Genomic DNA, 106,682 nt, shown 5'->3' with positions numbered 1-106,682 from the left:
TTGTCACGCCAGTGGCATCGCAGAGTAGCTACGTTTGGAAGGGATAAGCGCTGAAAGCATATAAGCGCGAAACCCACCACAAGATGAGATTTCTTTTAAGGGTCGTGGGAGATGACCACGTTGATAGGCTATAGATGTAAAGGCAGTAATGTCATAGTCGAGTAGTACTAATAACCCGTAAGCTTATGTACGCTTTTCCTGCCGAGCAATCGGCAGGAAGAAACTTTCTTTTATCCTGAATTTATTTCAGGAACTTTAATACTTTTTTCTTTATCTCAGTATGTTAAGATATTATGTAATTGATGTTTATAAAACAATAAACAACATTACAGTAATTGCCCAAAGCAATTATAACCTCTTAAGGTGGTTATTGCGGCGGGGCTCACCTCTTCCCATCCCGAACAGAGTAGTTAAGCCCGCCTGCGCAGATGGTACTGCAGTTATGTGGGAGAGTATGTCGTCGCCTTTCTTTGAAAAGCCTATCTGAAAAGATAGGCTTTTTTTTTTTGTATCCAAAACTGGAAATTCGCTGTTCTGAATTAAATTTTTTTTAAATTTCAATGGATCAGTCCTAGAACCTATGTAGTGATAAAAATTAAAATATGTAAGAATTACTTAATTATTATGCATCTATATTTATTGAGAGTTTGTTAAAATTGTATGTATCGCTTTTGTTAATTTGTAAATGGATTCATGCATATAATTTCTTAAAATGATTTATTTTTTGAAATTTCTTAAGATTTTACTTAGTGATTTTGATCTTTATTTGTTTTAATATTTGTACTTAATATACTTTTGATTACATAAAACTAATGAACAAAAAAAGCAACAAAATATTTTGTTGCTTTTTTTAATAAAAAAATAAATATACTATTCCGTCAAAATTGATTCTGCTGTTAGAATGTCTAATTCCATCATACATTTCTTCATCATCTGATACGTTCTCTCAATGTCATTATCTAAACCTATAGAAAACCGAATCAAACCATCAGTTAATCCCATTTCTATTTGTTCTTCCATCGGAATCTCACTTGAAGTTGAAGTTCCCGGAGCGCTGAATAAGGTTTTATAAAACCCTAAACTTACAGCAAGATACCCAAGATTTTTTGCTTGCATCAGTTCCATTAAAGCATTAGCTTTCTCCAAAGTTCCCACGTCTAAAGTCATCATTCCGCCAAAACCATATTCAGGATTGATCATCGTTTTATAGATTTCGTGGCTTGGATGGCTTTTTAAACCTGGATAAACTGTTTTTAGACCGTCTTTTTCAAAACGTTCCGCCAGATACATCGCGTTGTAACTGTGTTGTTTCATTCTGATGTGTAGCGTGCGCAAGTTTTTCATCACACTCGCCGAACGCAAACTGTCCATTGTTGGACCCAATAACATACTAGCACCGCTGTTCACATTTTTTAAACTGTCGATAAATTCTTGTGATGCACAAGTTACACCACCCACAGTATCACTACTTCCATTAATGTATTTTGTCAAACTATGAATCACAATGTCAGCTCCTAATTTTGCTGGAGAAACAGATAATGGAGAGAAAGTATTATCAACCACAAGAGTTAATTTATATCGTTTTGCAATTTTTGCCAAACCTTCAATATCAGCAACTTCCAGCAAAGGATTACTCACCGTTTCACAGTACAAAACTCTAGTTTCTGGAGTAATTGCTGCTTCTACAACGTCTAATTTTGTGATGTCGACAAATGTAGTTTTGATGCCGAATCTTGGTGTGAAATTCTTCAAAAAAGCATACGTTCCGCCATAAATAGTTCTACTTGAAACGATGTGATCACCCGTTCCGCACAATTGCAATAGCGTAGGCGTAATCGCTCCCATTCCTGAAGCCGAAACATTTGCTGATTCTGTTCCTTCCATCGCTGCCATGGCTTTGTCTAAGTATAAATTACTTGGTGAAGAGTGACGGGAGTACAAGTAGCATCCTTCCATATTACCTTCAAATGTATCGAACATGGTTTTCGCCGAAAGAAAAGTGTAAGTTGAGGAGTCTGAAATTGATGGATTTACACCACCAAATTCACCAAAGTACTGTAAATCCTGAATATTGTCTGCGGGATTGAAATTTTTCATAATTTATATTTAATAGTTTATTTAGGAGCTATTTCCAGCTATTCGTTTCAATCTTTTCTTTTTTAAAGAAAAAAAGAAAAGGATTTTCACTGCTATCTGGGCTAGAAATCCCGGATAAATCAAGAAATCTATTTCAAAATAAAATCATTCTAGATTAATAATCAATCATATTGCTAAATATTAGATTTTAAAACTATTAAAAAATAAATATCTAATTTAATTTTCTAAATTAGCTTTCTAAATAGGATTTATATAGATTTTATTTCACTTCAAATACTTCATCGGAATGATATTAGACGCTACAGATAAAAAGCTACTTTTTTTATTACAATCAGATAGTAAGAAAACAACTAAGGAACTTTCCTTAAAACTCAATCTTTCGGTTACTGCCGTTTATGAGCGCATTAAAAAACTGGAAAGAGAAGGTGTTATCGATAAATATGTCGTCTTAATTAATCGTTCGAAAGTCGAAAAAGGTTTTGTGGTTTTCTGTCATCTTAAATTAATACAACACACTAAAGAGTTTATCGCTAAATTCGAAAGTGAAGTGATACAACTAAAAGAAGTGATTGAATGCCATCATGTGAGCGGTGATTACGATTATATTTTAAAAATAGTTGTAAAAGATATGGAAGCGTACCGGGAATTTTTGGTTACAAAACTGACTACATTACAACATATAGGAAGTACGCACAGTACATTCATGATTAGTGAAGTAAAAAACACGACCGTTGTTGATGTTTAGAAGAAATGTGAATTTAAAGCAGCATTTAAGCATAATTAAATGTTAATTACTAAAAATTCGTACCAAAAAACCTTCTGAATTAAACTTTAAACAAAACTTAATTCCTTAATTTTGTACAACATTTTATAAAAACACAATAAAAAAATATACTATGAGTTCATTTGACGTAGTCATTATAGGTTCTGGACCAGGCGGATATGTATCAGCAATTCGTTGTGCACAATTGGGTTTCAAAACAGCAATTATCGAAAAATATTCCACGCTTGGAGGAACTTGCTTAAATGTAGGTTGCATTCCTTCAAAAGCATTGCTTGCTTCTTCTCATCATTACAGTGAAATTGCTCATTTTGCAGATCACGGTATTGAAGTTTCTGGTGAAGTAAAAGTAAACCTTGAAAAAATGATTGCACGTAAACAGGCTGTTGTCGATCAAACTTCAGGTGGTGTGAAATTTTTAATGGACAAAAATAAAATTACAGTTCTAGAAGGATTAGGTTCATTTGTTGATGCGACACATGTTGCTGTTGCTAAAGCGGATGGAACTTCTGAAACTGTCGAAGCTAAAAATATCATTATTGCTACAGGTTCAAAACCTTCTTCTTTACCTTTTATCAAAATCGACAAAGAAAGAATCATCACTTCTACCGAAGCTTTAAAACTTAAAGAAGTACCAAAACATTTGGTAATTATTGGTGGTGGAGTTATCGGAATCGAATTAGGTCAAGTGTATTTACGATTAGGAGCACAAGTTTCTGTTGTAGAATATTTAGACCGAATCATTCCTGGGATGGACGCTTCATTGTCTAAAGAATTGACTAAAGTATTAAAAAAGCAAGGCATGAAATTCTACGTTTCACACAAAGTGAAATCCGTAGAAAGAAATGGAGAAGGAGTTGTAGTTCAAGCTGAAAATGCAAAAGGAGAAACAATTACGCTGCAAGGAGATTATTCATTGATTTCTGTAGGTCGTCGTCCGTACACTGATGGATTGAATGCTGATAAAGCAGGAGTGAAAATCTCAGATAGAGGAATGGTTGAAGTAAATGATCATTTGCAAACTAATATTCCTAATATCTATGCCATTGGTGATGTAGTTCGTGGAGCAATGTTAGCACATAAAGCAGAAGAAGAAGGAGCTATGGTTGCCGAAATATTAGCAGGTCAAAAACCACATATTGATTATAACTTGATTCCTGGAGTTGTCTATACTTGGCCAGAGGTGGCTGCTGTTGGACAAACAGAAGAACAATTAAAAGCAGCTGGTGTAGATTTTAAATCAGGAAGTTTTCCTTTCAAAGCTTTAGGTCGCGCAAGAGCTGGTGGAGATTTAGACGGATTTGTAAAAATTCTTGCTGATGCAAAAACAGATGAAGTATTGGGCGTTCACATGATTGGTGCTCGTTGTGCGGATTTAATTGCTGAAGCGGTTACTGCAATGGAATTCAAAGCATCTGCTGAAGATATTTCAAGAATGTCTCATGCGCACCCAACATTTGCGGAAGCAATAAAAGAAGCAGCTTTAGCAGCAACTGAAAATAGAGCTTTACATGTGTAATTAGTTAATTACATTTTCTATAAAATAAAGAAACCCGTTCAAACTAAATTGAGCGGGTTTCTTAGTTTATAGTATTTTTTTTTTTAGCCTTTTGCTATAAACAGACCTTTATAATTTTCCCAATGGCTGTAAATTAAAAATAGATTGCCTAAAAAGAGAAATACAGCAATCGGTATTCCTTGAGGGGATAAGAAAAAATTAATAAATAATATGTTTAAGGTTATAGGTAAGATTAAGAGATTAGCTAATGTTACATAACGTCCGGTAAGAAACGATAGTCCACAGAGGAATTCCATTGATTTTGCTAATGGCAATATATAAGTAGAGGCGACTAAACCTATATTAAAAGCTTTGAAATTCCCAGTAACTTCTGGTTCTGGTGCTAGTTTTAGAAAAAAACTAACGGACGCATAAAGTAATATAAGTCCAATTAAAGTTCGGATAATAATAATTGCAATTTTCATAGTATATTGTGTTAGAGGTTACATATTTGAAAACTATTATTGTGGAATTGCATTTTCATCCATAAACATAATTTCCCACTGATGCCCGTCTAAATCGGCAAAACTATGTCCATACATCCATCCATGATCTTGCGGCTCCATATAAATTGAACCACCGGCATCTTCTGCAGTGTTTACCATTTCATCTACTTTTTCTCTACTATCAACATCTATTGCAATTAATACTTCAGTATTTTTATGGGCGTTGCAAATTTCTTTTTTGGTAAAGTCTTTAAATCGTTGCTCAGTAACTAGCATTACAAAAATATTTTCTCCAATAATCATACAAGTGGCATGCTCATCAGTAAATTGTGGGTTGAAAGAAAATCCAAGTGTAGTAAAAAAATCAATCGATTTTTTAAGGTCTTTAATAGCTAAATTGAGGAAAATTTTGGAAGCCATAACGGGAAAGATTTAATGATTTGAAAAATCTAAAACGGATCAAGCACTATCAAATTTACAAAAAAATAAGCTAATTTTAGTAAAATCGGTTATTGAAGGTTTATTTTTTGTTGTAATTTTGAATTTTAAATACCAATGCTTTTTGAGAACTTCTATTTACAAGTCTATTTCTGATCCAAAACTGTTTAAAGAACAGCTTTTATTTTGGTCTCAACATTTTCGAGAAATCATTTATTTGGACAGCAATGATTATCCACAAAATTATTCCAGTTATGATTGTGTTCTTGCAATCGATGCATTTACTTCAATAAAAACAGATTATCACAATGCTTTTGAGGATTTAAAACAATACCAGCAAAATACCAAAGATTGGCTTTTTGGATATTTATCCTATGATGTAAAAAATGATATTGAACAGTTACAATCTCAGAATTTTGACGGATTAGAATTTCCGGATTTGTATTTCTTCCAACCTAAAAAGTTGTTTTTATTGAAAGGAAATCAACTTGAAATTCAATACCTCAATATGTGTGACAATGAAGTGGAGGAAGATTTTGAAGAAATTGTCGAAAGTCTAAAAACAAAAGTCGAAATAGAAGCATTAGTAACAATTCGACAACGCATTCCGAAAGAAAGTTATCTTGAGAAGGTTTCAAAAGTTTTGGAACACATTCATCAAGGCGATATTTATGAAGCTAATTTTTGTATGGAATTTTTTGCTGAAAATGCAACGATTGATCCAATAGAAAAATTTATCAAACTCAACGAAATTTCTCAGCCTCCGTTCGCCGTTTTTTTTAAAAATAATAAACACTTTTTACTTTCGGCGACGCCGGAACGTTATTTAAGGAAAGAAGGAGAACGTATTATTTCGCAACCCATTAAAGGAACTGCGAAACGATTTTCAGACCCAATCGAAGATGAAAAATCAAAAATACAATTGGCTTTAGACCCAAAAGAACGAGCCGAAAATATTATGATAACGGATTTGGTGCGGAATGATTTGTCTCGAACGGCACAAAAAGGATCAGTTGAAGTACAAGAGTTATGTAAAATTTATTCTTTTTTGCAAGTACATCAAATGATTTCTACTGTAACGTCAAAATTAGATGCGCAATATTCGGTTGTTGATGTATTAAAAACCACTTTCCCGATGGGAAGTATGACTGGAGCACCAAAGATTTCGGTAATGAAAATCATTGAGCAGTTGGAAGAAACAAAACGCGGGTTGTATAGCGGTGCCGTGGGGTATTTTACGTCAAACGGTGATTTTGATTTCAATGTAGTTATCCGAAGCATTTTGTATAATCAAGAAAAACAATACGTTTCTTTTTCAGTTGGAAGTGCCATCACTTCGCAATCAATCCCTGAAAATGAATATGAGGAATGTTTGCTTAAAGCAAAAGCGATGCGAGAAGTTTTAAGTTAAATCCAAACGAATTAATTAAATTTGAATATGCTAAAGAAATTCCAAAACCACCTTCTTCATAATTTCCAGTTATTAAACGGAAAAAAAATACTTCTTGCCACAAGCGGCGGGAAAGATAGCATGGTAATGGTGCATTTGTTTCAGCAATTGGATTATGAAATAGGAATCGCACATTGTAATTTTCAGTTGCGTGCAATGGAAAGTTTTGAGGACCAAAATTTTGTGCAGGAATATGCTGCCGCAAATGATATTCCGGTATTTATAACACAATTTGATACCAAAGCTTTCGCAGAAGATTATAAAGTTTCTACGCAAGTTGCCGCGCGTGAGTTGCGATATAACTGGTTTTATGAATTATTAGAGACTGAAAATTTCGATTATATTCTTACGGCACATCATGCCGATGATAATCTGGAAACTTTTTTAATCAATTTGAGTCGAGGAACAGGATTAGAAGGTTTAACTGGAATTCCGGAACAAAACGAGAGGGTTATTCGTCCGCTTTTGGCATTTAGCCAAGAAGAAATGGAAGAATATGCCAAATTAAATAACATTCAATGGCGCGAAGACAGCAGTAATGCCTCTGATAAATACCTTCGGAATAAAATTCGCCATCAGCTAGTTCCGATGTTAAAGGAATTGAATCCCAATTTTCTTTCGTCGTTTCATAAGACGCAAACGTATTTGCAAGAAGCGCAAGTTTTGGTTGAAGATGCATCAATTATGATTTATCAACAAGTGGCTAAACAAGAGGAGGATACTATTTATTTTGACTTAAAAAAATTAAAAAAATTACCCAATTATAAATCGTATTTGCATCAATGGCTGAAAGAATTTGGATTTTCGGCTTGGGATGATATTTATGATTTGGTCGAAAGCCAATCTGGTAAACACGTGTTTTCGCCCGAATATAGATTATTGAAAGACAGAGATTCTTTAATCCTAAGTCCGATAAATTTTGTAAATGAAAAGGAGGAATATTTTATTACTGAAAATCAAAAAGACGTTAATTTTCCCTTAAAACTTTCATTTTGTAAGGTAACCGACATTAGTATCGCTTCAAATAAAACTATATTTGTTGATACTGATAAATTGCAATTTCCTTTAGTTTTACGCCATTGGAATGAGGGCGATAGTTTTCAACCTTTTGGGATGAATGGTAAATCTAAGAAAGTGAGCAAGCTTTTTAAAGATGAAAAATTATCCTTGCTGGAAAAAGAAAATTCGTGGCTTTTATTTTCGAATGAAGACATAGTTTGGATTGTTGGACTTCGTCAGGATGAACGTTTTAGAATAGAGAATACAACAAAGAATATACTTAAAATACAATTAGAATAATGAAGAAACTACTATTTATACTTATTGCTTTTTTGACTTTTGCCAATGGTGACGCTCAAATTCTTGATCCTGCAAAATGGACTACCAACATAGAAAAAAAATCAGAAACAAATTACATCCTTACTTTCAATGTTGTCATAGAAAATGATTGGCATTTGTATTCTCAATTTACTCCGGATGGTGGTCCGTTGCCTTTGGAAATCATTTTCAAAAATCAAAAAGGGAACTTTACTTTAGTTGGAAAAGCCAAAGAAAGCAAGACGAGAACTGCTTTTAATGATATATTTGAAGTTAACGAAACATTCTTCGAGAAAAAAGGTCAAATTCAGCAAGAAATTACAATAACAAATCCAAAGCTGACTGAAATTAAAGTTGATTTTAATTATCAGGTGTGCAAAGAGGTTTGTATCAATATAGAGAAGAATTTCACGTTTGCGATTCCTGCGGCTTCAAAAACAGCTGAAACAGCTCCAATAGCAACTGATTTAACGTCATTAGATTCGGCTAAAGTTGATACTGCGGTTGTAAATTCGGATGTAAATAAAGAACAAACCGTAACTCCTGAAAAAGTGCCGGTATTAGATTCTAAGTCTGACAAACAAAGAGGATTATGGTCTATTTTCTTCATTGCTTTTTTATCTGGATTTGCCGCATTGCTTACACCTTGTGTCTTCCCGATGATTCCTATGACGGTAAGTTTCTTTACAAAACAAAGTAAAACAAAGGCAAAAGGAATTAGAAATGCCATTATTTACGGAATTGCAATCATCTTCATTTATGTAGTTTTAGGATTCTTAGTGACTTGGATTTTTGGTGCCGATGCACTGAATGCGTTGTCTACGAATGTTTGGTTTAATATTATTTTCTTTGTTTTGTTAGTCACATTTGCAGCTTCATTTTTGGGTGCTTTTGAAATAATGTTACCTAATTCGTGGGCTAACAAAGTAGATAATCAAGCGGATAGAGGCGGAATAATTGGAATTTTATTCATGGCTTTGGCATTAGCGATTGTATCGTTTTCTTGTACTGGACCTATTGTAGGAACTCTTTTAGTTGAAGCTGCGTCTAAAGGCGGAATTGCGCCAATTGTTGGAATGTTTGGATTTTCATTGGCTTTAGCCTTACCATTTATGTTATTTGCGATGTTTCCGGGTTGGTTGAATTCTTTACCAAAATCCGGTGGATGGTTGAATACGGTTAAAGTAGTTTTAGGATTTTTAGAATTAGCTTTGGCATTCAAATTTTTGTCGAATGCGGATTTGGTTTTACAATTACATTTCTTGGAAAGAGAAGTGTTCTTGGCAATATGGATTGCTATTTTTGGAACATTGGCCTTTTATTTATTTGGGAAAATTACGCTTCCGCATGATAGTCCGATGAGTCATATATCAGTAGGGAGATTGTCTTTTGGATTAATGGTTTTGGCCTTTACCATCTATTTGATTCCTGGAATTTGGGGAGCACCATTAAAATTAATTTCTGGTTTCCCGCCTCCAATGACGTATAGTGAAAGTCCGTACGGAGTAGGAAATTCAAAAGGTGGTTCGAGCACATCAGCTCAAATTTTGCCGGAAGGTGCACATTTAGGACCGCATGATCTTATCGCTTTTGAGGATTATGAAAAGGGATTGGCTTATGCCAAATCAGTAAACAAACCCATTTTACTTGACTTTACAGGATATGCTTGTGTGAATTGCAGAAAAATGGAAGATTATGTTTGGTCAGATCCTGCAATTTTAAAAATATTACAGGATGAAGTGGTATTAATTTCTTTGTATGTGGATGACAAGAGAGAATTGCCAAAAAGTGAGCAATATGTTTCTAAAGAAACGGGTAAGGAAATTGTAAGTGTGGGGAATAAATGGAGTGATTTCCAAATCACGAGATACAAAGCCAATGCGCAACCGTATTACATTGTTTTGGATACCGAAGAAAATATGTTATCTGACAAACCAGAAAGTTATAATTCGGATATTAATGCTTATAAAGGCTGGTTGAGAGAAGGAATTGATCGCTTTGAAAAGGCTAAATAAAGCGAAGCATCTGGACAAAATAGCAAACGTAAATTGCACTAATTTCTAAGAAGCAATCTTTGGAAATTAGTGCAATTTGAGTTTAAACTTGGCACATATTGGTATATGAAATCATTGTTAAATCCGTTAAAATATTTCATTAGCAAAAAAATATTAATGTGTTTTATTCTATTGTTTTTTCGATGTAATCAGAATTTAAAAGATATAAAGCTCCCATATATCGTATTTGAAAAGCGACTAAGTCTCCAATTTTATACGTCTTTTTAGAATTAGAAATATCGATAACCAACATATCAGAACTGGCATCTACAATCGTAATATCGGTATCATCAGATTCGATATATTGTGGCTGCATATCTAGCAATCCAATATCTAGAATGGCTCGTAGCGAAGTAATTCCTAAATCCGTGACATCGTCTATCGAAAACGAATTTCCGGCCACGTTCTCGCCTAATTCACCTGTTGGTGTATTCGGTTTTTCGGTAATTTCGATGATTTCAGCATACAATTTGAAAACATCATGGTGCATTCCTTCAATGGTATTTCCGGTAAACAAATCTTTCCCGAAGAATAGCGCTTCTCCTATTCGAAAATGATTCACAGCCATTGGTCGGGCGTTTTTGAGAAGTAACGGTACCGTAACAGAAGTTCCTCCGGAAACAAATGGAATACTGATGTCAAATTTGGCTTCAATTAATTGTTTATATAAACTTAATTGAATCAATTTATCCTGTGTTGGCATCACACCGCTGAGGCAATTAAAATTGGTTCCAATACCAGATATTTCAACATTAGGCATTTTTAAGATAGCACCATAAAATTCTATTAATTCTTCGCCCATAACACCTTCACGAAGGTCGCCCATCTCAATCATTATGATGATTTTGTGTGTCTTATTCTGCTTCACTGCTTCATCTGAAAGTAATTGTATGGTGTAGATTTCAGTATTAAAACTGATATCAGCATACTTAACAATGCTTTCAATGCTTCGTTTTGCCGGTGGCTTAATGTAAACGGTTTGAATTTCGGAATCCAACTCTTTAATTTTTTTCAAATTACTTACTCTGGAATCATGAATTTCCCGAACTCCTAAAGCAATGATTTCTTTAAGATAAATTGTATTTCCACATAAGAGTTTTGAAACTACGCCCCATTCAATATTTCTGGATTTAAATGTTTCATCCAAAAAATGATAGTTTTCCTGTAATTTTTTTTGATATAATTTTATAAAAGCCATTTCTGATAATTTAAAACAAGTTTTTTGAAGATAGAACTATTTAATTAGCCTCATTTCCAAGTATTTATTAGTAAAACCTAAACTTTCGTATAATTTTTTGGCAGGGTTGTTAGGTTCTACATGCAATGCAATATTTCCTTCGGTAATGGATATGGCTTTTTGCATCAATTGTTTTCCAAAACCTTTACCGCGCTGACTATTATCCACAGCGATATAAACCAAAATATTTTCTGGAATGTAATCTTTCATTCCAGTGTTATTTAAAATAATAACACCTACCATTTTTTGATCGTCTATTCCTACTACAATATTTCCTCCTTTGCTTGGATTCATGACGTAATCAATACATTTTTGAATGTCTTCAATGGTATCGCCGTACTGCTCTAAATGGGTATGAAGGAATAGTGTTATAATTTGATTGGTGTAGATTGTATCTTCGCCGGTTCTGTTATTAATTTGTTTAAATATCATTTTTAAAGTAATTTATTATTAAATAGAAGTAATAATTAAGTTATTGATTTTTCTAAATAGAAAATCAAAAAGTATTATTTTTCGGTTATTTATTAGCCTGTAAATGGAATTCTTCCAAAAGACAAAAGATGCAGAAAACTGCAAAAAAAAGATGATTTTTTCAGAATGATTTCTGAAATAAAGGAATCATATTTTGGATTAAAAGTTCGTAAAAAGAAACTTTAAGAACCACAAAAAATAATTTGGTATTTACAAATATAAGGTGAATTATCTGAAAAGAGCTCTTAAAATGGGAAAAACGCCGTTTTTGTAAGTAAAAACTATCTTTTTAGGAGTAGCTTTTGTAAATAATTCAAGGTAAAGATAAAATATTAATTAGTAAAAAAAGTACTAATTTTAATAGTTAAGTGAATAATTGGTATTGAATATTTAAATAATTCAAGAACTACAAATAGTGAGTATTTCTACATTATTTTATCAGCAAAGATGATATGCAAATTTAAAAATATTTAAAATAAGGATATTATATTCAAAAGAGATTTTTTACCTTTAAAAACTATTTTTAACTTAAAAAAATTCATGAAAAAACTACTCAGTATTTCGCTTTTTTTTATTGGAGCTCTGTTATTTGCCCAAGACAATAAAGCCAATTATGTTTCGGAAAATTACACTAAAAAAGAAGTGCATATCAAGATGCGCGATGGTGCCGAATTATTTACAGCAATTTACACTCCCAAAGACGTTTCTAAAAAATACCCGATTATAATGCAAAGAACGCCTTATAATTCCGGTCCTTATGGAGAAGGTCAGCTCAAAAGAAGTATTTCTCCAAGTGAAACGATGATGAAAGAAGGATATATCGTGGTTTATCAGGATGTTCGCGGCAGGTTCATGAGTGATGGATTATACGATAATATGCGCGGTTTTATTCCAAATAAAAAAGGGAAAAAAGATATCGATGAAGCTTCGGATACCTATGATACTATAGATTGGTTGGTGAAAAATGTTGCTAATAATAACGGAAATGTAGGTACTTGGGGAATTTCATATCCTGGTTTTTACGCAACCTATTCTTTGTTGAGCAATCATCCAGCTTTGAAAGCGGTTTCGCCTCAAGCATGTATTGCTGATTTCTTTTTTGATGATTTTCATCATAATGGAGCATACTTATTGAGCTATTGGAAAGTGACGCCATTATTCGGTCCACAAAAAACAAAGCGAACTACAGAACCTTGGTATAAATTCACGAATACAGGAACAAATGATGATTATCAGTTTTTCTTAGATGCAGGACCATTATCGAATCTGGATAAATATTATGGTAAAGACAACGAGTTTTGGCAACAGCTGAAAGACCATTCCAGTTATGATGATTTTTGGCAAAAACGTGGTATTTTACAGCATTTAAAAAATATTAAACCAGCGGTAATGACAGTAGGAGGTTGGTTTGATGCAGAAGATTTGTATGGGCCATTAAACACTTATTCTACCATTGAAAAGAGTAGTAAAAACTACAATACAATCGTTATGGGGCCATGGAGTCACGGGGATTGGGCTAGAAATTCAGCAAAACAAGTGATTGGTAATATTAATTTTGGAGACAGTATTTCGGGTTATTATCAAAAAAATATCGAAGCTAACTTCTTCCGTCATTTTCTAAAAAACAATGGTAAAGGTGAAAATAAATTACCTGAAGCCTATGTTTTTGATACTGGAAGAAAAGAGTGGAAAACCTATGAAACCTGGCCTCCACAAAATTCCGCTAAACAAGATTTCTTTTTGCAAGGAAATCAATTGGCAAAAATGGCGAAGAAAAATATTTCTTTTGAAGAATTCATCAGCGATCCAAAAAAACCCGTTCCCCATTCTGAGGATATCAAACAAGCAGGGCTTACGCCAAGGAAATACATGACGGATGACCAGCGTTTTGCTGCAAGACGTCCGGATGTGATTGTTTTTGAAACAGAAGTATTGAACGATGATACTACTTTAGCTGGAGAAATATTGGCTAAATTGCAAGTTTCCACTACTGGAACTGATGCGGATTGGATTGTAAAAGTAATTGATGTTTTCCCAAATGATGAACCGGAAACGAAAGAAATTGCTCCTCATTTAAAGATGAGTAACTATCATATGATGGTTCGAAGTGAAGTAATGCGAGGCCGTTTCAGAAACAGTTTTTCAAAGCCGGAACCTTTTGTTGCCAATGAGAAAACGGCAGTAAACATCAAATTGCAAGATGTTTTTCATACATTTAAAAAAGGACATAAAATCCAGATTCAGGTTCAAAGTACTTGGTTTCCATTTATTGATTTGAATCCACAGACGTTTGTCGATAATATTTTTTATGCTAAACCAGAAGATTTTCAAAAACAAACTCACAGAATTTATAATGATTCAAAAATTGAGTTTACAGTTTTGAAATAAAAAATCGGAAACGAAATAATTCGATTTTAAAATCCCAATCTATTTTTTAGATTGGGATTTTTTTGTGTTCGATTTTGAAAATTAAAAAAAGTTCTGCTAAGAAAGAAGTAGCCGGAATATAAGAGATTTTTCAGATTTTCATGCGGCTTAAAAGACAGTTTTTTGATCCATTAAAAATATATGCATGGTACATCTTATGTTTAAACACTATTGAATTTTTTGTGGTAAAAATTAGAGAAATTCACTTTTATTCGTTGAAATAAAACAACTTTTTTTATTGTCTACTCCTTATTATTTGATCGGTTTAAAACCGAAAAATGGGGTTCAGCTGTGGCAATAATTTTAGTTTTCCAGTTTTAATTAACTAAAAAACAATCTATTGTGCAGTTGATAGTTGTTTTTAATCCTTTCATCGAAAATATTAAATAAATGTTAAAGGAGTTATAAAATTAATATAATTTAGTGTTTAAGTATTTGGAAATTACATGATCGAAGCACGTTTTTTATTTTAAAAAGCGCTTTTATTTTGTTTAAAAAATCCCTCTAAATTGATCAAAAAATTGCGATAGAAACTTCATTCTATCGGGTTTGCATTTTAAAGTTGAGCATACAGTATCCGTTATTTTATCATTTTAATTTAAGAAATATGAAAACATTTTTACTCAAATCAGGATTTTTAACTTCTTTATTTTTAATTGCCAATTTGTTTTTTACCAGTGTTGCTTTCGGGCAGGCTGTAGTCACAACTGACAAAATAGACTATCAGCCTGGCGAGTATGTAATTATAACTGGCTGGGGCTGGACTCCAGGCGAAACGGTTGATTTTCATTTCGATGAAACTCCCATACCTGCGACTTGCCTGCTCCCCCATGACCGCACTGTGATTGCGGATTCAAACGGAAATATTTATTATGATCAATTTCTAATTAAAGAAAATCACCTCGGGGTTTCTTTTGTACTCACAACAACGGGCCTAACCTCCGGGTTAGTGGCTAAGGCTGAATTTACTGATGGTTCAATATCCATATCCCCTAATCCTTCTTGTGGAATCGGAGGTTCTGCTACTATAACATTATATACAACTGGAGGTGGTAATATTGACGTTACTAAGCCAATGCTCCTGTATAAAGGATCAGCCACGGGTACTCCAATTTATACTTTTACGGAAACAAATCTTGTTTATACTATTCCTAACGTTTCAATTGCAGATGCGGGACTATATACTTACACTGCTACTAAAACTAATAACCAGTCAGAAACAGGAACAGCAACACTTACTATTAATACAGTATCAAACAATACAATTTCTGCCAACCAAACAATTTGCTCAGGAAATTCCACAGCTTCATTAACCGGATCAGTAGCTAGTGCTAGTACAGGAACTATCAGTTATAGGTGGAGCAACAGCACAGACGGTATCAATTTTTCTGATATTGGAAATGGTTCAGGAGGGAATAACCAAAATTTTATTCCTGGCTCTCTCACGGTAACTACATGGTACCAACGAAAGGCAACCTCATCTGCAGCTGGAAGTTGTTCAACATTATCCAACATTATCAAGATTACAGTAAATCCAACACCAACAGCTACTTTAACTTCACCAGGCATTTCCGGTATTTGCCCGGGCGAAACTGTTACATTAAATATCGCATTAACTGGCTCAGGGATTGTATTCGGAGTTTTAAGTGATGGCACTACATTTAGCGGTACAGGAGGAAGCACAGTTTCCATAGTCAAAACTCCAACTGTTGATATAACTTATTCAATATCATCTTTAACTGATGGAATTTGCCCCGGAACCTTCACTGGTTCAAAAGTCGTTACAATAAAAGGAAAATATACTGCAGATGCAGGACTGGATGAAAAGATATGTCCAGGAACAACGCTCACATTAAGTGGTGTAGCAACAGGAACAAGTCCTACTTATTTATGGTCGAGTTCTGGTTCTGGAAGCTTTTCAAGTACATCTACTCTTGTAACGGTTTATACGCCATCAGCTGCCGATATTAGTACAGGATCAGCAACAATAAGCTTTGCAGTCAGTGGAACAGGGGCTTGTGACGCAACAGATGAGATGATTTTGACTATTGGAGATATCATCAATCCAACGATAACAGCACCGGCAGCAGTTAGTGCTTTTACCAATACCACATGTACGGCTTCAGGAGTTGCTTTAGGAACACCAGCAACAGCTGATAATTGTTCTGTTGTCAGCGTAACCAATAATGCACCAACAGCATTTCCTCTTGGAAACACAACCGTAACTTGGACAGTAACGGATGGCAGCGGAAACATTTCTACCGCCACACAAATAGTAACGGTAACAGACAATCAAAATCCAACCATTACCGCACCAATAGCAGTAAGCGTAAGTTCAGATTCAGGATTATGTACTGCTTCAGGAGTTGATTTAGGAACACCRGTAACAGATGATAATTGTTCTGTTGCAAGTGTAAGCAATAATGCCGTTCAACCATTTGCTTTAGGAAATACAACCGTAACTTGGACAGCAACTGATGGAAGTGGAAACATTGCCACAGCTACTCAAATAGTAACGGTAACAGACAATCAAAATCCAACCATTACCGCACCAATAGCAGTAAGCGTAAGTTCAGATTCAGGATTATGTACTGCTTCAGGAGTTGATTTAGGAACACCGGTAACAGATGATAATTGTTCTGTTGCAAGTGTAAGCAATAATGCCGTTCAACCATTTGCTTTAGGAAACACAACCGTAACTTGGACAGYAACTGATGGAAGTGGAAACATTGCCACAGCTACTCAAATAGTAACGGTAACAGACAATCAAAATCCAACCATTACCGCACCAATAGCAGTAAGCGTAAGTTCAGATTCAGGATTATGTACTGCTTCAGRAGTTGATTTAGGAACACCGGTAACAGATGATAATTGTTCTGTTGCAAGTGTAAGCAATAATGCCGTTCAACCATTTGCTTTAGGAAACACAACCGTAACTTGGACAGTAACTGATGGAAGTGGAAACATTGCCACAGCTACTCAAATAGTAACGGTAACCGATGATCAAGACCCAATATGGACAACCTCTGCTTCTGCTTTAAACACTAGTGTTTATTGTGGCAACGCAACAGCATTGGCTGCAGCACAAGCTCTTGCTCCAGCAGCTAATGACAATTGTTCAGGAGATGTTACCTACAAAAAAACATCAGGAGAATTAATTGGAAATACTTATAGAAATATTTGGACTGCAACAGATGTAGCTGCAAATGAATCAGTGATCTTTACGCAAATAATAACAATATTAGCGGTATCAATAGACGCAAGTGCCAGTAGTGCTCCTGTAGCCATAAATACAGCTGCGACATTAAGCGCTAAGGTTACAATTCCAGACACAACTACGCCAATTGCTGGAGTCACAGTTACTTTCTATCTTGATGGTGCGTTAAAAGGAACTGGCGTTACGGATGGATCAGGTATAGCTACATTTCCAGTAAGTGGATTGCCTGCTGAAGTGTACAGTGTAAAAGCTGTTGCGGGTGATGGATGTTCAGAGTCCGATGCTTATCTGGCAGTATACGACCCAAATGGTGGTTTTGTAACAGGCGGTGGCTGGATCAATTCTCCTCTAGGGGCACTTACAGGTTCATCTCTTGTAGGAAAAGCCAACTTTGGATTTGTTGCCAAATACAAAAAAGGAAACAATGAGGTGGATGGAAATACGGAGTTTCAATTTCAGACTGGAAGTCTAAATTTTAAAAGCAGCTCTCATGAAGCTATGTCATTGGTGATTGCTGGAGCGCAAGCCACATACAAAGGCAAAGGAACAATAAACGGTGTGTCGGGCTATAACTTTATGGTTTCTGCTATAGATGGTGATAAGAAATCAATTCGTGTCGCAGATAAATTTAGAATCAAAATTTGGAATGGATCAGGTGTTGTATATGATAACCAAAAAGAATCACTTGATAACGCAGATGCAACAACAGTGCTTGGAGGAGGATCCATCGTGATACACGAGGTGAAGAAAACAAATAGCAAAACTGCTGAAGTTGTTGAAGTCCCTACAGAACCAATAACTTTCAATGTTATAGCATACCCCAACCCGTCAAACCAATATTTTAATTTAGAGATGAAAGGCGGCAGCACAGGAAAAGTGGACATAATGGTGTATGATGTTCTGGGAAGAACCATAAAACACATAGAAAGTAGCGATGGTCAATTTATTAGGTTTGGCGACGACCTGCCAACTGGTGCTTATTTCGCTAGAATAAGTCAGGGAATAAACCAAAAAACGGTAAAATTGATAAAACAGTAAACAACATTCAAAATAATTAGAATCAAATCCATCCCATTTAAAATTGGGGTGGCTTTTGTATTTAGCAGTAGTTCGATAATTATTTACTTCTCATTGATGCCCCTGAGTTTGCGTACAAATTTTGAGAATCGTCAGCACCCAACTTTAGTATCATCTTGATGATAAAAAATAAAGATGTATATCTTTTACAAAAGTGCTGTATATCTTTACTATAAAAGATGTATGGAATTTCGACGGTTTCTGTAGATCTTTTTGTAAATTTATCAAGACAAAATTATTATCTAATCCTGAACTATCTTTTTTTATGTCAATATCCTTCAAAATGGTACCCAAGAAAAACAATTTGGTGTCTCCGCCACAAATAAAATATTATCCTTGCGCGATACATGAGGGTGAAGATGATTTAGAAAGTCTGGCCGACATAGTGTCTTCCCAGTCTACTATCAGTAAAGCAGATTGTTATGGTGTAATTATGGCGCTTACCAAAGTTATAGGCGAGTCATTGGCCGATGGGCGCATCGTACGAATTGACAGTCTGGGTTCGTTTCAAATTACGGTACGGGGATTACCGGGTGAAAGTCCCGATGAATTAGGTAAGGCCACTATTAAGGGAGCTAATATAATTTATAAGCCGTCAAAAAATATGAAAAAGATGTTAAATGGATTAACTTATAAAAGGATAAGATAAAAATTATAGTTGTAACCAATAACGAAAAAGTAATCCCGAATTAAAAAAAAACTAAAAGCGTTCTGAAATTGATTTCAGAACGCTTTTTACTTTTGGTTTATAAAATTGATTTATAGAAATTCACCATGTTGTGAAATATCCAAACCTAATTCTTCTTTTTCTTCACTCACACGAAGCGGAGTAATTTTATTTACAACAAAGAAAAGGAAATAGGAAGCTGTAAAAGCGAATATTGAAACGATTACTAAAGCAGTTAATTGGTTTAAGAATAATGTGGCATCGCCAAAGATTAGTCCTTGATTATCACCTACTACTGAGTTAATTGATTTTGAAGCAAAAACTCCGGTTAAAAGCATTCCGACCATTCCACCTACACCGTGACAAGCAAATACGTCTAAAGCATCATCAATTTTTCCTTTGTGGAAACTTCTAACCACTAAATTACTGACGATACTTGCAAAAGCTCCTATGAACATTGCATGCGGTATACTCACAAATCCTGCAGCAGGAGTAATTGCCACTAAACCTACAACCACACCAATACAAGCTCCCATTGCAGAAAGTTTGTGTCCAAGAATTTTGTCAAGAAATACCCAAGCCATTCCTGCAGCAGCAGCAGCTATAGTTGTAGTGCCTAGCGCTTGAACTGCCAAGCCGTTAGAGCCTAAAGCCGATCCGGCATTGAAACCAAACCAACCAAACCATAGTAAACCAGTTCCTAATAATACATAAGTGATACGGGCAGGATTAGGTTTTTGTGCTTTTCTTTTTCCTAAAAAAATGGCTCCGGCTAATGCAGCCCATCCAGCACTCATGTGAACAACCGTTCCACCGGCGAAATCCAGTACTCCCATTTTAAAGAAGATACCATCTGGATGCCAAGTCATGTGCGCTAGAGGTGTATAAACAAGTAATATGAATAAAACCATAAATAATAAGTATGCCCAAAAACGGATTCTTTCTGCAAATGCTCCAGTAATTAACGCCGGGGTAATGATGGCGAATTTTGCTTGAAATAAAGCAAATAACATAAAAGGGATTGTAGGAGCAAGACTCCATGCTATATTTGTATCTACACCTTGAAAAAATAAATTCGGGATAGGATTTCCTATAACACCTCCAATTGTTGGACCAAAAGATAGTCCAAAAGCAATAACAACCCATAAAACGGTTACAATTATCATGGCCATAAAACTTTGAAGCATGGTACTGATAACATTTTTTTTGCCTACCATTCCACCATAAAAGAAACCTAAACCAGGAGTCATTATTAATACAAGTGCTGTAGCAACAATCATCCAAGCGGTATCGCCAGTGTCAAATTTTACAGCTTCTGCTGGAGCAGGGCTATCTGTTAGAAAATAATTTGAAAAAAGGGTTAATACCAAGACTGTGATTAATATCACACTTAAAATAATTTTTCTCATTGTTTTTAGTTTTAAATTTCGATAAAAATATAAAAATCATCAATAACCCCCTTTAAAAAAGCTATTGAATGTTTAATTTTTATAATTTAAACAATGCGAACCCCTTTTTATTATGGGTATAGTATAATTTTAAGTAAAAATTTATAATTTGTTAAAGTTAGGTTAAAGGAATGTTATGTTTTGATGCCTAAAATTGCCCATTGTCCAAAAAATTACAAATACGATTCTGATTTTCGCTGTCTTTTTGCAGTGATAAAAGAGATTAAACTAAAAAAGGCACTAATTGCATGGATTGCAATTAGTGCCTTTAAATTATAAATGTTATGGTTATTTCAAAGTGTGCATGCTTAAAATTTTGTAAACTTCATTGATGTTGTTTCCACCTTTGCCAAATTGTTTCACAATGGGATTGTTATCATTGTTTAACCAAATTTTTAATTCGGCATCCAAATCTAATATTCCGGCGCTTTCTTTAGAAAATTTCTTGATACTCGAATACGGTATTGACATATAATCAACTTTGCTTCCAACCAATTGCTTTTCGACCAAAATCAGTCTTTTGTTGGTGAAAATAAACATATCCCGAATAAGTTTATACGCTTTTTCAATTTTTTCTCCATCAATTAAGATTGGCTCAAATTCATTCGAAACATTTTCAATATTTACTTCAGATGCATTGCCTAAAATGGCATTAAATAGTCCCATTGTATTACTTTATTTTTGATTGTATTTTGTTTTATATCGGTCGTTCATCTTAGTTTGGTGTGTTTCCAAACTAATCATCCTGCCTTGGATAAAAGCGTTTGTTAATTTATTTGTTCTCATATCCAAAGCATCACCTTCAGAAACAAATAATGTAGCATCTTTTCCCTGCTCTAAGGTACCACATTGCGCATCAATTCCCAATATTTTAGCAGTATTTGATGTGATTAATTTTAAAGCTTTTTCTTTGTCCAATCCATAAGCAGCACAAGTTCCTGCTAGAAATGGTAAATTTCGTGTATTCATTCTTTCATGGGCACCGCTGTTTTCTAAACCTACCAGAACCCCTTTCTCAGTTAATAATTTGGCTGCTTTGTAGGGTAAATCAATGTCATGATCATCATTTTCAGGCATTTCATGAACGCGTTTAAGCAGTACGCCAATATTATTTTTTTGTAATAATTCAGCTGTTTTGTAGGCTTCATATCCGCCTACAATCACCATTTTTTTAATACCATTTTCTTTGGCAAATTGTACCGCATCGATGATTTGTTTTTCTTCATTGGCATGAATAAATAGCGTTTGGCTTCCGTCGTACAAACCTTTTGTAGATTCTAAAACTAAATTTCGCTCTTTCGAACTATCACCTAAATACGCTTTTGCATTGGATAAAAAGGCTGATAATTCCAAAATTTGTTTTGAATAATCCTTGTTGGCCTCAATGTTCCCAGGGTCAAAGCGTGAGCCACCTCGTCTAAAAGTAGTAGGAAAGTTGATGTGAATCCCATCATTTTCTTTTACAAGTGCATCTTTCCAGTGCCAAGCATCCAGTTGAACAATGGAAGAAGAACCAGAAATTACTCCGCCTCTTGGCGTGATTTGAGCCATTAAAATACCATTAGGTCTTACGGTTTCTATTACTTTCGAATCAGCTGTATAAGCAACAATACTTCTTACATTTGGATTCATCGCACCAATTTCATCTTCATCATCAGAAGATTTTATGGCATCAATCTCAACTAAACCTAATGTCGAATTGGGAGCTATAAATCCCGGATATACGTGTTTTCCGCTGGCATCAATTGTAACATCGTATGCACCAGCGGCTAATCGGATAACTCTTGCATCTGCAACCAAAGTGATTTTTCCGTCTACAAATCCGATGGCGCTGTTCTCAATCACTTCACCATTACCTAAATGTGCTGTGCCATTGAGAATCAAAACAGATTTTGATTGTTTAGCGGCTGGCGTTTGTTGGGCCTGTGTAAATATAGATACACTAAAGGCTGCTATTAAAAGATATATTTTTTTACTAATCATGTTTATAGGTTTTTTAGAATTGCTTTGCTTTATCATAAAAGCACGGTTTTTGAAATTTAAATTCATTGGATTATTCTTCTAAAGTATCGCAATGATATTCTTTTTTCTCCGTTTTTTTAGGTTCTTGCGTGGTCATGCCTTTATTTTTTTCTTGCAATAACTGCCCTATTAGCTCACTTCTTTCTTTAGCAATTGCTACTCTTTGCGCTTCATCTTTTTGAGCATCGTAATACACAACACCTTCAATTAAGGTTTTTTCAGCTTTTGCATAAACGGATAACGGATTGGCATTCCATAATACGATATCCGCATCTTTGCCTACTTTGATACTTCCTACCTTGTCATCAATATGCAATAATTTAGCAGGATTCAAAGTCACAAATTTCCATGCATCTTCTTCAGAAATATTTCCGTATTTCACTGCTTTCGCTGCTTCCTGATTCAATCTTCGGGACATTTCAGCATCATCAGAGTTGTAAGCTACTACGATTCCGGCATTATGCATTATTGGTCCATTGAAAGGAATGGCATCATTCACTTCAAATTTATAAGCCCACCAATCCGAGAAAGTAGAGGCTCCAACACCGTGTTCTTTCATTTTATCGGCAACTTTGTAACCTTCAAGAATGTGAGTATAGGTATTCACTCTGAAATCAAATTTTTCGGCCACATTCATCAACATCAAAATTTCAGATTGCACATAAGAATGACAAGATATGAAACGTTCTTTGTTTAATATTTCGGCTAATGTTTGTAGTTCTAAATCTACTCTCGGTGCTTTTCCTTTTCCTTTTTTATTGCCAGAATTGTAGTTTTTCCAAGCTAAGTCATATTCTTTGGCACGTTGAAAATAATCAGTAAAAACTTGTTCGACACCCATTCTGGTTTGCGGAAAACGCGTAGGGCTTACATTCCCCCAATTGGATTGTTTTACATTTTCACCTAAAGCAAATTTGATGAATCCAGGCTGATTTTTGTATAACATTTCATCCGCGGGTGCTCCCCATTTCCATTTTACAATTGCGGAACGTCCACCAATTGGGTTGGCTGAACCGTGCAGTAACTGTGATGTTGTAACTCCTCCTGCCAAATCTCTATAGATATTAATGTCTTCAGAATTCACTACATCTTGTATCGTTACTTCGGCACTAGAGTTGTGTCCTCCTTCATTCACACCATTAGAAATCGCAATATGCGAATGCTCATCAATAATTCCGCTGGTCAAATGTTTTCCTTTAGCATCAACAATTGTAGCGGATGCATCAGATATATTTTTCCCTACAGAGGCTATTTTTCCGTTTTTGACCAATACATCTGTTTCTTCTAAAATACCATCTTTTTCATTGGTCCACACTGTAGCATTTTTAAAAAGTATTGTTTCAGCTGTAGGTTTCTTCAGATTTCCATAAGCAACATTTGGAAATGTTGTTGGGATAATCATATTGTTCTTTTCAATTTTAGAGGAATCAACTGCTTTTATAAATGGAGCCGTTTTTACCGCTGACCATTTTACTTCATTACCATTGAATAAAACTGCTTTTCCAGAAAGATTTTGTGTGTCTTCAATGTATCCAATTAATCTTGTGAAACTGGTTTTAGTAGAATCATTTGGTTTGATTACCGTAGAAATCCAATTATTTGTCATCGTCAGTTTCGACTTGATTTTTTTGGAATCTACTGTTGTGATTTCTGATTTTGGTGCAGTAATCTCCCCATCAATTTTCCATTTGTATTTTTCAGCATTAATAGTCAAATCATAATTTCCGCGAATGTCCTTCGTTTTAATATCGTTGACAACAAATTTATTTCCTTGAACCCAGTTTTCATAAAGAATCGTTTTTTCTTCAAAAATTTCTCCAGAAGTAATCACAAAGTTGGCTAAACTTCCTGTTTTCAAAGTTCCCATTTCATTGCTTTTCCCTAAAAGAGCAGCAGGAATTGTGGTCAATGCTTCCAATGCTTTGGTTTTATCAAAGCCATATTTAATGGCTCTCAAAAGATTGGGTCTGAAATCTTCCATCTTCTTTAACTTGTCTGTTGTCAAAGCGAAAACAATTCCATTATCCGATAAAACTTTAAGATTGGTAGGCGCTTGGTTCCAAAAACGCAAATCTTTCAATTCCATTTGGTTCGCTTGGTTCGGATCGGAAACATCATACGCTTCAGGGAAATTGATTGGAATAATAAATTTCGAATTCGTTTTTTTGATTTCCTCAATGCGTTCAAATTCGTTTCCGTTTCCTTTTAAAACATAATTTAAACCAAATTCTTTTGCTATTTTGGAAGCGCGTAAACTGTTTAATTTGTCTTCAGAAGAAAATATTTGCACTAACTTTTCATTATTTGCCAAGGCTTCTAATGATAAATCTTTAGTAGTTGAATTTCCTTTTTTGTACCAATCCAAATCATAATACATTTGACGTAACAATGCCATCATTCCCATTAATGAACTTGGATACGATTGGTTTGTAGTTACGCTTTTAGTAAATGCAAAATGATTGGTCACTTTATCGGATAGCAATTGATTCTTTTTTTCGAAATTATTCAAAGCGATTAAAGTTCCTGATCCACGAGCAATTCCGTCTGGAACGTGAGTTCCCACAACACCAAATCCGGCTTTCAATAATTCTTCGGCTTTAGTTTGGTCGTATTTAAATGCTTCGTAGGCATTCACTTCGGAACGAATGCTTTCATTCCAATAAAAACCGGATCTTTTGGTATCATACAAAGGATTTCTTTCGGTAGCTCCTTTTGGTTTTTCGATTCCAAAGCTGGTGTAAATGTCAATAAAAGAAGGATAAATGGATCTTCCTTCTAAGTTGATTGTCGTGCAATTTTTAGGAATTGAAATGTTAGTTCCAACACCAATTACTTTTCCGTTTTGTATCAGTAGAATACCTTTTTCAATAACTTGTGTTGGTGTTACATAGATTTTTGCATTGGTAAATGCAGTAAAATTGCTGGTTTTGTTTTGAACACTTTCGTTATTCGGAAAGTATTCCTGTGCGTAGGTTTTTGGCAGTAAAAAACTAAAAAAGAGTAGGAGTAGGATTTTTTTCATAGTGTGGTTTCTAATTATTTTCTAAAAGTAGAAAAATGCTTATAGTATACCTTCAATTTTTTAAATTTTAACATTTAGGTTATGCGAAAAATGGATGGTATTGGGCTGTGCGCCAAAGTATTTTGCGTATTTTTTGAATAAATTTTTGTTATTCATTATTTTATTAGAAGTTATGTAGGATTTCTTATAATAATAAGAAAAGTTTTCTCTAATTTTAGAATAAAATAAAGACAGATGCTAGTTAAAGTTTTTGGAAGTGCAGTTTTTGGAGTCGAAGCCACTACAATTACCGTCGAAGTAAATATTGATAAAGGAATTGGTTATCATTTAGTTGGCTTGCCAGATAACGCCATTAAAGAGAGTAGTTATCGGATTGCGGCAGCGCTCAAAAATAATGGTTACGCCATGCCTGGCAAAAAAATCACCATCAATATGGCTCCTGCTGATTTGCGCAAAGAAGGTTCTGCCTATGACCTGACTTTAACGATTGGAATTTTGGTAGCTTCCGGACAAATCAATGCCGAGGATGTTGATAAATATATCATTATGGGGGAACTTTCCCTTGATGGCAGCCTTCAACCGATACGAGGCGCTTTGCCAATTGCTATCAAAGCTAAAGAGGAGGGTTTCAAAGGTTTTTTTCTTCCAAAACAAAATGTAAAAGAAGCCGCAATTGTTGCCGGATTAGATGTGTATGGCATCGAAAATGTGCAGGAAGTAATAGATTTTCTGGAAGGGAAAGGAACTCTGGAACCAACAACTATTGATACCAAAGCTGAATTTTATAAAACCTTAGACTTTCCAGAATTCGATTTTAGTGATGTCAAGGGACAGGAAAGTATCAAGCGTTGCATGGAAATTGCCGCAGCCGGAGGACACAATATTATTTTGATTGGACCGCCGGGAGCAGGAAAAACGATGCTAGCCAAGCGATTGCCCAGTATTTTGCCACCGATGACGTTGCGAGAAGCACTAGAAACTACAAAAATTCATAGTGTTGCCGGCAAGCTGAAGGAAGTAGGTTTGATGAATCAACGTCCGTTTCGCAGTCCGCACCATACCATTTCAAATGTTGCATTAGTCGGGGGAGGAAGTTATCCGCAACCTGGTGAAATTTCGATGGCGCATAACGGTGTTTTGTTTCTGGATGAGCTGCCGGAATTTAAACGCGATGTTTTGGAAGTGATGCGTCAACCACTGGAAGATAGAGAAGTAACGATCTCCAGAGCTAAATTTACGGTTACTTATCCGTCCTCGTTTATGTTGGTTGCGAGTATGAATCCGAGTCCGAGTGGTTTTTTCAATGATCCGGATTCGCCACAAACTTCTTCGCCTCACGAAATGCAACGGTATTTGAGTAAAATTTCTGGACCATTATTGGATAGAATAGATATTCACATCGAAGTAACTCCGGTTCCTTTTGAAAAATTATCCGATGACCAAAAAGCTGAAAGTAGTGTTGACATTCGCAAGAGAGTGACTGCAGCCCGTGAAATTCAAACGGAACGTTTTGAGCAAATGGAAAATATTCATTACAACGCCCAAATGAATACCAAACACATTCGGGAATATTGCGCCTTGGATGATGTTTCGAAACAATTACTAAAAACCGCAATGGAACGATTGAATTTATCGGCGCGGGCCTACGATCGTATTTTGAAAGTCGCACGCACTATCGCCGACTTGGATGCTGCTCCAATAGTTGTTTCCAGCCATATTGCTGAAGCCATTCAGTACAGAAGTTTGGATAGAGATGGTTGGTTGGGTTGATTATTAATTCCCTGTTTAAGAAAAATATACTACGCTATTAGTTATTTAATATATTTATATGTCTTTTTTCTGCAAAGATTTTCCTCTAGGCGCATCGCGCTCATGAAGCACAATTTCCGAATGTAGGAATTGTGCGGCTGCTGCTGAATCTTTCACTTTGGTAGCAGAACGTTCTAACATTTCTGATTCAAACTCTTTTAATACATTTTCCCGAACTCCATATTTTTTCCACTGGGATAAAAGTCTACATCCTTTTGAGATTCCACGAGCCAAGGCGAGCGCATCCAGCAGCCCCTGATTTGCGCCCTGTCCTTTGAATGGACTCATTGGATGAGCCGCATCTCCAATCAGAGTTACAGGGCCAGCTTTCTCTAGTAATTCAGATTTGAGTAATTCTCTATCATACACGGGGTAGCCGGAAATCTGAGCTTCAAGGGTAGCCGCTAGAATCTGAGGAATTGGATCGTGCCAATGTGTCCTGCGACAGGCTTCTTCCTTAAGTGCTTGAGGTCCTTGAGCACTTAATAACTTAGCCTCTTTTTCTGACAGCGGGAAACTAAATTGCCACATCACCGCATCAGATGAGTAAGGCATCATGTAGATCCGTTCATTTCCATTAGCGGTTTGAAATACAGTGGCCGAGTCCAGCAAAGGACTATTCAGACCTTCGAGATGCTTTAGAGGACAAATCCCCAATATCACAATACATCCTAGGTAACGTAAAGGAGTAGTATCCGCATCAATCAGCAACCCACGCACTGAACTGCGAATTCCATCGGCTCCAACCACCAGATCCGCCTTGGCGCTCTTAATTTCGCCGTTTACTTCAAAGCTTAATTCAACACCATTACCCGTAGATTTCTCAAGATTGACTAACTGATGCCCCCATTGGAGCGTATCATGTCCGCCCAGTTGTTCCAGTAAAGCTAAGCGTAAAGATTGCCGTGCGATATGGACATTTATACGTTGGGTAGGTTTTTGCGCAGCAAGTTGCATCCGGTTTCTGATTCCCCATTCACCGATTACTTTTCCTTCAGTATTATGAACCACATGCCTTGTTGAAATCACTCCTTCCTTTAACGAGAAAATACCCAATCCCTCGATTGCTTTACTAGCTTGTTGTAAAGTGAGCCCATAGCCCTGAGATCGAGCATCGAAGTTGTTATCGCGTTCATACAGGGTAAAAGGAATTCCGCGATGTAAACAAGCTACGGCAAGAGCGACCCCTCCGATACCACCGCCGATAATGGCAACCTGTGGGTAGTTTTCTTTATCGGCTGTTGGTGGGTAAGCAGCATGTTTTAACCCTGATCCTTTGCAGTTCAAGCAGGTGTATAGATGTCCCTTTGGAAGGACAGGAGCCCTTCCATCACCATTCATTTTTTCATACTGAGTGACTTCTAGCTGGTATCGGATTTTTACTTTTTTACTAAGTCCCCGACTTTTTTTGCCAATCCCCAAACATTCCTGACAAATAGTGTAGTTTGTGACCGGATTTTTTTCATTTTTCACTTACTTTCATTTAATTTGATATTGCCTTCCGGTTAAAAAAGAGTATAATTGATGATTTGCCTAACAGTAAACTAGTTGTTGTAACTATGTTTACTTTTTTCTAATTTAACGCTTGACAATTATATTTTTCTGGTTTTTGCCGCATTTCGCAGTACGCAAATTTAAGACAAAAGAGTACTGGAAAAACCTGCAATTTAAATTCCCAAATAAAACTCCAAACACAAACTAATGTTTAAGCCAAATTGTCGAAGTAATTCAGTATTGAAGTTAAGATCATGATGTAATGTAAATTATGTTTCAAATTTTTTTTTAACGATTTTTGATTTCAGATTTTTAAACTCTGCAAAATCGATAATACGATTGCTAGCGCGTTTTTGCTAGCGCCAATTACAAATTTATTAGTGATTTACTTTTGTTGATGTTCACGAGCGGGAAAGAAGAAAAGTATAGAAATAAATACGTTAAAAAAGAGATTTCGATAAAAATCTCTTTTACTTTTGCCAAATGTTAGAAATTCTTTACCAAGACGATTATATTATTGCAATTAATAAACCAAGCGGACTGTTAGTCCACAAATCATTTTATGCGCGCGATGCAAAAGTGTTTGCTATTCAAGAATTGAGAAATCAAATAGGAGGGCAACACGTTTATCCTGTTCATCGGTTAGATCGTAAAACATCTGGTGTATTGTTATTTGCCTTGGATAAGGAAGTTTTAAAAATTATGAATGATCGTTTTGCCACACGCGAAGTCGAAAAAAAATATTTAGCCATTTTACGTGGTTGGTCACCCGAACAACTAACCATTGATTATGATTTAACCAATGATGATGGCATTATACAAAATGCTATAACCTACTTTCATCGATTGCAAACTACCGAAATTGAGTTAGAATTTAACAATAAACCTACGTCACGATATTGCTTGGTGGAAGCGATTCCTGAAACGGGACGGATGCATCAATTGCGAAAGCATTTCAAACATATTTTTCATCCCATTTTAGGAAGTCGTCCACATGGTTGTAATAAACAAAATAAATTATGGTTGGAGAATTTTGAACTGAAAGGAATGATGCTTCATGCACATCAGTTAATTTTTAATCATCCGATAACAGATGAACAATTGATCTTGAATGCAAAGATTAATGAAGAGTTTAGCAGAGTAGGTAGTATTCTTAATCTAGATTTGAAGAAGTATGAGTCGCATACTAATTTGTAAAGTAATGCTTTAAATTAGTGTTGTATTTGTAAACAACTGTTTTCAGTATAAAGAGGAAAAGATTTCAGATTTTTGATTAACGATTTTTGATTTCAGATATTTAACCTCTGCATAATCGATAATCCGATTGCTAGCGGGGCGCTGGCTTTTTATTTATTTTCGTAACATTAATTTTGTTAAATCGATCTTTCCGCACAGAATTTCTTTATCGTTAACTCTATAAAATAAATTTTGCCCTTTTAAGCTAAATCCTGTTCGCAAAGTTCCGCCTACTCCATGATTAGAGACAGTCACAACATAAAAAGCACTTGAAACTTTTGGATTAATAGTTCTTTTTAACGAGGACGATTTATGACGATTATTATCTAAAAAAGATTTTATTGTCAGACCGTAATCATTCAAGGGTTCTTTATCAATTGTCATTGTGTCGGAAGGAAGAAGTAATTTCATATAGTTGCCCGATGAAGATGGAATCTCAAATGAATCTAAAGGAAAATCAATTGTCAATTCAATAGGATTAATTGTATTATTGGTTATGCGAGTCCAAAATACAGCATAAGCATATTTCTTACCATTGGGATCAGTGTAGTTTATTCCACTTTTTGGAAAGCTGTTTTGTATTATTAGGCGTGCGCCGTTAGACTCAGTATATTCATATTTAGTGTAAAAATTATTTTCATTATGCTTAGCCGATAACTTTTTAGTTTGGACATTTTTTTCCAAATATAAAGTTTTAATATCAACAGTGTTTGGTGTTGATTCACTGCCTTGTTTACAGGAAAAAAGTCCTGTTATTGCCAAAAATAATATTAATATTCTTCTCTTCATTTTTTTTAGTAAACCTATTTTAGGTCGATACATTTTTTAAGCTTGTGCACAACTTGCATATGTATGACAAAATCATACAAAGCAACCCAATTTAGGGTAGATATGTATGACAATGGTCATACTATTAACTTCAAATATATTTATTTTTTCTTACAAATCATTTGGCAATTGTAAATTTATAAAATCTATTTGTAAAATGATATTGTGAAAGTAAAAACGCTCTAAATAGCCCCGATTACTTCACTTAGCTTTTATTTTAAGTGGAGTTCAGTGAACTACGTTTGAAATGAAAAACCTAGTAAGAGCTATTGTTCAGCTCTCACTAGGTTTGTAATGTATAGCGGGAAATACGTTCTGAAAAAACGAAATCATTCTGCTCCTAAAAAAGAATAAAATTTATTATCTGTTAGAACGTCTGTCATTACTTTGACTCGGACGTCTTGGACCAAAACTGTTATTGCTGCTTCGGTTTGTGGTTTCTGTTTTTGGTTTTCGTGGAGTTGAATCGCGTTGTTGTCTTCCTTGTCCTTGTTTGATTGGTTCTTTGGAAGCGTTAGGATCGGGTTCGAAACCTTTGATGTTTTCTTTAGGCAAATTCAAACCTACTAATTTTTCTATATCACGCAAAAAGACCGTTTCATCCGGACTGAATAACGAAATAGCTTCACCATTGGCACCAGCTCTTCCTGTACGACCAATTCGGTGAACGTAATCTTCAGGGATATTAGGCAATTCAAAATTGACCACATGCGGTAACAATGGAATATCCAGACCTCTGGCCGCGATATCCGTAGCGACTAAAGCGGTTAGGCTTCCGTCTTTGAAACCCGCCAAGGCTTTGGTTCGTGCGCCCTGACCTTTATTTCCGTGAATGGCAGCTGCTTTGATTCCGGCACTAATCATGCTTTCTGTCAGTTTATTGGCGCCTTGTTTGGTACGGGTAAAAACCAAAATCTGTTTCCAGTTTCCTTCTGTAATCAATTTAATGATCAGTTCCGTTTTTTTCTCTTTCGCAACAGGATATATTATTTGAGTAATAGCATCGACGGTGGTATTTTCCGGCGTAGCTTCAACGTGAACGGGATGGTGTAAAATGCCCATCGCCAATTTCTTGATGTCTGTTGAGAAGGTTGCCGAAAACATTAAGTTTTGCCTTTTTGAAGGCAATACTTTTATAATGCGCTCAATGTCTCGTACAAATCCCATGTCTAACATACGGTCTGCTTCATCTAAAACCAAGATTTCAACTTTGGCAAGTGATATTAAACCTTGGTTTTGCAAATCGATTAATCGACCTGGAGTGGCGACTAAAATATCGACACCCTGACGCAATTGTGTAACTTGAGGATTTTGGTTTACACCTCCAAAAATAACGGTGCTTTTTAAGTCTAAAAACACACTGTACTCTTTGATATTAGCCAATATTTGTGCGGCTAATTCTCTTGTTGGAGTTAATATTAAAGCTCGAATAGGTCTTTGTCTTAAGTTCTGACCCTGCGATAACAGTTGTAAAATAGGTAGTGTAAAACCGGCTGTTTTTCCTGTTCCTGTTTGTGCGGATGCTAAAACATCTTTACCTTCTAATATTGGGGGAATTGCTTTTTGTTGTATTGGAGAAGGAGTTGTATATCCTTTTTTGCTGATGGCTTTAAGTAAAGCATCAGATAAACCTAATGAGTTAAATGACATAAATGGTGTTTATAAAGTAAACACTATAATTTAGGTTACTTTTTTAATTGGGCGCAAAGGTACAGTTAATTTTCCGATGTGCTTTTGATTGCCGCGATTTGTTTAAATGTAAGTACAAAAAAAATCGGGAATATATCCCGATTTTTAAATTCTTATTGCTTTTTGATTTATCTTATTTCTGCAAAAGTATCACCTTGAGTAATGTCTCCTGATTTATACCCTTTCAAAAACCAAGCTTTTCGTTGTGCCGAAGTTCCGTGTGTAAAGGATTCGGGAACAATGTGTCCTTGAATTTTAGCTTGAATCGCATCATCACCAACCGCATGTGCCGCACTTAAAGCTTCGTCGATATCACCTTCTTCCAAGAAATTATTCATCTTTTGATTGTAATGCGTCCAAACGCCCGCATAAAAATCAGCTTGTAATTCTAGAGCAACTGATAATTTATTGGCTTCGGCCTGGCTTTTACCTTGTTGCATCTGTCTCATTTTAGCGGAAGTTCCTAACAAGGTTTGTACGTGGTGTCCAATTTCGTGAGCAATTACGTAAGCTGTAGCAAAATCGCCTCCTTGTGCACCAAATTTAGTTTTCAGTTCCTCAAAAAATGTTAAATCCATGTATACTTTTTGGTCAGCCGGACAATAAAAAGGTCCTGAAGCAGATGTGGCATTACCGCACTCTGTTTCTACAGCTTCGCTAAATAGTACTAAGTTTGGTCTTTCATACTGCATGTTATTTTCTTGAAATATTTTTGCCCATACATCTTCAGTATCTACTAATATGGCTTCAATGAACTTGCCTTCTGCAACTTCGTCAGCTGTTAAGGCTCTCTGTTCAGTTGGAGCGCCATTTCCTTGACCCATTTGTTCCAAAATCGGTGTAAGCATTTGGACATTTTCTCCACCAAAAGTGTTTAGTAACAAGATAATAATCCCAATAATCCCACCTCCTACAATTGTTTTTCCTCCAGAGGACATCCCTCTTCGGTCTTCAAAATTTTCACTTGAACGTCTGCCACTCCATTTCATATTCTACTTTTTTAGTTGTTAATTGTCTTTAATTATATAAAATTACATTAATTAAAACGATAAACAATCGTTTCTAAATTGCTTAGTTTACCCATTTTAAAAATGTTTCATCAACAATTCCCTTAATTATTGGTTTCGGTATATAATCATTCATACCAGCTTTCAGACATTTTTCTTTTTCTTCTTTTTCGGTACCCGCAGTGATTGCAATTATAGGTACATTTTTACCAGATATTAATTTCCTTATCTTTTCAGTGGCTTCATAGCCGTTCATCACTGGCATTTGGATATCCATGAAAATGATATCCGGATTAATTGCTTCAAACTGCTCCACAGCTTGCTGCCCGTTTACAACTTCGAAAATAGTAGCATCTACAGGTAGATTTTTGATTATCGTTTTAAGCAAAAGCATATTTACTTTGTTGTCTTCCACAATCAGCACGGTAACTTTTTTCGCCTTATTTTTCGTTTTCACAACTTTATAATTAATAGAATCAAAATCTGTATCAAAAAGGCTAATTGTGTTTGGAGCTTCGTTGCTAGTTTTCAGTTCCAAATCAAAATAGAAAGTACTGCCTAAATCTACTGTACTATCCAATTGTAGATGGCTATTCATCAAGCCTAACAATTGGTTCGAAATCGTTAAACCCAATCCTGTTCCTCCAAATTTTCTCGTTGTTGAGCTGTCTTCTTGCGAGAATGCCCGAAATATTTTCTTTTTATTTTCCTCCAAAATTCCAATTCCGGTATCAATAACCGCAAAGCGGATTTTCGCATTGCAATCATCTATTTTATTGATGACTGAGATTTCTAATTTTATCGAACCTTTCTCCGTAAATTTTACGGCATTGGCCAAAAGATTAATCAAAATTTGCTTCAGTCGAACGCTGTCCAGCCAAAAATATCTCGGAATATCAGCTGCAATATTCAGTTCCAGCTTTAATTTCTTTTGATTTGATTCGTAGAAAATCAAATCGATAACCTGAATCAGCATCTCATTAATATCATATTTTTCAAGGTACAAATCCAGTTTGCCTGCTTCAATTTTTGAGAAATCAAGAATGTCATTGATAATGTCTAGCAAGGAGTGTGCCGATTGGCTTACTGTTGTCATATATTTCTGCTGAGTAATTCCGAGGTTCGTTTTCATTAACAAATCAGTGAACCCGATAATTCCATTCAAAGGTGTTCTTATTTCATGACTCATATTAGCCAGAAATTCAGATTTTGCTTTGTTGGCAGCCTCTGCCAATTCCTTTTCCTGAACAACAGATTCGGTTTGTTTTCTTTCGGTAATATCAATAAAAATTCCTTCTAAGAACACAATTTTTCCATTTTTATATATGGTGTCACCAAATTCTTCCACCCATACAATACTATTGTTTTTATGTATAATTCTGTAAATTAAATGAATGGGACTTTTTTCATTTATTGAATTCTTTTGCGCATTAATGGTACTCATTTTATCATCGGGATGAATTAAATCAATGAATGATAATTTATTGGTAAGAAAATCCGCTTTTGGATAACCAGTTAGCTTTTCAACTTCGTCGTTAATATAAATCTTAGTGTTATTTTCATCGTAATTTGATAAATAAACTGTTCCCGGAATATTATTAGCCAGTAATCTAAATTTCTCTTCACTTTCATAAATAGCTGTCTCGTTTTGAATGCGCTCAATAGAGGACGAAATATTGCTGGCTAATGTTTGTAAAATATTAACCTCATCATCAGACCATTTTTTTTCGTTCTGCGTGTCATCAAAACCCAAAAAACCGTGAAATTTGTTTCTGACAAAAATTGGAAAAAGAATAATCGATACAACCTCAAGATTATTCAATTTATTTTTAACAGAAAGATTTTCAATTTTTGGTATTATTGCCTCGTAAATTTTATTGTTCAATAGCGGGGACAATAAATCTTCAAAAAATGAATGTGGCAGATTTTGAAGTTTAACATTGTTTTCCGTTAAGTAAATATTATTAATGATCCAACGGTATTTTTGACTTATTAATCCCGTTTTTTCATCATTTTCATAATAATAGGCGCGGTGCGATTTGGTGGCTTTTCCCATAATAATAAGAACATCCGAAAATATATCCGTAATGTCATTGCTATTCAGTAATTTCTCCGTGCAACGTGCCATTGCGGACAACAGCTCACTTTTGTATTCTAATTTCTTTTCGGTCTCATAACGACTGTGAGAAATCATAGTCAGCGATATAATATCCGAAATAGATCTGGCGAAAATAATATCGTCGTTATCCCAAGAACGCTGTTTTTTTACTGTTTCAAAGCTGATGGTTCCCGATAAATCACCATTAATAAAAATAGGAATGTCGAGTTGTGATTTGATATCATTTTTCAAGAAATAGCTTTCTACAAATTCTGATAATTCCCATTTATTGAAGACGTCCGGAGCGCTAATTTGTGTTTTATTTTTTATCGATTCAAAGTATATGGGATAGTTTGTTTTTTCTAAAACAAAACCTTTGCGATACGAGTTGGTATCTAAATCGAATAAATTTTCGCAGGTTATTAAATCTTCTGAATATTTCCAATAACTTACCCGATTACAATTAGAAACTTTAGCAGCGGTTTCGATTATTTGCATCAAGCTTGCATCCAAATTTTTGTAATTACTGAAGTTTGTCGTGGATAATTGTTTAATCACCGTGTTGTACTTTTCTACTTTTTCCTGACGTAATGTATTTTCAACTTCTATATCTTTAAATTTGGTGATATCTCTTGCTATACCGGAATATCCTACTATTTTCCCTAATTCATTTTTGCGAATAATTACTTTTTGGGAAATCCATAATGCTTCACCATTCTTCTTTAATAAAGGAATTTCAGTAGCGGGAAAATTTTCATTGTTTGTAACTAAATTGAGGTAAAAATCATTAATCTTATCACTGTAATCCGTTCTGATAAATTCTGAAAAATAACGCGATAGAAATTCATTTTCCGAGTAGCCTAGAGTATTTATACTAAAATTATTGACAAATGTGAACTTGCCATAGGTATCTAATTCAAATATAAGATCGACGGCATTTTCAACCAGATCTTTATATTGATTCTGAACATGAATTTCATTGGTCACATCCTGGCCAATCCCAATAATTAAATCATCGGAAAATCTTTTATCGTTCCATTGAATGTGTTTATATTCTCCATTTTGACATTTTAGTTTCCGTGTAAAAATTCGGTCATCTTTGAATTTAGTTTGGTATTCTTCACCATAAAATTCTGTATCCTCAGTGACTTTCCAATATCCCAATCCCATAATTTCCTGTACTGAGTAGCCCAGAATAGTTTTTACATTTTCGCTGCAAAACACAATTTCACCCTTTCGGTTTGTAGCCAGAATAAGCGAGTTTCCTTTATTAATAATTTGGTTATTAAAACGCGTTTCGATTTCAACATTTAATAACGAAATGTAATTAATGTAATTGATAATCAATATAATAGCTGAATATACAGCAAGTGCAATATTAGTTTTTAATGGCACCAATTCTAATAAATAAATAACGACGTAGAATGTAAAAACCGACGTTACAAAATACCAGTACAATTTTCGGGGTTTTAAAATGCTGTAAGAAAAGAAAAAACTAACAATAAAACCTACAATAGGGATAGTATCACCGGGAGAATATATTAGATTTCTGCAAATAAAACAAAAATAGAGTAGAAATAAAGTGATGAATATTGCTTTAATATTTTTAAAAATAAAGCTATTTTTAGTACTTAGATAATAAAGTAGAAGTAAAAAGAACCCAATGCTGCAATTGGGAATTAATAAACTGATAGGTCTAATTTTAAAAATCTCAAAGACAATTTCAATGGAAGGAAGTATGATACCCAAAAAAAGGAGATAAAGTTGGTATTCTTTGTTTTTGCCAACTGTTTCGGCACCATTTTTTAATAATGTACTCTTTAACGCAGATTTTATTTTATAAACCTCGTAGATTAAGAATATAAATAGAATTGGTATTATAATCAGTAAAAGATTATTCCACGTAAAAAAAATAAAATCCCAAAATAAAATAAATTTTGGGTTGAAAATAGTCAGTAGGCTACAGTACAACACCATAGAAAAATTTTTATTAAGTTTTGAAAGAGTAGATTTGGGTTACTATCTTTTTGGTGGTCAATGTAGGGAAAAATTTCAAATAAAAACCAAGACAGAACAGAATTTCTATCTTGGTTTTTATTTTAAAAAAAAAATATTTTCTAGATTTTTTCTTCAAATTCATCTTCACTTTCAAATCCGATTATTTCGTTGTACATAGCGTAATATAACGAGTACATAAATGGAATGGTAAAGACGATTCCAATACAACATCCAATGAATCCTACCATCGTTGCTATGATTCCTACAACAAATAATCCCAATAAAATAGCAGGTTGTTTAGAAACAATTATGATACTGGTTTGTATCGCTTCGATAGCTTTTAGATTTCCGAAAATAATTAACGGAATCATGAAAAGGGTGAATAATGTTACCGTAATCGAAACAATTGCATTAATAAATGGAATTTGGGCATAATTAATAACCGATGACAGCACTGAAGTCAAAACCGATATCAGGAATGTTGCGGTAAATAGTTCCTTGAAATAGGGTGCTTTGTAGTACTGGAACATCGTTGCTACATGAAATTCTTCGTCTCTTTCAGCGCAGTACGCCATTTTTATCAGTCCGGCCGTTAACGGACTTAATAAAGCAGTTACTACTACGGAGATTGCTGATAAAATCAACAGAAAATTTAAACTTAAATCCTCCGGTTTTAAATTTTCAGGTTTTAAAAATTCTAAAACCACAGCTCCGCCAAAAATGGCCATCAATATTCCGATTGCAAAGATACTGAACAGAATAAAAAAGACAAAAATGATTAAACCGCCGTACAGCGCAATTTTTTTGTAATTTCCAAAGGCGTGGTTGAAAACATTTCCAAAATCTAAGGCGTACCCATTTTTTTTAATTTCGTCAATTCGGTATTGTACAGTTTTATTCATTTGATTTAATAATTGGTTGGTTATATTTTAAAATAGGTTTCTTCAAAAGGGATTCGGAATCGTTCTCCATAAATACCATTTTCGTCTCTAATTCCGCAGCCTAAAATCATATTTATTTCTGCGGAAGCGGGCAAATGTAATATTTTTTTAATTCTCAGCGAATCAAAACCTTCCATTGGACACGTATCGTAATTTATGGCTGCCATGCTGATCATAAAATTCTGTGCGGCAAGTCCCGCACTTTTGTGGGCTACGATTCGCATATCGCTTTGTCGAGCCTGTCTGTAAATGGGTTTGAATAGACCAATGACTTGAAAAACAAGGAATTTTAGCATTCCAATAATTCCTAAAAAATCAAAATACAGTGTTGGAATAATTTTCTGATAATAATTTAAAGCGAATTTTTCTCTTTTTGAATATTCTGCTGCCGGTTTATTGCCATATTGCGTTTTCAGATAATCAATATTCGATTCTACTCTTTTGCGCCACAAATCTTTCCTCGCTACAACAACGACTAATTGTTGTGCTGTTTTTGCTGCATTCTGGTCAAAACTGGCTTTGGCTATTTTTTGTATGATTTCCGGAGATACTATATGATAAAATTCCCAAAGTTGCATATTACTGCTTGTGGGCGCCAGCATTGCTAATTGAATGCATTCTTTTACTTTTTCCGTATCAATAGCTTCATCTTTAAAAACCCGGACAGAGCGTCGGTATTTTATGGCCTCGCTTACTGTTTTTTCATTGGTTACAACCATTTTAATACTTTTTGAATAGTTTTCAATTTGTCTTTATACGGTGCATAACGCAACGGTAAATCAAGCCATGTTCCTCTTTTTACAATCGATTTTTTGTGTGAAAAAATATCAAAACTCAATTTTCCATGATACGCTCCCATACCGGAATTTCCAACACCTCCAAAAGGCAGGCGATTGTTAACCAAGTGAACTACCGTGTCATTGATGCAGCCGCCACCAAAAGAATATTTTTGCAGCACTTCATCGATAAAAGATTTGTTTTGGGAAAATAAATATAGTGATAACGGTTTTTCGAAGCTCGAAATAATTTTATCAATGTCAGCTTTCGATTGATAGGACAGTATTGGAAGTATTGGTCCGAAAATTTCTTCCTTCATCACTAAACTATCCATTTTTGGTTCGTCAAGTAAAGTAGGAGCGAGGTATAACGAATCTCTATTTGATTGTCCTCCAAAAAGTATTTTCTGATTTTCCAATAAACTCAATTGACGTTGCCAGTTTTTCAAGTTGATGATTCTTGCAAAATCCGGAGATTCTTCAGGATTTGTTCCAAGTGCTTTTTCGATTTCCTGAATCAGGAATTTCACGAAAACAGCTTTCATTTTATGGTGTACCAAAATATAATCTGGAGCCACACAGGTTTGTCCGGCGTTTATGATTTTCCCCCAAACAATGCGTCGGGCACTTAATTCTAAATTGGCTGTTTCATCAACAATGCAAGGGCTTTTTCCTCCCAGTTCCAGTGTTACTGGCGTTAGGTTTTCGGCAGCAGCTTTTGCCACTATTTTTCCAACAGCGACACTTCCTGTAAAGAAAATATAATCCCAGCGTTTACTTAACAAATTTGCAGCAATGGTGGCGTCTCCAGTAATGACCACAACATCTTTCACGGGAAAAGTTTCAGTAATTATTTTCGCTATAATATTCGAAGTATTCGGTGTTAGTTCAGATGGTTTTAAAGTCACTTTATTCCCTGCGGCAACAGCGGCAACAAGTGGACATAAAGCCAATTGAAACGGATAATTCCACGGAGAAAGGATTAAAACATTACCGTAAGGTTCACTGTATATATAATCTGAGGAAGGGAAATTTAAAAAGGTTGCCATAACTTTCTTTGGCTTAGCCCAAGAATCAATGTTTTTTATGGTCTCTTTCAAGTCACTGATGACGTAGTTAGTTTCAGTTAAAACGGCTTCAAAAGCTGGTTTTTTAAAATCATCGTACAACGCTTTAATAATTGCATCTTCATGTTTTGTGATGACGTGTAATAATTTTTTAAGAGATTCTTTTCGTGATTTTATATCGGTTTTGTAATTCATAAGATGATTTTAAATTAAAATTACATAATTATTATTTTAATCCAACTTTCTATGCAAGCTAAAGAATAAAAAAAAACAGGATTTTATTCCTGTTTTGTATGGTATAAGTCTGTAAAGTATTGTTTTTGTTACCATTTTAATTAAAAAACAGGAAAGTATTAGACTGCATTCCAAATCACATCATCTGGTGTTGGTGCGATGATTTCTATATTTTCTTTGGTAACAGGATGTAGAAAAACCAATTTTCGGGCGTGCAAATGAATTCCTCCATCCGGATTGCTTCGGTCAAACCCATATTTCAAATCGCCTTTTATCGGTGATCCAATCGCCGAAAGCTGTGCCCTGATTTGATGGTGCCTGCCCGTATGAAGATTGATTTCCAATGCAAAATAATTGTTGAGTTCTTGAATGATTTTATAATCTAAACTGGCTATTTTACTATCAGGAACTTCTTTTAAATGTGCTTTTGATGTGTTATTTTTTTTGTTTCTTTTTATAAAATGAACCAATTTGTCTTCAGAATTTGCAGGTTTGTTTTTCACGATACACCAATACGTTTTTTGAGTTTCACGGTTACTGAACAACTCATTCATTCTTGTCAACGCTTTACTGGTTCGGGCAAAAACGACTATTCCGGTTGTTGGTCGGTCTAAACGGTGTACGACGCCCAGAAATACTTCTCCGGGTTTGTTATACTTATCTTTAATGTATTCTTTTACCACATCAGATAGTGGTTTATCGCCGGTTTTATCACCTTGCACAATATCGCCTACGCGCTTGTTAATCACAATAAGATGATTGTCTTCGTGAAGAATTTGCAGGTTATTTTTATTGGAAACTATTTTCATTTTTCAATTCCCCTTTAGGGGGTTAGGGGGCTTAATATTGTTCACTTGAATTAGGAAAATCTCTGGATTTCACATCGGAAACATATTGACCGATAGCTGTTGTCATTTCGTCGTATAAATTCATGTATCTTCTCAAGAAACGCGGATTAAATTCATTGTTCATTCCCAACATGTCATGAATTACCAAAACTTGTCCATCAACTCCGCCACCAGCACCAATTCCAATTACCGGAATCGAAATGCTTTGAGCTACTTTTTCGGCTAAATGGGCCGGAATTTTTTCCAAAACCAATGCAAAACAACCTAGTCTTTCCAACAATTTAGCATCTTCTATTAGTTTATGCGCTTCCTCTTCTTCTTTGGCACGAACGGTATAAGTTCCAAATTTATAAATAGATTGCGGGGTTAAACCCAAATGTCCCATCACTGGAATTCCTGCATTTAATATTTTCTTGATAGAATCTTTAATTTCTTTTCCGCCTTCCAATTTCACGGCATGTCCACCGCTTTCTTTCATAATTCGGATAGCAGAACGCAACGCTTCTTTAGGATCTGACTGGTAACTTCCAAAAGGCAAATCTACCACAACCAAAGCTCTTTCTATTGCTCTCACTACAGAGGAAGCGTGATAAATCATTTGGTCCAATGTAATTGGCAACGTTGTTTCATGACCAGCCATCACATTCGAAGCAGAATCACCAACAAGAATTACATCAATTCCGGCAGTATCAACGATTTTTGCCATGGTGTAATCGTATGCGGTAAGCATAGAAATTTTCTCTCCATTGGCTTTCATTTCAATCAGTGATTTTGTAGTAATCCTTTTATAATCTTTTTTAGCGACAGACATATTTGTTATTTTAAGATCGTAAAGGTAATAAAATGTATATTTTTAACTCAAAAATGTAACAGTAATGTTTTTTAAGGACCCAATTTATTAAAAAAAGTAATTATGCGTAAAATACTAATAGTGATAGTCTTATTTTCATCGTCATATTCTCAAGCTCAAAATCAAGAAATTCAAAAGGTAATTGAAACTTTTTTTGAGGCATTTCATGCCAAAGATACTTTGAAACTACAGACACTTTGTGATGAAACAATGATTTTACAATCTATTAATGAGAATGCAAAAGGCACTCGATTATCCAATGAAAAGCCCGAAGTTTTTTTTAAATCGATAGCTTCTATTCCTGCCGAAATAAAGTTTCAGGAAAAAATTCTGAGTTACTCCATCCAAGTCGATGGAAGCATGGCGCACGCCTGGACACCTTATGAGTTTTACGTCAATGGTAAATTAAGTCACAAAGGAGTGAATGCTTTTACGCTTTTTAAGAAAGATACTCCCGAAAATTCGGGATGGAAAATCGTTCATTTAATTGATACGAGAAGAAAGTAGTTTTTGATTCTCATTTAATGAAATATTCTATTTTGTTGCACGAAAAATGAAATGATTTATAAAGGTTTTTAAGAAACGGAAACCATATAAATCAATACGTATCGTCATTCAAATCTGACTCTTCTTCATCTGCTTTCTTGAAATCATTGTTTAAAAAATCGGTATATTTTTTTTGTTCTTTTTGATTTTTTATTATCAGAAATACAATTAAAATGAGCGCAAAAATGATTACAATTCCAACTACTATCCAATTAATTTTCATTTTATTTTTCTTTTAAAATAGAGAATAAATCTACTGTAAATAGTTGAATTTTAGATTGTCAGTGTTTTAAATTTGTGTTATGAAATTTAACAATCCGCCATATTCACGGCAATGGCTAATCCGCCCTCAGATGTTTCTTTGTATTTATTATTCATGTCTTTGGCCGTTTGCCACATCGTGTCTACCACTTTGTCCAAAGGCACTTTTGCATTTTTAGGGTCGGTTTCCAAGGCTAATTCAGCGGCATTTATGGCTTTTATGGCACCCATTGTATTTCGTTCAATACACGGAATCTGAACCAGACCGCCGATAGGATCACAAGTCAGTCCCAAGTGATGTTCCATCGCAATTTCGGCAGCCATCAAAACCTGTTCGGGAGTTCCGCCCATCAATTCGCATAAAGCCGCGGCTGCCATCGAGGATGAAACGCCTATTTCTGCCTGACAACCGCCCATTGCTGCGGAAATGGTAGAACCTTTCTTGAAAATACTACCTATTTCTCCGGCAACCATCAGGAATTGTTTGATTTCTTTTTCTCCGGCGTTGTGGTTTTCAATCACTAAATAATACATTAAAACAGCAGGAATTACACCTGCGCTTCCGTTTGTTGGAGCAGTAACCACACGACCTAAAGCAGCGTTTACTTCATTTACCGCAAGGGCAAAACAAGAAACCCATTTCAGTATTTGGCGAAATTTAACTTCTGTTTTTCTGATTTCTTCAAGCCAGGTTTGTGGCGAATCATAATTGGCTAAACCGATGAGGTTTTGGTGCATATCAAAAGCACGACGACGCACGTTTAATCCTCCTGGAAGAATCCCTTCGGAATGGCAACCTATGTACATGCATTCGAGCATTGTTTTCCAAATACGCACTAATTCATGATCGATAACAGCTTCGGTACGCATCGATTTTTCGTTTTCATAAACGATTTCTGATATAGATTTATTCTCTTTTTTGCAAAAATCTAATAGTTCAACTGCTTTCTCAATTGGATAAGGAAAAGCACATTTAATTTTTATTTTCTTCTTGGCGTTGATGCGTTCTTCTTTGACTACAAATCCGCCACCAATTGAATAAAAGGTAGAAATATATTCGCTGTCATCCGTCATATACGCGGTAAAAGTCATTCCATTGGCATGAAAAGGAAGAAAGTTTTTATTGAAAACAATGTCTTGGAGGAAATAAAAAGGAATTGGTTTTTCGTTTCCTAAATTGATTTCGTTTTTAGATTCAATGGATTTGATAATAGCATCAATATTTTCCACGGGAATGTATTCCGGATCTTGTCCGCTCAAACCCAGCATTACGGCCAAATCCGTTGCGTGACCTTTTCCTGTTAAGGAAAGGGAACCGTATAAATCTATTTTTACCCGATTTACAGCAGCAAGTAATTTTTCGTTTCTTAATTCACCAAGAAAGCGTTCGGCTGCTCTCCAAGGTCCAAGAGTATGTGAACTTGAAGGTCCAACACCAATTTTTAGCATATCAAAAACGGAGATACATTCTTCCATCTATAGTGTCAATTTTGTTGGTTGCAAATATAATAGAATGTTTAAACGATAAACGTTAAATTAAATTATTAATGATTCTTTTAAAACAAAAGTCTCGCTAAAGAAAATAGACTTTAATCGAAAAAGATTTTCACGTAATAATTATTTGATATTTTGATGTTGCAGAAATTAACAAATACTTTTAAATTATAAATTTAACTATTTATAACTTTGTTATCGAATTGGTTATATAATACTTTTTAAGGGATTAATTTAAAATTGGCAGTACAGTGTTGTTACAAGTATGTAACGAAGTTCTGGGAACATCACGTTCATTGAAGGAGGAAAATAAAAAAATCTCTATCCTAAATTATGAATAAAATGATAAAAGAGTTAATTAATTTAAATTGAATTAAAATGAAAAATATAGTTTCAATACTATTAACGATTGCATTTGCATGGACCGGATTTGCACAAGTGGTTGAAAATAAAAATCCTGAAAAATTAGTGAAGGAAAAAAGGCTTTTTATATGCCCGATGCATCAGGAAATGATGATGGACACTCGGGGGAAGTGCTCTAAATGTGCAATGGAATTAACAGAAACAGTTGATATAAAAAAAGCATATTGTCCCAATTGCAAGGACGAATTCTATATCAAAGAAGGAAAATGCCTTAAGTGTAGCAAAAAAATTATAAAAGATTCTAGAAAAGGCAATCAGAAAAAATAAATAGATTTTGGGATACTAGATAGTATTTAAATTTAAACTCCGAAAGTATCTACGATGCTTTCGGAGTTTTCACATTCAAAATAAACAGTTCAACTATTTATTAATCTAAAATCGAATCCAGATCAACGACGAGATTTTTAAAAAGGATAACCAATAGCCAAGTTAAAAACTAAATTTTCTCTTCTCCAAGGACTACTTCCAAAATTAATTTTATCTAATACCCAACGCTCCCCGTCCGGTAAATAAGGTTTACGAATTGGGAATGCCAAATCAGTTCTAAGCACTAAGAAAGAAAAATCAAAACGCAGTCCGGCTCCGGCACCAACGGCCATTTCGCTCCAGAATTTTTTCGAAAATTTAGCACCGGGCTTATCGGAATTTTCGTTTAATAACCAAATGTTTCCGGCATCGACAAATAACGCACCTTTTACCAAACCGTAAATTTTAGCGCGGTATTCCGTATTGAATTCCAATTTAATGTCTCCGGATTGATCTGGTAAAAAAGCACTTGTATTTACTGCTGCGCCATCAAAACTTCCAGGTCCGATGGAGCGAGCTCTGAATGCTCTTAAGCTATTAGTTCCGCCAATAAAAAACTGTTTAATAAACGGTATTTCAGCTGAATTGCCGTAAGCAAATCCGGCGCCGGCAATAATTCTACTAGCGATTTCTGAATCAGGACCCAATTTATAATAATGTCTAAAATCGTTTTCTAACTTAATAAATTGGCTAAAGGGAACATTAAAGAGTTTAATGGTATCACCTTTTCGAATATTTGCTCCAGTAACTAAACCGGCTACGTTTCCTGCCAGATCTATTGTGCCTTTGTAGTAAAAAGTGTTTTTCTTTCTCCGCTCCAAAGTATTAGTAAAGGTAAAAGAGTACGTTGGTCCAAAGATTAATTGTTTCTCGATTACTTTGCCCAACGAGGGATTTGCCAGAATTTGCTCCTGATATAAGGGAGTCACATTTTGCGGACTGGCATAAGTGATTTCAGTGATATTAAATAAGTGTTCTTTTTGCTCACTTTCTTTCCATAAATAACCAAAAGAACCTTTGAATGTTTGTAGCGAATATAATTTGATTCTGTTTTGGAATTCATAGCCTAGTGTAGCTTTTGTTTTTGGAACAAAGCCACCGGGAGGATTCAGTTTAAAAGGACTAACTAATCTTGGCCATACTAAATTTGCCTCGGAGCCAAAACGATATACATTGAATCCTTTATTCTGGCCAGAAACCTGAACTTCGACACCTCCAAAACCTGTAATCGTTAACAGTTCAGCCCCTCTAAAAGCATTTCGATTGCTCCAGTTTAAATTTAATTCTGTTCCAGTATAATTGGCAGAATTGGTTTTAGCCAATAGCTCCAGACGAATTGATTTTTTGGGTAATGGTGTGAGGTAATAATAGGCGTCCAGATAATTGCCTATTGTATCAGAAATCCTAAATTGATTTTTCACGAATTTGAAAGTTCCCATGTTCACCAATCGATTCAGCGATAAATTATGGTCCGCACGATTGTATAAATCCTCTTTTTGGAAGTACAACGCTCGGTCAAAAATTCGGGGTTTGAATAAATTTTCAGGATCAATGATGGTAAAATCATTGTATTTTTTGATAGAATCCATCGTGTTTTTCACACTGTCCATTCCGATGGAGTAATTTGGATATACAATGATTTTATTGATTTTATACTGGGTTTCTGCCTGTTGCGGAGTTTCGTCCTTAACTTTTACTATAAGATCAACTTGGTGATCTGCAACAGTACTGTCTACCTGTACTTTGAGATAATCAGGATTAAAAAAAAAGAATCCTTTTTCTTTCAATCTGGAGTCAATCCGGGTTCTTTCTAATTTGATTGCATCAAGGCTGTAGCCCTGGTCTTTTTTCAGCAGACTTCTGCGACTCGTATTGCGAACTGCAGTGCTAATCAGCGAAGAATCTGTTGGAAAAATTACATCTCTAATTGTATATTGTTTTCCTGTCGTTACGATATATTCTGCGCTTGCTTTTTTTCCGTTTCGGGTAGAATCGGCTTCACTTTTTGTTTGGAAATACCCACTATTTTCGGTAAAGTTTTGTAAGACGCTTTTGCTGTATTCTAAATCGACTTGGCTGTAGAGAACCGGTGGTTCACCTACTTTGGTTTTTAACCAATGGCGCCATCCTTTTTCTTTTTTTGGCGTACCAGCCAAATTATAGATTAACAATTTAGGTTTCAAACCCAGAAAAGAGGAATTCGGTTTTGGTCTAAGAATGCTTTTTAATGCTGTTTTTAATGCTTTTTTTTCTTTTTTAGAGGTTTCGTCTCCTTCTACTTTCACAGTTGCACCAGTATACAGAAGTTCGCCCTCAGGTAAGTATTTTGTATTGCTGCACGACCAGGCAAACAATGCAAAAAAAAGAAAATATAATAAGTGCTTCTTATTCATTCGTTTTATTATTTATTAGAAACAGTAAAAAATTAAGCTTGATTAAGAAAATAAACTCATCAAATTTCGTATTCCACTAGTGTTTCAAAAATGTTTATTTATTTTTTTTAGCTTCTTTGCGTGCTTTACTTTTTGCAAACAATTCCCTGAATTTATTGTAATCCATAGTAATTATGAAGGCGATACCGGTTTCAACTACTTCGCCTTGCAACGCTACTTGATATTTGTTCAGTCTGTACACTCGCATTCTATATCTTCCGTCTTTTGAAATTTGATAATCCAAAGAAACATCACCAGCAATATTATTTGCATTTTGATTAACTTGTTGCGGACCTTCTATGCCAAAACTACTTCCCACAGTGACTTTCAATCGGTCATTCAGCAATTTCTTGGAAACACCCACGCTCAATTCTGTTTTGTTTTCGCGCTGGCCTGTCGTGTAATCATCAGAGGTATTCAAATCAAAATTAAGGTCTACCCCTTCTATTAAATCACCGGCAAGATTATTTAACTGCTGCGATAAAATTTTACTGGCACTTTCTCTGGCCAGTGAAGAAACATTTGTTCCTCCTGTTTGACTGGCGAAAGGGTTTTCACCAATAAAGCGATTTAGCAGAAGTAAGGCAAAAACCTGTTTGTTCATCTCATCCGGTTGCTGGCGCAGTTGCGTCAATTTAGCTTGAGTAGTATTGATGATTTCAGTTGAAACGCTATTATTTCCATCAGGCAGCACGATATCAAAAGAAATGATTGGTTTTAATAACTCGCCAGTCATTTTTAATCCGGTTTCAAAAGGAATTTTTTGCTTATAGGTATTTCTCACTTGTGCAGTGACACTTCCTAACTGGTCATTCACTAAATCAATTGGCGCAGCTTCAGTTTTATAGATGGCGGTAATGTTTATGTTGGCGGTTGTCGGTTCTCCGGTCCATAGAATGTAACTGCCTTTTTTGATATCAAATTTCCTTTTTATGGAATTAAAATTCATCTCATAACTACCCTCGGATAATTCATATCTTCCTGTTAAAGTTGTTTTTCCGGAAGGATCAATTCCACCGTTTAATTGGGCTTCTCCTTTTAATTTTAAGAAATCCCCGTTTGCTTTATCAATAACTAAGGATAATTCGGCTTCTTTAGCTATTTCAATATTTACCGAAGCATTTATTCCTCTAATCGCGGATTCGCTGCTGAATTCATCAACAACAACAGTTTGTACTACCTGCGGATTATCTTGATCAATGAATTCCACAATTCCTTCTCTAGCGGCAACTGACGGATCAGACTGCGGTATAACAACTGTAAATTTAGTGTCTTCATTGATTTTGATACTTCCTTCAACAACGGGATTGTCAAGATTCCCTGATATTTTTAGATGATTGTCTAAATATAATTCGCCGTAATACAATTTATTATCTTTGGCCGTTGAATTAATCGCTTTAAAATTATCAGCATCCAACGCTAAATCAAAACCGAAATTCCTAAAATTCTTACTGTTTATTTTTCCGTTGATTGTTAAATCATTTTCCATTTCATCTTTGATGATAAAATTATCGAAAAGGATAGCATCGCCAGTAAATACAATTTTATCATTTAATGACATGAACTTTGAATTGAGCTGGGTTGCCGTGAAACCAATGTCATTAAATTGTAATTCTCCAGCCACTTTAGGCTGAGAAGTATTTCCGGTTATTTTGAAATCCCCTGTAAAAAAACCGGTACTTTCTTTTAAATTATCCAAAGTAAAACCCTGAATACTCTTAAGGTTCAATTTGCGGATCGCCAGATTCATATCAAAACTGCTGTCGGTTGTTTTGTAATTTCCGTCTAAATTAACGTCATTTCCTTGGCCTGTAATAGCAACAACTGCATCATATCTATTAGCAATTGCATTGTTTACTTTTACGCTAATGTTACCGACCGTGTCTTTTTTGAAAGTAAAGTTTTCAATATTTAAATCGGCAGTAAAAAGCGGAGTGGACGTTACATTTTTAACTAATGCATTTCCATTGATTTTACCACTTAATTGTAAATCATTTTTTTCAACCATACTAGTAATGGTCTTGATGTCGAAGTCAGTGAAATCAATTGTTATTGGCGCATTGACAGACTTGTTTTGTGATTGTATCCGGATGCTGCTTCCATCTTTACTCAGGTCGAAATTATCGGCGTAAATTCCTTTGTTGCCAAAAATAATTAAATTATCCTGTGCTATTTTCCAAGATTCATAGTTCAGCAATAAATTATTCGGGCCAAGGCTTAGTTCGTTATTTCCATTTACTGCCTTCAGCGTTCCGGTTATCAAATAACGTTCTACATCTTTTGCATCTTTCAGCTGCACGGTATAATCCAAAAGATTTTTTGCCATTTTTCCAGTAATGCTAGTGTGTGGCAGCTCAAATTCTTTGTTTTGAATATCGTCTACAATAAAGCTGTAAACCAACGCATTATCTTGAGTGTCTACTTTTAAAGTAGCATTTGTAATGGTATTTGCACCATAAATTAACTTCGGAACACTGCCGTTCAAAACAATAGAGTCATTAACAGAATTATATCGTCCATCAATGTTGATAGGCTCCAAGCTTTTCAATTCTGGAATCAGTTTTAATAAAATGGGACTATCTTTTATGCCAATTATAAACGCAAATTCCTGCTTTCCAACGATTTTTTTTCTGGAATATGGATCGCTGTCATAATACTTGGCAACAGAATTTGTTACTGCTGTTGCTATTTGGGACAATTTATATTTCCCAATTACTTCCGCGTCCATAAATGGGGATTTCAGTACTAATGTATTCTTTTCTGAAGTTGATGTTGCAACCACATTAATGGAGTCAATCACAAATTGTCCTGCTTCATTAGTAATACTTATAGAATTTGCCCGCATTGTTCCGTTGAGGTAATCTAAATTCGCTGATTGAATGTCAGCATCGACAACGCCTCTTATTTTCATTGGACCGGCATGTAGATTCAGTTTTTCTAAATCAGCAATATCCACATTAAGTTTTAATTTACCAGTTGGGTATTTGTCTTTAAAACTTCCGTTACTGACTAAGTCAAATTTTAAATTTGGATCATTTGCCAAAGCGGTCGCATTGAAATTTCCATTGCGGATATTCCCTTTTACGCTCAGATTTTGATAGGTATATTTATTATAATAGGCTTTTTGAATCGTTCCATTCAATGAAACCGTAGCTGTTTTGAGATCAGTTCCATTGCCTTTTACTGTAGCTTTTGCGGTGACTTTTCCAACTGCATTATTTTTAATGAATTTTCCTAAATCAAAATTAGTAAGTTCCGTCTGTGCATCAAACTTATCGTTATTTTTTACTCTACGATCGTAGTTTCCTTTTATTTTTGCATTTCCAAAACTACTTACCAGATTCATATTAGTATAAAAATTGGTGATCGTACCTTTAAAAGTTCCCACTGCTGTGAAATTCTGCGGGAGTTGAATTGAAGTAGGAATAGTTCCCGCAGGCAAAATTCCATTGAGATCCTTTGAACCCGATTGTAGTTGCTTAACATTCAAATCAAAGTAGGCTTTATCAGAATCGGGTAAACCGATAATCCTGCCGCTTGTCACTACTTTTGTTGTTCCAATACCACTGATTTCAATATTTGGAATTGAAAAATTCTTTAATTTTCCCGTTATACGTCCATTTACCCGCAAAATAGCATTGGGATAACTCATGAACGGATTGGTTTTTACTAAAATGGGAGCAAAGAGCAAAATGTCTTTAATACCCAATTTACTTTTTTTCAGATTAGCGGTAATACCTAATTCACCCGGATTTTTAGACAGCGATTCAATCGAAGGATATCCGATCAGAATTTCATCCCTCAATTCTGTTTGAGGTGTTTTTAAATACAAATTTTTGAAGAAAGCATTTTTTTTACCGTAGAAAAAATCAGCGGTAAAGGACTGAATGTTTAAACCGCTTTTATCCTGAAAGGTTAATGAATTTGCCTCTCCTGAGATATTGTCAGAACTATAATGAAAAGCGTCAACATCTAAGTTTAATTTTGTGAAAGTTAAGTGGTTGTAATCGATTCCGTCTGGGATTGTAACCGCATTATTATTGTCAAAACTGAAACTAACGCGTTTAAAATTGGTTTTATTTACTTTTACCTCCCAAGTATTTCCTTCCGCAGCGACTTCTTTAATTATATTTCTTTTGTCAATTTTTCCAAAAGCCAATGCTGCTTCTGCACCTGTAAGATTTATGCTTTCCAGTAAAAGTAATTTGTTGTTAAGGTCAATTTTATCAATTTTAGCTAACAATTTTTTTAAATAAAAAGTAGCAGATAACTTGGTTTCATCACTTTGATAATCAAAATCGATTTTTGAGAGATCAATTTCGCCCAGTTTTAATTTTAGAATGGATTCCGGAGCATTTATAGCCGCAGCAACTTCAGTTTTTTTGGATAATTCGACAACACCCTGCTTTAATCTGAATTTTAAACCATTAATTTTAGCTTTGGGAATTTCGAAATTCATTTTGTCTAAATCAAAGGTTTTGATTTTAGTATCAAAATGATTTAAATTAGCATAAACCTCGTTTTTTGTAACGAAATCATTGTATCTAAATTGGATTCGATCCAGCTCAATTTCTTCAACTGAAAATTGCATCGGTGGTGAATCGCTCTTCTGTTTTTCAGGCGAAGCAAAAGCTTTTACAATATATTCAAAATTAAAAATTGCGTTTGAGTCTCTATTCAGATGAGCAGTGATTCCTTCCAGTTGCAGGGAATTTATTTCGATTTTATTGTTTAGCAATTTCAATAAACTGATGTTGACCGCTAATTTTTTTCCAGCAAAAAGGGTGTCTTTTTTTTGATCTTCAAAGTAAACTCCTTCAAGAATTACTTTTTTTGGAAGTCCAATTTCCAGTCTGTCAATCGTAACTTTAGTTTTGATTTTTCCCTCTAGGTACGTTACTGCTTTTCCTCTAGCATAATTCTGCACCGAAGGAATCTGAATAATGACAACAAGAAGTAAGAATAATAGAATTAGGGATCCTATTATCCAAAGGAAAATTTTTAAACCCTTCTTTAAATATGTTTTCAAATGATACGTTTTTTTTGGTTAAAAATAACCAATTTAAATCACAATTGCAATTTTAGGTATAAACGGAAATATCTGCAAAGGTTGAAAATTGGAAGTGTAATACCTTATAAAATTTGAAAATAATGTTGTAAAATTTTTGGTTACAAGAATGGTCTTCCCGCGTTTATTTAGGTTTTATAAATTGGAATTTCATTAAAATTTTCGGCTTGTTTTTCATCTAAGTCAATTTCTTTTATGGCCATGAGCAACGCCTTATTAGAGGTAAAAAGTTCCCTGTTAAAGTTGATAACTGTAGTGATATCGATATTCTCAATTGCTGCATTTTGTGCCTCAGTGTAAAAATTATTTAGGGCACTGCTGTAATTTTGCTGAATAGCATCAAAAATTTCCTGTAGCTGTTCAAAATTGGCTTTTTTATTTAAACCAAGATAATTATCTAACTTGATGTATAGATTTTCAATTTCTTTTTTGTGGTGCATGAAAAAATTGTGCTTAATATCTTTAGATGATTCCCGCAGATTTTTGATATTAGTTCCAATGTCTTTAACACTTTTCACGGAGTGCATCGCGCTGCGAACGGCAGAAATCATCTGGTTAAGTTCCGCTTGCTGCTGGTCTTGTAATTTTGCTCTCAATTTTAGATAAAAAGCCTGAAGTTCACCTTGCAGTTGTTTGAGAAATTCATATTTTTCGTCTTTGGTTTGAGACAAAAAAATCTTAGTCCCACTTACTTCTTTAAACTCACTGTTTTCCTCAAGTGATTTTGTTTCAATATCAAATAACTCGAGATTATGCAGCATTGAATTATGGATAAAATAAATGGTTTCTCTCTGAAATAAATCTAGTGCAGTTTCGGTTTCAGCGATAGAGGCATGGCTAATAAAAGCTGTAATCGAACCATCGGTATTTTTAAAAAAGCGTTCTAAAAATTTAGTAAATAAATCGAGAAGAGGAAGGAAAACGATGATGGCAAGAAGGTTGATCAGTGTCGAAAATGATACCAATCCAATGAGCGGATCTTTGATTTTTATGATATCCGTTATCAGATATAATATTGGTTTCAGCAATGCAAAGACAATTACAGTAATACATATATTGAACAGTAAGTTGCCAAGTGCCACTCGTTTTTTAGTGGCATTTCCACCAATTGCGCTTACGATAATTTTAATGATGGTGCCTGTTTCACCGCCCAACACAATTGCGGCAGCCATGGGAAAGTCAATAGCTCCAACATGGAGTGCGCTTAGAGTAAGTATCATGGTTACCGAACTGGACTGCAAAATTAAGGTGACTAAAAAACCTAGAAATAGAAAAGCGATTAACGGCATATCGGAATATTGCGAGAAATCAACGTGCTGTACCTGTGATTCCATCGCCGTTTTCATGAAGGAAAGGCCAATGAACATCAGGCCAAATCCCAAAAGAAAATAGGCTAAATATTTTGTAGTTTTTCGATTCCCAAACATAATCAGAAGAAAGCCACCCACACAAACCGCAGGATAGGCAATGATTTCAATATTCGTTTTAAAACCGAGTGTGGCCACAAGCCAGCTGGCAACTGTAGTACCTAAATTAGCTCCGAGAATGATAGCCATCGCATTTTTCATAGTAAATACACCCGCACCCACAAATGCCAGAACCATTAATGAAACCATCGAGCTGCTTTGAAGAATTGCAGTTATTATCGTCCCACCTGCTACTGCACCAATATTGTTCTTGGTTATTTTTTGTAAAAAAAGTTTAAAACTTCTTCCGGAGAGATTCTTTAGGGAGACCTCGACCAAATAGATGGCAAATAGGAACAAACCTATTCCGGCTGAGAGTTTTAATATTGAGTTTAGGATTTCCATAAGTTTGAAGATGTTTAAATTTTATAGGTGACGATTTTCCAAAGAATTACATCTTCTGTTTTAACGGAAATAAAATGATGAAAATTATTTTGATGCGTAATTGCAAAACTACAACCTTTTTAAGGATTTTACTGTCGTTTTCTTTAAAGTAAGAAAGGGAATGTCATAGGTCAGACAGCATTTTTTCCAAGTTAAAAAATCTTAATTTTTTAATGGAATGAAAATGAGAAGCGGAAAGATTAGAATGCAATTTTTAGATTTTTTATCGCTGAGTGTCTTTGTTTGAAAAAGTGAGATAAGAAATATAATGTTGGAAAATTCAAATAAAACGTACAGCTTACTTATAGCTGTTTAATCCAAAAAACAAAAGAGATTTATTTAAAAAAAATCATTTACTTTTCTTCAAAGCATCCATTAATTCCAGCATATCCACAGTTGCATAAGTAGAGGAATAGTCAGATACAGCATAGGGCAAAATTAAGGTGTTGTTGTGAATAATCGAACCGCAAGAATACACCACATTCGGAACATACCCTTCGCGTTCATCTTCCAATGGTGATAACAAGGGTTCTTTTAGTCTTCCAATTTCCTTTGAAGGATCATCAAGATCAAACAGTGAAGCTCCCAAACAATATCGTCTCATTGCACCTACGCCATGAGTTATGACCAGCCAACCTTCTTCGGTCCAAAGTGGCGATCCACAATTACCAATTTGTGTAAATTCCCATGGATAGCGAGGTTCTTGAATCATAACAGGGTTGTTCCATTGGTTGGCTCTGTCAGAATACATCAGGTAATTGTTTACACCATCAATTCTTGAAAGCATTGCAAACTCCCCTTTTATTTTTTTTGGAAATAAAGCCAGGTTTTTATTTTGAGCTCCGGCTCCTTGCAAAGGCATAACGCGAAAGGTGTAAAAATCTTCAGTAGCAATCAATTTTGGAAGAATCGTGTGACCGTTGTAAGCGGTATAAGTTCCAATTATTTTTTCGGATTTATCATCATCTGTAAAGCGAACGAAACGCGCATCTTCAATACCGCGACTCTCAGAATCGGAAATCGGAAATATGACTCGTTCAGTGATGTCGGAATCATGTTTAAACTGAATATCATAAAAGGAATCCGCCAACCAGAGAATTTCTTCGAGTGAAGTTCTTCGCTCCAGACTAATCTTTTCATCACTTAAAGCTTTCAATACTAAATTTTTCAAGGCAGAATATTCAAATTCATCAGGTAAATCCTTAGTTATAGTAATAAAGTATTTATCAGGCGTATGCATCTCTGCCAATTTCATTATAAATCTATTTTTGTTGAATATTTTTTTGTGCACAATCTCTGCTTTATCAATGTTGTCACCAACTTTTATCATGTGAAGATCGTTATTCTTATCCAGTACTCCTCTTCTAAATACAATAGAGGAGATATGACCTTCCCCAGTAGCCCGGAAAGAAATAATAACACGCTTTTGTCCCTTCTCTAAACTAGACTGGTCGAAATCTTCAACGATTGATGGGTTGAAAAAGGCTGCAGATTCTATCGCATATTCCATGGTGCAATAGGAGCCGATAAGCATTTTACGTTCAACTGACAGGTCATCATAATTGATTTGCATTGCTTCAATTAGTCCCTTGATTTTTTCACAATGTCTAAAAAATATGTTTGAAATATTCCGATGTCTTCTGGCAAATTCACGAAGGGTATGTTCTAAGGTTTCGGCCACCTGTTTTTCATTCATCATCATGATATGGCTCACCATTTTTTGGGTTCTTTGATCGCCATTCATAAAATACCTTGTGACAACCCTGCTGCAATCAGGGGTAAATTGTACATTTTTTCGAACGACAGGAACTCGCATAGATTTATTTTTAAATTATAATAAAACAAGTACGCTTTTAAAGTATCGATTTGCTACTGAAGAACACAAAATTGCCATTGAAAGTAATTTTCCAGAATCATTTTGGTGAGCTCCAGGTTTTAAATTATTTCAGAAAGTATCGCTTTACGAAGTTCGAAAGCTTTAATGGTTAAACTTTTTAGAAACTTTAATCAAAATTACAAAAAAATAAATAAAATGATGTAAAGATATGGTTCACAGTTAAAATGCTTTTTTTGCAGAACTGAATATTAAGTTTTAAGGAAACTAATTTTAGATAATGAATTTGATGAGCACCACTTATATAATTATCAAAAAAGGAGCTCGTTTTAAAAGTCAAAATTGTGAAAACAAATTCTAGTACATCGCTTATTTGGAATATAAATTTCATGCTTAATATTAAATAGGCACGGAAGTAACATTTTTTTTATTGCGGCAACATACAATAAAATTCTTTTTTTGTCTTGAAATTAGTATTTAATTTTTTTCTCTAAATCCTCTAAAGTTGCATTGGAGAGTACTGATTTATTTTTTTTTAAAATATCGATATCCGTCGCATACGAGTCATTTTTTTTAATTAAAAGCCATGAATTGTCTTCTTTGTTTTTTAGTTTAATCAATGAAAATTCACCTTTTAATTTTTTTCCGTTTAACGTAAAGCTGACATGTCCATTCTCTAAATCTGCTTTTAATTTATTTTCAGTAGCTACTTTGGATTGTTCTTCAGGTATTGTATAAGTTCCATTATCCCAAACAATAACAGTTCCGGCACCATAATTTCCTTCTGGAATTGTGCCCTCAAAATCCTTGTAAGCATAAGGATGATCTTCCACTATAATTGCAAGTCGTTTGTCGTCGGGGTTCATTGAAGGACCTTTTGGGATTGCCCAACTTTTTAAAACGCCATGTAATTCTAAGCGAAAATCATAATGCAAATGTGAGGCAGCATGTTTTTGAATAACAAAAATCAAATCGTTTTGTGAATTTTCGACTTCACCTTGGGGTTCACCAGTGGAATCAAAATTACGTTTCTGGTTGTATTTATCCAATGTCATTGCAAGATGATTTAGTGATTTATCAAAATTAAAAAACTTTGGTAAATTTATTAATTTAAATAGAATAAATACTGCTATTATGTTGATTTGTTGATTCTTATATCGTAAATTAACATATGAATCGGCCGAAGCAACTCTAATTTAAAAATCATAAAAAATGCTGCAAAACATACTATTGGAACGAAAGATTTATGCCTCCGAAGAGCATAAAATGATGCAAGAGATGATTCAGGAATTCATTTCAAATGAGATAATGGATCGTTTAGACGAATGGGAAAAAAATGGGATGGTATCCCGTGAAATATGGAAACGAGCCGGGGAATTAGGACTGTTGTGTCTGGACATACCAGAAATATATGGGGGCGGAGGATTGGATTTTACATTTAATGCGTTGTTAATTGAAGCTTTTGCCAAAAAAGGAATAACTGGTCCTGGCTTTTCGTTGCATTCCGATATTGTAGCTCCTTATTTATTATTTTATGGAACGGAGGATCAAAAGCAAAAATATTTGCCAATGATGGCCAAAGGGGAAATCATTACCGCTATTGCAATGACGGAGCCTAGTTGCGGGAGTGATTTGAAAGCCATTCGAACAACGGCCGAAGATAAAGGTGATTATTATTTGGTGAATGGTCAAAAAACCTTTATAACCAACGGTTTTATGTGCGATATGGTTATAGTGGCCGTAAAAACCAATCACAATACAGATGAAGAAGGCGTAACCTTACTTATTTTAGATTCAGCAATGGAAGGGTTTAGTAAAGGTGTTCCTTTCAAAAAAATTGGTATGAAATCTCAAGATACGGCACAATTATTTTTTGATAATGTAAAAGTTCCAAAGGAGAACAGACTTGGAGACGAAAAAACAGGATTTAAAATCATGATGCAGGAATTGGCCCGGGAAAGACTGACAGTCGGGATTATGGCAGTCGCAACTGCTGAAGGCGCCATCGAAAGCACCATCACTTACACTACAGAACGAACTGCTTTTGGTACGGCTGTTTCCGGATTTCAAAATACCCAATTTAAACTGGCGGAATGTACTACCCAAATGCAAATACATCAGGCTTTTTTAGATCGATGTATCGAATTATTAGTGGACCATAAATTAACAGCTGAAAGTGCGTCGATGATTAAATATTCGGCGACCGACATGTGCGGACACGTCGTTGATGAATGCTTGCAATTATTTGGAGGCTATGGTTATATGTGGGACTATCCAATTGCGCGCATGTATGCTGATAATCGCGTGGCACGCATTTATGCCGGAACGAATGAAATTATGAAAATAGTGATTGCACGCGGGTTGTTTAAAAATCTTTAAATATTGTTAACTTTCGCTAGTACTTAAAAGAGCTTTTAAGCTTTTAGTGATTTATTTGTTATAATGACCTATCAATCTTTCTGAAAGTAAGGTTAATGCGTGGCAGAATATCTTTTGTTGTTTTCGGAACCTGATGTTGCCAAAAGCTTTGGGTAGTTCCTGCCATCAATAAAAGTGAACCATGATGCAAAGGAATTTCAACCGAAGGAATTTCTTTCCTGAATTTATGTCGTAAACGAAACATACGGGTTTCGCCGAAACTTACTGAAGCAATAATTGCATTGGGACCAAAATTCTGTTCGCGGTCGCTGTGCCATCCTACGCCGTCGTTACCATTGCGATAAAGGTTTAATAAAACACTATTGAATTTTTTCTGTGTTTCTTTTTCTACTCTATCTTTTATAGAAAGTAATTCCGGAGTCCAATTAGGTTTTTTAAGGTCAGCACCCAGATTGTTGTTGTCTTCATACCAAGAAATCATTCGTGGGACAGTAACTGTTTTATCATAAATCTCCATAGCGTACTTCTGCCATGGCGTGGCCTGGAGAAGGGTAGTGTAATAATGATTGGACTCTTCTTTGTTAAAAAAGTTGTCATGTAGCAGCAGTTCTGTATCGGGAAGGTCAAAAACCTTTTTGCCGGCAAGGCCTGAAGTAAATATTTCGGTATCATTAAAGAGTGTCATAATTCACTATGGTTTTGTAAAAAACAAACTTTATCCGGATATTTCTCGGCATAAGTAAGGATTAAATGCATACTGTATTGATTGCTCTTGTACGGTGTGACATGATCCTTTATCTCAGAGGAATCCGTAAATCCAATGTCAGAAGCGAAATATCCCATACCATAAAAGTGACCGTTTTCAACCCAAATGCAACTGCGTTCTTCAGCAGTCCTGCCTTTATCAATAATGGCAAAGCTTGGCCTGTTTTTTATTAAAAAAGTAATGGCATTTTCGACTTGCTCGTTGTGTTGTTCCATTTCAGGTAAATCGTTCCGGCCCGGTTTTAGGGTAAATTCACCATGATCCTCCATACCATAGTTACAAAAGCGGTTATCAATGCCAAATTGTTCGGCCAGGCTGCGCAACAGATTAATGCCTTTATACAAACTATTGAAAGATTCTATGTTTGCCTGAAATCTGCCTAATTTTCCAATTGCCAAGTATCTATATCCGCTACGGGCTTCATATTCAAAAAGTCCATATTTAGGATCAAAGCGTTTGAGTGCCCTGTTATAAGTCGGCCATAGCTTCTTGATTTCGGTACATTCCAGCAACAGCGCCATTAATTCGGTAGCACAAACCTCAAAGGATATACCGTGAATATCTCGCAGGAAATTTTGCCTTTGTGGCGTGACATTATGACCACTGAAATGGGAGGCGACCCGTTTCTTTAAGTTAATTGCCTTTCCTACGTAAATTACTTTCTTTGTCTGATCATAAAAATAATATACACCTGCTTTTTCAGGTAGCTCCTCAAAATCAGCAGGCGGTAGGTTAGGAGGGAAGCGCTGGTCTTGAGATGTCTTTTTTATCATTTTTTCGATTACTCCTTCAACGTCCCATTCTAGCAAACGTGAAAATAGTATGGTCGTTGCATCCGCATCACCGCCGGCACGGTGTTGGTTTGTTAAAGGAATGTCTAATGAATGGCAAAGTCTACCCAAGCTGTACGAAGCCAGTCCCGACTTAATTTTTCGTGCTGCTCGAACGGTACACAATTTTGGCGCAGTCCATTTGAATCCGCTAGCTTCGAGTTGGTGGCGAACAAAGGAATAATCAAAGTTTACATTATGGGCAACGAAAATGCGCCCAGTAAGCATTTCTAAAACCTTTTCAGAAATGGCATCAAAAATAGGGGCATCACGTACCATTTCATTATTAATGCCAGTTAGCGAAAAAATGGCAAGGGGTATTTCCTTTTCTGGGTTGACGAGCGTTTCCCATCGGTCGATTATGTTAGTTCCGTTATGGATAATAATGGCAATTTCTGTAATGCGGCTGTTACTTGCATTACCGCCTGTGGTTTCTATGTCTACTATTGCGTATTCCTGTTTTTTCATCTAATATATAACGTGAATGGTATTGATAATCTTGTGTAAAGGTTTAAAGCACTGCAATTTTAGTTACTAAAAGAATCAAACAGACTCTTTTTTTGGACCCACCTCCATTTTGTGCCTTGGTAAATTAATCTCATGCTCCTGTGGATATGGTGCCCGCTGCGTCATGCTGACATCTTCCCGAATCAGTTCGTGTACTTTATATTGTCGGTCGCTAGTATTGGAATACCTTGGATCTGGGATGAACGGCATTTTTGCCATTTTGGAAATGGTTATAGTCGGAAAGTGGTAATCCACTTCCACGGTTCCCAAAAGTAAATAGCAGCCGCCGCCTTGAAACGGATATTTTTCCAAACTTTTAGTAAAATGTGCGGTATCGAAATATTCGCCCTCTATGTCTACCCAAGTACTAAAATACATGGTTCCCATTTTGGTAGGCACATGCTTTCTGGAAATAAGATACGCAAGCATCTTCACCGTTTTTTTATGGTGCTTTAGTAAATCTTTCGCCATTACGTCGCCCCGATAATTAGTCTGTAATAAATCGAAAGGAGTACAGGAAACGGGAAAACTCAACAGTTCGATTTCATCAAAAGCATCTTCAAAAGGAGAGCGTTCCAATACAGGTAACGTATATTCCTTGATTGGTTCCTGAAGCAGCATTAGATTTCTATTTTCGGGTTTGAAATTGACCAGAATGAGTCTGGCAATCACTAATAATTGATTTTTTGTTTTCCCGGTAAAGCGGAACGCTCCGATAAAAATCAAAATTTGGATCCCTTCAATACCTATTGGAATGCGGTTGATGAAATCTTCTAAAGAGCAAAATTCCCCACGTTCCTGCCGTTCTTTAACGATGGCATTCGCTACTTTACTTTCCAACCCTTCCAAATGCATGAAACCCAAATATACATTGATGCCATATACCGTAGTTTCAAAGTCGCTCTTGTTTACACATGGATTCTGAATGGTTGCACCCGACATTTTGGCTTCATGCACGTATACTTCGGTACGGTAAAATCCACCCTGATTATTTATGACCGCTACCATGAATTCAATAGGGTAGTAGACTTTTAAATATAAGCTTTGATAACTTTCCACGGCATAAGAAGCCGAGTGCGCTTTACAGAAGGAATAACCAGCAAAGGACTCAATCTGTCTATATATTTCTTCACTCAACTTTACTGGATGTCCTTTTTGGGCACAGCAGGCAAAGTAATTGTCTTTTACTTTTTGCAATGCGGCTTTGGAGCGTCCTTTCCCGCTCATGGCCCGACGCAGAATATCACCATCGGCAGCGGGTAGTCCAGCATAATGCAAGGCAATCTTGATTACATCTTCCTGATAGACCATCACCCCATAAGTTTCTCCAAGTTGTTCCTTAAAAACGTCATGAAAATATTCGAACTTATCGGGATGATTGTGCCTGAAAATGTATTCCTTCATCATACCGGATTGTGCTACACCCGGGCGAATAATAGAGGAAGCCGCAACAAGGATTTTATAGTTGTCGCATTTGAGACGGCGCAACAAGCCACGCATGGCCGGACTTTCGATGTAAAAACATCCAATCGTTTTACCATGACTCAAAAAGTGATTTGCCTTAGCTTCATTTTTTGATATGGCAGTATCTCGGATATCGACTTTAATCCCCTGATTTTTTTCGATTAGCTTCACGCTGTCATCGATATGACCAATCCCGCGCTGACTAAGGATATCAAACTTTTCAAAACCAATATCCTCTGCAATGTGCATGTCGAACAAGACAATAGGGAACCCTTTTGGAGGCATTTCCAAAGGCGTGTAATTGGTAATGGGTTCTTCCGAAATCAATATGCCACAGGAATGCATACTACGTTGGTTGGGGTATTTTTCGAGTAGCATTCCGTATTCCTGCACTAGCTTTACGATTTGATTGCTATCATGCAACTGCATTGGGTTTTTAGCCAGTGCATCCAATTCTTCCTTTGGTAAACCAAAAACCTTACCCACTTCCCGAAATATGGAGCGGTATTTAAACTCAACGTTGGTTCCGCAAAAAGCGACATGATCGGTACCATAGGTATCAAAAATGTATCGGAGAATGGTATCGCGCTCTTTCCAGGACCAGTCAATGTCAAAATCAGGGGGACTCTTGCGATTCACATTCAGGAAACGTTCAAAATACAAATCGAGTTCAATGGGGCAGATGTCCGTGATGCCCAGGCAATAACTCACGATACTATTGGCTCCGCTACCCCGACCGATGTGCAAAAAGCCCTGACTCATACTGTATTGAATGATGTCCCAAGTGATCAGGAAATAGCCGCTAAATTCCAGTTGATCAATCACCTTTAGTTCTTTTTCCACTCTTGCTGTTGCTTGCGGATTATCGATACCGTATTTTTTGATTAATCCTTCATGAGCGAGTTTTGTCAAAAGCTGCATGTCGCTTTCTCGGCTTCCGGAATAGTATTTTTTGTTTTTGGGTGTTTTGAAGTCGAATTCAAAATGACACTGATCCATCAGGTTCTGCGTTTTTTCAATAATTTGTGGATACTCCTCAAATTTTGAAAGTAGTTCCTCCAAAGGAATCATTACTTCAGACGTCTTGCAATAATCGGCTTCAGTAAGTTTGGACAAGATAACATTGGTATCAATAGCTCGAAGAATTTTATGCAAATTGAATTCTCTTTTGGTACGAAAGGTAACGGATTGCAAAACCACCATTTTATCGATTAAAGCCTTCCATTGTGGAAGAAACAATTTAGCAAGCTGATCGGGAGAAATTCCTATATATTCATGGTCTTTTAATTCTGCTGGTCTATTTTCATAAGGATAAATAATAATCACATCTTTAAATTCAGGAGCTGCCAATGGTAAGGAAGTTCCCTCAAAATTATGTTGGGTCAAAAAGCGGTTCATTTCCGCTAAACCATTCGCATTTTTAGCCAAGCCGATATACCGCAATTGATGGTTGCAGCGAAATTCGATACCTACGAGTGGTTTTATTCCAACATCGTGGCATGATTTTGTAAAATCATAAATACCGGTAACCGTATTAATATCAGTTAATGCCATTGTTTTCACCCCACAAACAACAGCCTGCTGGATAAGATCCAACAGTGGAATTGTGCCGTAGCGCAAGGAATGAAAAGAATGGCAGTTGAGGTACATCGTGTTATATTTTGCGTTTTAAAATTTCCGATTTGTTATTTGGTTTGAATGTGGCTCCGGCACACCGCATTACGGCATCAAAGCCATAACGCGTTTTCATTTTATCCATCGCTTGATACAACGACAGCATTTCTTCGGTGTCCTCAAATAAATTGATTTGATAAGTTCCTCTAACCAATCCGCTGAAACGAATTCCAATCAATCTTAGCCTCATGCGACGCTGATATACTTTGTCAAATAAATCGGTAACCGATTTAGTCAGCATATGATCGGCGGAGGTATAGGCTATTTTGCATTGTTTGGTTTCCGTATCAAAATTGGAATACCTAATTTTAATGACCACAGTGGAAGTCAGCCATTCTTCCGAGCGTAATTGGAAGGCTAGTTTCTCCACCATTCCGATAAGTATTGATTTTAATTTTGGAATATCAATGGTATCCTGACTAAAAGTATGCTCCGTTGAAATGGATTTCCGTTCCGTGTAGGGTTCCACCGGATTATTGTCGATGCCGTTGGCTTTTTTCCAAATGTCGATGCCGTTTTTCCCGATCATTCGTTGCAATACTTCGGCAGGCATTTCTGAAAGCGTCTGAATCGTGCGGATTCCAATTCTGGATAACAGCTGAAAAGTCACATCGCCCACCATGGGTATTTTTTGGATCGAAAGCGGATTTAAGAAAGACCGTACTTTATTTTCGGGTATTTCTAAGTTCCCTTTTGGTTTGGCTTCTCCGGTACCAATTTTGGAAACGGTTTTGTTTATTGATAGTGCAAAGCTTATTGGTAATCCCGTTTCTTTGGTAACTGATTGTGCCAGTTCGTTAGTCCATTTATATCCTCCATAAAATTTATCCATTCCGGTAATATCGATGTAAAATTCATCGATGCTGGCCTTTTCTAAAATTGGTGCTTTTTCTTGGATGACTTCGGTTACGTCATGCGATAATTTGGAGTACAGTTCCATATCACCTTTCATTACTTTTGCCTGAGGGCAGAGGCGGAGTGCCATTTTAATAGGCATTGCGGAACGCACTCCAAAAGTCCGGGCTTCATAGGAACAAGAAGCCACAACGCCACGATCCCCACCGCCAATAATCAAAGGGATTCCCTCCAGTTTTGAATTTCCCAGCCTTTCGCAGGACACAAAAAAAGTATCCAAATCCATGTGTACAATTGCTCTTTCCATGCTCATTTCATTTTTTATACACTGCAAAATTAGTACAGATTGTAACAAAAATGTTTATATTTGCTGTTACAAATTGTAACAAAATAAATATGTCTTTATTTTCCGATAATATCAGAAACCTTAGAATGAGTAAGAAAATTTCGCAGGAAAAGCTAGCCGTGTCATTAACCATAACCAGAGGAAGGTATGTCAAATATGAGGACGGGACTTCGGAAGCCCCTTATGAAATACTCAAGAAAATATCGCATTACTATCACATCAGTATAGACCTGTTGCTTTCTGTGGATGTGCGGAAAATACCTTTAGATGATTTATTAAAACTTGAGGATAACCGAATATTGTTACCGATTACTGTAGATAATAAGGGAGAAAATTTTATCGAAGTTGTTCCTCATAAAGCCAGAGCCGGTTATCTTACGGGATATTCCGACCCTGAATTTATTGAAAGCCTGCAGCATATTTCGTTACCTTGGTTGCGCAATGGCAAATTCAGGGCTTTCCCTGTGGAAGGGGATTCTATGCCGCCCCATAAAAGCGGATTTTTTATCGTAGGGCGTTATATTGAAAAATTGGGGGATGTTATGGATGGGAAGACGTATATCTTGCTGACCAAAAACGAAGGAATTGTTTATAAAAGATTAAACAAAAACGGAAAAAACGCATTAGTACTTCATTCGGATAATGCCTATTATAAATCGTATGAAGTAAAAGCTTCAGAAATCCTGGAGATTTGGGAATTTGCCTGCAGTCTGGCTACCGAAGAATTTAGGCCTGATGATTTGAATCCGGAAAGTTTGAAAGACATAATAATGGAATTGAGAAGGGAAGTGAAGGAAGTAAAGGATAAGTTTTTGTAAACTTCTCACGCACTTTTCCATTTTTAATAATACAATCTAAAATCGAGTAGCTGACAAAGGGCATAGTGTTTTTTATATAATTCTTCTACATTTTCTAAGACATTATCTTGTTCTTCAAATAAGCTAAAGAAAGCTTTGTCGAGGGTACTGCTGGTTAATTTATGGAGTGCCGCGCCATAGCCGGAAACAGCTCGGGCTCCTGTAATATCTAAAAAGTATTGCGCTTCTTCATCGCTTAAGTCTAATACTTTTGAATTGGCAAAATGCAAAATTTTACCTTTCATTTTCCCTTCAAAGAGCTCGGCTATTTCTTCTAAACTATAGTAATACTCATTCAGGCAAATATTATTTCCTTCGCCTTGCACTACTAAATAGATTATTTCATAATCCTTAAAATTATGGTCCTCATAAAGCAAAGCATTTAAACTTTCTTCCAATCCTTCGATGGTATCGCAGGTTTTATAAATGCTTGTAATGCCTTGTTCAAAGGCCAATAGCTCTAAGTTTTTTACCACTTCGGTGGCGGTGATAATTTCTACATCAGCAACGGCTTCGAGGCAGAAAATAAAAGTATCTGAATCCATAAAATTTGGTTTATGTAGATGATTACAACAAATGAATACGATTCGGTAGACCCTCACAATGCTGGACTTCGTAATTTGATTTTACAAAATTATGTCATAATCTGTATTTTTATCCTGTTGAGAAGTGTTTTTTAAAGAATCTTTATTTTTCATTATTAAACAAAAAGTTTCAACATAGATAACAAATGAACAAGTAGCGCTATTTTACCACACTTATACTGCTTACATAACACCTATTACTTTTGCTTGTAAAACAGCGTACTATTTGCCCACTCTATTAATTATTATCTTATTATTATGTTTTTTTAATTACATTTTAAAGTATTTCCCCTAACTACTTCTAAAATTAATTCTGCCTATGAAAAACTAAAATATTAATTATTGAACATGATTCCAATGACATGGAATTGATTCAAGATGAATTAAAAAAAGGGAAAGTCAATTTTATTGGTGAAATTGTTGAAACAAAAAAAGTATACAGAGGCACTTCATACGTTCAAACCTGACATCATTTTTTCCAATTATACTTTTCTTGCTTAAGATGGTCTTACGGTCTAACTGTCGCCCGCTTTAGAAAAACATTATAAAGCGTTTATAATTTCCTCCAGCATTGACAACGAAGACATAATCAGATCTCGCAATGATAAGAATGTGATTTCCTTTCAGGTAAAACCAATTACCAAAGAATTTCTATACCGTATTGAAGGAAATTAATAACTAACTGGCGAATTATAATTTACATCTACAAAATCAGTTTTCATTTGTTAAACCATTTTTTCTAGCCCGTACATAAGAAATAAATAATATTTTTTAGAATTGTAATAGTACTGTAGAACCAAACGTTGTTTTTTAATTATAAAATTTAGCTGTGACTTACTGATTTGCTCCACAAAATCTCGAAGCTTGGGCAGAACTGACTTTTTTAATAATTTTACCCTACGGGTTTATGAATTTAGTATTCTATAAAAATACTTTTGTCAAAGTCTTAATTATAGTAACTAATCTTAAATTAGACAGTTAAATCTTTTTGCTTAACTGTTATTTTTTTGATTGAAAGTAATGGCAATTTTAATTGATTTGCCACATCTTTAGTGTTACTAATGATAAAAATTTTGGATAACCAGGTTTTTTCTTCAGGAAACATAACTAAAATTTGCGGTTTATGTTCTGCCAAATAATTTTTTATTTGATCGGCCATAGTTTGATCGAGGGCAGCTATTTGTTCAATAAATTTAATTTTTTTATAACTAAGCGATTTTATTTTCTTTTGTATTGTTTGTCTCTCATCATCGGTATTATTGTACTCATAATTCAAATTCAGTATTTCAATGGTTGCATCTAATTGTTTTGCGATTGGAATGATATGTTTCAGTTCATTAAAAGTATTTTTTAAGTCGGAAGCATAAACGATGGTGTCTATTTTACTGAAACTATAATCCTGAGGAACAGCAAGCACAGGAATGGTTGATTGTGAAATAATACCCACGGTATTACTGCCAAACAATATTTGTCTTAAACCACTTGCACCATGAGTTCCCATAATAATTAAATCAACCTTGGCTTTTATGGATACATCTAAAATCGTATCAATGGGATCGCCTACTGTAGCCAAATTTTGGCAAGATACATCAACATATTTTTTGCACAAATCATCTAAATTTTTATGAATTTCTTTTTTTATTCTGACATTTTCTTCGGCAATTACATCGTAAATCCTGTTGTAACTTCCTAAAATTGGAATATAGGTATGGAGCAGAAGTATTTTGTGGTTTGCCGCCCGAGCAAAGGCATTAGCATATTTTAATGCGTTATTTGCATTGGATGAAAAGTCTGTGGGTACAAGTATTGTTTTCATGATTATATTTTTTATTATTATAAAAACGCACATCAATTCTATTTTTTTTACATCTACTGCTATTTGAACGGAATTCAATAATTATGGTAAATTTAGCTAAAAATAAGTTGATTTTCTAGTGTTTATTCTTGTTTAAAATTATGAAAATCAATCAATTAGTGCTGTTTCTGATCATTAAATTCATTTTAGTTTAATGTATTACTCCTGATATTTCTCCAATTGGATTTACAAATGTTATTCAGTTGGAAAAAAATTTTTGCGTTTAATTTTAAATACACTTACACTGTTTCCAATTTTTTGAATAATCGGGCATCACCGTTGAAATAGTATAAAAACTTATTTTAAAGCATTACAGCGGAAGTAAATTTTTATGTAGGAGGGAATTTAGAAGTACATAAAGTTTGATAATTCACGGCAAATAAATGCTATATTTGATTATTTATTATGGCAGAATAATGAAAATGAGTAAGTTACGGTCGGTTTTAAAGACTGCCGAACATGCAGTTGCCATGCTTTTGGCGTTAAACAGAAAGGTGATGTTAAGGCAGTACGCTCCAGCACGCAAATACAAGATAAACTGTTTGAAAAATTAGGTTCATATGAAGATGTTCTGATTACAGGACTTCAGGAATTTTTGACTAACGAAGCATTAAGCGGTATTGCCGCCACAACTATTGGCAATCTCGACCAATGGTCTTTAAATGGTATTTCATTGATAACATTATTGGATGATGGAAATCTATAATCTGTTGGGTTCTCTTTTCATTTTAATATTTTGCGGATTATTCCTGCGCAAGGTATGGCTGGGTGCTGCAATGGCATTATTGGTATATGTTGCTGTAAAATCATTTTATCATATTGATTATAATTACATTATCTCCCCGATAATTACTGGCATTATCATTTCTGTGGAGTTGTCTTTTTTGTTGTTTGGAGCGTACCTCTTTTACACATTATTGCAAGCAAACAATTATTTTGAAACTTTAAACAAAATCATGTCCTCCTTTTCGTCCAAACTTTCTGTCGTGATAATTTTATGCTATTTTTTAGGAAGTTTTATGGAAGGGATTGCGGGATTTGGAATACCCGCCATGCTCATTGCTCCAATGCTTTTATCTTTGGGTTTCAAACCACTAACTTGCATAATATTACCACTTGCAGCTAATACAACAGCCGTTACTTTTGGTGCGTTAGGTACACCGTTAAAAGTAGGCTTAGGAATTTACGAGCCGGATGCCGTTGTGAAATATACGGTTCTGCTTAATTTTATACCCGCAATTGCATTACCCTTTTTACTCGCATTTCTATACGAAAAAACAGAAGGAACAAAACTTAATTGGTATAAAAGTTGGAAAATGCTTTTAGCAGCCGGAGTAATATATGGCGTGCTGTACCGGATAACAGGGACATTCACAATAGAGTATGTATCGGTTATCTCAGGGATTATAGGACTACTGATTTTTGTATTTTTAAATGTGCCCAAAAATGAGAATCCGCCATTGTTTGTTTGGTTGAAAACATTTTACCCCTACCTTGCATTCATTGTTTTTCTTTTGATTGCAAAGTTTTTTCTTTCCGACTCTTATTGGATTATAAGTCATCATGCAAAACCAGTTTCATTATATCAGCCAGGTGCTATTTTTATCCTTACAGGTTTTTTGTATTATTTTTTTATAGTGAAAAGCCAATTCTCATGTTATTACCAATGCAAGGAAACACTGCATATAACTTTAAAACCAATTATTACAATTCTATTACTTGTGTGCTATGCACAGTTAATTCGGAACGAATTATCAGTAGTTGCACAAGCATTTCTCAATAATTATAATGACACTGCAAAATTATTTATTAATCCTTTACTGGGTGTTTCCGGCAGCTTTTTAAGTGGCAGTGCAACCATGAGTAATATTATTTTTGGTAAAGCAATTCAATCTGCAGCAATTATCTCAACCAATTTACCGTTATTAATAGCATTGTTTCATACAGGAAGTGCAATTGGAAACGCTATTTCCTTACAGAATATTCTCATGGTACAATCAGTTGTTAACGAGCAATTGGTAAATTATTCAAAAATTTTAAAACTCAATTTAATAATTGTTGGAATCTATCTGCTTATTGTCATCATTTATTCATTAATTTTAATAAAATAAATTAAAACTGACGTCAGCTGCAAGCGCAAAGAACAGCCTCCAACTAAAGTGATAAATTGAACTTTTATTGATTATTTGCTACGAAAACAAATATTTATGATGACAATAATCGCAAAATGGATAATTATACTTTTTGGAATATTCTTTAGCAGTGTTGGCTTTATGATGCTCTTAGCACCAAAGAAAGCAACACAGATTTTAAGGAAAGCAGGCAGCACTAATTTTATAAACTATGCCGAAATAACAATAAGAATGATACCGGCAACTGCTCTAATCTTAAATTCAGATTTTTCCAAATTCCCGGATTACTTTAAGATTTTTGGATGGTTTATGCTTATTACTTCGGTAGTTCTTTATTTTATTCCAAGACAAATCCATCATAATTATTCATTAAAGTGTGCCGATGTCATTAAGCCTTTATATTTTCAAATTATTTCTCCTTTTGCAATTCTGATTGGAATGCTGATACTTTATTCTGTTTCAAAATAAATTATAATAAAATTTTTCTCATCAGACCCAAATTATCTCAGGCAACATGCAACCATTTTTTATAAAAAGTAAATTTTTTTATTGCTTTTTAAAGTAAAAATCATTAAATTGGTTACTTATTATTCGATAAATCAAGTGGTTGTGATTAAAACGCTTAAACGCATTAAGTAAACCAGCAGTTGTCAAATTTCAGAAAATTATCATTAATACCCTCCAAAATTAAATAATGTATGAGTGAATATATTAAACTTAAACGGGGATTGAATCTTAAATTGATAGGAGAAGCTGTGAAGACTGTTCAGGACATGCCCATCGCTGACCTATTTGCGATAAAACCGGCCGACTTTACTGGTCTCACCCCAAAATTACTGGTCAAAGTAGGTGATAATGTATTGTCAGGTACTCCCTTATTTTATAATAAAAATATGGAAACCGTTAAAGTAAGTTCTCCGGTTAGTGGCGAAGTGGTCGAAATTCTTCGAGGAGAAAAAAGAGTGATCCTGGAAATTAAAATACTGGCAGACAGGGAAATTAAATATGCCTCATTTGGAAAATTAAATCCTACTAAAATTGATAGAGAAAAAGTTATTGAACAACTATTGAATAGTGGTGTTTGGCCATTTATTTGTCAACGTCCATATGGAATTATAGCCAATCCGAGTGACAGACCAAAATCTATTTTTATTTCTGCTTTTGACAGTAATCCATTGGCTCCCGATAATGATTTTATCATGTCAGGTAAAGAAATTGATTTTCAAACCGGGCTGGATGCATTAAAAAAATTAACCGATGAAAAAATACATTTGAATGTAAGGGACAATCCCGCTCCTGCTGCCATTTTTGCAAATGCAAAGATTGTGCAACTCAACAAAATATCAGGTCCCCATCCTGCGGGAAATGTGGGTGTACAAATACATCATATTGATCCGGTAAATAAAGGAGAAGCAGTTTGGTATATTAATCCACAAGACGTGTTAATCATTGGTAAATTATTTAATGAAGGAATATTTGATGCGGCAAAAATGATTGCTTTAACCGGTTCACAGATTAAAGAACCAAAATATTATAAAACCATTGTAGGCTGCTCGATAAAAAAAATTATTGCTGATGGTGGCTTGCATAAGGGAGAAAACAGAATCGTCAGCGGTACTATTTTATCCGGTAATCAAATTTCCGCCGATGGTTATTTAGGTTTTTACGATTCACAAATAACCGTTATTCCTGAAGGCAATGAATTTGAGTTTATGGGTTGGTTGACTCCGGGCTTTAATAAATTCAGTTTGTCCCGTACTTTTTTCTCTTGGCTGACACCCAATAAAAAACACATCCTGAATACCAATCTGCATGGCGAAGAACGTCCTTTCGTTATGACTGGCCAATATGAAAAAGTTTTCCCGATGGATATTTACCCGGTACAGCTTCTAAAATCAATATTAATTGAAGATATAGATATGATGGAAAAATTGGGTATTTATGAAGTGGTGGAAGAAGATTTTGCACTCTGTGAATTGGTCTGTACATCAAAGATAAAATCACAGGAAATCATACGCCATGGACTCGATATGATGCGCAAAGAATTCAGTTGACAGCAATTGATTTATATTTTATTCAAATCAATTTTAAAAAAGAAAGCTGGTAGCTATCATTTATTCAAAATAAATAGAACAAAAAGTTAAAATAGTATTAAGGCGTTGATTTGTAATGTATATCTGTCATCGCAAATAGGTAGATAACTGAATTTATCATCAAAAAAATTTGAATTTGAAGCCACTTAGGAAATTACTCACCAATATAAAACCCAATTTTGAAAAAGGGGGAAAACTGGAAAAATTTTATCCGGCATTCGATGCATTCGAGACTTTTCTCTTTGTTCCCGATCACACCACGGCAAGCAAAGGTGCTCATGTACGTGACTCCATAGATTTAAAACGCACCATGATTTTGGTTGTACTTTCCTTAATTCCCTGTCTTTTATTCGGTATGTGGAATGTCGGATATCAGCATCATCAGGCTCTGGGAATTATAGACGCTTCATTATTGGATAATTTTTTTTTCGGCGCCATCAAAGTGTTGCCGTTGGTTGTTGTTTCATACGTTGCCGGCTTATCAACAGAATTTATTTTTGCCATCATAAGGAAACATACTATTAACGAAGGGTTTTTGGTTTCCGGGATGTTAATTCCATTAATAATGCCTGTCGATGTGCCATTATGGATGGTGGCAGTTTCAACAATTTTCGCGGTGATCATCGGAAAAGAAGTTTTTGGAGGTACTGGCATGAATATTTTAAATCCGGCACTTACGGCCAGAGCCTTTCTTTTTTTTGCTTATCCAACCAAAATGTCGGGTGATGAGGTATGGATCAACACAAGTTTAGAAAAAGGGCAGACTTTAGTTGATGGGTATAGCGGAGCGACCGCATTGGGAAATGCCGCGGCGGGTCTGGCTGATAAAATTCCCAGAACTATGGATGCCTTTATTGGCGCCATTCCCGGTTCTATAGGCGAAACATCTACAATTGCCTGTTTGATTGGTGCGGCCATTTTATTATACACGGGTATTGGCTGCTGGCGGATTATGTCGTCCGTTTTTGTAGGCGGATTTTTAATGGCACTTATTTTTAATCTGTTTGGATTGAATACGCTCATGCAGATAACGCCACTGCATCATCTAGTTTTAGGAGGGTTCGCATTTGGTGCCATTTTTATGGCCACCGATCCGGTCAGTGCTACACAAACGAATACAGGAAAATACATATATGGTTTTTTAATAGGAATGTTTGCCATCCTGTTCCGGGTTTTTAACCCTGCCTATCCCGAGGGGATGATGTTATCCATTTTATTTATGAATGTAATGGCACCGTTGATAGATCATTATATAGTTGCAGCAAATATTAAACGAAGACTAAAAAGGGTAAAGCCGATACAAAATCAAAATGCATAAAGACAGCAATAAAGCCACATTTCTTTTTTCTTCCGGTCTGGTAGTGTTTATTGCCATACTGTTATCTGTAGCGGCTATTAGTCTTGCTCCGTATCAGGCAAAAAATATTAGGACAGAAAAAATGAAAAACATTTTGACCAGTATTTCCGTGCATGCTGAAACTGGAGAGGCTGAGCAATTTTTTAACCAATATATAACCAAACAAATTGTTTTAAATAATAAAGGGAAAGAAGTGACCGGAAAAGTTGCTGCGTTTGATATAGACCTTAAAAAAGAACTGGACAAAATTAAAATTGGCAAAACCGATGAACAATTATATCCGCTCTTTATTTGTAATAAAGGTGGAAAATCTTTTTATATCATTCCTGTGCTAGGTAAGGGATTATGGGGACCAATATGGGGATATGTTTCTCTTGAAGGCGATATGAACACGATTTACGGCGCCAGCTTTGGTCATAAAAGTGAAACACCCGGGCTTGGCGCCGAAATTGAAACAGAAAAATTTCAGCAGCAGTTCATCGGAAAAAAAATATTTGATGAATCGGGAAATTTCGTTTCGGTGACCGTTATTAAAGGTGGTGCCTCTCCAACTAATCTGCATGGCGTGGATGCCATTTCAGGCGCAACAATAACCAGCAATGGTGTTACAGAAATGTTCAAAAGAACGTTTAGCAATTATATACCTTATTTTAAAAATAAAAGGTCATAGCATTCATAAACTTAAATAACAGTGTATGAGCACAGAAATAGCGACTCCAATAAAGCCGAAAGAGCCAAAAGAAGGTTTGTTTTCTCCAAAAAATAAACGGCTTTTGTATGACCCGTTAAACGATACTAATCCAATTACAGTGCAAGTATTGGGCATCTGTTCAGCATTAGCGGTTACAGTGAAAATGAAACCCTCTATTGTTATGGCTCTGGCAGTTATTGTGGTTTGTGCTTTTTCAAATGTTATCATTTCATTTCTCAGAAATAGTATTCCAAACCGCATTCGAATTATTGTTCAGTTAACGGTAGTTGCCACCATGGTTATTTTGGTAGATCAATTTTTAAAAGCTTTTGTGTTTGATGTAAGTAAACAACTATCGGTTTTTGTTGGGCTGATTATTACAAACTGTATCATCATGGGCAGGTTGGAAGCCTTTGCAATGGCAAATAAACCTTGGCCTTCATTTTTAGATGGTATTGGCAACGGATTTGGTTACGGAATAATATTGGTAATCGTTTCTATGATAAGAGAATTACTAGGCTCCGGTGAATTGATGGGTTTTCGCATTATACCGGAATCCTTTTATAAGATGGGATATTTTGATAATAGCTTCTTCATTATGCCACCGATGGCGCTCATCATTGTTGGAATTATCATTTGGGTGCAACGAAGTCGTAACAGAAAATTAATAGAGTCAAAATAATTATACGGAAAACAACTAAAAGATAACGCTATTTAAATATTTTTTTATGGAACATGTAAATATTTTTATAAAAGCAATTTTTATTGAGAATATGATATTTGCCTATTTCCTGGGCATGTGTTCTTACTTAGCCATTTCCAAAACCGTAAAGAGTGCCGTAGGATTGGGGCTCGCTGTGATATTTGTTTTATTGATTTCGGTGCCGGTTTGTTATATGCTGGAGAATTATGTTTTAAAAGTCGGAGCTTTACAATGGTTGTCCTCCGACTTTGCAACAATTGATCTTAGTTTTTTAAGTTTTATCATGTATATCGCAACCATTGCCTCCATTGTTCAGTTGTTAGAGATGATTGTCGAAAAATACGCACCTGCTTTGTACACCACCTTAGGCATATTCTTACCACTTATTGCTGTAAACTGTTCTATTTTGGGAGGCTCACTATTTATGAAGGAAAGGGAATACGCCACAATAGGAGAGGCCGCCGTTTTTGGATTGGGTTCTGGAGTGGGATGGTTTCTGGCAATAGTTGCATTATCAGCCATTCGGGAAAAATTACGGTACTCCAATATCCCCGGACCTTTAAGAGGTTTGGGAATTACTTTCATCTTAACCGGATTAATGGCTATTGCATTTATGAGTTTTATGGGGATTTCGTTATAAATCGATAAACAAATAAAAAATGATAATTCTAAGTATTGATGGTATGACCGTTATTAGCAGCATAGTTGTTTTCTTAGGATTCAATTTGCTGCTGGTGTATATTATTCTGTATTCAAAATCTAAACTTACGCCTTCCGGATTAGTTAAAATAATTATCAACGGTAAGGAAGTACTTGAAACTAAAGCGGGTTCAACGCTGCTTACCACATTGTCCAATCAAAAAATATTTTTACCATCAGCCTGCGGTGGTAGTGGAACTTGTGCCATGTGCAAATGTCAGGTATTATCAGGTGGCGGTGCAATTTTACCCACAGAAACGCCTTATTTTACCAGAAAACAACAGCAATCAAACTGGCGGTTAGGTTGTCAGGTAAAAGTGAAACAGGATATGGAAATAACCATTCCACAAAAAGTTTTAGGAATTAAAAAATGGGAATGCGAGGTTGTGTCAAATGATAACGTGGCCACCTATATCAAAGAGCTTGTAGTAAAATTACCTGAAGGAGAATTTCTGGAATTTGAGCCGGGATCTTATATACAAATTGATGTTCCCATATGTGAAATTGATTTTAAAAGGGATCTTTATAACATTGATGATCGATTTAAGGAAGATTATGATAAGTTCAAGATCTGGGATCTAAAAATGAAAAATTCTGAACCAATTTTTCGTGCTTACTCGATGGCTAATCATCCTGCCGAAGGAAACATCATCATGTTGAATATCCGCCTTGCTACACCTCCATTTGACAGGAAAGCAGGGGGATTCATGAAGGTAAATCCGGGTATTTGCTCCTCCTATGTATTTGCCCTAAAGCCGGGGGATAAAGTAAATATTGCAGGTCCATTTGGAGATTTCCACATCAAGCCAACAAAAAACGAAATGATTTACATTGGTGGTGGTGCAGGAATGGCACCGTTGCGTTCCCATTTATTTCATTTATTTCATACCTTAAAAGAAAGAAATAGAAAAATTTCTTTCTGGTATGGAGGAAGGTCATCTAAGGAAGTTTTTTATACCGATCATTTCCGAGTTATTGAAAAGGAATTCCCGAATTTTCAATATACCATTGCACTGTCGGAACCGTTACCTGAGGACAATTGGACAGGTGATACAGGTTTCATTCATAATGTGCTTTTTGAAAACTATCTGAAGCATCACGAAGCACCAGAAGACGTTGAATATTATATCTGCGGACCACCTATGATGAATGCTGCGGTTTTTAAAATGCTTGATGATCTTGGTGTACCGACAGAAAATATTGCTTTTGATGATTTTGGAGGATAAAAAAAATAGATATGATGAAATTCCTTCTCGCTACCCTTGGATCCATTCTTTTGTTTACAGGCTGCAATTCCAATAAGAAATCTTTAATTAAGGTCGAAGGAAACGCGCAGGGAACAACGTATCACATTTCTTATTTTTCAGATGATCAAGTCAATCACAAAATAGTCATTGACTCATTGCTAAAAGAAATTGACGCATCCATGTCCACTTGGCTTCCCGGTTCAATTATTTCTAGGATAAATAATAACGATACAAGTGTTACTGTTGACCAATATTTTATTGACGTGTTTAAAAAATCGCTTGAAGTTTCACAGAAAACCGATGGTCTTTTTGATGTAACGGTTGGTCCTTTGGTAAATTCCTGGGGATTTGGCATTACAAAAAAGAACACTCAGGAATCCACTACCATTGACAGTTTACTTCATTTTGTTGGCTACAAAATGGTAAATCTTGAGGGTAACAAAATAATAAAAGCCAACCTAGAGATCAAAATTGATTTTAATGCATTAGCACAAGGATATACAGTTGATGTTTTGGCTAATTATTTTGAAAGCAAAGGAATAAACAATTACTTAGTAGAACTTGGCGGAGAGCTAAAAGCAAAAGGAAAAAAAGAAAATGAGAATTGGAAAGTTGGTATTGATAAACCTGATGAAAAAGCAACGTATGAAAGAACACTTGAAGCCATAATAAATTTAAATAATAAAGCACTGGCTACTTCCGGAAACTACCGAAAATTTTACGAGGAAAAAGGCCAGAAATTTTCCCATATTATAGACCCAAGAACCGGCTACCCCGCCAGACAGAATTTATTAAGCGCCACGGTAATTGCTGATGATTGCATTACTGCAGACGCTTATGCCACCGCTTTTATGGTGATGGGGTTGCAGAAATCGATTCAGTTTTTAGAAAACAACGAAGATTTAAAACTAGAAGTGTATTTTATTTATGATGATAACGGAAACTTGAAAACACATGCATCCGAAAGTTTAAAAAAAGAGATACAGGAATTGCACTAAGAGTTACATTTTTCCTCAGGCTTTGCACCGCAAATTCCACAAGTACCTTCCTCGTTTTGTACTAATGGATTGTTACTGCTGCAAGTGCCGGAAAACCTTCCGTTTTTTTTTACCACTATTTTAATGGCAATCCCTGCAAAGGCAATCCCTAAAAGAACAATTGAAAAGATGATGGTTTCCATAAGTAAATATCAATAATGTCCAGCGTTGAGATTTTGGTTTTTTTCCAAATTTTTTAAAACTTCTTTCGCTGAAAATAATTAAAAAGATAAATTTTGCAAAAATTAACCCAATTATAAAAAGTCAAACGACCGCTTCGTGTTTTATTATTAGGTTTATAAAGACTACTGCTCAGTGTTTAATAATTTCATTTCAAATTTTCTTTGTTCCAGTGATGTATGAATCCAAATGATCAATGGTGTTTTTTTGGATATCGATAATTGCCTTCAGTACATCACCCATTGAAATAATACCTACAACCTGATCATCAGACAAAACAGGTAAATGTCTTATTCTTTTGGTTGTCATCAAATCCATACAATAATCTAAATTATCAGATGGTTTTACAGTAACTACATCCCGATCCATTATTTCATGCACGGAAGTATCTCTTGAAGATTTATCTTTTAGAGCGATTTTTCGAGCATAATCCCTTTCAGATATAACACCTTTTAAAACATTATCTTCTATAATTAAAAGAGCTCCAACATTTTTTTCTCCCATTATCCTCAGTGCTTCATATACTGTGATAGTAGAATGTATCGAATGAACTTGTATTCCTTTCACGTCTAATATTTGATTTACAGTCATAATAGATAGATTTAAATGAACTTAAATTTAATAAAAATTAAAAGAAAAAAGAGTTAAAACTTCAATTATATTTTAAATTTTAAAATTTAAACACCTAGCAATTTTCATTGCAATTTGCTTTAATTTAAATTTAATTTGCTCATTTGTAATAGTTTACTTATTAGGGGTGTTGTAATGAAAAAAAATAGCTGTCCCGTTCTTCATTAATTGTTATTTGTTTATTGCGCTGTGATAGAGGAGAAGGAAGAGAGGACTTTTTTGTACGCACAACTTACTGGAGCTGCCGACGGAAATAAAAGGATGCAAGGTATTAATGATTTATTGGCAGAAACATTTGACTGGAGTTTCCTGCGAAAATAAATAGTATTATTTCACCGGCAGCTTTTTGTTTTTAAATTTGCGATTCGCTGAGTAGTGAACGCACTGCGTTGATAGTAAATTTAGCGTAAAAGGAGCAATAGCATTACAGCGTTGGACTCCGGCGTGGCCATCAATGATGTTACTGAAGTGTGAGAGCACTGCTGTGGCTTATAGACAAAACTTTTAGTTGTAAATTGTACTAAATTATTCCTGTCGTATTTCGTCAAAAAAAGGCGTTCTTTTTTCTTCCACACATTTCACTGCATATAAATACATGGCGGCACTCCAAGTTTGCCAATTTTGACCTTTAGGTTCGCCGTCTTGTGCTTTTATCCATTCATTAAAACCAAATTCCTTATTTTCGGTAGTTATATATTTAATGGATTTATTATTGTTTTTAGCCGCAGATTCAGTCGAAAGATTCGTCTTTTTCATGCATTCAGTTAGTACTATTAATTTCTGTTCTGCTAATGTAAACCTTTTAGCGGCAACTAATGCCGCAACATAAAAACCGCATATAAATGGCCAAATACCGCCATTATGGTACTCACCCGGGTTATTAAATTCGGAATATCTTTCGTGCCAGTCAGGATCGTCCGGATTGGTAAAAGGGAAAAAATTAGGTGGCAAATCAACTGCCAACAATCCGCTGTTTTTCATCGCTTCGCATTCGGATTCTATCCAGGAAACCATTTCATTCGCTCTTGTAGGTGAAGCCATTCCCGATAAAATAGCAAGAGAATTTCCTAACAGATCAAAACGTTCACTGCTAAAAACTTTGTACGACCAAAAGGCATAATAAGGTTTATGTTTTAATACTAAACCTTCGTGTACATGACGGTGAATTATACCTCCCGTAATGGTAAAGCGATTCATTTCATCATGTATTTGATCGGCTCTTTCAGACTGATTTAAAATTTTTAAAAAACTATAAACCAAAGTATTAATAAATAATCCATAGCCCAGGACCCATTGTTCATCACGCCAGTCACTGGTGGGTTGTTGTGCAACCAAACACATGTCGGACGGACTTTGATATTCCATCCAGACTAATGCTTTTTGAACGGCTTCTTTTAGAAAATCGGGGTCATTGATCACTTTTCTATAAATACCCACTCCGAGCAAAAATAGAGGCGTTGTATCGCTGGCTCCTCTGTCATCAGCATCGTGAACCAACGATGAAATATGCCCTCTTTCTGTTTGGTTTTTCGCCAGAGTTTCCAAAACCTTCCGAATACTTTTTAATAGTTTTTCATTTCCGGTAACGGCAATTCCGAGAATCGAAATTAATAAATCTCGTGTGTATGGTTCCGGATAACCCCAGGCAGCCGTTCTGGGAAGTCCGTGAAACGGACCATGCATATTGTGTAAAAGCACTTCCAGAGCTGCCTTTTTGGCCGCATTTATTGCTGAAGTTTGTTGAGGATTTTTCATTTATTTGATACCTAATTTATCATGCATAATATCTATAAATCTTTGGGCAACAATTTTATAATCAAAATTTTCAACCACCCGTTTTCTGCCCGCTTTCCCCATTTTTTGTCTTAATTCGGCATCATTCATCAGAGTTGATAATCCGGTGGCGATATCTTGAACATTTGCGCGATAATCGACCGTTCGAGGTTCTTTAAATTTAACTTTATAATTGTTTTCAAATCCTGATTCGTGGCCAAGGGTCACTTCATTAACCACAATTTTTTGTGCAACATTAGCTAAAAATGCGGTTTCACCATCAACCAGAGTGTCGAGCATTCCCATTGCTTTAATACCAATAACAGGTTTTTCACAGGCACCGGCTTCGATCTGCGGCATTCCAAATCCTTCTAATCGAGATGGAGCAGCGTAAATATCGCAAGCAGCAAGGAAGTAAGGCATAAAATTTCTTGAAATGGTATTTGTTTCATAGGTAATATTTTTTTTGATTCCCAAATCGGATGCCATTTGTAAATCCAGAGAATTTTGAAATGTGGTGCGTTGCTGAGGCCAAACTTTGCATACATATTTCCAATCGGGTACTTCAGTCTTTATGATAGCCAAGGCTTGCATGACTTCCTGGGCACCTTTGGATGCAGCATCGCCACCAACTGTTAAGATCATCAACTGGTCTGGAGAAATGCCTAAAAATTCACGAACAGCCAGTATTTTAGGATTATTTTTATCGTACGGTTTGAAAGAATTAGTATCGCAACCCACAGGTAAAACTTCAATTTTATCTCCACTGATTCCGTCTCTGACATACATTTCTTTTACCCAATGTGAGGTGACTAATATTAAAGGAAGCTCATTTAAAACTTCCTGATAATTGGCAATATAGCCATCTGCAACCAACCAAGGAACCGGCTGAATACTAAATTTTTGTGGATGTAAAATCAACTGAGGTGTATGTCCCCAGTAGCCAACACCGACCACTACATCGGGTTGAAACCAGCGATAATACCATTCTTTTTCCTGCGCTGATCCAAAATGGGCGGCGCGCGCATCCACTCCTAATTCGAGCAAACCTTTGTATAAAAGATCCCCTTGTGTAGCCAGTCCGCCCGGTGATGGTGGATAATCATAGAGTACCAATACTTTCATAATATAATTTTATTTATTCAAAAACATAGTTGCTTCATTTGGGTTGTTGAAAACCCAAAATGCTTCTGCTTTTGGAGTTGTTTTCGCTTCCCAACTGTTTTTCTCGAAGCCATAGATTTCTGTTATTAGATTGTATTTTTTAGTCCAAATCTGTTTTGTGAGCGTTTCAAAATAGGGGGTATTTTCAATTGCTTTTGGAAAGTATTTATTATTTCCATCCTCATAGGCGAAAGCCCAAAGTTTATTTGTGTCAATTTTACCTTTGTTCCAGAGCTTAATTACTGCTTTGCCTGCTTCCTCGTGTCTTAAGTGTTTGGTATATTCTCCAAATGGACTATGAGATATAATTAAATCAAAATGTTTATTAGGTAATAAATCCAGAATTTTTTGCTCCACTTCTGCAGAATCTAAAGGTTTTTGTTCAGGTTCATCATCTAGATTGCCCATAATCCCCTGCGCATTAAGAATTTTTAAAACCTTGTAAAATTTAGAGGAACGGACTTCGTCATTTTTTCGGCAAAGACTGGTAATGAAATAGTGCCATTGGGGATTATTCATTATAATTCCGCCGGCCCAAAGGACTTCATCATCAGGATGTGCAACTATTATGGCTACTGTTCTAGATGTTTTACTTTTCATCTTTAAAATTGTTTGTGGCAAACTGAATAATTATACTAAGTAATGTGAATCAAGGGCTGATATTTTTTCAAGAGATATCACCATTGGTTTTTCCTGAAATCAAATAGACCTCTAAAATTTACAGGTTGTAGTCCCCTAAGATTCAACCTAAATGTACTGATTTTCAGCATGTAAAGCAATTATTTTTTAATATTATAATGAAATTAGAAAGAGGTGACACCAGCGGAAGGCTCGAGCCATCTTTCGGCATAACATCAGAAATTATCTTATTACTATTTATTGAGAGATCGTTGGAAAACCGGATTGGTTTTATTTAAAATTACTAAACAAGTTCATTCAGCACTTCAGTTTTTATTTACCGATAATTCCAAAGCTGCTTCGTCATTTATTTCAAATACGCTTTTTCGATTTCAATCAGTTTTTTTATTAAAATTGAATGTTTTAGATATTACATAGCTTCCTCTTTTTTAGATGGCATAATGTATATTGAATTCACTGAAGTCCATTCCTGCTATTTTAGAAAAAATGAACCACAGCCAATTAGTTCGTTTTCTGCCGTTTGTTAATTCGGATAATTCATCATTAAAGGTTATTTCCATCACTTCTAAAAAACGATTTTAGTGAAGTAAAGACCTTAAATATTTGAGATAAAAAGAAAATCGATGTTATTTATTGCTTGGAGAAGGAGCACAACGCAATTCTTCAAATAGGGTTGCTGTTGCCAAAAGATTGTGATTTTTATGCTATGTTAAAAGCCTTATTTTTCCCGTAAGTCTTGTCTTATTTCAGTATCTTTATAAGGATGTCAGTGAACAAAGAAATTGTTCTTTGTCCACACCCAGCCGTTTATTTTATTTAACCGAACGTTTGTCGTCAATCTTCTTACCAAACTCAAATTAGCATAAGTAGTTTGAGAAATGATGGTATATAACACTTATTTATGCATTAATCTTTAAAGAACAGAAATGAAAAAAACTATGAAAGGCCTTGTTTACGGAGGTCCCGGAAAAATTGAATTGAAAGAAATACCAGTACCCACAATTGAAAAACCAACAGATGCCTTGGTTCGCGTTTTAAAGACCACTATTTGCGGAACAGATTTGGGGATTCTGCATGGTAAAACTCCCACTTGTAAACCCGGTACCACTTTGGGTCATGAAGGAGTAGGTGTTATTGAAACCGTTGGCGATGGCGTTCGGAATTTTAAAAAAGGAGACCATGTAATTATTTCCTGTATTACTTCGGATGGGACATGTGAATATTGTAAAAAGCAAATGTATTCTCATTGTGAAGATGGTGGTTGGATTTTAGGTCATCTTATTAACGGAACTCAGGCCGAATATGTTCGTATTCCGCATGCCGATAACAGTTTACACCTAGTACCTGCCAAATCAGATCAAGAGGCTTTGGTCATGTTGAGCGATATTTTACCCACAGGACATGAAATAGGGGTGCAAAACGGCCAAGTTAAGCCGGGAGATACTATTGCGATTGTTGGTGCAGGTCCTGTTGGAATGGCTGCATTAATGACATCCTTGTTTTATTCTCCGGCTAAAATTTACATGATCGATTTGGATGAAAACCGACTGAAGTTGGCGAAGGAACTAGGGGCAACTGATACCATTAATTCTGGTGATGAAGATGCTGTCAAGAAAATCCTATCGGAAACTAAAGACGGGGTAGATGTTGCTATTGAAGCTGTTGGTATGCCTGCTACTTTTGATGTATGTCAGAAAATCATCAGACCGGGAGGCCACATTGCCATTGTTGGAGTTCATGGTAAAAGCGTGGATTTTCAACTGCAAAATCTTTGGATTCAGAACATTACTCTGACAACTGGTTTGGTTAATACTAACACCACTCCAATGTTATTGAAGACTGTCAGCTCAAAAAAAATAGATCCTAACAAGTTGATTACGCATCATTTTAAACTGGATGAAATTGAGAAAGCCTATGAAGTTTTTGGGAATGCTTCCGCAGAAAAAGCAATGAAAGTAATTATCGAACCTTAACCAAACTTAAATTTCGGTTTATTTTTGCTGTTTCAAACCCGTCTTTTTGTATTTGCAAAAGGCGGGTTTTTTATGAAAAAAAATATAGACGATTACGGCAGTCGGTTTTAAATTTTTAAAAGGCTTTTATCGTATTTGAGCTCTTTATAGAGCATTGCATATAATTTCAAAACATTATAAGGATAAATCCGGGTGAAATAATGGAATGGATACGTTAGTCTATAAGCCAACCTTGTTCAGAATAAAAGTGCATTCATTAGTTCTCAAAAGTATTTTTTTAAATAGAGAAAATTTCAAGAAATTAACTAAGTTCTTTTATTAATGCAAACAAGATAATATGTAGTAGCGCTAATTTGATTGTTTAATTTATATTCTAATCCTACCTCAAAATCAGCATATTTTGTAAACTTTTATATTCAAGTAATTTCACTTGAAATTGTTTTTGGTATAAACGGAAAAATAAATATATTTTGGGCTAGGTATTCTGAATATCAAGGTAATTCAACATACCGGAATAGGAAAGGGCAGTTCCTCCAGAAAAGCATTAAAAAAGCTAGAAAGTTTGGTTTATGCCGCTTTGGAGCGAAATGAAGTAGTACAAATAAGTATTTACTGTAAAGAAAATGATTATGAATATAATTGAAAGGGCAAAAGCACCCACACCGAAGTTTTTTAAAAGTCTGATAATCATCGGCTTAGATTTGCTGTCTGTAAGTGGAAGTTTAATGTCTTCTCCTATTATTTTATCTGCAGCAGTTGTTACGGTGGCGGGATATGTTGCCTTTGCCGGAGGTGTTTTATCAGCGATTAGTTAAGTACTTTTGGATGAAGCGGCCCTGAAACAAGCCCGTGGCAAAGAACAGCAAGTTGTAAATAAACCCCGTGCTGGAGGCTAATATCTCACTTAAAGTGGGTACCGCGACCGGCACTTTGTTGAGTATTTTTGGTAACCTATTTTATGAAGATATTTTAAGAACGATTATCTTAGCAGTTGTCGGAGTCACAGTAAGTTTTATGGTTTCGCTACTTTTAAAATGGCGGATAAAATTCAAAAAGAAACACTGAGACACTGAGACAGTGAGACACTGAGACACTGAAACAAGTTCAGTGTAAAAGTTCAGTGTAAAAGTTCAGTGTAAAAGTTCAGCGTAAAAGTTCAGTGTAAAAGTTCAGCGAAAAATAAACCGGTTATAATTGGTAACCTTTTCCGCCATACTATAAAGCCTGGTCGTGAGATCAGGCTTTTTTTGTTGTAAGTCACAAATAATAATTTTGATTGGGTTAAAAAAACTGTTTTCCCCAATTAATACTCATATTCTCCTTAGTTAATTTGTTCGGAAGCCCAATTTTCCATATAAGTTTCAAACACACTTAAAGGTACGGAACCAACCTGCAAAATAGCATCGTGAAACTTTTTGATGTCAAACTTGGCACCCAAGCTTTTTATATATTTGGCTTTCAATTCCGATATTTTCAATTCTCCTGTTTTATAGGAAAGCGCCTGTCCTGGAATTGCCATATACCTTTCCGTTTCAGAAACAGAAGCCTTTTGTTCTCTTCCTCCTTTTTCCATCATGTATTGGATTGACTCTTCTCTTGTCATGGTTCCGGTATGCAATCCAACGTCTGTTACTAATCGTATCGATCTAAACAACTCCGATTTGTAGGCAGCCAATTTTTGATAAGGATCCGTGTACAATCCTAATTCTTCACCCAATGATTCGGCGTACAAAGCCCAGCCTTCAGAAAAAACGGAATACGAGGCAAATTGTCTGATTTTTGGCAAGTCCTGATTTTCTTGTTGTAAGGACAATTGAAAATGGTGTCCCGGAATAGCTTCATGGATAAAAAGGTTGTCCATCCCCAACTTATTGAATTTGGTAGCGTCAACGATTGGAACATTAAAATAACCGGGTCTGCTGCCGTCCGTGGTGCCTCTTTCATAATTGGCGGCCGAAGTCGCCGCTTTAAACTTTTCAATTGCCTTTACCTCGAAGGCTGTTTTGGGAACAATATTGAACAATTTTTTCAGCTTCGGTTCTATAATGGGCAGGATGGCTCGGTAACTTTCCAGTATTTCTTCGTCAGTGGTGAAAGGGAAAAAGGAGGGATCAGTCAGGGCATAATTGAAAAAGGCAGTTCGGTCGCCCTGAAAGCCAATTTTAATCTTTAGATTTTCAATTTCTTTGGTAATTCGTTCCACCTCCCGAAGTCCGGTTTGGTAAATCTCTTCAGGGGTTTGATTGGTTGTGGTACTCATTCTAACCAAATAGGCATACATAGCTTTTCCATTAGGCAAATCATTAAAGCCCGATGTGGTTCTGGCTTTTGGTAAATAAACATTTTTTAAATAATCGGCCAGTTTTTGATAAGTAGGGATGATTTTTGAACTGATTGCGTTTTGATAGGCCAATCGAATCGTTTTTTTTTCTTTTGCTGAAAAGGAGCTTGGCATATTCCGAACGGGTTCATAAAAGATATTTTTGAGCGTATCTGTTGCAGTTTGAGCTTCCAGTTGCGGGATCATTTTAATCACCAAGGCTCGGGGAAGCACCATTTTCATTGCAATACCTTTATTAAAATTAGCTATCGCAGTATCGGCCCATATCGTAAAACCGTCAATTCGTTTTAGCCAGTTTTCATAATCTTTCGCTGTTTTAAAAGGTTGAAAACTTTTTCCTGAACCTAGAGAAGGTAATGAACTGGGATAGCCTCTAAACTGGCTAAAGGGCATGTATTCAAAATTGAATTTTTCTCTTTCCAGTGCTTGCTTTATTTGGAGGCTCACGATATCAAAAGAAATTTTATCAAAGGAATTCAGCTTGTTTCTATCAAAAGAGGCTAACTGTTTTTGATACATGATCGTAAAATCGTGTTGTTTTTTAAGGTAGGATTCAGCGATATCGTTCGGAAATAAATCGTTGTACCTGTTGTCGCCTCTTTGCGTCGCTGTCAATGGATTTAATAGTAAGCCGTCTTCGTAATAATTATCCAGAAATTTGCTGAATTTAGCATTGCCGGGTAATTTTTGGGCTAATAAAATAGCGCTGCTAAAAACAAACAGGAATACTGCAGTGTTTCTAAAAAGGATTTTTAATTTATACATATGAAGGATTGTTTAGAAAATGATTTAATACTATACGATTGCTTAATCTTTCAATTAAATGGCTGCTATGATGGTATTTATGTTAAATAAATTTTTTTTCAGTATGCTAATTTATGTTTTATTTTTATAACTATTGTAATTATTTAGCTTGTCCTCAAAGTGTTACTGTTTATAGAATCGGTTCAACAATTCTTTCCTCATTTCATTAATAAGGACAATATTCTTATGGCATTGATCCTCTTTTTGTTCCAACAACCTCAACGCATGGACCTGTTTTATATGCAGGTCATGTTCCTGCAGCATTACATTTACTTTTGAGTTTAAATCTTTTTTGAAATCTTCAATACGTAAAAATGGAATTCGGTATGGTTTATTAGTTTTAAAAATTCGACCTTAATTTTTTGAAAAGGAAAAAGAGAAAAAAATAAAGCCGCTAAAACAGCATAAATGACGAATGAAAATGGAGGGATACCCTGAAACTAATATTGGAAGAGACCCTGAAACAAGTTATGAATTGTGAATTATTAATTATGAGTTATGAATTATGAGTTATGAATTTATGGGGATGGTATTGTAAGACGCACAGAGAGGGAGCGGAGCCAACCCCGATGGCTGCGCGAAGAGCACCACCGCTGAAAAAATAAAGGGCGAAAGACATGATACTGCTTTAATGCAATGGAACGGAGCCTGGGGTGTATAATTCAATGAAGCGGTATTGTGAATGTAATAGCACTGACGAACGCAGGAAGTTAAAGTGTGAAGATGAGGAACGTAACAGTGCAAAAAAAACAGCTGTCCAGCCTTTTCTTTTAGCGGGACTGCTGTTTTTTTAGTGCTGTGAAGTGTCAGCGGAATGGAGGGAAACCCGAAAGAAAATCGCTATAGGGACCTGAAAAGAGTTCAGGGGAACCCGACTGGAGCTGCCGAACGGAACAAAGAGAGACCGCTTGATTGTACCTTATGTTTAGCGATTAAATATTCCGGATAGGAAAATAAATTTCTATGTTGCATTAGAAAACCTATTTTTTGATTTGATTTTTTTCTTCCAGCATCATGTACTTTCTGATTGCTACATTAGAAATTATTGGGTTAGCTCCTTCGTGACCAGCCACTAATGCACCAACTGCGCAGGCATAATTCAAAGATTTTTGAGGGGATTTTCCTTTCAGTAACCTTAGTATTAAAGTAGCTAAAAAAGAATCGCCTGCACCAACAGTATCAATCACATTTATAAAATAACCACTGTTATAATAAAATTTATCGTTGCTATACAAAACAGCTCCAAAAGCTCCCTTGGTTACACAGACTTGTTTTGTGTTTGTTTTTTCAGCTATAAACTTGATGTTTTGTTCAAAAGAATTGTACGGTGATTCTAAATTTTTGCTGATTTCCCATAATTCTTCATCATTAAGTTTGATGAAATCAGCTTTTAACATCAATTCATTTAGAACGTCCGTAGTATAATATGGAGCTCTTAGGTTGGCATCAAAAACTTTATATTTAGCTTTTTGCAATAAGCTTAACAATGTAGATCTGGAAATTTCATCCCGACAGATTAAGCTTCCAAAAACAAAAACGTCAGATTCCGAAACCTTTTGCTCCATTTGCTGGGTCAAGTGTATTTTATCCCATGCAGAAGGATACGAGATGTCGTAGGAGGCGTTGCCTTTCTCATTGACCATAACATTTACAACCCCCGTTTTATAATCATCCGCAATTTGTATAAAGTCAGTACTTTCGTTTTTGCTCTTTATAAATGAGATAATTTCATCCCCCTTTTCATCAGGTCCAACGCTACTTATAATAGTTGTCTTTGCCCCCAAAGAACTCATCCTTAATGCCACATTTAACGGTGCTCCTCCAATTTTTTTATGAGTGGGAAAAACATCCCACAATACTTCCCCAAAAGCAACTACGCTCAACGTTTTTTTTGTTTTCATACTTCTCAAAATTAAGAGCTTGCAAAATAAACTGCAAGCCTATATTATATTATTTTATGTTTTGATTTACATCAAATTTACGTCTTTCCCGTTTATCCAAATACGGTGTAAAAAATAAAAATGAATTACTATTTTGATTATTGCACCTCATTTACCTCAAGCAATACACTTGTTCTTTTTAGGTTAACATTAGGATTGATTCCTGCTTTCATCAAGAAATCTCCTGTGTACACTTTATCGGAAGCAATTGATGAAGTCTCGCCTGGATACAAATTAATTTCTTTTACGGTGTATTTTTTCTTTGAATTTAATCCATTCAATACCACTGGCCGTTTCGTTGCTGTTATGTTAAACCTGTTATTTACCAGATAGTTAAAAACTATCGCTTTGCTTTTGTCTGGATTTACATACATTAAAGCAGCAATATCATTTTCATGTGGATTGACCAAACGATACATATCGCCATGCCATACTATATCTTTGAAAGAATTGTAACTAGTTATGGCTTGTTTGCAGAATAATTTGTCCTTTTCATCCAACTTTCCTGCAACAATATCAAAGCCTAATTTACCCATACTGGCAACATCGACTCTAAATTTTAGCGGTTGTTTCCCCCAGTCAGTAACGTGATTATCTGTAGCGATGGAAGGGAAGAAGTAAGAGTAATCCCATTGAACAAAAATTCTTTCTAAAGGTTCTGTGTCATCTGTTGGCCAAAATTCTGTAAAATATTTGAGTAATTCGTAATCACCACGACCGCCACCTCCGGAACACAGCATCATTGGAACTTTTGGATATTTTGCTCGAATTCGCTGGAGCACTTTATACAAACCTTCCGTATAATCTACATACAAATTAGATTGCGGCAATCCTTTTTTGTTAAGGTATGATGAATAGGCGTTGTAAATTACCGCATTACAATCCCATTTTATAAATGCTAATTCTGGATTTTTCACGAATAGATTATCCACAATCCCATAAACGAAATCCTGTACTTCGGGATTAGACATATCCAAGACCATTTGATTTCTATAATAAATTTCAGGTCTTTGCGGTTGTTTTATAACCCAATCCGGATGCTTTTCATAGAGTTCACTTTTTGGATTTACCATTTCAGGTTCAATCCAAATACCGAATTTTATTCCTTCTTTTTTTGCTTCTTTTACCAAATAACCCAAACCGCTCGGCAATTTCTTTTTATTTTCCTGCCAATCGCCAAGACCGGCGTCATCATTGTTTCTTGGATATTTATTCCCAAACCAACCGTCATCCAATAAAAACATATCTACTCCTAAATCTTTAGCGTCTTTGAATAAGTCTACTATTTTATTTTCATCAAAATCAAAATAGGTGGCTTCCCAATTATTCAATAAGGTAAGTCGTTCGCCTTGACCATCAAGAAGTCTGTATTTTCTTGCCCAATCGTGAAGATTTCTGCTGGCTTCGCCTGTTCCATTATTAGATAAGGCATAGATGAGAGAGGGTGTTTTAAAAATTTCATTTGGAGCCAGAGAATATTCCGAGGCAAATGGATTAATACCTGCGATGAGTCGAAGGTTTTTATGAGAATCGATTTCAAAATCAAGCTTGAAATTACTACTCCAAGCCAATTGGCCTAACATAACACTTCCCTCATTTTCTGAGGCGGGCTTTCCAAAAGACAATATAAAATTAGGCGTTTGCAAAAGCATCGATCGTGTTCCCAATTTAGAATCTAACGTTCTAATGCCTTGAATAAGTTTAGTTTCTGCAGGCTGCATTTCTTTTAAATATTCTCCCTGAAAGCTGGTGAGATAGAAATCTTTACCTGCAAAGTATAAATTAGCCGAAGCATATTTTTGCAACAGCACAGGTTTTTTCTCCTTGTGTTTTATTTCGGTCCACTGTTCTATTATATTTTCTTTTGTCCAAACTTTATAAATTAAAGTAACCTCAAACGGGTAAACAGGATCTTTTAAAAGAATGCTTGTAATAGAAGTATTTTCATCAATTATTTCTTTTTTATGACTCAGATACTTCAGCTCCAAAGAAGGATTTCCATCTGCGTGTTTGACTTGAATAGCAGGTTCTGACAGATTCCACGTTCCGGCAGGCGTATAGGATGAATTATAAATCCCTGCGTTAGATTCATCATAATTATAGTTGGCAGAAACCCCAGCATATTCAGTGTCGTTTTCAAGGGGCTTGCCAAAATAAATGGTTCTAAGTCTGTTGTTGCTATCTGTTTGCATTAGTACGACGCTATTTGCTGTACTAATTGGAATCGTTATTATTTGTCCTGATAAATGCGATACCATCATAATACAACTCCATAGAAACATCAGCTTTACTTTCGTTGAACATGTATATTTTTCTTTCATTTGTAGATATTTATTGTTTTTATTGGTCATCTGTAATTCGCATATCTTCATTTGTGTTTGCAATCAATTTCAGGTCATGTTCATTTCATAATTTTTGTTTTCTATCCTATTCTTCTACTCAGTAAGCATTAGAGCTTTGATATAAAAAAGTTAAAGGCAAGTAAAATACTTGCCTCCAACCGAATTTACTAACTAAAACAAAACCTTTTTAAATCCTGTTATTAATACCCAGGATTTTGTTTGTATAATCCACCTGTAAAATCAATCTCTCTTTGAGGTATCGGATAATATTCATCTCTACCTGCAGTAAATCTCGCATTAGAAAGAAAATCTCTTTTAGTTTTTTCTACAGTAAGATAGGCGTTCAAAACTGACTCAGCTTTACCCCATCTTACAAGATCATAAAATCGAGGACCTTCCATACCAAACTCCAAACGTCTTTCAAACATAAGTGCTTTGAAAGCGTAATCTTTAGAAGGAAAAGAAGCGTAAGGCTGAACTTTATAAACATCTGAAGCTCCTGCTGCTAAAGGCATTCCAGTACTGGCTGCAGCTCTTACTCTTATTTGATTAATTATTGGCAATGCTTCTGTAAATCTGTTTAATTGTATTAATGCCTCCGCTTTGAATAACAAAACATCTGCATATCTAATAAAATCAACATTTTTCGAAGTACCAATGAATGGCCCGTTTTTCACGTAGCAAGAACAGTCTGGTGATTGTTGCTCTTTCATATTCCCAAAGTATCCATAAACACCTGGATCTCTTGCCCAGCTGAATTTGTAAATCATGTCTCCGGAACTTTTCAAAGTGTTTTTATATTTAAAAGGTCTTCCTGGAACTCCTACTGTATGATCAATTCTTGGATCAAGTGTTACTCCGGCAACTAATGGCGCAACACCATTGGTAATTGTATTAAAAATATCAGAATTATTGAACGTATCTAATAAAGGCAATCCATTGGCATCTGTTTTAAATGCATTCACCATATTTTGGCTTGCCATATGAAAACCGCAACAACCGTAAAGAGGTGTTCCATGAGGTGAATTTAATCCTGTAACAAAACTAACTCTTCCAATATTTGTACCATCATTAATCGAAAACTGAACAGCCCAGATTGATTCGGCGCCATTATCACGTCCATCCAAAAAATCAAATCCATAATCTGCCTCTAAAGCACCCGTTACTTTATCCGCATAATCTATTACTTTTTGTAATTTTGCCGCATCTATACTTGTAACCTGGTGTGACTCGTTTTGCTTATAAGCCTGATATAAATTTAATTTTGCCAGATAAGCAGCTGCCGCATTTTTATCGGCTCTTCCTACCTGATCCTGACTTTGTGCCAAATTATCGAATGCAAAAAGAAAATCTTCAGCAATTTTGTCCCATAATGCATCACTTGACAAATCATTTGATGTTTTTAATATATCTTCTTGAGTAAGTTCTTCTGTGATATAGGGAACTTTATTAAACAACAATTTAAGCATAAAATGAGAATGGGCTCTCAAAAAACGCAATTCCGCTTGTCTCACTTTTTTTAGTGGATAATCTGCATCTGGAATGGCATTGATAACGGATAAAGCAAAATTAGCTCTGGAGATGGCTTTGTAATGATTTGTCCAGGTTCGTGGCAACATGAAATCTCCATAATCTGCAATAGTAGTGTTGTATTGCTCGTAACGGTCAATTACATCAACATCGCCACGACCTCCTCCTCCTTTATAGGCATCATCAGATCGTACACTTCCGTAAACCCATTGGTTTGTGATAGGCCCTACCATTTCGTCATTCCCAATTGCAGCATAGGCCGCATTTACAAGAGCTTCAGCATTTGCAGCTGTCGCCACATTTCCAGACGACAATACTCCTGTAGGTTCATATTCTAAAAAATCTGAGCTACATGATGCCAATAAAAGGATTGACAAGAAGCTGATAACTATATTATTATATTTCTTCATGATAATTAATTAAAAATTAAAGTTTACACCTAATGAGAATGTCGTTGGTACTGGTATTCTGTTAACATCTGTTCGTTCAGGATCGGAACCAATATATCCTTTTGGAGTTATCCAAAATAAATTTTCCCCTTGTGCATATATCCTGCAACTAGTAATGAATCCTGATTTTTGTAACAACTCATCTGATAATGAATATCCAATTTGCATGTTCCTAAGTTTGAAATAGGAATTGTTTCGTAAGATATAATCTGACATCTGTGTGTCATTGTTTGCTAATGAAAGAGATGGTACCTCAGTATTTGTATTTGTCGGTGTCCAAGCATTCAATGTTCCTGGCCCTGCATTATCTCTTCCTTGAACAAAATTGTTCCAAAAAATATACGGATCAACACCAACTCTTCCAGCTACACCAGAACCAAAAATGGAGAAATCAATATTTCTATACCCTAAACTAATATTAATACCATATTCTAATTTTGGAAGTGTTGTACCGATAAAAGTTCTGTCATCCGAATTAATAACGCCATCATTATTGATATCTACAAATTTGATACCTCCCAATCGAGAACCTACTTGAGTAGCATGTGCATCTATTTCAGCTTGATTTTGGAATAATCCATCCGTTTTAAACCCAAAAACTTCAAACTGTGAATGACCAATTATCGAGTTTAAAGCAGTCCCTGGATAGGCTGCCCTAACTTCTGCCGGTAACTGTGTAATTTTATTTTTTGTTGCTCCAAAATTTGTCGTAACATTAAAAGACAGTCCATTATCTAATTTATCTGCATATCCTACTGTAAGTTCCCAACCTTTATTTGCAGTCGAAGCACCATTTACAAAACGTTGTTGTCCTTCTCCTACAGCAGATGCTACTGGTGGTTTAATTAAGATCCCAACGGTGTTTCTTGAAAAATAATCAAATGAACCTGATAATTTATCTGCGAAAAAACCAAAATCCAAACCTACGTTAACCTCTTTGGTAGTTTCCCATTTTAATCCTGAATTCGCTGCTTGTATAGACACAAATCCAGATGGCAAGTTTCCTGTATTAGTTCCGTTCAAATCATAGGCAGTTCCAACATTATAAAAAATATTGAAAAAATCAGGGAAAAACACATTTTGATTCGGTCCATAACGGGCTTCATATAGCCCAAAACGAGCATTATCTCCAATAGACTGATTTCCTACTTCTCCGTAACCAGCACGTAATTTCAGGTTGGAAACGGCCGTAACATTTTTAAGAAACTCTTCATTGTTGATTCTCCATCCTGCAGTAACAGCTGGAAAAATACCATATCTATTATCTTCACCAAATCTTGATGACCCATCTCGACGAATAGTGAATGAAGCTAAATATCGGTCAGAAAAAGAATAATTAAATTTACCAAACTGAGAAAGTAGTCTACTACCAGTTGAAATTCCATTGTTTGTTCTAATCCCAGTAGCTGCAGATAGTGTAAAATAAGATTCTGATTCAACCGCAAATCCCTCTGCACGTGCAAACAACGAATTCAAATCCGTTTTAGTTGATTCAGTACCAACAAGGATTCCAAATTTATGCTCGGATGCAGTAAAATTATAGTTTAAAGTATTTGAGATTGTTAAACTAGAATATTTATTGGTGTCAAAAGTTAAACTATTGTTGCTTCGGTTGACAAATCCATTTCTCACAATCGGTTCAATGTCTTTTCTGTTGTAATCATTAAAATCCATTCCAATACTATTTCTAAAGGTTAGCCCTTTTATAATGTCAATTTCAGTAAAAACATTACCGTATAGAGCCATTCTTTTATTATTATCCCATCTGTTCAAATATTGCATTAATAATGGGTTGTTTCTGTCAGAATATCCGGATCCCAATGGGCCTGCATAATCACCAGATGCTGTGTAAACAGGAATAGTTGGCGCTAAGGTTATTGCTAAACCAGGTGTAGGTGCGTTTCCTACATCATTAGCGGCAGTTCTTTCATTTGATTGTGTGAATTGAGAATTAATACCAAATCTTACCTTATCGTTAAACAACTTGAAATTGGCATTAAGTCTTGCAGAATATCTCTCATAATTAGTGTATTTTAACATCCCAGAATTATCTAAATACCCAAGATTTAATACTGCATTTGCTTTTTCAGATCCTCCAGATACAGATAAATCATTATTGATAAGAAGTCCTGTTTTATATACAGTATCCTGCCAATCAGTATCCCCCGAAGGAACATTAGTATCTCCACCTACATAAGGTTTTACAGTTACACTATTCAATACTGGATTGTTATAATCGTTATTCCAATCAAAATTATAGATTTCACCATATCCACCAGATGGACTTGCTCCATCGTTAACAGATGCTTGCCATAATACTTTTCCTCTATCAACGGCATTGAGCATTGTATATCGTTGTTTTTTCTCCGAAAGAACAGAAACGTTTGTACTATATGATACTGTAGTCACACCCCCTTTAGCAGCATTTTTAGTGGTAACAATGATTACCCCATTGGCAGCTCTAGAACCATAAATAGAGGAAGCCGATGCATCTTTTAAGACTTGAATAGATGCAATAGCACTTGGACTCAAACTAGCAAAAACCTCTGGCCTTGTTGTAGGAACACCATCAATCACATACAAAGGATCTGTATTACCAAGTGTACTTACCCCCCTAATTAATATTCTACTATTGGCTCCACTTGGATCACCTGATTTCTCTATAGTCAAACCAGCTACCCTTCCTTGCAAAGCTTGCATAGCATTTCCAGAACTCATGGTTTGCCCAGTTATAGGTTTTAGTTCTACTACTGTAACTGCACCAGTTAAATCAGCTTTTTTCTCTTTAGAATAACCAGTTACAACAACCTCTTGCAGATTTAAGGATTCTTCTTTCAAAGAAACATTTACAATAGTTTGTCCATTAAGTTTAACGGACTGAGATTCGTATCCCGTAAAACTAAATATTAAAGTTGCATTTTTATCTACATTATTAATCGTAAACTGTCCGTCCAGATCAGTTGACGTTGCAGTATTTGTCCCTGACACCAATACTGATGCACCAGGAAGCGACATGCCGTCTGCAGATGAAGTTACAACTCCTTTGACACTTATGTTTTGAGCCGTTAATGAAAAAACGGACCCCATTAAAATTAGGTAAAGAATAATTTTGTGTTTCATAATTTGTTGGGTTAATTAAAATTTAGTTGGTTAATTATTAAATTTTCAACGGAGAAATTGAAATTTGCTTTAGATACCGTGAATGTTTCCATAGGTTTTTCCGGAAAAAATATTTCAGTCATTACTGTCTTTCCATTATTGTAAAATACTTCAATAGAGGTTTTATCAACTATGACCTTGACTTCCATTGTAGCGAAATCTTCGGTAAACGGAGCTTTTGAAACTGTATTTGCAAAAACATCTGAAAAGGATAAATCACCCGAGTTTTTTCTGTCTATAAAAAAGTATTTGTCTTTAGTATTGATTCCAAATCGTAATGTATTCTTAGATTTATTCGAAAAAGAAAAAGTATAAACATCCTTTTTTAAACCTTTTAGAGTAAAACGAATTTCTACTTTTGATAAATCCACCAGCGATTGATCTGTGATTATTGTTTCCTTATCTATTTTGAGGGTTTCTTTTTTGATGGTCTTGGAAATATAATTGTTTAATTCTCTAACCGGCTGAAAAGCAATTCGATAGCGACCATTTTCTTTTACAAGTGATAATTCTCTTGGAATGGTCATACTGCTTCTCCACTTTTCGGTGGGTACTTTTTCCGCGTATTGCCAATTTGACATCCATCCTATAAATAATTTTCTTCCATCAACTTCAGAAATATTTGCCCAAGTAACGCCTGCATAATTATCTCTACCGTAGTCAATGTAAAGTGCCTCTTGCTCTTTAAGGTCTTGAGAAAAGGTTTTGTCCAACGTAAAAGTTTTTCCATCAAAATCACCTACAAAATATTGGGTTGCTGAACCACCATTTGGTCCTCCAGGATTGATGCTTAATAGCATTACCCATTTATAATCATCGCTACCTTCAACAAGTATCGGGAAAAAATCCGGGCATTCCCAAACACCTCCATGAGCTCCTATATCTTTTCCGAAATCTGAAAGCAATTCCCATTCTTTCAAGTTTTTAGACCTATAAAACATCGTTTTATCACCTGCTGCCAAAACCATGATCCATTGTTGATGTATTGCGTCCCAAGTCATTTTGGGATCTCTAAAATCTTTAATATTTGGATTTTCAATAATTGGATTCGCTTCATATTTCGTCCAAGTCAAACCTTCATTTAATGAATACGCGATTCCTTGCGACTGATAATTTGTCTCCCCAGCCTTTTCTTTCTTCATATCATGATAGGTAAACATGGCTACCATCGGTGGGTTTTTTAAGCTCCCAAATCCTGAAGTGTTTTTTACATCCACAACAGCACTTCCTGAAAATATATATCCTTTTTCATCTGGATAAAGAGCAATAGGTTTCTCTGTCCAAGTTATTAGATCTGTGCTAATAGCGTGTCCCCAGTGCATAGGTCCCCATACATTTGAATCGGGATAATACTGATAAAAAAGATGGTAATACCCATTGTAGTAAAACATACCATTAGGATCATTCATCCATCCTTTTTTAGGAGTGAAATGAAAATTTGGGCGATACAAATCTTCTTCAGAATAAACTTTTTTATCTGAAATAGTACCGTTTTTACAGCTTACTGCTCCCGAAAGAATCACCATACAACTTAACATTCCAACATATTTTTTAATTTTTATTTTTTTCATAATTTTATTTATTTATTAAATTTTTACTTAATTCTTCCAATGAAATTCCTTTGGTTTCCGGCATCATAAAAGCGACAAACAACAGTTGAAAAACCATCATTATTGCAAAAAACAAGAACACTGCTCCAGCTCCCACTGTAGAAAATAAATATGGAATTAATGATGGAATGATAGCTGCGAGAACCCAATGTGTGGTGCTTCCAAATGATTGACCCGATGCTCTTAAATGATTTGGGAAAATTTCAGATATAAAAACCCAAATTACAGCACCTTGTCCTATTGCGTGTGCTGCAATAAATAGAAATAAGAAAACTGGAACAGCAATTCCTCCCCATTCAAAAAAGAAAGCCATAGCAACAAGAGAGAGAGAGATAATATATCCTACTGAACCGATGTACATTAATATTTTGCGTCCTAATTTGTCAATTAAGAAAACACCCACCAGAGTAAAAATTAAATTTACTACGCCAATTCCGATACTACTAAGTAAAGCGGTGCTTTCTCCAAGACCTGCCTCTTGAAATATCCTACTTGAATAATATAAAAAAGCATTAATACCAGATAGTTGATTAAAAAATGCCATTAAAAAAGCTAATACTAAAGGTTTCTTGTATTTCTTTAAAAATATGTTATCATTTGCAAGTGATGCATTATCATTGTCAACTTCTATTTCTTTTTTCATATTTTCATAATCAGCTTCTTGACCCATCAACTTCAAAACTTTTCTCGCTTCTTCATTCCTGAATTTAGACAATAGCCATCTTGGACTTTTAGGAATAGAAATAATTAAAGAAATATATATTACAGACGGAATTGCTTGTACTCCCATCATCCATCTCCAAGAATTTTCACCTACATCATTTAAAAGATAGTTAGACAAAAAAGCCATAAGAATACCCAAAACGATATTAAATTGATAAAAAGCAACAAGTCTTCCTCTATCTTTTGCCGGAGCAATTTCAGAAATATACGCTGGAGCAGCGATGGTGGATGCTCCAACGCCTAGACCACCTATAAATCTAAAAGCAGCAAAAACGAATGGATTATTGGCAAATGCTGAGCCAATTGCTGAAAAGAAAAATAATATACCTATCCATAGTAAAGTGTTTTTTCTTCCAATCTTATTTGTTGGAATTCCTCCAAATATTGCACCGATAACAGTACCCCACAATGCCATTCCCATAACCACTGTTCCATGAAATGCATCGGATGAATTCCAAAGTTGTTGTAATTTTTTATCTGCTCCTGAAATCACTACAGTATCAAAACCAAAGAGAAAACCCGCCATTGAAGCAATCAACGCCCAAACCACTATTTTTTTCATTATGTAAAATTAAATTATTGAATTGCTAAATTATATGTAATAAAGCAGATTCAATTTTAAGAATGTTACAATTACATACAATACAAAAAAAATATGACTCAACTGCGTCTAAAGCCATAAAAACCATAGGACTAGGTGTTGAATTGAAAAACAACTACAAGGTTATAGTTTAAATTATGTTACATAAAGTATAATGATGTTACAAGTAAATAGTATTTAAATTAAAGAATTAAAAGTCTTTAAAAATTATCTGTTTATGTTTTAGGCTATTAAAAGAATTTGCAAATATAACCTTCATTAGTAGAAATTATATTTGATCAACTGGTGTGAATGAGCACAAACAAAAAAACCACCAAAAGTTTATTTTGATGGTTTAAAATGATAAATAATATTGATAACATTATCTACAATTGGGTAAAACATTGAATCAAATTTTCCATAGAAACGGGGACAATTTTGATACGTTTATTAAATTCTTTTCGGATTTACTTTTTATACTCTTTCGGAGATACACCATATTTGTTTTTAAAGCTCGTGGAAAAATAATTAGGCGAAGAAAACCCAACTGAATAAGCAATTTCAGAAATATTTTGATTGGTATTTAGTAGAAGTTCTTTTGACTTCTCTAATCTAATATTGTTAACATGATCACTAACGCTAATTCCTAATATTGCTTTTACTTTGCGATACAACTGTACCCGTGAAATATTTAAGTCTTTTGCTAAATCCTCAACAGTATACAATGATTTGTCAATGTTTTTATCTATCAACTCATTTAATTTTCTTAGAAAATCTTGTTCGGATATTCCAAAATTAACACCGTCATTATTGACAATATTTTCAATATTATTAGTGTAATAAAAGCGTACCTTCTCTCTATTAAAAAGCAAACTCTTTATAGATTGTGACAATGATTTCAAATTAAAAGGTTTCGTCAAAAATATGTCCGCACCACTCTCCAGTGCTTTGGAATACGATTCCGTATCATCAGAAGCCGTTAATATAATGACAGGAATATGGGAAGTCCTTAAATCTTTCTTGAGTATCTCACAAATTTCGAAACCACTTTTTACTGGTAAATTTAAATCACATATAATAATATCGGGGATTAACTCCAATGCCCGTTCGATAGCATTGGTTCCGTCAGAGGTATAGATGGAGTATTCCGTTAAGAGCTTTAGGGAAACAAAATCTAATAATTCTCTATTGTCCTCAATATACAGAATAGAATATTTGTCCTCGTTGTTTTTTGGTTCTACACTTTGAATATCCTCTGAATCTAAATAATCTGAATTATGAACATAACTTAAAACAGAATCATTTAAAATTTCTTTTTCTTCCAGATGCTCTTTCCCTAATTGAAGTGTAATTATAAATTCAGTTCCGTTTTTAGAATTAATTTCGATGCGTCCTCTATGCAACTCTATAAAACTTTTTGATAGATGAAGTCCAATTCCCGAACTGTTCCTATAATTATTAGAACCTTGATAAAAAGCATTAAAAACTTCCTTCAATTCATTAACCGGAATACCAATGCCAGAATCTTTAAAATAAATTTTAACTATATTGTTGGGTTTGTCTTCTTTAATCGATACCGAAATTTTGCCTTTATCAGGAGTAAATTTAAAGGCGTTTGACAATAAATTAAAATAAACCTTATCCATTAAATTACAATCAATATAAACATCAAGTCCAGGATTGTTTGTAGTTAATGTAAAATCAATATTTCTCTTTTGGGCTTCTCTTTCAAAATCTGAAATGATACTCTTGGAAAAGTCTACAATATTGGTTTTAGAAGCCCTTAATACAAACTTATTATCTTCTGCTTTTCTATAATCCAGCAATTGATTAATTAAGCGGAGTAATCGTATAGAATTATTATACATCAGGCTAATTTCTTTATTAACAGAAATTCCCTTATTCTTGAATTCACTACTCAAAGATTCTACAGAACTTAAAATTAGAGTCAGGGGAGTTTTGAATTCGTGGGATAAACCCATAAAAAAATTTAATCTTGCCTCATTTCTTTTCTTTAGTTCTTCGGAAAATTTTTTAATTTCATTTCTTTGACTCTTGATTTTTTTATTTGTCTCTTCTAATTCTTTCTTTTTCCTGCTTATTGTTATACGGGAGTAAATACTGAAGATAGCTAAACCCAATGTTACTATAAATAAAGAAAACAACAGTTTTAAAAGAGTACTCTGGCTGGAGTATTTCTCTTCTTGTCTTCGGATAACGCTTTGTTGTTGCTCAATGTCAGATTGTTGAATTGTTATCTTGTCAAATTGATTGCTCATAATATCTGCATTAAGCGAATTTATCAATATGGTATTGAGTTTGTTATTTTTAGGAACAATCTCCTTATTCGCTATTTTCATTGCCAATTTGATCGCTTCACTTCCTCCTGTAGGATATAAAACTGTAGATTCCAATATACCATCCTGAACAAGCTGAATACCTCCAAATGGACCATTTAGCCCATCAACTCCAATAAATTTAATTTTGTTTTTTGCCTTTTCCCCCTTGGTCGCTTTCCAAGCCTGATAAGCAATTACATCATTATAAGCATATACATAATTTATTTCGGGAGAGTTTTTCAAACTTTTTATAAACAAATCCTTGGGCAATTCATCTTTTTGTGCATCTATAGTAATTACTTTAATATTAGGATATTGATTTATAATTTGGCTAAATCCCATACTTCGTTCTAGACCAGGTGATGTATAAGAAGCTCCTTTAATTTCGATTACATTCGCATTCCCTTTAGATAACGAAACAATATGTCGCCCGACAATTCGCCCTACTTCAACATTATCTGCCCCTAAATATGCTGTATAATTTGAAGTGTTTACTTTTCTGTCTACTATAATAACAGGAATCCCTATTGCTTTTGCTTTTTCAATAACAGGAATTATAGAATCTGATTCAAAAGGAGATACAATAATTACATCCACTTTATCAGCTATAAATTTTTCGATGTCTTGAATTTGCTTTTTAGCTTTACGATTCGCATTATAAATGGTCAGATTGACCTCCGGATGAAGTGCTGCTTCCACCTCCATCGCGTGGTTCATTGATTTTCTCCAAATATCATAATCTATACTTTGTGAAAATCCAATAGATATCTTAGCTTTATCATCATCCTCAAATTTACAGGAGCTTAGCAGCAAAGTCGAGCTCACAATAAGTATGTAACTAATTTTTCTTAACATTAATTTGTATTAAATAGTCATTTGTATAATTCACAACAAAAACGGATAAATTTATAAAATCTTGAAATGAAGTGTTATTTTTCAAAACTATTAATTTTTATTTGTGGTTAAAATTAAATAATAACTACAAATTACGCAAGTATAGTGACAAGCAATCTTTGGTAAAAATAATCTTTTTGTGTGAGTAAAATTTTTATTTATTTGCCATTATATTATCTATTAATAATGAAAATTATAAGACCATGTTAATTAATTTATCAACCATAATCTTGAGAGATTGGTAACATAAAATAAGGAATTTGTATTAAACAAGTATAAATTTTTGACATAAAGAAGGCTATTGTGAATTGATCAGTCAAATTAAAAGAAAGTGCCAGACCATTATAATCAATATATTTAATATTTGAACCAAGTTCAATTAAACCCGGAATTTGAACCTTTGGAACTATTCAAAAAATCTCAAAAACGAATTGACCGCTTTTTATTCTTGTTCTTTGGTTAGTAAAGGCATTTATTGCCACCCAATTCCGTAAGACTTCTACTGAGTGACTGGCTAGATTTGCAAGAGAAATGAAGATATACCATTATACAATCGATTCAAAAAATACTTTGAGCACCTCAACACGGGTTACAAAGGAAAACGCTATGATGTATTTGTTTTTAACGGAAGTCTTTTTAAACCCGATGAAGTACTAGATACCATCAAAATTGATGATAAATTACTGTTTAGGCACACCTTAAAATTGGCAGAATATGACTTTGCCAGTGAAGTAAATGTCAATATATAAGGACAAAGTGGAAAATATCGGATATTATTGAGTTGCTACAGCATGATACCGAAGCGATAAATTTTTTTGGTTTAGATCCTGATAATGGCACTGATGGGATTGATGAGGTTCTGTTTCCATGGTGTTTTATTCCGTTTCGATGCTCCTCAAGCTGTTTTGTGGATCGATGTGAGGGCGGAACCGCATTTAGTGAGAAAAGCTTTTTTGAATGTTGTAGAGAACATACCCTTTCGGCAATACTGTTCTTGAAGAGCGTGGGGCAACCAGAGTAGAAACGACAGTCGTTTTTGAATAGCACCATTTATAATTTGACAGCAATTAAATCTGCAGAATAAGGAAATGCAAAATGCTCAATTGCTTCATGATTTAACCATTTGGATTCCTCTTCTCGTTTTAAAACTACCGGCATTCTTTTTTTATGATTGTGGATTTCTGCCAATAGGGGATTGGCTTCGGTGGTGAGTATGGTGTAGGTGTTTTTGATTTCTCCGGTTTCTTTATCTACCCATTTGGAATATAAACCCGCAAAAGCAAACAGTTCTTCGTTGGGCAAGCGCAATTCGTATTTTTGTTTTTCTTTCCCTTTAGGGTCCAACCACTGCCATTCGTAATAGCCATTAGCAATAACCAGGCATCTTTTATAAATTGAATTTTTGAAGGACGGTTTTTCGTTGACCGTTTCTATTTTAGCGTTTAGCGTGTATTTTTTTATTTCCTCATCCAAAGCCCATGCTGGTATCAAACCCCAATTGTAATGGGTAATGATGTTTGGTTTTTCATCAATGATTACCGGAGTTTTAGGATATTCAAAACCATTGATGTGAGCAGTTGGTTTGAATTCCACCGGATTATCAATAGTTGCATTGAATCTATTTTGTACTTCTAATGCTAATTTGGATTGTTTGGTGTGAAAACACATAGTATCTGGGTTATTTATTAATCGAGTTACTTACTTAAAGATTAATATTGAGCCTTATAAACATAAACTTAATTACAGTTTTTAATGACTGTGAATACTTTAGAGTACATTACCAAAATAAAACACTTCAATTTTAAAATAAAAACACACCCATAACCTCCCGTTCTAGAAACGAGACAAGCTCTCTGGAGAGGGGAATTCACCCCTGCTAACATTTAACCTTTAGTTGTTTAGTAGGTAAATATCTCAATTTATTAATTTTCGAGTTCTTTTAAAATTGCATTCACGTCTTCTTCGGTTGTGGTTAATTTTAATTTGCAAAATTTAATTAGTGCTGTTGCTCTTTTTACTTTTGCAGAGAGTTCATCAACAGAGATTTCTCCTTGCTCTATTTCGGAAACAATTAGTTGTAATTCCTCAAAAGCATTCGTATAATTCATTTCTTCTTCCATTTTATTCTTTAATTTTTGTGATTATACTGTCTAATGTACCGCTAAATAGCACTGTATTTATTACTTCTCCTTCTTGTAATTGGGAAACGTCTTTGACAGCTTTGCCATTTGAATGCGTGATGCTGAAACCTCTTTTTAAAACATTTATGGGATTCAAGATCTGGATGTTTTTTTCAATGTTTTCCAATGCAAGTTCGGAATTTTTGAGGTAAAGTATGGGTTGAATTTCTATTTTTCCTTGCAATTGAGTTACTGCTACTTTTAATTGATTCAGATTGAATTTAGTTGCAATGCGTGTTTTGGCTTGCAGTACGTTTAACTTTTCGTGGTTGTTTTTTACTATAAATTTTGATTGCTGCTGAATTGCGTAGCTGGCATTTTTGATTTGGTTTCCATTGGTGTTCAGAATATTAATCGTCATTGAGCGAAACAATTTAAGTTCGGATTCAAGTTTTGTATTTTCCTCGCTTAGCAATCGTCTTGATTTGTCCACAATTTTTTCTTTGGCGTTTTGGATTGGAACCGAAAAATCATGGAATTTCTGTATTAGGTACTCGGCAAGTTTCGTTGGTGTTATTGCATTAGTATGGGCAATCAT

At 35.1% G+C, this 106,682-nt stretch carries 74 protein-coding genes, 2 rRNA genes and 1 pseudogene (1 of these 77 cut by a window edge); 27 read left to right on the top strand and 50 right to left on the bottom strand.

Going from position 1 to position 106,682, the window contains the following annotated elements; translation table 11 throughout:
* Both E0F89_RS14645 and rrf read left to right on the top strand, forming a co-directional pair.
* Positions 1 to 191, top strand: a 23S ribosomal RNA gene (locus E0F89_RS14645); the annotation flags it as partial.
* Positions 192 to 359: 168 nt separating this feature from the next.
* Positions 360 to 469, top strand: a 5S ribosomal RNA gene (gene rrf, locus E0F89_RS14640).
* 401 nt (positions 470 to 870) lie between these two features.
* Here rrf and E0F89_RS14635 read toward each other — a convergent pair.
* Positions 871 to 2,097, bottom strand: coding sequence for an aminotransferase class I/II-fold pyridoxal phosphate-dependent enzyme (locus E0F89_RS14635; RefSeq protein ID WP_131910520.1), 1,227 nt, complete (start codon positions 2,095 to 2,097; stop codon positions 871 to 873).
* 286 nt (positions 2,098 to 2,383) lie between these two features.
* On the opposite strand from E0F89_RS14635, the gene E0F89_RS14630 reads away from it, so the two are divergent.
* Together E0F89_RS14630 and lpdA are read left to right on the top strand one after the other, a co-directional pair.
* Positions 2,384 to 2,842: an Lrp/AsnC family transcriptional regulator gene (locus tag E0F89_RS14630; protein ID WP_131910519.1), complete on the top strand. Its 459-nt coding sequence runs from the start codon at positions 2,384 to 2,386 to the stop codon at positions 2,840 to 2,842.
* Between the two features lie 151 nt (positions 2,843 to 2,993).
* Entirely contained in the window at positions 2,994 to 4,397 is a 1,404-nt protein-coding gene (lpdA, locus tag E0F89_RS14625; protein ID WP_131910518.1) for a dihydrolipoyl dehydrogenase, read from the top strand.
* Between the two features lie 83 nt (positions 4,398 to 4,480).
* Here the strand turns inward: lpdA and E0F89_RS14620 are convergent, their stop codons facing one another.
* Together E0F89_RS14620 and E0F89_RS14615 are read right to left on the bottom strand one after the other, a co-directional pair.
* A complete protein-coding gene (locus tag E0F89_RS14620; RefSeq protein WP_131910517.1) occupies positions 4,481 to 4,861 on the bottom strand; it encodes a DoxX family protein in 381 nt (126 codons plus the stop codon).
* Between the two features lie 36 nt (positions 4,862 to 4,897).
* Entirely contained in the window at positions 4,898 to 5,302 is a 405-nt protein-coding gene (locus tag E0F89_RS14615) for a VOC family protein (RefSeq protein ID WP_131910516.1), read from the bottom strand.
* A 142-nt stretch (positions 5,303 to 5,444) separates the two neighbouring features.
* On the opposite strand from E0F89_RS14615, the gene E0F89_RS14610 reads away from it, so the two are divergent.
* The 3 genes from E0F89_RS14610 to E0F89_RS14600 are packed head-to-tail and all read left to right on the top strand — an operon-like array spanning position 5,445 to position 10,102.
* A complete protein-coding gene (locus E0F89_RS14610; protein WP_131910515.1) occupies positions 5,445 to 6,731 on the top strand; it encodes an anthranilate synthase component I family protein in 1,287 nt (428 codons plus the stop codon).
* 27 nt (positions 6,732 to 6,758) lie between these two features.
* Positions 6,759 to 8,069: a tRNA lysidine(34) synthetase TilS gene (tilS, locus tag E0F89_RS14605; protein ID WP_131910514.1), complete on the top strand. Its 1,311-nt coding sequence runs from the start codon at positions 6,759 to 6,761 to the stop codon at positions 8,067 to 8,069.
* A complete protein-coding gene (locus E0F89_RS14600) occupies positions 8,069 to 10,102 on the top strand; it encodes a protein-disulfide reductase DsbD family protein (protein ID WP_131910513.1) in 2,034 nt (677 codons plus the stop codon). Before tilS ends, E0F89_RS14600 begins: the two co-directional genes overlap by 1 nt.
* Positions 10,103 to 10,265: 163 nt before the next feature.
* Here E0F89_RS14600 and E0F89_RS14595 read toward each other — a convergent pair whose 3' ends face one another.
* Positions 10,266 to 11,339 carry an alanine/ornithine racemase family PLP-dependent enzyme gene (locus E0F89_RS14595; RefSeq protein WP_131910512.1) on the bottom strand — a complete coding sequence of 358 codons (1,074 nt, stop codon included), beginning with the start codon at positions 11,337 to 11,339 and terminating at the stop codon, positions 10,266 to 10,268.
* A 36-nt stretch (positions 11,340 to 11,375) separates the two neighbouring features.
* The gene (locus tag E0F89_RS14590; RefSeq protein ID WP_131910511.1) at positions 11,376 to 11,810 is read right to left on the bottom strand and encodes a GNAT family N-acetyltransferase; all 435 of its coding nucleotides are present in this window, start codon (positions 11,808 to 11,810) and stop codon (positions 11,376 to 11,378) included.
* A 579-nt stretch (positions 11,811 to 12,389) separates the two neighbouring features.
* Here E0F89_RS14590 and E0F89_RS14585 point away from each other — a divergent pair.
* The 3 genes from E0F89_RS14585 to E0F89_RS14575 all read left to right on the top strand — a co-directional run bounded on the left by E0F89_RS14585 (position 12,390) and on the right by E0F89_RS14575 (position 19,219).
* On the top strand, positions 12,390 to 14,237 hold the full coding sequence (locus tag E0F89_RS14585; RefSeq protein WP_131910510.1) for a CocE/NonD family hydrolase: 1,848 nt from the start codon (positions 12,390 to 12,392) through the stop codon (positions 14,235 to 14,237).
* A gap of 646 nt (positions 14,238 to 14,883) precedes the next feature.
* Positions 14,884 to 18,531 carry a T9SS type A sorting domain-containing protein gene (locus E0F89_RS14580; RefSeq protein ID WP_131910509.1) on the top strand — a complete coding sequence of 1,216 codons (3,648 nt, stop codon included), beginning with the start codon at positions 14,884 to 14,886 and terminating at the stop codon, positions 18,529 to 18,531.
* A 304-nt stretch (positions 18,532 to 18,835) separates the two neighbouring features.
* The gene (locus E0F89_RS14575; protein ID WP_131910508.1) at positions 18,836 to 19,219 is read left to right on the top strand and encodes an HU family DNA-binding protein; all 384 of its coding nucleotides are present in this window, start codon (positions 18,836 to 18,838) and stop codon (positions 19,217 to 19,219) included.
* Positions 19,220 to 19,329: 110 nt separating this feature from the next.
* Here the strand turns inward: E0F89_RS14575 and E0F89_RS14570 are convergent, their stop codons facing one another.
* The 4 genes from E0F89_RS14570 to E0F89_RS14555 form a co-directional block, all read right to left on the bottom strand.
* A complete protein-coding gene (locus E0F89_RS14570; RefSeq protein WP_131910507.1) occupies positions 19,330 to 20,646 on the bottom strand; it encodes an ammonium transporter in 1,317 nt (438 codons plus the stop codon).
* A gap of 327 nt (positions 20,647 to 20,973) precedes the next feature.
* Complete coding sequence (locus tag E0F89_RS14565; RefSeq protein WP_131910506.1) at positions 20,974 to 21,351, bottom strand: PH domain-containing protein; 378 nt, start codon at positions 21,349 to 21,351, stop codon at positions 20,974 to 20,976.
* Positions 21,352 to 21,360: 9 nt separating this feature from the next.
* Positions 21,361 to 22,668 carry an amidohydrolase family protein gene (locus E0F89_RS14560; RefSeq protein ID WP_243699532.1) on the bottom strand — a complete coding sequence of 436 codons (1,308 nt, stop codon included), beginning with the start codon at positions 22,666 to 22,668 and terminating at the stop codon, positions 21,361 to 21,363.
* 70 nt (positions 22,669 to 22,738) lie between these two features.
* Positions 22,739 to 25,729 (bottom strand): amidohydrolase family protein, encoded by a 2,991-nt coding sequence (locus E0F89_RS14555; RefSeq protein ID WP_131910504.1) that lies wholly within the window; start codon positions 25,727 to 25,729, stop codon positions 22,739 to 22,741.
* A gap of 234 nt (positions 25,730 to 25,963) precedes the next feature.
* On the opposite strand from E0F89_RS14555, the gene E0F89_RS14550 reads away from it, so the two are divergent.
* Positions 25,964 to 27,499, top strand: coding sequence for a YifB family Mg chelatase-like AAA ATPase (locus tag E0F89_RS14550; RefSeq protein ID WP_131910503.1), 1,536 nt, complete (start codon positions 25,964 to 25,966; stop codon positions 27,497 to 27,499).
* A gap of 54 nt (positions 27,500 to 27,553) precedes the next feature.
* Here the strand turns inward: E0F89_RS14550 and E0F89_RS14545 are convergent, their stop codons facing one another.
* Positions 27,554 to 29,011 carry an FAD-dependent oxidoreductase gene (locus tag E0F89_RS14545; RefSeq protein WP_131910502.1) on the bottom strand — a complete coding sequence of 486 codons (1,458 nt, stop codon included), beginning with the start codon at positions 29,009 to 29,011 and terminating at the stop codon, positions 27,554 to 27,556.
* 504 nt (positions 29,012 to 29,515) lie between these two features.
* Here E0F89_RS14545 and E0F89_RS14540 point away from each other — a divergent pair.
* Positions 29,516 to 30,229 (top strand): pseudouridine synthase, encoded by a 714-nt coding sequence (locus tag E0F89_RS14540; RefSeq protein WP_131910501.1) that lies wholly within the window; start codon positions 29,516 to 29,518, stop codon positions 30,227 to 30,229.
* A 153-nt stretch (positions 30,230 to 30,382) separates the two neighbouring features.
* Here E0F89_RS14540 and E0F89_RS14535 read toward each other — a convergent pair whose 3' ends face one another.
* The 9 genes from E0F89_RS14535 to panB all read right to left on the bottom strand — a co-directional run bounded on the left by E0F89_RS14535 (position 30,383) and on the right by panB (position 42,565).
* The gene (locus tag E0F89_RS14535; RefSeq protein ID WP_131910500.1) at positions 30,383 to 31,090 is read right to left on the bottom strand and encodes a hypothetical protein; all 708 of its coding nucleotides are present in this window, start codon (positions 31,088 to 31,090) and stop codon (positions 30,383 to 30,385) included.
* 366 nt (positions 31,091 to 31,456) lie between these two features.
* Entirely contained in the window at positions 31,457 to 32,746 is a 1,290-nt protein-coding gene (locus E0F89_RS14530; protein ID WP_131910499.1) for a DEAD/DEAH box helicase, read from the bottom strand.
* Positions 32,747 to 32,913: 167 nt separating this feature from the next.
* Positions 32,914 to 33,774, bottom strand: a complete 861-nt coding sequence (ypfJ, locus tag E0F89_RS14525; protein WP_131910498.1) for a KPN_02809 family neutral zinc metallopeptidase — start codon at positions 33,772 to 33,774, stop codon at positions 32,914 to 32,916.
* Between the two features lie 82 nt (positions 33,775 to 33,856).
* Positions 33,857 to 37,348 (bottom strand): PAS domain S-box protein, encoded by a 3,492-nt coding sequence (locus E0F89_RS14520; protein WP_165930044.1) that lies wholly within the window; start codon positions 37,346 to 37,348, stop codon positions 33,857 to 33,859.
* Between the two features lie 659 nt (positions 37,349 to 38,007).
* Positions 38,008 to 38,790, bottom strand: coding sequence for a hypothetical protein (locus E0F89_RS14515; protein ID WP_131910496.1), 783 nt, complete (start codon positions 38,788 to 38,790; stop codon positions 38,008 to 38,010).
* Positions 38,791 to 38,810: 20 nt separating this feature from the next.
* Positions 38,811 to 39,548, bottom strand: a complete 738-nt coding sequence (locus tag E0F89_RS14510) for a nitroreductase family protein (RefSeq protein ID WP_131910495.1) — start codon at positions 39,546 to 39,548, stop codon at positions 38,811 to 38,813.
* Entirely contained in the window at positions 39,539 to 40,867 is a 1,329-nt protein-coding gene (locus E0F89_RS14505; RefSeq protein WP_131910494.1) for an aldehyde dehydrogenase, read from the bottom strand. The genes E0F89_RS14510 and E0F89_RS14505 overlap by 10 nt, the downstream gene beginning before the upstream one ends.
* A gap of 158 nt (positions 40,868 to 41,025) precedes the next feature.
* Entirely contained in the window at positions 41,026 to 41,715 is a 690-nt protein-coding gene (locus E0F89_RS14500) for an RluA family pseudouridine synthase (protein ID WP_131910493.1), read from the bottom strand.
* A 31-nt stretch (positions 41,716 to 41,746) separates the two neighbouring features.
* Entirely contained in the window at positions 41,747 to 42,565 is an 819-nt protein-coding gene (panB, locus tag E0F89_RS14495; RefSeq protein ID WP_131910492.1) for a 3-methyl-2-oxobutanoate hydroxymethyltransferase, read from the bottom strand.
* Positions 42,566 to 42,667: 102 nt separating this feature from the next.
* On the opposite strand from panB, the gene E0F89_RS14490 reads away from it, so the two are divergent.
* Positions 42,668 to 43,111 carry a Cif family virulence factor gene (locus E0F89_RS14490; protein ID WP_131910491.1) on the top strand — a complete coding sequence of 148 codons (444 nt, stop codon included), beginning with the start codon at positions 42,668 to 42,670 and terminating at the stop codon, positions 43,109 to 43,111.
* 91 nt (positions 43,112 to 43,202) lie between these two features.
* Here the strand turns inward: E0F89_RS14490 and E0F89_RS17175 are convergent, their stop codons facing one another.
* Together E0F89_RS17175 and E0F89_RS14485 are read right to left on the bottom strand one after the other, a co-directional pair.
* Positions 43,203 to 43,373, bottom strand: coding sequence for an EGFR-like transmembrane domain-containing protein (locus E0F89_RS17175; RefSeq protein ID WP_165930043.1), 171 nt, complete (start codon positions 43,371 to 43,373; stop codon positions 43,203 to 43,205).
* Positions 43,374 to 43,459: 86 nt separating this feature from the next.
* Complete coding sequence (locus E0F89_RS14485; protein ID WP_131910490.1) at positions 43,460 to 44,887, bottom strand: L-serine ammonia-lyase; 1,428 nt, start codon at positions 44,885 to 44,887, stop codon at positions 43,460 to 43,462.
* A gap of 396 nt (positions 44,888 to 45,283) precedes the next feature.
* Here E0F89_RS14485 and E0F89_RS14480 point away from each other — a divergent pair, with 396 nt between their 5' ends.
* The gene (locus E0F89_RS14480; protein WP_131910489.1) at positions 45,284 to 45,595 is read left to right on the top strand and encodes a heavy metal-binding domain-containing protein; all 312 of its coding nucleotides are present in this window, start codon (positions 45,284 to 45,286) and stop codon (positions 45,593 to 45,595) included.
* Positions 45,596 to 45,732: 137 nt separating this feature from the next.
* Here the strand turns inward: E0F89_RS14480 and tamL are convergent, their stop codons facing one another.
* The 5 genes from tamL to E0F89_RS14455 all read right to left on the bottom strand — a co-directional run bounded on the left by tamL (position 45,733) and on the right by E0F89_RS14455 (position 57,873).
* Positions 45,733 to 48,027, bottom strand: coding sequence for a translocation and assembly module lipoprotein TamL (tamL, locus tag E0F89_RS14475; RefSeq protein WP_131910488.1), 2,295 nt, complete (start codon positions 48,025 to 48,027; stop codon positions 45,733 to 45,735).
* 94 nt (positions 48,028 to 48,121) lie between these two features.
* Entirely contained in the window at positions 48,122 to 53,095 is a 4,974-nt protein-coding gene (locus tag E0F89_RS14470) for a translocation/assembly module TamB domain-containing protein (RefSeq protein ID WP_131910487.1), read from the bottom strand.
* A gap of 167 nt (positions 53,096 to 53,262) precedes the next feature.
* Complete coding sequence (locus E0F89_RS14465) at positions 53,263 to 54,945, bottom strand: Na/Pi cotransporter family protein (RefSeq protein WP_131910486.1); 1,683 nt, start codon at positions 54,943 to 54,945, stop codon at positions 53,263 to 53,265.
* Between the two features lie 388 nt (positions 54,946 to 55,333).
* Complete coding sequence (locus tag E0F89_RS14460) at positions 55,334 to 56,800, bottom strand: glycoside hydrolase family 130 protein (protein WP_131910485.1); 1,467 nt, start codon at positions 56,798 to 56,800, stop codon at positions 55,334 to 55,336.
* A 488-nt stretch (positions 56,801 to 57,288) separates the two neighbouring features.
* The gene (locus tag E0F89_RS14455; RefSeq protein ID WP_131910484.1) at positions 57,289 to 57,873 is read right to left on the bottom strand and encodes a DNA polymerase ligase N-terminal domain-containing protein; all 585 of its coding nucleotides are present in this window, start codon (positions 57,871 to 57,873) and stop codon (positions 57,289 to 57,291) included.
* Positions 57,874 to 58,030: 157 nt separating this feature from the next.
* Between E0F89_RS14455 and E0F89_RS14450 the strand changes: the two genes are divergently transcribed.
* Complete coding sequence (locus tag E0F89_RS14450) at positions 58,031 to 59,197, top strand: acyl-CoA dehydrogenase family protein (protein WP_131910483.1); 1,167 nt, start codon at positions 58,031 to 58,033, stop codon at positions 59,195 to 59,197.
* Between the two features lie 58 nt (positions 59,198 to 59,255).
* Here E0F89_RS14450 and E0F89_RS14445 read toward each other — a convergent pair whose 3' ends face one another.
* The 4 genes from E0F89_RS14445 to dinB all read right to left on the bottom strand — a co-directional run bounded on the left by E0F89_RS14445 (position 59,256) and on the right by dinB (position 65,600).
* On the bottom strand, positions 59,256 to 59,882 hold the full coding sequence (locus E0F89_RS14445) for an alpha-ketoglutarate-dependent dioxygenase AlkB family protein (RefSeq protein WP_131910482.1): 627 nt from the start codon (positions 59,880 to 59,882) through the stop codon (positions 59,256 to 59,258).
* On the bottom strand, positions 59,879 to 61,261 hold the full coding sequence (locus E0F89_RS14440) for an exonuclease domain-containing protein (RefSeq protein WP_131910481.1): 1,383 nt from the start codon (positions 61,259 to 61,261) through the stop codon (positions 59,879 to 59,881). The genes E0F89_RS14445 and E0F89_RS14440 overlap by 4 nt, the downstream gene beginning before the upstream one ends.
* Before the next feature lie 75 nt (positions 61,262 to 61,336).
* Positions 61,337 to 64,414: a DNA polymerase III subunit alpha gene (locus E0F89_RS14435; RefSeq protein WP_131910480.1), complete on the bottom strand. Its 3,078-nt coding sequence runs from the start codon at positions 64,412 to 64,414 to the stop codon at positions 61,337 to 61,339.
* 4 nt (positions 64,415 to 64,418) lie between these two features.
* Positions 64,419 to 65,600 carry a DNA polymerase IV gene (gene dinB, locus E0F89_RS14430; RefSeq protein WP_131910479.1) on the bottom strand — a complete coding sequence of 394 codons (1,182 nt, stop codon included), beginning with the start codon at positions 65,598 to 65,600 and terminating at the stop codon, positions 64,419 to 64,421.
* Positions 65,601 to 65,689: 89 nt separating this feature from the next.
* Here dinB and E0F89_RS14425 point away from each other — a divergent pair, with 89 nt between their 5' ends.
* A complete protein-coding gene (locus tag E0F89_RS14425; protein ID WP_131910478.1) occupies positions 65,690 to 66,457 on the top strand; it encodes an XRE family transcriptional regulator in 768 nt (255 codons plus the stop codon).
* Between the two features lie 23 nt (positions 66,458 to 66,480).
* Here E0F89_RS14425 and E0F89_RS14420 read toward each other — a convergent pair whose 3' ends face one another.
* Both E0F89_RS14420 and E0F89_RS14415 read right to left on the bottom strand, forming a co-directional pair.
* Complete coding sequence (locus E0F89_RS14420; RefSeq protein WP_131910477.1) at positions 66,481 to 67,041, bottom strand: DUF6642 family protein; 561 nt, start codon at positions 67,039 to 67,041, stop codon at positions 66,481 to 66,483.
* Positions 67,042 to 68,050: 1,009 nt separating this feature from the next.
* On the bottom strand, positions 68,051 to 68,896 hold the full coding sequence (locus E0F89_RS14415) for a universal stress protein (protein WP_165930042.1): 846 nt from the start codon (positions 68,894 to 68,896) through the stop codon (positions 68,051 to 68,053).
* A gap of 728 nt (positions 68,897 to 69,624) precedes the next feature.
* Here E0F89_RS14415 and E0F89_RS14410 point away from each other — a divergent pair.
* From E0F89_RS14410 to E0F89_RS14370, 9 genes are all read left to right on the top strand, one after another.
* Positions 69,625 to 71,046: an L-lactate permease gene (locus E0F89_RS14410; RefSeq protein WP_131910475.1), complete on the top strand. Its 1,422-nt coding sequence runs from the start codon at positions 69,625 to 69,627 to the stop codon at positions 71,044 to 71,046.
* Between the two features lie 96 nt (positions 71,047 to 71,142).
* Positions 71,143 to 71,535 (top strand): hypothetical protein, encoded by a 393-nt coding sequence (locus tag E0F89_RS14405; RefSeq protein ID WP_165930041.1) that lies wholly within the window; start codon positions 71,143 to 71,145, stop codon positions 71,533 to 71,535.
* Between the two features lie 230 nt (positions 71,536 to 71,765).
* Positions 71,766 to 73,121, top strand: coding sequence for a Na(+)-translocating NADH-quinone reductase subunit A (locus E0F89_RS14400; protein ID WP_131910474.1), 1,356 nt, complete (start codon positions 71,766 to 71,768; stop codon positions 73,119 to 73,121).
* A 175-nt stretch (positions 73,122 to 73,296) separates the two neighbouring features.
* A complete protein-coding gene (locus E0F89_RS14395; protein ID WP_131910473.1) occupies positions 73,297 to 74,478 on the top strand; it encodes an NADH:ubiquinone reductase (Na(+)-transporting) subunit B in 1,182 nt (393 codons plus the stop codon).
* A complete protein-coding gene (gene nqrC, locus E0F89_RS14390) occupies positions 74,471 to 75,187 on the top strand; it encodes an NADH:ubiquinone reductase (Na(+)-transporting) subunit C (RefSeq protein WP_131910472.1) in 717 nt (238 codons plus the stop codon). Before E0F89_RS14395 ends, nqrC begins: the two co-directional genes overlap by 8 nt.
* A 25-nt stretch (positions 75,188 to 75,212) precedes the next feature.
* On the top strand, positions 75,213 to 75,890 hold the full coding sequence (locus E0F89_RS14385) for an NADH:ubiquinone reductase (Na(+)-transporting) subunit D (RefSeq protein ID WP_131910471.1): 678 nt from the start codon (positions 75,213 to 75,215) through the stop codon (positions 75,888 to 75,890).
* Positions 75,891 to 75,936: 46 nt separating this feature from the next.
* A complete protein-coding gene (gene nqrE, locus E0F89_RS14380) occupies positions 75,937 to 76,551 on the top strand; it encodes an NADH:ubiquinone reductase (Na(+)-transporting) subunit E (protein ID WP_131910470.1) in 615 nt (204 codons plus the stop codon).
* A gap of 19 nt (positions 76,552 to 76,570) precedes the next feature.
* A complete protein-coding gene (gene nqrF / locus E0F89_RS14375; protein ID WP_131910469.1) occupies positions 76,571 to 77,836 on the top strand; it encodes an NADH:ubiquinone reductase (Na(+)-transporting) subunit F in 1,266 nt (421 codons plus the stop codon).
* A gap of 11 nt (positions 77,837 to 77,847) precedes the next feature.
* Complete coding sequence (locus E0F89_RS14370; protein WP_131910468.1) at positions 77,848 to 78,855, top strand: FAD:protein FMN transferase; 1,008 nt, start codon at positions 77,848 to 77,850, stop codon at positions 78,853 to 78,855.
* On the opposite strand, the gene E0F89_RS14365 is transcribed toward E0F89_RS14370, so the two are convergent.
* From E0F89_RS14365 to E0F89_RS17585, 6 genes and pseudogenes are all read right to left on the bottom strand, one after another.
* On the bottom strand, positions 78,852 to 79,037 hold the full coding sequence (locus E0F89_RS14365) for a membrane or secreted protein (RefSeq protein ID WP_131910467.1): 186 nt from the start codon (positions 79,035 to 79,037) through the stop codon (positions 78,852 to 78,854). The genes E0F89_RS14370 and E0F89_RS14365 overlap by 4 nt on opposite strands.
* Before the next feature lie 190 nt (positions 79,038 to 79,227).
* Positions 79,228 to 79,665 (bottom strand): CBS domain-containing protein, encoded by a 438-nt coding sequence (locus E0F89_RS14360; protein ID WP_131910466.1) that lies wholly within the window; start codon positions 79,663 to 79,665, stop codon positions 79,228 to 79,230.
* Between the two features lie 564 nt (positions 79,666 to 80,229).
* On the bottom strand, positions 80,230 to 81,459 hold the full coding sequence (locus E0F89_RS14355; protein ID WP_131910465.1) for a glycoside hydrolase 100 family protein: 1,230 nt from the start codon (positions 81,457 to 81,459) through the stop codon (positions 80,230 to 80,232).
* Positions 81,460 to 82,602 carry a glycosyltransferase family 4 protein gene (locus E0F89_RS14350; RefSeq protein WP_131910464.1) on the bottom strand — a complete coding sequence of 381 codons (1,143 nt, stop codon included), beginning with the start codon at positions 82,600 to 82,602 and terminating at the stop codon, positions 81,460 to 81,462. It lies immediately after the preceding gene.
* Between the two features lie 9 nt (positions 82,603 to 82,611).
* Entirely contained in the window at positions 82,612 to 83,241 is a 630-nt protein-coding gene (locus E0F89_RS14345) for a PIG-L family deacetylase (protein WP_131910463.1), read from the bottom strand.
* Positions 83,242 to 83,708: 467 nt separating this feature from the next.
* Positions 83,709 to 83,846 (bottom strand): annotated as a pseudogene (locus E0F89_RS17585) (DUF1810 family protein); the annotation flags it as partial.
* 360 nt (positions 83,847 to 84,206) lie between these two features.
* On the opposite strand from E0F89_RS17585, the gene E0F89_RS14335 reads away from it, so the two are divergent.
* Both E0F89_RS14335 and E0F89_RS14330 read left to right on the top strand, forming a co-directional pair.
* Positions 84,207 to 85,253, top strand: a complete 1,047-nt coding sequence (locus E0F89_RS14335; protein WP_243699531.1) for a zinc-dependent alcohol dehydrogenase family protein — start codon at positions 84,207 to 84,209, stop codon at positions 85,251 to 85,253.
* Between the two features lie 629 nt (positions 85,254 to 85,882).
* Complete coding sequence (locus E0F89_RS14330) at positions 85,883 to 86,068, top strand: hypothetical protein (RefSeq protein WP_131910461.1); 186 nt, start codon at positions 85,883 to 85,885, stop codon at positions 86,066 to 86,068.
* Between the two features lie 506 nt (positions 86,069 to 86,574).
* On the opposite strand, the gene E0F89_RS14320 is transcribed toward E0F89_RS14330, so the two are convergent.
* The 12 genes from E0F89_RS14320 to xseA all read right to left on the bottom strand — a co-directional run.
* Positions 86,575 to 88,359, bottom strand: coding sequence for a DUF885 domain-containing protein (locus E0F89_RS14320; RefSeq protein ID WP_131910460.1), 1,785 nt, complete (start codon positions 88,357 to 88,359; stop codon positions 86,575 to 86,577).
* A 162-nt stretch (positions 88,360 to 88,521) separates the two neighbouring features.
* Complete coding sequence (locus E0F89_RS17580) at positions 88,522 to 88,719, bottom strand: DUF6943 family protein (RefSeq protein ID WP_394345971.1); 198 nt, start codon at positions 88,717 to 88,719, stop codon at positions 88,522 to 88,524.
* 659 nt (positions 88,720 to 89,378) lie between these two features.
* A complete protein-coding gene (locus E0F89_RS14310) occupies positions 89,379 to 90,299 on the bottom strand; it encodes a carbohydrate kinase family protein (protein ID WP_131910459.1) in 921 nt (306 codons plus the stop codon).
* A gap of 137 nt (positions 90,300 to 90,436) precedes the next feature.
* Complete coding sequence (locus tag E0F89_RS14305) at positions 90,437 to 92,659, bottom strand: alpha-galactosidase (RefSeq protein WP_243699530.1); 2,223 nt, start codon at positions 92,657 to 92,659, stop codon at positions 90,437 to 90,439.
* Between the two features lie 221 nt (positions 92,660 to 92,880).
* The gene (locus E0F89_RS14300) at positions 92,881 to 94,620 is read right to left on the bottom strand and encodes a RagB/SusD family nutrient uptake outer membrane protein (protein ID WP_131910458.1); all 1,740 of its coding nucleotides are present in this window, start codon (positions 94,618 to 94,620) and stop codon (positions 92,881 to 92,883) included.
* A gap of 9 nt (positions 94,621 to 94,629) precedes the next feature.
* Positions 94,630 to 97,779, bottom strand: coding sequence for a SusC/RagA family TonB-linked outer membrane protein (locus E0F89_RS14295; RefSeq protein WP_131910457.1), 3,150 nt, complete (start codon positions 97,777 to 97,779; stop codon positions 94,630 to 94,632).
* Positions 97,780 to 97,790: 11 nt separating this feature from the next.
* Entirely contained in the window at positions 97,791 to 99,389 is a 1,599-nt protein-coding gene (locus E0F89_RS14290; protein ID WP_131910456.1) for a glycoside hydrolase family 32 protein, read from the bottom strand.
* 4 nt (positions 99,390 to 99,393) lie between these two features.
* Positions 99,394 to 100,713, bottom strand: a complete 1,320-nt coding sequence (locus tag E0F89_RS14285) for a sugar porter family MFS transporter (protein WP_131910455.1) — start codon at positions 100,711 to 100,713, stop codon at positions 99,394 to 99,396.
* A 485-nt stretch (positions 100,714 to 101,198) separates the two neighbouring features.
* Entirely contained in the window at positions 101,199 to 103,925 is a 2,727-nt protein-coding gene (locus E0F89_RS14280; protein WP_131910454.1) for a substrate-binding domain-containing protein, read from the bottom strand.
* Positions 103,926 to 105,014: 1,089 nt separating this feature from the next.
* Complete coding sequence (locus E0F89_RS14275) at positions 105,015 to 105,632, bottom strand: SOS response-associated peptidase (RefSeq protein WP_131910453.1); 618 nt, start codon at positions 105,630 to 105,632, stop codon at positions 105,015 to 105,017.
* A gap of 254 nt (positions 105,633 to 105,886) precedes the next feature.
* Positions 105,887 to 106,084, bottom strand: a complete 198-nt coding sequence (gene xseB / locus E0F89_RS14270; RefSeq protein WP_131910452.1) for an exodeoxyribonuclease VII small subunit — start codon at positions 106,082 to 106,084, stop codon at positions 105,887 to 105,889.
* A gap of 1 nt (position 106,085) precedes the next feature.
* Positions 106,086 to 106,682, bottom strand: the 3' portion of a protein-coding gene (xseA, locus tag E0F89_RS14265; RefSeq protein ID WP_131910451.1) for an exodeoxyribonuclease VII large subunit. Its footprint extends 795 nt past the window's final position; the window shows 597 of its 1,392 coding nt (coding positions 796–1,392); its start codon lies off the right edge, out of view; it ends in the stop codon at positions 106,086 to 106,088.

The organism is Flavobacterium caseinilyticum, from assembly GCF_004349085.1.
Lineage (GTDB): Bacteria > Bacteroidota > Bacteroidia > Flavobacteriales > Flavobacteriaceae > Flavobacterium > Flavobacterium caseinilyticum.
Note: the sequence above shows the minus strand (reverse complement) of the source record. Positions and strands in the feature narration are given on the sequence as shown.

Bases quoted from the DNA above. Each gene is read 5' to 3' on its own strand.
- E0F89_RS14275 (WP_131910453.1), bottom strand. From the start codon at position 105,632: ATGTGTTTTCACACCAAACAATCCAAATTAGCATTAGAAGTACAAAAT.
- E0F89_RS14560 (WP_243699532.1), bottom strand. From the start codon at position 22,668: ATGATTAGTAAAAAAATATATCTTTTAATAGCAGCCTTTAGTGTATCT.
- E0F89_RS14500 (WP_131910493.1), bottom strand. From the start codon at position 41,715: ATGAAAATAGTTTCCAATAAAAATAACCTGCAAATTCTTCACGAAGAC.
- E0F89_RS14515 (WP_131910496.1), bottom strand. From the start codon at position 38,790: ATGAATAAAACTGTACAATACCGAATTGACGAAATTAAAAAAAATGGG.
- E0F89_RS14350 (WP_131910464.1), bottom strand. From the start codon at position 82,602: ATGAAAGTATTGGTACTCTATGATTATCCACCATCACCGGGCGGACTG.
- E0F89_RS14490 (WP_131910491.1), top strand. From the start codon at position 42,668: ATGCGTAAAATACTAATAGTGATAGTCTTATTTTCATCGTCATATTCT.
- E0F89_RS14400 (WP_131910474.1), top strand. From the start codon at position 71,766: ATGAGTGAATATATTAAACTTAAACGGGGATTGAATCTTAAATTGATA.
- E0F89_RS14450 (WP_131910483.1), top strand. From the start codon at position 58,031: ATGCTGCAAAACATACTATTGGAACGAAAGATTTATGCCTCCGAAGAG.
- E0F89_RS14570 (WP_131910507.1), bottom strand. From the start codon at position 20,646: ATGAGAAAAATTATTTTAAGTGTGATATTAATCACAGTCTTGGTATTA.
- E0F89_RS14320 (WP_131910460.1), bottom strand. From the start codon at position 88,359: ATGTATAAATTAAAAATCCTTTTTAGAAACACTGCAGTATTCCTGTTT.
- E0F89_RS14530 (WP_131910499.1), bottom strand. From the start codon at position 32,746: ATGTCATTTAACTCATTAGGTTTATCTGATGCTTTACTTAAAGCCATC.
- E0F89_RS14365 (WP_131910467.1), bottom strand. From the start codon at position 79,037: ATGGAAACCATCATCTTTTCAATTGTTCTTTTAGGGATTGCCTTTGCA.
- E0F89_RS14355 (WP_131910465.1), bottom strand. From the start codon at position 81,459: ATGAAAAATCCTCAACAAACTTCAGCAATAAATGCGGCCAAAAAGGCA.
- tamL (WP_131910488.1), bottom strand. From the start codon at position 48,027: ATGAATAAGAAGCACTTATTATATTTTCTTTTTTTTGCATTGTTTGCC.
- panB (WP_131910492.1), bottom strand. From the start codon at position 42,565: ATGTCTGTCGCTAAAAAAGATTATAAAAGGATTACTACAAAATCACTG.
- E0F89_RS14595 (WP_131910512.1), bottom strand. From the start codon at position 11,339: ATGGCTTTTATAAAATTATATCAAAAAAAATTACAGGAAAACTATCAT.
- E0F89_RS14565 (WP_131910506.1), bottom strand. From the start codon at position 21,351: ATGGGACTATTTAATGCCATTTTAGGCAATGCATCTGAAGTAAATATT.
- E0F89_RS14485 (WP_131910490.1), bottom strand. From the start codon at position 44,887: ATGGAAGAATGTATCTCCGTTTTTGATATGCTAAAAATTGGTGTTGGA.
- E0F89_RS14410 (WP_131910475.1), top strand. From the start codon at position 69,625: ATGATGGAAATCTATAATCTGTTGGGTTCTCTTTTCATTTTAATATTT.
- nqrF (WP_131910469.1), top strand. From the start codon at position 76,571: ATGATAATTCTAAGTATTGATGGTATGACCGTTATTAGCAGCATAGTT.
- E0F89_RS14290 (WP_131910456.1), bottom strand. From the start codon at position 99,389: ATGAAAAAAATAAAAATTAAAAAATATGTTGGAATGTTAAGTTGTATG.
- E0F89_RS14480 (WP_131910489.1), top strand. From the start codon at position 45,284: ATGAAAAATATAGTTTCAATACTATTAACGATTGCATTTGCATGGACC.
- E0F89_RS14280 (WP_131910454.1), bottom strand. From the start codon at position 103,925: ATGTTAAGAAAAATTAGTTACATACTTATTGTGAGCTCGACTTTGCTG.
- nqrC (WP_131910472.1), top strand. From the start codon at position 74,471: ATGCATAAAGACAGCAATAAAGCCACATTTCTTTTTTCTTCCGGTCTG.
- E0F89_RS14550 (WP_131910503.1), top strand. From the start codon at position 25,964: ATGCTAGTTAAAGTTTTTGGAAGTGCAGTTTTTGGAGTCGAAGCCACT.
- E0F89_RS14305 (WP_243699530.1), bottom strand. From the start codon at position 92,659: ATGAAAGAAAAATATACATGTTCAACGAAAGTAAAGCTGATGTTTCTA.
- E0F89_RS14635 (WP_131910520.1), bottom strand. From the start codon at position 2,097: ATGAAAAATTTCAATCCCGCAGACAATATTCAGGATTTACAGTACTTT.
- E0F89_RS14585 (WP_131910510.1), top strand. From the start codon at position 12,390: ATGAAAAAACTACTCAGTATTTCGCTTTTTTTTATTGGAGCTCTGTTA.
- E0F89_RS14510 (WP_131910495.1), bottom strand. From the start codon at position 39,548: ATGGTTGTAACCAATGAAAAAACAGTAAGCGAGGCCATAAAATACCGA.
- E0F89_RS14630 (WP_131910519.1), top strand. From the start codon at position 2,384: ATGATATTAGACGCTACAGATAAAAAGCTACTTTTTTTATTACAATCA.
- E0F89_RS14360 (WP_131910466.1), bottom strand. From the start codon at position 79,665: ATGACTGTAAATCAAATATTAGACGTGAAAGGAATACAAGTTCATTCG.
- nqrE (WP_131910470.1), top strand. From the start codon at position 75,937: ATGGAACATGTAAATATTTTTATAAAAGCAATTTTTATTGAGAATATG.
- E0F89_RS14345 (WP_131910463.1), bottom strand. From the start codon at position 83,241: ATGAAAAGTAAAACATCTAGAACAGTAGCCATAATAGTTGCACATCCT.
- E0F89_RS14575 (WP_131910508.1), top strand. From the start codon at position 18,836: ATGTCAATATCCTTCAAAATGGTACCCAAGAAAAACAATTTGGTGTCT.
- E0F89_RS14285 (WP_131910455.1), bottom strand. From the start codon at position 100,713: ATGAAAAAAATAGTGGTTTGGGCGTTGATTGCTTCAATGGCGGGTTTT.
- E0F89_RS14425 (WP_131910478.1), top strand. From the start codon at position 65,690: ATGTCTTTATTTTCCGATAATATCAGAAACCTTAGAATGAGTAAGAAA.
- E0F89_RS14445 (WP_131910482.1), bottom strand. From the start codon at position 59,882: ATGACACTCTTTAATGATACCGAAATATTTACTTCAGGCCTTGCCGGC.
- E0F89_RS17175 (WP_165930043.1), bottom strand. From the start codon at position 43,373: ATGAAAATTAATTGGATAGTAGTTGGAATTGTAATCATTTTTGCGCTC.
- E0F89_RS14505 (WP_131910494.1), bottom strand. From the start codon at position 40,867: ATGAATTACAAAACCGATATAAAATCACGAAAAGAATCTCTTAAAAAA.
- E0F89_RS14405 (WP_165930041.1), top strand. From the start codon at position 71,143: ATGATGACAATAATCGCAAAATGGATAATTATACTTTTTGGAATATTC.
- E0F89_RS14590 (WP_131910511.1), bottom strand. From the start codon at position 11,810: ATGATATTTAAACAAATTAATAACAGAACCGGCGAAGATACAATCTAC.
- xseB (WP_131910452.1), bottom strand. From the start codon at position 106,084: ATGGAAGAAGAAATGAATTATACGAATGCTTTTGAGGAATTACAACTA.
- E0F89_RS14335 (WP_243699531.1), top strand. From the start codon at position 84,207: ATGAAAAAAACTATGAAAGGCCTTGTTTACGGAGGTCCCGGAAAAATT.
- E0F89_RS14310 (WP_131910459.1), bottom strand. From the start codon at position 90,299: ATGAAAACAAAAAAAACGTTGAGCGTAGTTGCTTTTGGGGAAGTATTG.
- E0F89_RS14435 (WP_131910480.1), bottom strand. From the start codon at position 64,414: ATGTACCTCAACTGCCATTCTTTTCATTCCTTGCGCTACGGCACAATT.
- E0F89_RS14370 (WP_131910468.1), top strand. From the start codon at position 77,848: ATGATGAAATTCCTTCTCGCTACCCTTGGATCCATTCTTTTGTTTACA.
- E0F89_RS14460 (WP_131910485.1), bottom strand. From the start codon at position 56,800: ATGCGAGTTCCTGTCGTTCGAAAAAATGTACAATTTACCCCTGATTGC.
- lpdA (WP_131910518.1), top strand. From the start codon at position 2,994: ATGAGTTCATTTGACGTAGTCATTATAGGTTCTGGACCAGGCGGATAT.
- E0F89_RS14300 (WP_131910458.1), bottom strand. From the start codon at position 94,620: ATGAAGAAATATAATAATATAGTTATCAGCTTCTTGTCAATCCTTTTA.
- E0F89_RS14420 (WP_131910477.1), bottom strand. From the start codon at position 67,041: ATGGATTCAGATACTTTTATTTTCTGCCTCGAAGCCGTTGCTGATGTA.
- E0F89_RS14295 (WP_131910457.1), bottom strand. From the start codon at position 97,779: ATGAAACACAAAATTATTCTTTACCTAATTTTAATGGGGTCCGTTTTT.
- E0F89_RS14620 (WP_131910517.1), bottom strand. From the start codon at position 4,861: ATGAAAATTGCAATTATTATTATCCGAACTTTAATTGGACTTATATTA.
- dinB (WP_131910479.1), bottom strand. From the start codon at position 65,600: ATGGAAAGAGCAATTGTACACATGGATTTGGATACTTTTTTTGTGTCC.
- E0F89_RS14465 (WP_131910486.1), bottom strand. From the start codon at position 54,945: ATGGAAATCCTAAACTCAATATTAAAACTCTCAGCCGGAATAGGTTTG.
- E0F89_RS14615 (WP_131910516.1), bottom strand. From the start codon at position 5,302: ATGGCTTCCAAAATTTTCCTCAATTTAGCTATTAAAGACCTTAAAAAA.
- E0F89_RS14540 (WP_131910501.1), top strand. From the start codon at position 29,516: ATGTTAGAAATTCTTTACCAAGACGATTATATTATTGCAATTAATAAA.
- E0F89_RS14330 (WP_131910461.1), top strand. From the start codon at position 85,883: ATGAATATAATTGAAAGGGCAAAAGCACCCACACCGAAGTTTTTTAAA.
- tilS (WP_131910514.1), top strand. From the start codon at position 6,759: ATGCTAAAGAAATTCCAAAACCACCTTCTTCATAATTTCCAGTTATTA.
- E0F89_RS14455 (WP_131910484.1), bottom strand. From the start codon at position 57,873: ATGACATTGGATAAATACAACCAGAAACGTAATTTTGATTCCACTGGT.
- E0F89_RS14415 (WP_165930042.1), bottom strand. From the start codon at position 68,896: ATGAAAACAATACTTGTACCCACAGACTTTTCATCCAATGCAAATAAC.
- E0F89_RS14385 (WP_131910471.1), top strand. From the start codon at position 75,213: ATGAGCACAGAAATAGCGACTCCAATAAAGCCGAAAGAGCCAAAAGAA.
- ypfJ (WP_131910498.1), bottom strand. From the start codon at position 33,774: ATGAAATGGAGTGGCAGACGTTCAAGTGAAAATTTTGAAGACCGAAGA.
- E0F89_RS14600 (WP_131910513.1), top strand. From the start codon at position 8,069: ATGAAGAAACTACTATTTATACTTATTGCTTTTTTGACTTTTGCCAAT.
- E0F89_RS14555 (WP_131910504.1), bottom strand. From the start codon at position 25,729: ATGAAAAAAATCCTACTCCTACTCTTTTTTAGTTTTTTACTGCCAAAA.
- E0F89_RS14440 (WP_131910481.1), bottom strand. From the start codon at position 61,261: ATGAAAAAACAGGAATACGCAATAGTAGACATAGAAACCACAGGCGGT.
- E0F89_RS14535 (WP_131910500.1), bottom strand. From the start codon at position 31,090: ATGTATCGACCTAAAATAGGTTTACTAAAAAAAATGAAGAGAAGAATA.